The organism is Peptoniphilus grossensis (assembly GCF_001940285.1).
In the GTDB taxonomy this organism is placed as follows: Bacteria; Bacillota; Clostridia; order Tissierellales; family Peptoniphilaceae; genus Peptoniphilus_A; species Peptoniphilus_A faecalis.
Genome location: NZ_MJIH01000001.1, coordinates 1672471 through 1787813 on the forward strand (window position 1 = coordinate 1672471; position 115343 = coordinate 1787813).

Consider the following 115343-nt stretch of genomic DNA (forward strand, 5'->3'; position numbering starts at 1 on the left):
GGCGTTAGACCTAATAGTGAAATTGCAAAAAGTGCTGGACTTGAATTAAATGAAAGAGGCGGTATAAAAGTAGATAAATTTCAAAAAACATCTGACGAAAACATTTATGCCGTGGGAGATGTAATTGAAGTCAAAGACTTTATACTGGGAACAAATACTATGATTCCTCTTGCGGGACCTGCAAATAAACAAGGTAGAGCTGTTGCTTCAAATATTTTAGAAAAAAGGGAAGAAACTTATAAAGCAACTATGGGCACAAGTGTTGCTAAGGTATTTGACATGACTGTTGCAACAGTGGGATCAAATGAAAAATCACTAATTAAAAAGGGATACAAGTATAAAAAGGATTATTATATTTCTCTAGTTCACCCAATGTCCCATGCAGGATATTATCCAGGAGCACTTCCTATGACAATTAAGTTAATTTTTGGCAGAGATGGTGAAATTTTAGGAGCTCAAATAGTAGGTTATGATGGAGTGGATAAGAGAATAGACATAATTGCAACGACTATATATTTTAAAGGAAATGTATATGATTTAAGTGATTTAGAACTTGCCTATGCTCCGCCATATTCAAGTGCCAAGGATCCAGTTAATTTTGCAGGATATGTGGCGACAAATATATTAGAAGGACTTACTGAACCAATTACATTGCAAGAGTTGAAAGAGGATAAATCAAAATACACTGTACTTGACGTGAGAGAAGAAATAGAACAAGTATCAGGTATGATGGATGAAGCCATATCTATGCCGCTTACTGAAATTAGAAATAGAATAGGCGAGCTTGATAAAAACAAAGAGTATGCAATTTATTGTGCAGTTGGGATAAGGGGCTATATTGCTGAGAGAATATTAAAACAAAGGGGCTTTAGTGCTCATAATATTTTAGGTGGATACAGAACTTATTTAGATATAGAAGGATCTTCAGATTATTCAGATTTGTCGACAGAACAGGATAAATTTGAAAGCTCTGAAAATAAAGATGATAATAATAAAGAAATAAAATTATTAAATGTATGTGGACTTTCTTGTCCAGGTCCAATAGTTCAAGTATCAGAAGCAATAAATAAATTATCTCCTGGCGAGATAATAGAAGTTGTGGCAACAGATCCAGGCTTTGCCAGAGATATAAAATCGTGGGCAAATAATACAGGAAATACATTATTGGAAAGCAGTGCTAATAAAGGGAAATTTTCTGCAAAAATTCAAAAGGGAAAGAGGGTAGAAAAGGAAGAAAAGAACCCCACAAATATTAAAGAAAAGACGATGATCATATTTGACGGGGATTTAGACAAAGCGATAGCTTCTTTTATAATAGCTACAGGTGCTGCAGCAATGGGAAATAAAGTAAATATGTTTTTTACATTTTGGGGGTTAAGTATATTAAGAAAAGAAAATGCTCCAAAGGTAAAAAAAGACTTTATGTCAAAAATGTTTTCAATGATGCTTCCAAAATCCTCAAGAAAACTTGGACTTTCTAAGATGAATTTCTTTGGAATGGGCTCAAAAATGATAAGAAAAGTGATGAAGGATAAGGGGGTTTCATCTCTAGAAGAACTTATATTAAATGCTCAAAGAGCAGGAGTTAAGATGACAGCTTGTCAAATGTCTATGGATGTAATGGGACTTTCAAAAGAAGAATTGATTGAGGGAGTAGAAGTAGGTGGAGTTGCGACAATGCTTTCTGATAATGACAACTCTAATATGAATTTATTTATATAATTAAGAACTAAAAACTGTGAGCTTGTAGATAAAGAAATCCCAAGGCTTGTAGAATTTACTTTTTCTAAATTTAATTCATATGAATATATAAATTTCTTGTCTATTTAAAAATGTAGTTTTTGGCATTTCTTTTTGAATTGAATTTATAAAAAAACTCAATATGTTTTACTTTCATAGTAGGTTTTATCTTGGTAGCAATAGGAGCACTCAAATACTGAGTGCTTATTTTTGTGCATAAATTTATTTATTATTTTTATAAAAATTAAATTTTATATTTATTTAAATATTATTAAAATTAGAAGTAAAAAATTGACAAGGAGAAAAAACAATGCTATAGTCTATTTAGAAATATGTCTAAACAGAAAGTTTGTGAGAGATGTGAAAAAATTTTTAAAATTATTTTTGTTGGGAATGCTATGCTTTGCAATATCACAGTTGTGCCTGCGTTTACCTATTTTAAAGCTTTTAAATAATAGCCTATTAATTTATAATTTTCAAATATTATATCCGTTGTTATATGGTTTTATACTATCATTGAGTGCAGGTATATTTGAAGAGGGATGTAGATTTATTTTCAAGGATAAATTTTTAAAAGAAAGTAAATCTAAGCTTGATGCTACTATTTTTGGACTGGGACATGGTTTGATAGAAGTCATATATGTATTTGCAATAAGCTTTAGTAGTCTTAATTTAATGACCAATTCAGAATTTTTTTTAGGAATTTATGAAAGAATATTAGCAATGATATTTCACATTGGGATGACGGTTTTAATATGGACTGGTTTTGCTAGAAATAAGAAATATAAATACTTAATTTTAGCAATAATGATGCATGGAATTTTCGATTATTTAATACCATTAAAATATATTTTTGATTTTAGCAATTTTATGCTATATGGAATATGGACAGCTATTTGTGTATTTATTTTGCTCTTCATTGTCAATATTAAATTAGGAGGAATTAGCAATGAGAAATTTTAAAAATTTAATTTTAATTGTGATAGCTTTATTTCTAGTTGGTTGTGGTTCAAAAGGTGAGAAAATGTCTGATGATGATTTTTCTAAGTATGAAAAGCAAGCACAGGCTGCAATAAGTTTAATTAATGAAAGAAAAACAGTTGAATTTATTGACTTGACAGAAAAATCCCTTGGATTTAAAAAGGAAATCCTTGAAGAAGCTTATAAAAACCTTGAAAATTATGGAAAATTTGTAGAATTTGGAAAGTCAAAGGGGATTTATGAAGAAGAAAAGGATAAGGGAGAAACTTATTTTACAATCTTACAGAAAGTAAAATATGATAAAAAAGATGCACTTTTTAGAGTAAGTTTCAATAAAGATAATAAAATAATTGGAATATTTTTTAAGTAAAGTTAATACTATCTTGTAAAAAATTATCTTATTTATGAGTAGCGCTCAATGATGAGCGCTTTTTATTTTAACCTTACTATTAATTTGATCTTCCTTTATCCTTTACTAAATCAACAGATGTAATTTAATGATTATTGTTTTTCCTTAAAATTGATTATATAATGTTCAAATAGAAGCATTAACACTAAGTTCATTTATTGATAAGTGAATTTTAGTTTAGATTAAAAGGGTGGTATTATGGCTTTTATCGAAGTTAAAAATCTCTCAAAGGTGTATAAAGTTGGCGAGAGAGCTGTGATGGCAAATAATAAATTAAATTTTGAAATAGAAAAAAATGAATTTGCAATAATTTTAGGTGCAAGTGGCGCTGGCAAATCGACTTTTTTAAATATTTTAGGCGGAATGGATACTGCTTCAAGCGGTGAACTTTTAGTTGATGGCAAGAATATTGCAAATTATAACGAAAGAGAACTTACAACTTATAGAAGATATGACATGGGTTTTGTTTTTCAGTTTTATAATCTTATTCCAAATCTTACTGCACTAGAAAATGTTGAGCTCGCGACACAAATTGTAAAGCATGCAAAAGATCCCGTTGAAGTTTTAAAATCTGTGGGACTTGGCGAGAGAATTGATAATTTCCCATCACAATTATCTGGTGGTGAACAACAAAGGGTTTCAATAGCAAGGGCAATTGCAAAAAACCCTAAATTACTTCTTTGCGATGAGCCAACAGGTGCTCTTGACTATAATACAGGCAAGCAAATTTTAAAATTATTGCAAGATTTAACTAGAACTACAGATACAACAGTGGTTTTAATCACACACAATTCTGCGATAAAAAATAGTGCAGATAGATTGATTGAAATTGCTGATGCAAAGGTGAAGAATGTATTTATCAATAAAAATCCTAAGAATATTATGGAAATAGAATGGTAGGTGCAGCGTGAAAGCTTGCGATAAAGATAATTTTAGAGAGATAAAAAATTCTCTTCCAAGATTTATTTCAATTTTAATAATTGTCTTTTTAGGTGTTTTTGTATTAATTGGGTTAATTTCTACGGGAGAAGTTATGCGAAACACAATCGATGACAAGATAAAAAAATTAAATCAAGAGGACATAAAAATTTCTGTACCCATAGGTTTTGAGGACAAAGATAGAGAAATTATTGAAGGAGAAGATGATATATCTGAACTTGAATATGGATACGATAAAGATGTTTTTTTGGAAGGAGACTCCATTGTAATCAAGGTTTTAAATATGCCCTATGAAATTTCTAAACCTGAAATTATTGAGGGAAGAAATATAAAAAGCTCTGATGAAATTGTCCTCGATTCGAGAATGAAAAAAGAAGGTAAAAAAATTGGCGACATTATTTCCTTTCAAGAAGACAATGATGATGATAAAGAAAATGATTTAAAGAGGCTTAGTTACAAGATTGTTGGTTTTGCAAATTCATTGGATTTCATTCAGGATAAAAATGGGACTTATTCTGAAAGAGGATATGGAAAAATTTCTTATTTTGCCTATATTGATGACGGAAATTTTTCAGGCGAGCCAACCCTTGCAAAATTAAAATTTTTGGGGACAGAGGGTCTTATGACTTCCGACAAAGATTATGTGGAATACATGGATAAAAAGACTCGTGAAATAAAAATTGATCTTAAAAATAGACCTAAGGAAAGACTTCTTTCTATTCAAAATGAAATTTCTGGAAATATAAATGATGCTGAAGATAAAATTTCAGATGCAGAGGGAAAGCTAACTGATGCAAAGGATAAACTTGTAAAGGGTCGTGATGATCTCGACAAGGGGAAAAGGGATTATAAAGAAGGACTTGACGAGTACAATAAAGAAAAAAACGAGGCAAAGTCTGAAATTTCAAAAAATAGAAATAAATTATATAAAGCATCTGTGGAAATTGATGATGGAGAGAGAAAACTCATTGACGGTTATGAAAAGTTAAGTGAAGGAAAGAAAAAACTTGATGACGCAAAAAGTGAGTTAAATTCTGGACAAAAGGAACTTGCCGAAGGTAAGGAAAAGTACCAAAAGGGACTTGGAGAGGCAGAAGCTTCAGAAAAGGCTTTAAAGCAAGGCGAAGATCAACTTGTTGAAGGTAGAAAAAAATTAGATGATGCTTGGCAAAAGATTGAAGAATCAAAAGTTAAGCTTTCTGAAGGCATAAAAAAATATGAAGATGGCGAAAAAGAATACGATAGCGGAAAATCACAACTTGATGCTGGAAAGGCAAAGCTTGTAAAAGAAATGGGTGCTAGCTCTTATGAAGATGCCGTTGAAAAAATTTATGCCATTGATAAAATTCTAGACAGTGCAGAAGAAATTTTAAGTAAACTTCCAACAATTGAAGATGAAATAGCAAGCACAAAGGAACAAATCAATCAAGTAGATGCAGGAATTTCAAAAATTGATGACGAAATTGCAAATATAAATTCAAGACTTCAAGATCCAAACACATCAGAAGATGAAAAGGCAAAGCTTAGTGCTGAAATTGCAGGATTAAATGTGCAAAAGAATAGACTTCAAAAAAATAAAGATGATTTAAATAAAAAATTAGAATTTTTAAATAATTCTAAAAAGGAAATAGATAATGCACTTGAAGAAATAAATAAAAAAGTTCCCGGCGGAATTTCTGGAAATTTAAGTGATTTAAAAGCTAAAGTAAAAGAAGGTAAAGCAGGAATTCAGCAAATTGACGAAAACGAAAAAAAATTAGTATCGGCTAGAGCAACCTTAGATGCCAGCAAGAAACAAATTGAAGAAGGTAAAAAACAACTTGAAGATGGAATTGCTGAAGCAGAAAAGGGTGAAGAAGAATTTGCAAAAAACAAAGATGAAATAGAAAAAAATAAAAAGAAATTACAAGATGCAAAACTTGAATTGGCAAAAGCAAAAAACAAATTAGATGAGTCTGAGGATAAATTAAATAAGGGTAATGTTGACTACGAAAGTGGAAAAAGAGAGCTCGATGAAAAAGAGAGTGAATATCTTGAAGGCAGAGAAAAACTTTCAAGAGCAAAAGAAAAATATTTATCTGGCACTGATGAATTAAAAAGAGGAGAAGAAAGGCTAGATAAAGAGTTAAAGAGTGGGAAAAATAAATTAGATGACGCCAAGGGAAAACTCTACAAGGCAGAAAAAGACTTGAGAAAGGGTGAAAGTGAATACAAGGACAAATCCAAAGAAGCAGAGGAAAAAATTTCTGACGCAAGAGGAAAAATTGCCGATGGAAGAAAATATTTGAGCCTAATAAAGCAACCTCGGTACAAAATCACACCTAGACATTTATCTGGTGACATTAACACTTATATAGACTATGCAAAAAGAGTTGACGGACTTTCCCTTATCTTCCCAATATTTTTCTTTGCAATAGCACTATTAGTTTGTTTTACTACAATGACTAGAATGGTAGATGAAAACCGAGTTGTCATAGGAACATACAAGGCATTGGGCTACGCAAATAGAGAAATTGGAAGAAAGTTTTTTCTATATGGATCACTTGCATCTATAATTGGTGGAATCTTAGGTGCTATAAGCGGCTCTTATATTTTAACTTATATTATTGGAAATGCTTATTCGACAAAGACGATTTTCGAGAACCATTTGATAATAGATCTCTTCCCAATGAGGATGATTTTTGCCATTGCTATTGGATTTTTATTTACAACTGTAGCAGCAATAATTACAGTTAATAAAAATTTAGAAGAAAAGACAGCTTATCTTCTACGAAGTAAAGCGCCTTCAAAGGGAAATAGAATTTTAATAGAAAGAATTCCTTTTATTTGGAACAATTTGAGTTTCTTATCAAAAGTAACTGCAAGAAATTTATTTTTGTCGAAAAAAAGAATGTTTATGACAGTAGTTGGAGTCATGGGCTGTGCAGCATTACTTGTACTTGGTTTTGGACTTTCAGAATCTGTTAAAAGTGTAGAAGAACTACAATTTAAAGACATTTTAAAATACGACATCTCGGTTTTATATGACAGCAAATTTGACGAAGAATCCTATAAAGATTATAGAAAGAGTATCGAAGATAAAAATTTAGCTTACACAAAGACTTATGAAGAATTATTCACCATGGATTACGATGAAATAGACCAAAATGTAAATGTAATTGTGCCAAGTGATAATGAAAAATTCAAAAATTATATATCTCTAAGGGATAAAGACAGCGGAGAAGAACTGGATCTTTCAAAGAGAGGTGCAATAATTACAGAAAAACTTTCTAAACTTAAAAAAATAAAAGTCGGGGATCCTTTAAAGCTTCGCGATGTATATGGAAATGAATTTGAAGTAGAAGTTTCGGGTATCACAGAATTTTATATTGGGCACAATGTCTACATGAACAAAGATTATTTTGAAAAGGTAACGGGATCAGAATTTGTCCCAAATACAGATTTAATAAAATTGCCAAAAAATTTCGACAAAGATAAATTTACAAAGACTATAATAGAAAAAAAATCCGTATTTAACATCACAGATGTTGACGACATGAAGGATATATTAAATCAATTTTTATATTCAATAACAAAGGTTAAATTAATAATTTTAATTGTGACGACAATTTTGGAAATTGTAGTCCTTTACAATCTAACAAATATAAATATCGAGGAGAGAATAAGAGAAGTCTCAACTATAAAAGTTTTAGGATTTTACCCAAGGGAGACCACTTCATATATTTATAAGGAAACTTATATCCTTGCCATAATTGGAATATTAATAGGACTCGTGGTTGGAAAAATTTTACACTACTCTGTATTACAAATAGTTGTGCCCTTAATGACAATGTTGCCAGAAAAATTGACTGCAAGACCTTTCATACTTGCGGGAATAATAACAGCCTTTGTAAACACAGTTATAATGATAATATTCCACTTTAGAATAAAAAAGATAAATGCAATAGACGCATTAAAATCAAATGAATAAAGAACCAAAAATTACCGAAGTTTGAAACTTCGGTTTTTGTTTTTAAAAAATTTTTCGTGGGTATATTAGGGATAGAGGATATTGTTGTAAAGTATTAAAGGGATGGTATTATGAAAGGCAATGAACTAAAAAGAAAAGAACATGAAGCTATAAGATGTGGTGTTGGTTATTATGATTTCACTCACCAAATTTTAGATGTCAAGGGTAAGGATGCAGCAACTTTTTTAGACAAAGTTTTTGTAAATGACATAAAAAACATGAAAAAAGGGCACGCACTTTATACTACAATGCTAAATGAAGAAGGAAAAATCATTGATGATGTGATAGTTTTTAGATTGGAAGAAGACAAATATTTGATTTCAACTCTTTATATTGACAAGATGATTAAATGGTTCGACAAATTTAAAGATGGATGTGATCTTGATTACAAGGATATTACTTCAAAGGTTACGATGTTTGCAGTTCAGGGACCAAAGTCAAGAGATCTTGTAAATAAAGTTGTTGATGAAGATATTTCTAATTTAAAATTCTTTACTATTGAAGACAATTCTGTTGGCGATTTAGACATTATGGTAGCAAGGGCAGGTTTCACTGGTGAGCTTGGGTACGAGCTTTATGTTGAAAGTAGCAAGAAAGAAAAATTAGAAGAAAAAATTAAAGAATGTGGCAAGGAATTTGGGCTTATCAATATTACAACTGATGTAATTATTGGAAGTTTGCCAGGAGAAAAGGGATATGTACTAATGAGCGACCTTGAAGGTACAAATCCACTTGAGGTTGGATATGGCTGGACTGTTCATTGGGATAGCGACTTTATTGGAAAAGATGCACTTATTAAAGAGAAAGAAAATGTAAAAAGAGATTTGTTAGGTTTTGAACTTTTAGAAGAAGGTGAAGTTGAGGTAGGGGCTAAAGTTTTACTAGATGGTCGAGAAATTGGAAAAGTTACAAAGTTCACTTATGGCTATACAGTTGAAAAATTCATTGGCTATTGCTTAATTGAAAAAGAGTACGCAGTAGAAGGTAAGGAAGTTGAGATTGAAACTAAAGAGGGCGTTATAAAAGCAAAATTATGCGATAGAGTTTTCTATGATAAAGAAAATGAAAGGGTAAGAGAATAAAATTTGGAGTCAGTTAGCTGGCTCCTTTTTTAAATCTATTTTTAAGCACTATTGGTGATTTTTATTTAAACTTTACAAAGTTTCACCATTATTTCACAGTTTGTAAAATATTTTACAGGAAATTTACAATAGAAATCTTTCAAATTTACAATGTTTTTCTATAATAGCAACGAAAGTAAAAATTATATTTGAAAGGAAGATAATAATGGAAATTAAAAAGATTGGAAAGGTTGGAATGATTCTTGCATTGGCAGCATCTTTAGTTGCTTGTGGAGGAGATAAAAAGGAAGCAGCAGCTAATGCTCCTAAGGAAAATGCTAAGCAAGAAGAAAAGGGCTCTAATGCAGCTGATCTTGGAACTATTAATGTAATTTCAAGAGAACAGGGTTCAGGTACTAGATCTGCTTTTACAGAGCTAACTGGCGTTCTTGTTAAAGATGGCGACAAAGAAGTTGACAATACTTATGCTGAAGCAGCAGTTCAATCTTCTACTGATGCAGTTCTTACAACTGTACAAAATGATAAGGCATCTATTGGTTATATTTCTCTTGGTTCTTTAAATGACACAGTTAAGGCTGTTAAAGTTGAAGATGTTGAAGCTACTCCTGAAGATATAAAAGCGGGAAGCTATAAACTTTCTAGACCATTTAATGTTGCTTATAAAGCTGATATAGATGCAAAATATAAAGACTTAATCACATTTATTATGTCAGATGAAGGTCAAAAGATTTGTGAAGAAGAAGGTTATGTTGGAGATGCTACAGGTGCTAAATACGAAGCTATTGACAATGATGCACACATTACAATTGCTGGTTCTACTTCAGTTTCTCCTCTAATGGAAAAGCTTGCTGAAGCTTACAAAGCTAAAAATCCTAAGGTTCAAATTGACATTCAGTCTAATGGTTCTTCTGCTGGTATGACTGCAGCAATGGAAGGTACAGCACAACTTGGTATGGCTTCTAGAGAACTTAAAGATGAAGAAAAGAAAGCTCTTGAATTTACAGTAATCGCAAGAGATGGTATTGCAGTAATTGTGAACAAGGAAAATACTTGCGAAAACTTAACAATGGATCAACTTCAAAAAATCTTCACTGGTCAATTAACTGAATGGTCTGAAGCAGCAAAATAATTAGGTACAGGGAATGAATAAAATGGAAGATACTAATAAAAAGGTACTCCATAAAGAAAACCAAAGAAAAACATTCACTAAGGAAGAGGTATTTAAACACTTCTTCCTAGTTTGTTCTGTACTGTCAATTTTCTTTTTGTTATTGATATGTATATTTATCTTCAAAGATTCTTTTGGTTTTATTGGAAAAATTGGAGTAAGAAAATTTATCTTAAACGATAGTTGGACGCCAATGAATGTACCGCCAAGTTATGGAATTCTACCTATGATAATTGGTTCTATAATGATCACTGCATTATCGTGTATTGCAGCAGTTCCAGTTTCAATTATGGTAGCTTGTTATTTGGCATTTGATTGTCCGAAAAACATTTATAGAATTTTAAAACCTGCACTAAACTTAATGACAGGCATACCTTCAATTGTATATGGTTTTTTTGCCTTGACAGTTATAGTGCCAATTAATAGATCTATTTTTGGTGGTACAGGTATGAATATGTTATCTGCATCAATATTGCTTTTGATTATGGTTTTGCCAACAATAATCTCTATGGCAGAGGCATCTCTTAGAACTGTTCCTCAATCTTTTTATCAAGGCTCTCTTTCTCTTGGCGCAACTCACGATGAAACTATTACTAGGGTAATGATACCTGCCGCAAAATCTGGTATTTTTGCTGGAATAATTTTAGGCGTGGGTCGTGCAATTGGTGAGACAATGGCAGTAATATTAGTAGCAGGAAATCAAACTAGGTTGACTTTAAATCCTCTAAAGGGAATTAGGACCATGACGACTAATATAGTACTTGAGATGGCTTATGCGGCTGGAGAACACAGACAAGCTCTTATAGTAACTGCAGCTGTGCTATTTATTTTTATTTTAATTATAAATATTGTATTTTTTATAGTAAAGAGTAGGAGCGAAAACAATGGTTAAATATATTACAGTAGGCATATTATTATTTTTTGTCGCTCTAGTTTTTGGACTTCACTTCATAAAGGGCTTATCTTTTTACAGGATAACTACTAGGTTATTTTCAGGAATGACTTTTGCGGTTTTAGTTTTCATAGTTGCTTTTGTGGTTTTTAAAGGAGCATTTTCTTTTAGACCAGATATGCTTTCACTAAATTACACTTCAGAAAATGTATCAATGGGACCTGCGATTATCACAACACTTCTTACAGTTGTTCTTGCAATATTATTTGCATCACCAATTGGAATTTTTACTGCAATATTTTTAGTTGAATACACAGACGTTGAAAACAAACTTGTTAAGGCTATTAGGCTTGCAACGGAAACTCTTGCAGGCATTCCATCAATTGTATATGGATTGTTTGGAATGCTATTCTTTGGATTAAAGTTAAAGATGGGTTTTTCAGTAATTTCTGGTGTATTGACAGTATCTATTATGATCCTTCCGATTATAATGAGAGCTACGGAAGAGGCACTAAAATCAGTTCATCCATCAATTAGACAAGGCTCCTTTGCACTTGGAGCAGGTAAACTTAGAACAATTTTTAAAGTTGTGCTGCCAGTTGCCATTCCAGGAATTTTATCGGGAATAATTTTATCAATTGGACGTGTAGTTGGTGAAACAGCTGCGCTTATGTACACGTTAGGTACAGCAACATCACTTCCATCATCACTTAAATCATCTTCAAGGACACTAGCTCTACACATGTATGTGCTTTCGTCTGAAGGTAAGCATGTTGGGGAAGCTTATGCAACAGGAATGGTGCTTTTGCTACTTGTTCTTTTAATCAACTGGTCTTCTACTAAGCTTGCAGACAAACTAAAGGAGGTAGAATAATGCAATCAAAGATGAATGTAAAGGATCTCGATTTATACTATGGAGATTTTAAAGCACTTCACAATATAAATTTAGACATAAGGGAAAATGAAATTTTATCATTTATTGGACCTTCTGGCTGTGGTAAGTCAACACTACTAAAATGTTTAAATAGAATGAATGATCTAGTAGTAGGTTGTAGAATAGATGGAGATATAACTCTTGATGGTGAAGATATTTATGCCAAAAATTACGATGTAAATAAACTTAGAAAAAGAGTGGGAATGGTATTTCAACAGCCCAATCCCTTTCCAATGAGTATTTATGAAAATATTGCCTATGGTCCAAAGACTCATGGTATAAAAAACAAAGCTGAATTAGATGAAATTGTGGAGTCATCGCTTAAACAAGCAGCAATTTGGGATGAAGTAAAGGACGATTTAAAAAAGTCTGCACTTTCAATTTCTGGTGGGCAACAACAAAGACTTTGTATTGCAAGAGCAATTGCAGTAAATCCTGAAGTAATTTTGATGGACGAACCAACATCTGCTCTTGACCCAATTTCTACAGGAAAAATTGAAGATTTAGCACAAGAATTAAAGGAGCAGTATACAATAGTTATAGTTACTCACAATATGCAACAAGCTTCAAGAATTTCTGACAAGACGGCATTTTTCCTTCAAGGAATAATTGTCGAATATGGAAACACAATTGACATATTTACAAATCCAAGGGAAGAAAAAACAGAATTATATGTAACAGGAAGGTTCGGCTAATGAGAAAGAAATTTGATGAAGAGTTAAGACATTTAAATAATTTACTTCTAGAAATGGCAATGTTAAATGAAACTGCAATTAAAAAGTCAATTTCATTATTAGATGATAAGGACGAAGCTATTGCAATGGAAGTTTCAAATTATGAAGAAAGAACTGATGTATACGAAGGTATTATTCAAAAGCAATGTTTAAAAATTTTCGTTGAACAACAACCAGCAGCAAGTGATCTAAGAAGAGTATCTGCTGCCTTAAAAATGATTACCGATATGGAAAGAATTGGCGATAATGCTAGGGATATTGCAGAAATTTGCATGATGTTGCCCGATGACTACGCTTCAAATAAATTTCCTCTAGTAAAGCAAATGGCAGAAGCGACTATTGCACTTTTAAATAAGTCCATAGATTCCTTTGTAAATATGGATATTGATTCTGCAAATAAAATTGACGATGAAGATGATGTTGTAGATAATTATTTTGTGATGATAAGAGACGAATTAATTGATATAATTAAATCAGATTTTGATCCCGCAGCTGCAATTGATATTATAATGATTGCAAAATACCTAGAGAGGATATCAGATCACGCTGTAAATATTGCCAAGTGGGTAATATTTTCTATAAAAGGATGATTTAATGTTAATTTATGTAGTAGAAGATGACACATCGATTTTAAAATTAATTGAATATTCATTGAGGAGCAAGGGCTACGATGTATACTGTTTTGAAAATGGCAATGATTTTTTCGAAAAGCTGAGTGAAAAAAAGCCTGATATTGTGCTTCTTGATATAATGCTTCCAGACATTGATGGTACAGAAATTTTAACTAAGTTAAGGGAAAAAGAGGACACTAAAAATATTTGGGTCATGATGATCACAGCCAAAACTTCTGAGTACGATATTATCTCAGCCCTAGATGGTGGTGCCGACGATTATATTAAAAAGCCTTTTTCTGTAATGGAACTTTTATCTAGGGTTGGTGCTATAGCTAGACGTGCCAGTACTTCTGAAAAAGATAAAAATATTTTAGAATTTAGTGGCATTGTAATGAATAATTTAAAGAGAACTGTTACAATTGATGGCGAGCAAGTGGACTTTACTTTTAAAGAATACGAACTTTTAAAATATTTGATTTTAAATAAAGAGATAGTCATCTCTCGTGAAAAACTCTTAACTTACATTTGGGGTTATGATTATGAAGGCGAAACGAGAACTGTGGATATGCATATAAAACTTCTTCGTGACAAATTACAAGAAAAAAGAAATTATATAAAGACCATTAGAGGCGTGGGCTATATGCTTTCAACGAAGGATTGAAATGAAAAATAGGTTTTTTAGATATTTACTTGGCATATCACTTCTTACGCTTTTTCTCTCAACTATTACATCCATGTTCATCTATTATTCTGTCTATGTAGACAGATCAAACAAAGACCTTTCAAATATAGTCATCACTATGGGCGAAACTTTAAATAAAATTGATGATGACCAAAACTATCTAGAGGATGTGGCTAAAAAGAAAAGAGATTTTAGAATTACTTTAATAAAAGATGATGGAAATGTAATTTATGATTCAGTTGAAAATGCAAAGTTTCTTCCTACACATAAGGATAGACCAGAAGTTATTAAGGCGCAAAAAGACGGCTTTGCACAAATTGAAAGATTTTCAACTACCCTTTCCAAGGATCTCTATTATGTAAGTTTAAAACTTGAAGATGGAAGTATTTTAAGAGTGTCAAGAGAGATGGAAAATCTCCTTGGCACCTTTACAAAAGTTCTTCCCGTAGATATTTTAATGTCACTTTTTGTATTTGGAGTTGCAGTAGTAGTTTCAGGCAGACTTACAAAAAAAACATTTGAACCTTTAAATAATTTAAATGAAGATTTACTTACAATTGACACATATAAATTTCCAGAAATAAGTCCCTTTATTCAAAAAATTAATAAACAAAACAAGACTATAAAGGAGAATTTCAAGGAGATTAGTCGAGAAAGGGATACCATTGAAACCATTTTAAAAAATATGAAGGAATCACTTATTATAATAGATGAAAACAAAAATTTGCTTTCTGTAAACAATTCTGCAAGGGAACTTTTTAATTCAAAAAGAAAACTTATTGGAGAAAATATTTTAAATTTAATAAGAGATGTAGATCTATTAAAACTAATAGACGATGCCTTGATGGGTTCTAGTGTCGAATCTGTTACAAACATTGGAGACAGAGAATTTAAATTTTATGTAAATCCAGTGTTTGAAGATAAAAAAGTTAGAGGCGTGGTAATTTTATTTATCGATGAAACCGAAGAAATTAGAGCATTGAGATTAAGAGAAGAATTTTCATCTAATGTAAGTCACGAGCTGAAGACACCTCTTACGTCAATATGCGGTTTTTCAGAACTCCTAGTAAATGGGATGGTAGATGAAGACAACAAGGAAGAGTTTTATAAATTAATTTATGACGATTCAAAGAGACTTTTAAATTTAATCGAAGATATTATGAAAATTTCTGGGATTGAAAATGCTGAAACCTTTTCTAGAGAAGAGCTGAATTTGAAGGAACTTATAAGAGATATTTTAAGAGCTCAAAGAAATTTAATTGACGAGAAAAATATTGCAGTTACCTTAGAAGGTAATGGACTTGTATTTGAAAACAAAACTATGATGTGGGAACTCTTTGCAAACATTATAAACAATGGATTAAAATACAATAAAGATGGCGGAAAGCTTGACATAAAAATCACTGAAGATGAAAAAAATCAAGAAATTTTTATTACAGACACAGGCATAGGCATTCCCTCAAAGGATCTAGCGAGAATTTTTGAAAGATTTTATCGAGTAGATAAATCGAGATCTAGAAAAATTGGCGGGACAGGTCTTGGACTTTCTATAGTAAAGCATGTTTTGCAATCTATTGACGGAAAGCTGGAGATAAGTTCAAAACTTGGAATTGGAACTCAATTTAAAGTAATTTTAAAAAAGATAGAATAGAAGACAAGTAAAGTAATAAATTTTAATAACTCCTAAAGACTGGCTCAACGAGTCAGTTTTTTTATGTATATTAAAAAAATTAATTTATTAACGGAAATATTTTTAATTATTAAAAATAAAAAATGATAATATTATCTTAAAAAATAGGAGGCTATTATGAAAAAGAAATTAATTAACTTAGGCTTAGGTTTTGTTGCAGGAGCGATTGGTGGAAAAATCCTTTCATCAAAAACGGCAAAAAGAATTGCTGTAACAACAGTTGCTGAAGGGCTTAAAATTAAAGAGGGAATTGACAAAGGTGTCGAAAGCGTAAAAGTTTCCACTGAAGATATTGTTGCTGAAGCAAAAGTTAAAAAGGCTGAAGATGACAGAAAAGAAGCTGAAAGAAAAGCAAACTTAGATATCGAAAAAGTTGCCAAAGAAAGCGAAGAATCTTCAGAAGAAATTGAAGTAGAAGAGTAATATGTTTGCAACTATTGTAAGTCGAACTATAGGCAGGAGTCGATTTTTATACGATGGCGTACTTAGAAACTGCGATGTAAATAAATTAAAATACAAAATTGAAAAACTATCTGGCGTTAAATCTTGTAAGATTTCACCTCTAGCAAATTCAATTACAGTAAACTATGAAGAAAAACATTTGCCGAAAATTGCAAAATTTATTTTAGAACTCAATTTAGAAGATTTAAAAAATTTTGAAATTGATGATGTAGATTTTGTGCCTCAAGAAGATAGAGAACTTTTTCATATTCTTCGAGATGCAATGTATAGAAGAATTTTCTTTGCACATATTTTGCCAATGCCCCTTAGACCAATTGGAATTTTAATAAGGGCGATACCTTATATTAAGGCTGGATTGAGAAGTCTAAAAAATAGAAAATTAGATGTGGCAATTTTAGATGCGACAGCTATTGGAATTTCTATACTTGATGGAGAATTTAACGATGCAGGAAATATAATGTTTCTACTTGGACTTGGCGAAGAGCTAGAAGATTACACTTTAAAAAAATCAAAGGAAGATCTTGCTCAATCACTAAAACTAAATGTAGAAAAAGTTTTTGTAGTCGATGGCGACAAAAAATACTTAAAAAAATTAGAAGAAGTAAATATTTCTGAAGTCGTGGAAGTGAATATGGGTTCCACAATACCTGTTGACGGTGAAATAATTAAGGGTTTAGGAATGGTAAATGAATCCTCACTTACTGGTGAATCCCTTGCTGTGAAAAAAACTGAAGGCAAAACTGTATTTGCAGGCACAGTTTTAGAAGAAGGAGCAATTCTCGTTAAAACTACTAAAAAACACGATGAGTCGAGAATAAATCACATAATTGAATTAATTGGAGAGAGTGAAAAAAATAAATCACTTGCAGAAAAGAGAGCAGAGTCCATAGCCGACTCAATTGTAAAATACTCCTTTTTAGGAGCAGGAATAACTTATTTGTTAACGAGAAATTTCATCAAAGCAAAATCCTTTTTGATGGTAGATTTTTCATGTGCACTTAAACTTACAATACCAATTGCAACTATGAAGGCAATTTCATCTGCATCAGGAAGAGAAATTCTTGTAAAGGGCGGTAGATATTTAGAAAAACTTGCCCAAGCGGATTCAATTATTTTTGACAAGACGGGAACTCTCACAAAGTCAGAGCCAAAGGTTGAAAAGGTAATTGCATTTTACGACAATGACAAAGATGAATGTTTGAGGATTGCAGCTTGCCTTGAAGAGCATTTTCCACATTCAATAGCAAATTCCGTGGTAAAGGCCGCAAAGGAAAAAAATTTAAACCACGAAGAAATGCATTCAAAGCCCGAGTACATTGTGGCACATGGAATAAAATCAAAAATTGGAGATAAAGAGGCTCTAATTGGTTCAGCTCATTTTATTTTAGAAGATGAGAAAATAAAAATTGATGAAGAGCAAAGAAATAAGATTGATGAACTTAAAGAAGATTATTCCCTATTGTACCTCGCCTTTGACGAAAAATTAATTGCAGTAATTTGTATAGACGACCCAATTCGTGAAGATGCGAAATATACAATTGATTCTCTTAGAAAACTTGGATTTACAAGAATTGCAATGCTAACGGGAGATGCAGAAAATTCAGCAAGAGCTGTTGCAGAAAAACTAGACCTTGATTATTATAAAGCTCAAGTCTTGCCAGAGGACAAAAAAAATTATGTAGATAGTGAAAAGGAAAGAGGAAGAACAGTTGTCATGATTGGTGACGGAATTAATGATTCCATTGCACTTTCATCTGCAGACGTGGGAATTTCAATGCACGAAGGAGCAGATATTGCAAAGGAAATCGCAGATATATCAATAAAATCAGACTCCCTAAAAGAACTTATTGATGTAATAAAAATTGCAAGGGAATTGGAAAAAAGAGTCCATAGAAGTTACAGGCATATTGTGTCCTTTAACGGAGCTCTAATTGCACTTGGAGTAGCAGGACATTTGACAAATACAAACTCAGCTTTTCTTCACAATGCGTCCACGGTTGCCATTACTGGAAGAAATATGATGGAATACAGAGTTTAAATTTAATAAAAAAGAACCCAGAGGTTCTAATTCTTATCTTCTGTCAATAATTTTAATATTTTAGAATAAATATTTTCTGCATTCTTTTTAAAGTTTGCAGATATTTTTTTTGCCATTAACAAATCGGATACTTCGATTTTTAAATCCAAGACATCAATTTCACCATCTTTAATTTTTAGACGAGTGTATCCTGTACCCTTTTCCTCATAAATTTCTGATGTAATGGAATTTTGAAGCAGCAATTCATGGCGATATTTTTTCATTTTTTCATCTAAAAACTTTATATTTTCCTCTGGGATTTTCTCGTAAAAAATATCTAGCGTTTTAACACCATCATCAGATAGATAATATTTCTTATCTCTATCAAAGAGTACTAAGCCCGTTGATTCCAATTCCTTTAAATACTGCTTAAAGTAAAAGTAATTAAAGAGTTCAATATCTAATACAAAATAGCTAAGATCATTTTCCTTTAACTTGTGGCTGAAGTTATCTATTATGTATAGAATTAATAATTTATTTAATGCAAGTTCAAAAGAACTTTTTTTCATAAAATCACCTTCTCTGTAATTATACCAAAGGTTTTGTGATAATGGCAATTAAAGATGAATTTTTGCCATTTTTTGATATAATGTAGGTGGAGGAATTATGGAAAGACAAATATTATTTTCTCGCGATGAGATAAGAGAAAAAGTAGAAAATCTTGGCAAAAAAATTAGTGCTGACTTCGATGACGATTTCGTTGTCATTTCTCTTTTGAGAGGAAGCTTTATTTTTGCGGCAGATTTAGTTAGAGAGATTGATAAATTAGTTGAAATAGATTTTCTTACAACTTCAAGTTATGGACATAATGAAAGTTCTAGTGGAGAAGTGAGGTTTTTAACTGATTTACGCACAAATATTGAAAATAGAAATGTTTTAGTTGTAGATGATATTTTAGACACTGGCAACACACTTTACGCAGTGAAAGAAAAACTTTTGACTTACAATCCAAAAAAACTAAAAACTTGCGTGCTTTTAGACAAGCCTTCAAGGCGAGAAGCAGATGTAAGTGCCGATTATGTTGGTTTTGAAATTGAAGATATTTTTATAGTTGGTTATGGTTTAAATTATGGCGATTATTACAGAAATGTGCCATATATCTACACTTATAAGGAAAAAAATGAAGAATTTTAAAAAGAAAAATCTAAATGTCATGAGCGTCAACACATTGACTCTAGTGCTGGCAATTATTTTCTTAACAATTGGTTTTAATATTCAAGAAAAATATAGTTTTTGGGGAACATTTATTACGGAAATTTTTATAATTTTAATTCCTGCAATTTTAATTTCCTCTACGGGAGATATTAGAGAAGTTTTAAAGATTAAAAAGATTTCTTTTGAGAGCATTTTAAAAACAATTATACTTGTAATTTTAGCATATCCAGTCATTCTTCTTTTTAATGGAATTTTTTTGTCGCTTTTATCAAATTTTATTGAGTACAAAAATTTTCCCATGGAGATAATGCTACAAAATGTCCCAATTTTTAATTATTTAATATTTATGTGCCTTGTGCCAGCAATTTGCGAAGAAGTTTTTTTTAGAGGTACGCTTACAAATGCCTATAATGTCTATGGCGAGAGGTTTGCCATAATTGTATCAGCCTTAGTTTTTGCACTATTTCATTTTGACATACAAAACTTTATTGCACCCTTCTTGTTGGGGCTTTTGTTTTCAAGTTTAATTGAAGTTACAGGTTCAATTATTCCTGCAATATCGGCTCACTTTGTCAATAATGTAATTGCAGTTTTAACTGCTAGGTATGTCAATGAAAGGCTTTTTGAATTTTTGAGAAAGACGAAATTATCCCGAGAGATTGGTTCCCTTGAACTTTTAATAATTATTATATTAATTGTAATTTCAATTTTTTCAGTGATTTTAATTAGATATATTTTGAAGAGTTTAAAAGAAGAAAATAATAAGGACAAGGAAATAAAAATTAGATATAGAGATGTGGAGGGCATTGATTTATTTAATTTTGTGCCAATAATTGCCCTTGTTATTTTGTATTTTATTTATCACTACATTGTTTTTTAGGAGGTAGGATTATGGATAAAATAAAAGAAGCAGCTGATTTAATTTTAAAATCAAAAAAAGTTTTTGCACTAACTGGTGCAGGAATTTCTACCGACTCAGGCATCCCTGATTTTAGATCTTCCACAGGATATTATTCAAAAATGGATCCAGCCCTTGCACTTTCAAAGGACAGATTGTTAAACCATCCAGAAATTTTTTATAAGGAAGGTTACAAAATTTTGGAAGACTTAAACGACCAAGAGCCAAATGGCGGCCATAAAGCTCTTGCAAAATTAGAAAAATTGGGATATTTATCGGGGATTATCACGCAAAATATAGACAATCTTCACGCAAAGGCTGGCTCAAAAAATATTTACGAAGTTCACGGCGAAACTCGTGGCACACATTGCATGAAATGTGGCAAAGAATATCCCTTTGCAGTAATGCGTGAAAAAGTGGAAAAAGGAGAAATACCACCTAAATGCGACGAATGCGGCGGTACAATTAGACCGAATGTAGTTATGTTTGGCGATATGATGCCCGATGACTTTGAAAGAGGAGCAAGGGAGCTTGACAACACTGACACGCTAATAGTTGTTGGTTCATCCCTTACAGTTTCTCCAGTAAATTTCTTGCCAAATTATGTTGACCACTTGATTATAATAAATAATGATCCAACGCCAATGGATCGCCAAGCAGATGTAGTCATTCATGAAAATTCTACAATTGTTTTACAAGAAATTTTAAAGGAGATTGAAAGCAGAAAATGATGTACAAAGATTTCGCATATTTTTACGACAAGCTCATGTACGATCTAGACTATGAAAAAATCTATAAATTTATCAAAGAGGTTCTAGGGGAAAAGTCTCTAGAACCTGTGTTAGTTTTAGAAATGGCTTGTGGAACAGGTGCCCTTACAGAGAAAATCATAAGGGATTACAAGGTTCATGCCTTTGACTTATCAGAAGATATGCTTAGCCTATGCGAAAATAAAATAAGAAACAAAAATTTAAAATTATTTAAACAAAATATGGCGGATTTTTTGGCACCCTCAAATTATGATGCAATATTTTCCGTTGGCGACAGTTTAAATTATGTAACTGATGAAAAAGATTTTGAATCTGCTTTAAAATCAAGCTACCAACACTTAAATGAAGGTGGAATTTTTATTTTTGACTTAAACACAGAATACAAATTTAAAAATATACCGCCAGTTACAGTGGATGAAGTGGATGATGTCCTATACATTTGGGAAAATATTTATGATGACGAAAAAAAATTAAATACCTATGGAGTTAATTTTTTTAGAAATATAAAGGACGATGAATATAAAAGATTTTACGAGGAACATTTTGAAAGAGCTTACGACTTATCTTTTGTAAAAAATTTATTAGAAGAAATTGGATTTTGTGAAATAGAAGTTTATGACGACTATGAGTTTAAAGCAGTTGGAGAAGAAACTTCAAGATACACAATTATTGCAAGGAGGTAATAATGGGATATATTTTAAGGGCAATTGACGAAACTGAAACTATAAAAATTTCTGCTGCCATTACAACTGATGTGGTAGAAGAAGCAACGAAAATTCATAAATTATCAAAGACTACAAGTGCTGCACTAGGTAGAGTTTTGACTGCAGCATCAATTATTGGTTCTTGGCAAAAAAATGAAGAGGACTCAATAACTCTTTCCATTAATGGAGATGGACCTGCTGGAAGAATTGTTGCAACTTGTAAAAACGACGGATTCGTAAAGGGTTATGTTACAAATCCCACAGCGGATCTTCCAATAAGGGAAAGTGACAGTAAAATTGACGTGTCTGGAATTGTAGGCAAGGGAAATTTAACTCTTGTAATGGATACGGGAATGAAAAAGCCTTATACGGGTACAGTAAATTTAACTACAGGAGAAATTGCAGAAGACCTTGCAGTTTATTTTAGCCAATCTGACCAAGTTCCATCTGCAGTAGGTCTTGGAGTATTAGTTGATGTGGACTATTCAATAAAGGCTGCTGGCGGATTTATTATTCAGTTAATGCCCGATGCAACTGAGGAGCAAATTTCAAAGCTAGAGGAAAATTTAAAAAACCTTCCAAGCGTTACTTCAATTTTAGATGAATATCACGATGCAGAAAAATTAATTGAAATTATAATGAAGGACATAAATTTTAAAATTCTTGAAAAGAGAGAAATCACTTATAAATGCAATTGCTCTCGAGAAAAAGTTGAAGATGCAATTGTATCTGTTGGACCAAAAGAAATTGAAGAAATTTTGCGTGAAGACAAAAAAGCTGAAGTTAGCTGTTATTTTTGCGACAAGGTTTATAATTTTGATGAAAGTGATTTAGAGAGAATGCTAAAAAAAGCTAAAGACATAAATAAAAATCGCAAAATAATTATTCAAGATAATTTTTAATTATAGATAAAGCAGAAGTTTATCCTATTAGAACTTCTAAAAAAACAGATAAAAACATCTTTAAAATAACAAATATAGAAGAAGGATTAATCAAAGTCTAATCAGTAAAGTGAGGTAGAAGAGGATGTCAGATTTAAAAAAGGAGAACAAAGAAATAGTACAGAGAGCAGAACTTCATAGAAAAATTTGGGCAATTGCCGATGACGTTCGAGGGGCAGTAGATGGATGGGATTTTAAACAATATATACTAGGAATTTTGTTTTATAGATTTATTTCCGAAAATATTACTGAATTTTTTAATTCTGCCGAACATGAAGCTGGCGACTTAGACTTTGATTATGCTAAAATTTCTGATGAAGAAGCAGAATGTGATTTTAGACCGAACACCGTTGAAGATAAAGGCTTTTTTATATTGCCAAGTCAGTTGTTTAAAAATGTTGTAAAAAATGCTAGAGACAACGAAAACTTAAATACTGACTTAGCTAATATATTTAAATCAATTGAAGGCAGTGCAGTAGGCTTTGCATCGGAAGATGACATCAAAGGACTGTTTGAAGATGTAGATACAACGAGTAATCGCTTAGGAGCAACAGTAGCAGAAAAAAACAAAAGATTGGCGGATATACTGACAGGCATAGCAGAAATAAATTTTGGGAACTTTCAGGATAATGATATAGACGCCTTTGGCGATGCCTATGAATATTTGATTTCAAATTATGCCAGTAACGCAGGTAAATCTGGCGGCGAGTTTTTTACTCCGCAAACAGTATCAAAGCTATTAGCAAGGCTCGTAATGGATGGAAAAACAAACATCAATAAAGTCTATGACCCTACTTGTGGAAGTGGAAGTTTGCTGTTGCAGATGAAAAAGCAATTTGATGAACATATTATTGATGAAGGATTTTTTGGACAGGAAATAAATATGACCAACTTTAACTTGGCACGTATGAATATGTTCATTCACAATGTGAATTACAATAACTTTTCAATTAAAAGGGGAGACACTCTAATTAACCCCTTACATAAAGATGAAAAGCCCTTTGATGCCATAGTATCAAATCCTCCTTATTCAATTAAATGGGTGGGAGATGCTGATCCTACTCTGATAAATGATGAAAGATTTGCTCCAGCGGGCAAATTGGCACCAAAGTCTTATGCCGATTATGCCTTTATTATGCACTCATTATTCTATCTTTCAAGCAAGGGCAGAGCAGCCATCGTATGTTTTCCAGGAATTTTTTACAGAAAAGGCGCTGAAAAAACAATTAGAAAATATCTTGTAGATAATAATTTTATTGACTGTGTTATTCAGCTTCCGGAAAATCTCTTCTTTGGAACTTCAATAGCCACTTGTGTTTTAGTCATGGCAAAAAACAAGACAGAAAATAAGGTACTGTTTATTGATGCCAGCAAAGAATTTAAGAAAGAAACAAATAATAATATTTTAGAAGAAAAAAATATTGAAAAAATTCTTGATGAGTTTAGAAGTAGAAAAGAAGTAGAATACTTTTCAAGATATGTAGATAAGGCGGAAATTGAAGAAAATGATTATAATCTTTCAGTTTCAACTTATGTAGAAAAGGAAGATACAAGAGAAAAGATTGATATAAAAGTTTTAAATAGGGAAATTGAAGAAACTGTCAAGAAAATAGATGAACTTAGAGCTTCTATAAATGAAATAATAAAGGAGCTTGAAGATGAGTAAGATAGACGAACTATTGAAAAATGAAAAGGTTGAGTGGAAGAAACTAGGAGAAGTTTGCGAAATTGTACGAGGAATTAGAGTAACAAAAAAAGATCTTGTAGAAAACGGAAAATATCCAGTTGTATCTGGTGGAATAGGATATATGGGCTATATCGATAAACAAAATAGAGATGAAAATACTATAACAATTGCACAGTATGGGACGGCTGGATATGTGAGTTGGCAGAAAGAGAAATTTTGGGCAAATGATGTTTGTTTTTCTGTATACCCTGATGAAAAAGTATTAAAAAAATATTTGTATCATTTTTTATTGGAGAAGCAAGAGTATTTATATTCAATATCTAACAAATCGGCAGTGCCATATAGTATCTCTAAAGAAAAAATATTAAAAATTGAAATCCCAATCCCATCCATAGAAACTCAAGAAAAAATAGTAAAAATACTTGATAAATTCACAAATTATGTTACTGAATTACAGTCTGAATTACAATCTGAATTACAATTTAGAACTAAAGGTTATGAGTATTACAGAGATATACTTTTAAGTGAAGATTATTTGAATAAGATTTCAGAAAAAATATTTTTTGAAAACAAATATGAATTGAAAAATGTTACTATAGAAGAAATTGCAAAAATAAGGAATGGAAAAGATTGGAAATCTTTGGGACAAGGTGATATTCCCGTATATGGTAGTGGCGGCAAAATGAATATCTATGTAAATAAGTATTCATATAATAAACCTACCGTTTTAATACCTAGGAAAGGTTCAATAAAAAATGTTTTTTATTTAGACGAACCGTTTTGGAATGTAGATACTATTTTCTATACAGAGATAGATGATAAAAAAATAATCCCTAAGTACTTTTATTATTTTATCGAAAATTTCGATATTGCCAAGTTGAGCACAGATTTTACAAGACCAAGCCTTACACAATCAATTTTAAATAAAATAAAAATAGCTTTGCCACCTATTCCAGTTCAAAATAAAGTGGTTGAAATTTTAGATAAGTTTCAATCTTTGCTTTCTGACACAAAGGGATTATTGCCTCAAGAAATTGAACAAAGACAAAAACAATATGAATATTATCGTGAAAAACTCTTGACATTTGACGAAAATATGGTAGAGAGAGAGAGAGAGAGAGAGAGAGAGAGAGAGAGAGAGAGAGAGGTTACATCTCTAAGAGGTATTTAACTTTATTAAAAGAAGCTGCGGATATTGTTGGAGTAAAACTATTTGGCTTTGAGTGGAAAAAATTAAAAGACATTACCCAATATTCTTCTAAAAGAGTATCAGCGGGGTTATTAAACGCAGAAAACTATGTTGGTGTTGAAAATTTATTGAAAGATAAATTAGGAAAGGTAGATTCCAGTTATGTTCCTAATACAGGAAATTTAATTGCTTTTAAAAAAGACGATGTCTTGATAGGGAATATAAGACCATATTTAAGAAAGATTTGGATAGCAAATGTTGATGGTGGGACTAATGGCGATGTATTGGTATTTTGTATAAAAGATGATTTTAAAAATATGATTATACCTAGATTTTTGTATAAAACATTGTCCAGTGAATCTTTCTTTGAATATGATATCAAATTTTCTAAAGGGGCAAAAATGCCAAGAGGAGATAAAAATAAAATCATGGAATACGAGGTTCCATTACCATCTCTCCCAGTCCAAGAATATATTGTTTCTATTCTCGATAAGTTTGATGCTCTTATCAATGATATCTCTCAAGGTTTACCTAAAGAAATAGAGTTAAGGCAAAAACAGTATGAATATTATAGGGAAAGATTAATGGATTTTCCAAGGAAAAACTAGTAATTAATAATACAAATGGAAGGAGTAATTTAGATGTCAGAGAATAAAGTAAATTATAATGCATCTACAATTGCTGAAATGACTGGCGGAATTATTTTAGCTAATTTTAAAAAGGACCTTGAAGTTAGAGAAACTTCCTACCAAAGTGAAGCTGAACTTGAAAGTCAATTAATTGAAAATTTGGTTTCGCAAGGGTATGAGAGACTTATTGTAAAATCAAAGGATGAATTATATGTAAATTTAAAAATTCAAATTGAAAAGTTAAATGAAGTTTCTTTTACAAAAAAAGAATGGGACAGATTTTTACTTGAATACTTGGATGCTCCAAGTGATGGTATGATTGAAAAAACTCGAAAAGTTCAGGAAAATCATGTCCATGATTTCATATTTGACGATGGACATTTGCAAAATATTAAGATTATTGATAAGAAAAATATTCACAACAATTTTTTGCAAGTTACTAATCAGGTATGTGGCGAAGGAAAAAATCGAAATCGTTATGATGTTACTATTTTAGTAAATGGCTTGCCCCTTGTCCATATAGAGCTTAAAAAAAGAGGCGTGAATTTACATGAGGCCTTTAACCAAATTCACAGGTATAGCAAAGAAAGTTTTAACAGCGATAATTCCCTATACAAGTATGTTCAGATATTTGTCATTTCTAATGGAACTTATACAAGATATTTTGCCAATACAACGGCGCAAAATAAAAATAATTATGAGTTTACTTGTGAATGGGCGGATGCTAAAAACAAAGTGATTTGCGATTTAGAGGATTTTACTAAAACTTTTTTTGAAAAACGTGTCATTCTTGAAGTGCTTACAAAGTATTGTGTATTTGATGTCAATAATACTCTTCTTATTATGAGACCCTATCAAATAGCGGCAACCGAACGAATTTTGTGGAAGATAAAATCAAGTTATGAGGGGAAAAAAGCGGGCAGACCAGAAGCGGGAGGTTTTATTTGGCACACAACGGGGGAACGTGTCATAATAGTGACAGGGTGCATTAACGTTTTGGAATCAAGGGTTTCAGGAACTTCTATTAATAATAATTCATGCATTTATTAGAGCCTTAGGTATAATTTTAGAATGTTATTAAGCTTATTTTTCTAAAAAATATTGACACTATCAAAGATTCTGGCTTACTTGACAAATAAAATAAAAACAAGTATTATAAAGTGCAGTATTAATCAAAGGAGTTTTATCATATGAGGCATAATATTTTTAAATAACTATTAATAAAATAGAACAAGTACTTTTCCATGCAAAAGGATATTTGTATGGCTTATTAATTGTACTTTTATTTAGAAATATTCTCATAACAATAAATTTATATTTTTATGTATTATATAGCATTGATTAGACTGTAGATGTAGCACCCTGATGTTATATCTAATTGAGTGTGTTATATTTACTTTAAGCAGTTATATAAAAAATAAGTTCCCCTGTGAAGAGAGTATTTTATCACAGGGGATTTTTTATATAATTATGGAGGTATAAAATGAAAATTATTAATATAGGAATATTAGCACATGTTGATGCAGGAAAAACAACTGTTACAGAAGGTTTATTATACAAAGGTGGGGCAATTAATAAGATTGGAAGAGTCGATAATGGTACAACGATAACGGACTCGATGGAACTTGAAAGAGATAGGGGGATAACTATACGAGCATCTACAGTTTCATTTAATTACAATGATACAAAGCTAAATATCATAGATACCCCTGGGCATATGGATTTTATAGCTGAAGTTGAACGAACACTGAGAGTATTAGATGGAGCTGTTTTAGTAATTTCAGCAAAAGAGGGAATACAAGTTCAAACGAAAGTGATTTTTAATACCTTAGTGAAATTAAATATTCCAACCCTTATATTTGTGAATAAAATAGATCGAAAGGGAGTATATTTGGATGAAATATACACTCAAATACAGGAGAAATTAACTTCTAATCTTGCAATAATGCAATCAGTTAAAATAAAAGATAAAGGTGATTTTGAATTGACAAATGTAAGGGATGATAAAGTAATTCAAAGTCAAATAATAGAGAAGTTACTGGATATAAATGATTATCTAGCAGAAAAATATATAAATGGCGATGTCATTACAGAAAAAGAATATAATGATGTATTTTTGGATGAGATTAATAACTGCAATCTTTATCCTGTATTTCATGGTTCGGCTTTAAAAAATATTGGAATTGACGAGCTATTATTTGCCATTACTAAATATCTTCCTACCAAGAGCTATAATACTGAAGACCTTTTATCAGCGTATGTTTATAAGATTGATAGGGATGAAAAATCTAGAAAGATGACTTTCTTAAGAATATTTAAAGGTAGTATAAAAATACGTCAAGAAATTTTTAAAAATGGTGGAGAAGAAGTTTTCAAGGTAAGAAACTTAGAAACAATTATAAATGGTGAAATTGTTAAGGTAGATCAGGTTAATAGTGGGGATATTGCTATTATTTCTAATGCTAATTCTCTGAAGATAGGTGATTATATTGGACAGAAATATGACGGGATTTTAGATATAAAGATAGCCCAACCGGCATTGAGAGCATCAATTAAACCTTGTGATTTAAGCAAAAGAAGCAAACTGATAGAAGCACTATTTGAATTAACTGAAGAAGACCCATTTCTCGATTGTGAAATTAACGGAGATACTGGAGAAATCATATTGAAGCTATTTGGAAATATTCAGATGGAAGTAATCAAATCACTACTTAAAAACAGATATAAAATAGATACTGAATTTGGTGAATTGAAAACAATATATAAAGAACGACCTAAGAGAAACTCTAAAGCAGTAATCCATATAGAGGTTCCACCAAATCCTTATTGGGCATCTATTGGACTGTCAATAGAACCACTACCAATAGGGTCAGGATTATTATATAAGACAGAGGTGTCCTATGGATATTTAAATAATTCATTTCAAAATGCAGTAAAAGAAGCTGTAGAAAAGGCTTGCAAAGAAGGACTTTATGGCTGGGAGATTACAGACTTAAAGGTAACTTTTGACTACGGATTATACTATAGCCCGGTAAGTACCCCCTCTGACTTTAGGAATTTAACACCATATGTATTTTGGGAAGCTCTTCGAAAAGCAGGAACTGAAATATTAGAACCTTATTTAAAATATACAGTTCAAGTTCCAAATGATTTCTGCGGAAGGGTTATGAGTGATCTTAGAAAGATGAGGGCTTCTATTGAAGATATAATAGCCAAGGGAGAGGAGACAACTTTAAGTGGAAAGATACCTGTTGATACATCGAAGTCCTATCAGTCAGAATTACTTTCTTATTCAAATGGAAAGGGTATATTTATTACTGAGCCTTATGGGTATGATATATATAATGATAAGCCTATAATTAATGATATTGGGAACGACAATAATGATAGCAACAAGGAAGGGTTAAGATATTTATTTCAAAAACAGGATGAAAATTGAGGCCTAAATATAAAATTTAAAATAGAATCGAGAAATCATAGTTTTAAAATAGTTGATGAGGGAGCATACCTGTATCAATTAGAAAACTTGAATGGTAGTACATTACTAAAAAAATGAAATTGGTGTTTTTTTACTTCTGAATGATAGGAAAAATATAATTTAGATGACAGATTTAAAACGAGTATTTGGATCAAATTGAATTTTATGAAGTAAAAGACATATATTCAAAGTGGAAATATTCTATTCAAATCAAATGAAGTGGGGGAATCCCTACGTAATAAAATTGAACATAAGATCAAGGCAGTTTTCGGGACTTTCATAAAGATTATTTTGAGGATTTCTATAGTGTTAGAACAGATTATTTTGGATTGCCCATTCTCTAAGGATGAAGTAACATAAGCAGAGACATTATCAGAAGTAGTAAGTCTATATGCTGTATTATTGACACATAATCTTGTAAAAGATAAGATTGAATACATAGATATTTATCGAAGTGAAAGTGATAAATATCATATTGTAGAGAGGGATGTATATCTTTTATTCTATATTAAACTAATATTGGCTTGAAAACTTATTTATAATAAAATAATAAATTTCAAAGGGGCAGATCAAATAATCTGGACATTTTTTTCTTGCCACCGAGGAACGTGTCATAATAGTGACAGGGTGCATAAATGTTTTAACATAAGGGTTTCAGGGATTTTTATTGAAAGCATTCATGCATTGGTTAGAGCAATTGGGTATAATTGTTGTAAGTAGTGCATGAGAAGTTATGAATTGGAATATTTAATATAACATATTCAGGAGGAGTGTTTAAATGATTGCTAATAAATTAAAAATTGGAGATGAGATAAGGGTTATAGCTCCTTCTCGAAGTTTGAGTGTAGTAAGGCAAGATACTTTTGATAAGGCTTTAACATTGTTAACGGAAAAAGGTTTTAAAATAACTTTTTCACGAAACAGTCGTGAAATTGATGAAGTGAACTCTTCAAGTATCGAGTCTCGTGTTGAAGATTTACACGAAGCCTTTTTAGATAAAAATGTTAAGGCTATACTTACCTGCATAGGCGGATTTAATGTTAATCAAATATTGGAGTATATAGATTATTCTTTAATAGAGGCTAATCCCAAAATTATATGTGGATTTTCTGATATTACTGCTTTGCTTAATGCCATTTATTCTAAGACAGGTTTAGTTACTTATCATGGACCCCATTTCTCAAGTTTTGGCTTTGAAAAAGAAACTGACTATACATATTCATATTTTGAAAGATGTCTTATGAATTCTGATAAGTATAATATAAGACCATCTAAAGATGCAAAAGAATACTATCTTATACAGGAAGGAAGTTGTGAGGGAGAACTTATAGGAGGAAACCTTTGCACACTGAATCTTTTGCAAGGAACAAAATTTATGCCTAACTTAAAGAACAAGATATTATTTTTGGAAGATGATAATATTATGGGGAATTATTTCGCTGCCGAGTTCGAAAGAAATTTGCAATCTTTAATTCAAATCTTAAAATTTAATGGAGTAAAAGGAATATTATTTGGGCGATTTGATGATAGTTGTAAAATAGATATAAATGTAATTCAAAGAATAGTATCAACTAAAAAACAACTTAAAAATATACCTATTGTATTTAATGTTGATTTTGGACACGTATTCCCCTTTGCAACATTTCCAATAGGTGGACTAGTAAGGGTGAATGCAACAGAAACTTCCATTTTATTGGAGGTAGTGAAGCATTAGTTAATAATCTCTAAAGGCATATAGAACACTTCTATCAACCATTAAAAGAGAAAAGTTAACCAAAGAGGGAGATGTTATAAATGAAAATGGAAGTTAGAAGGGTTTTAACAAAAGATGCTGATGATATAGATGGTATTATGTAAATGATGGAGAAAAACTTCCTTAGATTCCTACAAAAAACTTAAAAAATTACAACATAAAGTCTAGATTTATTGGTGAAAAAATAGAAGAAATTCTTAATAGCGATAAAATTATACATATTATCAATGCAGAGAATGTATTTTGAATAGAGGATAATGTTAATAATTTAATAAAGTAATCAAATATTAGTCTTCCAGATATAATTGTTTGATTTTCTATCCACAGGGGCTCGTATCATAATAGTGACAGGGTGTATAAATACTATAGTATCAAGGATTTCATAGATTTTTATGTAAAAAAATTCATGCATTTTTTAGAGTATCAGGTATAATTGTCATAAGGCAGTGCATGAGAGAACAGAATTTGATTATTTAGTAATTCTCAATTATTTGATATATTTATATTAGTGGAATTAGCTAGTTACACATAAGTAGAAAGGTATGTAGCTACAGTATTTAAATTTATGAAGGAAGATGATTATGGCCTACCATGAGTTTGGTATTATGGAAGATACTCCAAAAAAATATCAGAGGTTTGATGAATATGAGCCTGAAAAATTTGAACTTATCAAAATAAATGATGATTTTATTGAACCATTATTGCATAGTTTCGATGATATTTACTGTTATTGGCATACGCTAGAATGCCCAGGAATGAATCTTGCGTATTGTGGGATAACACTTATACCACCTGAGTCAATTGATTCTTTTATATTTATTTTTAGCAAATATGATAAAGAACCATATAATAAAATTATTGAATTGTTTAAAGAGGCTAAAATAAGAGATAAGTATATTATCCATTATGGAATTTAGTAGGAGAGTAAATGGAGGAATGTTTTATGCAAGAAAATATAGAATTAACAAAAAAGAGAGCTTATGAACTTTTTGATAACAAAATAATAGATACATTTGAAGTAGGAACATTTAAGGGGCTACAACAAATCCATCAATATATATTTCAAGATGTATTTGATTTTGCAGGAAAAATAAGGACTGTGAATTTATCAAAGGGCAATTTTCGCTTTGCTCCTGTTAGGTTTTTAGAATCTAACTTGGAAATTATTGAAAAGATGCCTGAGTCAGATTTTGATAGTATTATAGAAAAATATGTAGAAATGAATGTAGCTCATCCTTTTAGAGAAGGGAATGGGAGAGCTACTAGAATATGGTTGGATTTAATTTTTAAATCAAATATGGGTATGTGCATAGATTGGAGTAAGATAGATAAAGAAGAATATTTATCAGCTATGGAAAGATCACCGATAAATTCTCTAGAAATTAAAGTTTTGTTAAAAGGTGCTTTAACAGAGAGAATTAATGATAGACAAGTTTATATGAGAGGAATCCAGCGTTCATATGAATATGAGGGATATTATACAAAATAATCTAAGAAATAATTTATATAGTGATTATTATCCAAATAAAAATAAATATACTATCAGAAAAAAGCAATAGCTAACCTAGATATGAGATAATGCAAGTGGGAGAAGTTATTGCTCTTGTATCCACAGGTTCCGGCAAGACGCTTACTTCTTTTAAGGCGGCAAGGCTTGCGACGACACTGGATTTCATTGATAAGGTATTTTTTGTTGTAGATAGAAAAGATTTAGACTACCAAACAATGAAAGAATATCAAAGGTTTCAGCCGGACAGTGTAAATGGAAGTAAAGATACAAAGGAACTTAAAAGGTGTATTGAAAAATATGACAATAAGATTGTAGTTACTACAATACAAAAACTAAATGAATTTGTTAAGAAAAATCCTGACCATGAAATTTATGATAAACATTGTGTCCTAATATTTGATGAATGCCATCGCTCTCAGTTTGGAGAGGCACAGAAAAATATAAGGAAGTCATTTAAGAAATATTATCAATTTGGTTTTACGGGAACGCCAATTTTTCCAGAAAATTCTCTTGGTGGAGATACAACGGCAAGTATTTTTGGAGCACAACTGCACAGCTATGTTATTACGGATGCTATTCGTGATGGCAAAGTTTTAAAATTCAAAGTGGATTATAATAATATTACACCTAAATTTAAAAAAGCGGAGAAAGAGGAAGATGAGAAAAAATTAGCTAAATTGGAAAATAAAATGCTACTACATCCCGAGCGAATAAGTGAAATTACAAAACATATTCTAAAGGTATTTAATACAAAAACACATCGCAATGAGTTTTATGATATAAAGCATAGAAGGCTCAATGGCTTTAATGCAATGTTTGCTGTGCAAAGTATTGAAGCGGCAAAGTTATATTATGAAGAGTTTGAAAGACAACAGAGCAGTTTACCTGAAGAAAAAAGATTGAGAATAGCTACAATTTTTAGTTTTGCACCTAATGAGGAACAAAGAGCAATTGGAGAAATAGCAGAAGAGGATTTTGATGTTTCAGCAATGGAGATGACGGCAAAGGAATTTTTGGATAAGGCAATTGACGATTACAATACTTACTTCAAAACTAATTTTTCTACTAATGGAAATAAATTTCAAAACTATTATAAGGATTTGTCTCTTAAAGTAAAAGAGAAGAAAGTCGATTTGCTAATAGTAGTGGGAATGTTTTTGACTGGATTTGATGCTCCTACATTAAATACATTATTTGTAGATAAAAATTTGAGATATCATGGTCTTATTCAGGCTTTTTCAAGAACTAATCGCATACTCAACAAGGTAAAAACTTTTGGCAACATTGTTTGTTTTAGGGATTTAGAAAAAGCTACTCAGGATGCAATCAAGATTTTTGGCGATGAAAACAGTGTAAACATTATTTTGGAAAAGAGCTATGAAGAGTACATTTATGGTTTTAAAGATGAAGAAACTGGAAATGTAGTCAAGGGTTATATAGATATTTGTAATGAGATTGTGTCTAAATTCCCTGAACCTACAGAAATTATATTGGAAGCTGATAAAAAAGAATTTGTAAAACTTTTTGGCGAGTTATTGAAATCCGAGAATATCCTCAAAAATTTTGATGAGTTTGAAAACTTTGAAAAAATCATTTCAGATAGACAGATGCAGGATATGAAAAGTGTTTATGTTGATATTAGGGAAGGCATTTTAAATTCAGGGAGCAATGAAAATCCAGAAGGTGATAAAATAGATTTTTCCGATATTGAATTTCAAATTGATTTACTTAAAACAGACGAGATAAATCTTGATTATATTTTGGCTCTAATATTGGAAAAGTCAAAAGAAAATGATGATGTTGAAAGTTTAAAAGCAGAAGTTCGCAGGGTAATCAGGTCAAGCCTTGGCACAAGGGCAAAAGAAGAATTGATTATGGACTTTATAAACAACACAAGATTGTCTGAACTAAAAAATAATGACGATATTCTTGAGTCATTCTATAAATTTGCAAAGAAAGAGAAAGAGAATAAAATTATATCTTTAGTTGAGGACGAAAATTTGAAAGAAGATTCAAAACGTTTTATAGAAAGATCTATTAATAAAGGCTACGTAGAATATGCAGGAGATGAGCTAGATCGCATCATTCCGCCGACTTCACGTAGGCATGGCGCTAGAGAAAAGAAAAAGGAATCTGTATTAGAAAAAATAAGAAAAATTGTAGAAATTTTTGTTGGGATATAATTCCAATTTATTATTTTTTATATAAGAATTGATTTTGATATGATGGTGAATAAATTGAGATTAGGAAAATTAGAAGAAGTTGATATTAGACAACTTTGGAAACATGAGCAATATGATTTTTCAGAATGGTTATCAAAAGAAGAAAATATTGAAATGCTAGGTGATGAAATAGGATTAACATTGACAGAGATAAATAAAGAAGTTTTTGTTGGCTCTTATCGTTGTGATTTAGTTGCAAAAGATGAAACTACGGGGATTAAAGTAATTATTGAAAACCAATTGGAAGCGACAAACCATGACCATTTAGGTAAAATAATAACATATGCATCTGGTCTAGATGCAAATGTTGTTGTTTGGATAGTTAAAGAGGCAAGAGAAGAACACAGAAGTGCAATAGAGTGGTTAAACAATAAGACAACTAAGGATGTTTCATTTTTCTTGATGGAAATTCGGGCATATAGGATTGGAGATTCTTTGCCAGCACCTAAGTTTGTGATTATAGAAAAGCCTAATGATTTCGTAAAAACAACAAATGCAAATGTCGACAGTGGAGAGTTAAGTAAATCACAGGCTGAAAGATTGAATTTTTGGAATAGATTTAATGAAGTTTTAATTTCAAGAAATAAGCCCTTTAATGTAAGAAAAGCTACAACAGATCATTGGTATGATGTTGCTCTTGGAACAAGTGAAGCACATATATCAATTACATTGGTAAATAAAACAAATAGTATAGGTATCGAAGTTTACATCAATTATAATAAGGAACTTTTTGATAGATTATATTCAGTATCTGAAGAAATAGAAAATGAATTAGGGTTTAATATGGATTGGCAAAGATTAGATAATAAAAAGGCTTCTAGAATTATCTACTATATTAGCGGATTAGATTTTGATAATCACGAAAACTATGGCGAGCTTATAGATGAAGTAATAGATAAGGTTATTGTCATTAGGAGAACTTTTAGAAATTATATATAATGGAATTTGGCTGAATTAGTAAATTAAAAAACGAGCTTAAGTTAGATAAAACTTCCAGTATGTGATAAATAAAAAGCTTCCTAAGACTATAGAATTTAATTCATTTTTGTCAAGGCATGCTTGTGCTATAAGCCCTTGACAATCCTTCGTTAAATCTTAATAAGCAGATAAAGCTTTTGAAGAATTGTATCAAAGTACAAAAAGTGTAACATAGTCTTATCATATTACAATACCAACAAAACTAAAGATTCTTAAAAGTGTCTTATCTTGTGATGAAAATTTAATATGTAAATTTTAGACGATAGAAAGCAATAATTCTGTCGTTTTTTTATTTTAAAGAAAGAAGGTAATGAAAATTCAAAGGGTTTATATAAGAGAATATTATCCAAAGAAAACGGCTTTGACTAAAATTGAAATGGAAGATTAATTAAAAATATAATAGATCTCAATAATAGACCTAGAAAAATGTCTTAATATCAAACTCCATTTAAAATATTTATGCACGAATTTAGTTTGCTACAAGTGTCGCAACATTATTGCAATTCATCATTTAGAAAATTGGTGGGCTTATGGCGAATATTATTGCACAATCTTCTTTTCCTGGGTTTTTCCATCTGTGTTTTGTTCCGCTTGGAATTCTTACTGAATCACCGTTTTGAAGTAGGTAAGTGCCTGTTTCTAACATTAATTCTATTTTTCCAAGCGAGCAAACTGCAACTTCTTCTCCTTTATGTATATTAAAATCATCTGAATTATATTGAAAACCTGAAAGTTTCATTTCACAAAGTTGTATATCGCCTTTCATATCTGGACTTAAAAGATCATAGCTTAATTGGTATTTGTCTGAATTTGTCCTGCCGCTTGTAATTCTTATTCTATTTTCTTTTTTTACAATCATAGCGGATTCTTTGTTTTCTTCTTCAAATAAAGTAAACATTGGAACATCTAAGTTTTTTGAAATTAATTTTAATGTATTTAAAGAAGGATTTGCCTTCCCGCTTTCTATTTGGCTAAGCATAGATGGAGATACGTCAATCTCTTTTGCTAGTTCTTTGAGTGATAATTTTTTTATATTTCTAAATTTTTTAATATTTAATCCTAACTTATCTATTATGATCACACTTTCTATTTTTTGTTTGCTTTATTATTATACCATATATTTTACTTAATTTTATTTTTATAAAAGCTTGACAATGTTTTCTTATGTGATAGAATTAAATTAAATTAAATAAAGTTTAATATAATTTAACTAGGAGGTAAAAATGGACATCACGAAATTTCTTGAAAGAGAACCAGTATTAAAAGAAGTAGCTGAAAAAAAGGAAACAGTTTGGATTAATAAGAAGAAAAAAACTGGCGAAGAGGTTTGGAAAAATTTTCCTTTTGATGAAAACGATATAAAAGATGCTGAGGACAGATTAAAAAGATTTGCTCCTTTATTGATGGAATATTTTGATGACACGAAAGCTACAAATGGAATTATTGAATCTCCTCTTAAAAAAATTCCTAATATGGAAAAAATTTTGAAGGAAAAAACTTCTTTAGAAGGAAATTTATATTTAAAAATGGATTCTCACTTAGCTGTTGCTGGATCAATTAAGGCAAGAGGTGGAATTTATGAAGTTTTGTACCATGCGGAAAAACTTGCTATGGATTCTGGAATGCTAAAGGAAGATGATGATTATAGAATTTTAGCTAGTGATAAATTTAGGAAATTTTTCTCAAGATACACAATTCAAGTTGGCTCTACTGGAAATCTTGGTTTGTCTATTGGGATTAGTTCAGCGACTTTAGGTTTTAAAGTTATTGTTCACATGTCAAATGATGCTAAACAGTGGAAAAAAGATTTGTTAAGATCAAAGGGTGCTGAAGTTGTAGAATATGATGGAGATTTTACAAAAGCAGTTGAGCTTGGTAGAAAAAAATCTGATGAAGATCCAAATTCTTATTTTGTTGATGATGAAAATTCTTCTACCTTATTTTTGGGATATGCAGTTGCTGCAAATAGAATAAAAAAACAAATAGAAGATCAAGGGATAAAAGTTGACAAAGATAATCCAGCATTTTTCTATCTTCCTTGTGGAGTTGGTGGATCACCAGGTGGAGTTTCTTTTGGGCTTAAAAAAGTTTTTGGAGATAATTGCCATATTTTCTATATTGAACCGACTCATGCGCCATGTATGCTAATTGGTATGGCAACAGGATTAAATGGAGATATTTGTGTACAAGATTTTGGGATTGATGGAAAAACTGAAGCCGATGGACTTGCTGTTGGAAGACCATCAGGTTTTGTTGGAAAAGTAATGGAACCAATAATTTCTGGAATTTTCACAATGAACGACAACAAATTGTTTGATTATATGAGAGATCTAAATAATAGCGAAGATATAAAAATTGAACCATCAGCATGTTCTGCCTTTGAAGGTCCTATTAAATTATTTGAATACGAGGAAAGTAAAAAATATTTGGAAGAAAATAATTTATTAGATGTTAAAGAAAATATAAATCACTTTGCTTGGGCAACAGGTGGAAAGCTAGTTCCAGATGAAATAATGGAAAAATATTTGGAAACATATTTATAATTGGAGGATAAAATGAATACATCAACCTTAACAGTCGTAGCTTTATTTTTAGCATTATTTATATTGATATTTGCTACGGTAAAATTAAAACTGCATCCATTTTTTGCTCTATTGGCAGCAGGATTTTCTTTTGGAATAATTTCTGGAATGCCACTTTCTGATATGCTAACAGCTTTCCAAGAAAGCATGGGTTCTACTATAGCAGGTATTGGAATTGTTATTGCCATTGGAACAGTTACAGGATATTTGCTTGAAAAAAGTGGAGCCGTAGAAACTATGGCTCAAACGATTTTAAAAATAACAGGAGAAAAACATGCGGCCTTGGGACTTGCTATAACAGGATATTTTGTATCAATTCCAGTATTTTGCGATGCAGCAGTTGTTCTTCTTGCACCAATTGCAAAAAGAATTAGTAAAGATACAAAAATTTCTATGGCATCAATAGCAGTTTCATTAACAATGGGACTCCATGCAACTCACATGTTTGTTCCGCCAACACCAGGTCCTCTTGCAGTTGCAGGAATTGTTGGAGCAGATTTGGGATATGTAATAGCTTTTGGTGCATTAGTATCAATACCAGTAATGTTAGTTGCACATTTTTACGGAGAATTTATAGGAAAAAAATATTATGTTCAACCAAAACATGAAATGGAAATTGAAAAAGACCAACAATTACCATCAGTATTTATGTCATTTGCACCAATAGTTTTACCAATTGTTTTAATGCTAGTAAAAACTTTTGCTGACATGATGACAAAAGATGCACAAAGTGCAAATACTTTATTAAATATAATAAGCTTTATTGGAGAACCTATGATTGCTTTGTTAATAGGAATGATCATAGCACTAATTTCTTATAAAAATTTAAATAAAGATGACAAAGAAATTCACACATTTGACGGCGGATTTGGAGAAGCATTAAAAACAGCAGGACAAATAGTTTTGATAGTAGGAGCAGGTGGAGCTTTTGGAGGAATATTAAGAGCATCACAGCTTCAAGATATTCTAATAAACTTTTTCTCAGGAATAGATATAGGAATACTCGCACCATTTATAATTGGAGCGATATTTAGAACGGCAATTGGTTCAGGAACAGTTGCGATGGTTACAGCAGCAAGTATGCTTGCTCCACTTTTAGGGGTTTTAGGAATTTCAAGTCCGATGGGACTTGTTATAGCAATGCTTGCATGTGCATCAGGCGGATCAATGATTTTCCATGCAAATGATGATTTCTTCTGGGTAGCAACATCAACATTAGAAATTGATACAGGTCTTGGATATAAATCATTTTCAGTAGCATCAGTTCTTCAAGCCATAACAGGTTTGGCAGTAGTTTTTGTTTTAAAATCAATACTTATTTAACAAGGAGAAAAAATGAAATTAAATGAATTAAAAACACCATCAATAATTTTGAATTTAGATGCTTTAGAAAATAATATAAAAAGATTTCACAATTTGGCAATAGAAAATAATAAAGAAATTTGGCCAATGATTAAAACACACAAATCAAGTGAAATTTTAAAAATTCAAAAAGAAAACAAGGCAACAGGAGTTTTGTGTGGAACCTTAGATGAATGCGAAAAATCTTTGGAAGCAGGATTTGAAAATATAATGTATGCCTATCCAGTTTCAGATGAAATTGCAATAGAAAGAATAATAAATTTATCCAAAAAAACTAATTTTATAGTAAGAATTGATAATCTAGAAACAGGAAAACTAATAAACGAAAAAGCTCGTCAAAAAAATATTAAAATCAACTATACTATAATTATAAATTGTGGTCTAAACAGATTTGGAATAGAAAAAGAAAATATATTAGAATTTGCTGAAAAAATGAAAGGATTTGAAAACTTGAATTTTGTAGGAATTTCATCTCATCCAGGTCATGTTTATTCAGCATCTCTTCCAGAAGAAGTGGATAAATTTGTAAAAGATGAAATCGAAACTTTGTCTTATGCAAAAAAAGTTTTAAAAGGTGCAGGATATGAAATAAAATATGTGACATCAGGTTCAACTCCAACATATTTAAAAGCTGTAAAAGATGATACGATAAACATATTTCATCCAGGAAATTATGTATTTTTGGATGCTATCCAAATGTCTTTGGGCATTGCAAAAGAAGAAGATTGTGCTCTAAGAGTTTTGGCATCTCTTACATCAAATCCAAGAGAAAATACCTTTATGATAGATGCAGGAGCAAAATGCTTGGGACTTGATAAGGGAGCACACGGAAATGATTCAATAAAAGGTCATGGAGTTATAGTTGGACATGAAAATTGTTTGATAGAATCCCTATCAGAAGAAGTAGGAAAAGTTAATGATGATAAAAAGAAATTAAAAATTGGACAAAGAATCCAAATAATTCCCAACCATTCATGTTCAACAGCAAACCTAACAAATTATTTTTACGCCTACAGAAATGATGAGCTTGAAAAAATAATAGAAGTTGACATAAGAGGAAACTCTCAAAGGCAAGAAATATAAAATAAAAAGATTGGACTTGAACTGCCTCCTAAAGCTGGACTTAAAAAACCAACTAAAGGAGGTCGGTTTTTTAGGCTCTATAATATCTGTTGGGGAGTAAAATTTCTAACAGACATTTTTATGTAAAAAAATATTGCACTTATACTAACTAAGCCCTAAACTTTAAATAACAAAAAAACAGTCTGGAAATGCATATAAGTGCAAAGAAATAATAATAATAATATAAATCTCTTTGATTTTAAAGATGTAATTGTAAATAAGATAGGAGAGAATTCTTAACTGTAAAGACATATGTTACACTTTTTGTACTTTTCTTCCTAATTAAAATTTTTTAAAATATCCTTTATTTCTGTTGGGTCATTAAAATCATAAATTTTCCATTGACTAGGTAGAAGTAAACTATAAGGCTCTATAGAAAATCTCTTGTCCATTAAAAGAATTTTGCCCTTGTCATCTTCTGTTCTTATAACTCTTCCAGCCGCTTGCACAACTTTTATCATGCCTGGATAAATATAGGCATACTCGTAACCTCTGTTGTACTTTTTTTGAAAGTGACTTTTTAAAATATTTCTCTCGTAGGATAGTCCTGGTAGACCTACAGTTATTATGGCAACGCCTCGGAGCCTATTGCCAATTAGATCTATTCCTTCGGAGAAAACTCCTCCCATTACTGCAAAGGCTATTGTGCTAGAAGAAAATGTAAAATTATTTAAAAATTCTTCACGTTCAAATTCTGTCATTTCTCTATCTTGCTTTACAATATTTTCATTTTCGGCTATTTCAATGTAACTTTCATAGACCTTCTCCATAAAGGAATAAGATGGAAAAAAGAAGATATAGTTTCCTTTGTCCTCAGAAAAATTTTTAAGGTTTTCAATTATTTCCTCAATAGAGTTTTCTCTATCTCTATATACCGTGGAAATTTTATTATTTCTAAGTACAACTAAGTTATTTGGATCAAAGGGCGATTTTATTTTGTAATAATTTGTTTTTTCATCTGCACCAAGGAGCTTGCCATAATACTTTATTGGATTTAAAGTTGCAGAGAAAAATACAGATGATCTTGGCGTTTTCAAAATATTTGCAAAAATCGGTGCAATGTCAAGGGATTTAATCTTTATAGAGTCCTCGCTTTTTATTGAAACGAAATCCCTATTATAGTATTCCAAAATTTTGGTGTACTTAAAAAGTGAAAAGTAAATGTCCAGCGCCTTTTCATAGTCTTTTGCTTCCTTGTCCTTGGTCAAAAAATCGTTCATGGAAAAAACTGTCTTTTCCACTTCTACGTTAAAATAAATAAAAGAATCGTAGCTGTAAAAAGTTCGATTATCTAATTTTTTAAATTCATCAAGGGCATTTCTAATATGTTTTCTTGCAGCTTTTCTCTTCTTTGGCAAGATTTCAAATAATTTCTCCAAGTCAGCAATAAAAACTTCTGCCGAATACATTTCTCTTCCCCTATCGAGAAGATTGTGGCTCTCGTCAATGAGAAGTGTGAATCTTATCATTGAATTTTCAAGAAATCTTTTGAGATAAACTGTTGGATCAAATATATAATTGTAATCACAAACTATAAAGTCAGAAAAATCCAAAAGGTCAAGTTGATACTCAAAGGGACAAACAATATGAAGTTTTGCAAATTTTTCAATATTTTCTCTCGTGAAATTGTCGCAGGAGTCAAATATATCAATTATAGCATCATTAACTCTGTCAAAATGTCCCTTTGCGTACATGCAATCCTTTGGATTGCAAGAAACTTTATCATTTAAGCAAATCTTATCCTTTGCAGTTACCACAGTAATTTTTAATTTTAAATTTTTATTTAAAAGTCTTTCCAGTGCATCCTTTGCGGCTTGTTTTCCCGTGGATCTTGCTACGAGATAAAAGGCCTTGTCTATTTTATCTTCTCCCATTGCCTTAATAGTTGGAAAAATAGTAGAAATTGACTTTCCAATACCTGTTGGAGCCTCTACAAATAATTTGTTTTCACTGTCAATTGTGTTATAAACTGCAACAGAAAGTTCTCTCTGTCCCTTTCTAAAGGTTTTAAAAGGAAATTTTAGTTTTTTTATGGAGCTGTTGCGAATATCCTTCCATTCCACAATTCTTCTTGAAAACTCAAGATATTCCATTAGAGTTTCCATAAAAAAGTCACGAAGTTCATAAAAGGTAAAAGTCTTTTTTATATTTAGGATTTCTTCTGTCTCAAGTTGGTAATAGGTGAGCATTACATTTATGTTGTTGAGGTCATTATCCTTGGCATAAATATAGGCGTAACACTTTGCCTGTGCCCAATGCATTAGGTTTTCTTCCTTTTTTAATTCTTCTAGATTTCTAGTAGTAGATTTTATTTCGTCCACTGTAACTTCATTTGCTACTTCAATGCCATCAGCACGACCTTCTACTGTAAAAATTATGTCTTCAATTTCCTCCTGAGTTCTCAGAAAAACTTCTGTCAAAAAATTCTTGGAGTATTCCCTTTGCACCCTTTGATGTGCCCTTATGCCCTCGACAGCTCTTTTATTGGAAAAAAATCTCCTGTCGATATCACCACTTCTCTTGACAAACTCTATTAAATTTCTTACGGAGATTTTTACTTCTTTCAAAACAAATCCCTTCTATAACAAAATCCATTAAAAATTATTCTAAATCTAAAAAGTCAAGTTGTCTTAAAGCTTCAAATAAAATTATATTTGCAGAGTTAGAAAGATTTAAGCTTCTGCCATAATCCTTTAACATTGGAATTCTTATTGCCCTATCGTAATTAGAAAAAATTAGATCTTCAGGAAGGCCACGAGTTTCTGGACCAAAGACAATAAAATCTTCATCTTTAAACTTAACATCGGAATATCTTTTCTTTGCCTTAGTGCTTGCAAGATAAAAATTGTTCTCAGGATATTTTGCAACAAGTTCATCGTAGGAATCGTAATAATTTATATCGACTAAATGCCAATAATCAAGTCCTGCCCTCTTTAAATGTTTGTCGTCAACGGAAAATCCAAGGGGCTTAATGAGATGAAGCCTTGTTTTAGTAAGTCCACAAGTTCTAGCAATAGCACCTGTGTTAAAGGGAATTTCCGGTTCATAAAAAACTATATTTAACATTCTTTCTCTCCTTCTAAAATTTCCATGGCACATTTAAGACCGTCTAATGCCGAAGAAATTATTCCGCCAGAATAACCTGCACCTTCTCCAATTGGAAATAAATTTTTTAGCTTTTCTGATCTATAATTTTCTCTCACAATTCTAATTGGCGACGAAGTCCTCGTCTCCACTCCAGTGAGAATCGCATCATCGCTACAAAACCCATGGACTCGTCTATTCATTAGTTTTAGCGCATTTTTTATTGCGTGATTAATGCTTTCTGGATAAATTTCATTTAAGTCGGCAAAGACATAGCCCGGTTTAAAAGTTGGCAAAACTTCGCCAAGTTTTTCTGTTGCTCTATTTTCCATAAAGTCCTTTACTCTTTGCACTGGTGCCAAACCGCCGCCCATTTTATAAGCCTTTTTTTCGATTTCATTTTGAAAATTCATGCCGGCTAAATTTCCCTCTCCATATATTTTTTTATCAATTGTAGCAACTACAGCTGAATTTGAATTCTCGCCCCTTCTGTCGTGATAGCTCATGCCATTGATGCATAATTGCGACTTAATTGAAGAGGAATTTACAACGTATCCACCAGGGCACATACAAAAAGTGTAAACTGAATGTGCCTCTTCTTTATCTGTAACATTTAACTGATAAGTAGCAGAAGGAAGCTTTTCTGAAATCATTCCATACTGTGCCTTATCAATATTTTTTCTCAAATGCTCGATTCTAAACCCAACTGCAAAGGGCTTTTGCTCAATTAAATCATATTTATCAAGCATAACAAAAGTGTCACGAGCAGAATTTCCAATCGCCAAAATATAGCAATCGGCACTATATTCTCCCTTGTCAGTTATTATTTTATTAATCTTTCCATTGCAAATTTCAAAATCAATTAGTTTTTCACTAAATTTATAAATTGCGCCTTTTCTCTCAATATCTTGTCGAATATTTTTTATTACATTTCGCAAAATGTCTGTGCCAATATGTGGCTTCTGCTCGTAAAGGATATCTTCAGGTGCACCATTTTTAACAAAAATTTCAAAAACGTGAGAAACTCTCTTGTCCTTGGAACGTGAAGTTAATTTTCCATCAGAAAAAGTCCCTGCACCGCCTTCTCCAAATTGGACATTTGAATTTTCGTCTAACTTTCCAGTCTCGTGAAGAGTGTCGATGTCCCTTAGCCTCTCCTCAACTTTTTTGCCCCTCTCGATTAAAGTTACCTTAACACCCTTTTTCGCAAGTAAATAGGCAGCAAAAAGTCCCGCAGGACCCGTTCCAATTATCACTGCGGATTTAATTTTATTAATATTCTCGACTTCAAGCTTATCCTCATGAAACTCTTCAATATTATTTTTTAGTCTTTTTATAATCTTTTTATCAATATCCGCTAAATCTAAATCGACAATCACTTGGTACACGAAACTTATTTCATGCCTTGCATCCAAGGACTTTTTATAAATTTTATAATTAAAATCCCTCTTATTTAATTTTTTTGCAATTTCCCCGCTCAAAAATTTTTCATCTTTGTCATAGGGAACTTTTATATTTCTTAAAATTATCATTTTTCTCTTTTCCATATCTCGTGATAAACTTTGTAATTTGGGTCTTCAATTTCACATTTTTTCACTAATTTAAAGCCCTTAAAATCAGGAATAAACGTGTCTGCTCCTTTAACAACAGTATCAACTCTTGTAACAATTAGTTCATCAAGTCTATCCCACAAAAGGCTAATAATTGCAGCACCGCCAATTACAAAAACTTCTTTATCACTATATTTTTTAATTATATCATCAAGTTTTTCAATTGAATCAACATAAAACAAATTATTTTTATCTTCATTTTTTGAATGCGTAAAAACTACAGAAATTCTATTTGGAAGCTGTCTTCCAATAGCATGAAAAGTTTTTCTGCCCATGATTATAATATTATTTGTAGTATATTTTTTAAACATATGCAAATCATTGTCCACAAATAAAATTTGTTCGCCATCCTTTGCAATAGCATTTTTATTATCAACAAGTATAAGTAACTTCACATTGTCCCCCATTAAAAATAATCTTACATTAATCATAGCATTATTCAAAGACTTTTTTAACACTCTATAAAGCTTTAGATATATTTCTTATAAAAATTTTCAAAATCCTGTCAAAGTAAAAGTGTAACATATGTCCATACAGTTAATGAAAATATATAAATAAAAATTATAAAAAGTATTTACAATGATATCGATAATTGATATTATTAAGGAGGAAATTATGAAAAATAAAAAAACGATGAGTTTAGCGTTAGTAGTAGTTATTATGATGAACTTTGTAGCACCGATTTATGCTAACTCAAAATTGGATACTAACTTTATAAATATTAATGAAGATTTTAATAAAGATGAGATTATAATTGATTACAAAGAACATAGCGAAGATGGAGAATATTACATAGTAGAAAAAATTAATGGCAATAAAATTAATAGTAAGATTTATAAAATCGAAGATGGAGAGAATATTTTAAAAAATTCGATTATTAGTGAAATTGAGAATGGAAAAGTTTTTTGTATCGAAACTAAATCAGATGGTATAGTTGAAAAATACGAGGTTTCAGCAAAAACAATTGATAATATTGAAAATCACAAACAAGATAAAAATGAAATATCACTCTTAGGAAACAATACTTATTTGCGAACTGATAGGTATGGGATTTCTTAGTAGGTAAAAAGTTACTATTGCAATTGCTGCAGCAGCAATCGTCGCTGCAGTAGCATATATAAATATGACAGTTGCAACAAAAATCATTATTTCAGCTATAGCTGCAGGTGGTGGAGCCGGAGTTGCATCATTACCAGACTATTTATATTTTACTTAATGTTTATAGAACTCATAGTATAGGTAAAATCTATACTAGATATGAGAATGATTACTATTTAGATTCTAAAAGGACGCAATATATTGGTTCTTGGTCTTTTAGTGAAAGAGGGTTTCATTAAAATATGAAGTTAATTAAGAGAGAACTAATCAGAATATTTTTTATACTTGGTATACAAATTTTATGCGGTTATATTTTCTTTCATTTTTTTAAAAAAAGTTTTAATTTAAGAGAATTTTTTACAAACTATGCAATGATTATATTTTGGATAGTTTATTTCGTTGTTGTAATTATCATTAATATTTTAAAAATGAAAAATAGAATAGAATAAAATAAAATAAAAAGTTCTAGAAGATTGAAATAATTTCTAGAGCTTTTTATTTTTCTAATAATAATTTACAAACTTATTCATTTTTCCATCGTCAATTGAAATACTAATTTTTTAATTTATAGTCAAAGGCATTTGTCTTTAAGTTTAAGTCATATTTATTATTTTCCCTTTTCCTTGCAATAAAATTAAAAATGGTATATACTAGTTTTATAAACTAGATGTGGTGATAATATGAACGATAAAATAGATAACTTTTTTTTGGAAGATAATAAAAATAATTTAAAGCTAGTTGAAAGTCTTGACAAAGAAATTATTGGAAAAGTGAGAAACTGGAAACTTCTGAGATGGGATGAACTTCCCGATTTTGAAATTTACAACGATCAATTGCTAAGCATTGTGCTTTCCCAAGTATCTCCATTTTTATCTGAAAAGGATATTTCTCCTTCAATGATAAATAATTACGTGAAACAAAATCTCATGCCAAAGCCCGTAAAAAAGAGGTATTCAAAGGAGCATATAGCTCTACTGACTGCAATTAGTTTTGTAAAGCAAGTTTTTACCATGGAGGAAGTTGGAAGGGGAATTAAACTCTATTTAGAGGGAAAAGAATTTAAAGATGCTTACGATTCCTTTTGTGATATTATGGAAGATCAAATAAGGCTAGTGTTTTTGGGAGAAGAAATTCCCAATAAGGGAGAATCCCTCTATTTAACAGAAGCTATTCGCTCAATTTCGGGAAGTCTTTATGTAAAGGGTTATTTAAGGAGAATGTATGAAGAAGAATAGAGAGTTTTTCGTAGAATTTTTAAACAGTATAAGCCATTTTATTGGAGTTGGAATAGGGATAGTCTTTTTAGTGATGATGATTAGATCTTGCATTAAAAAGGGAAATGCCTATACTCCCGCTTTTATAATTTATGGTGCATTTTTTATATTTTTATTTTTGGCAAGTACACTCTACCATGGAATTTGGAATAAAAGGGCAAAAAATATTCTTAGAATTTTTGACCACTCCGCTATATTTTTATTTATTGCGGCATCCTTTACTCCTGTTATTTTAACAGTTCTATCAGGTAAAAAAATGATATTTTTTCTTGTACTTATTTGGGTCATTGCTCTTGCAGGTACAATTTACAAGATTTTAAGTTATGGAAAGTATGATAAACAAAAAACCATTTCCGTTATTTTATATATTGCCATGGGTTGGACTTCCATATTTTTATTAAAACCCATATTTTTAAAAATGCCGAGAGAATTTTTGTTTTTCTTAGTTGCGGGAGGTATTCTCTATACAGTAGGAACAATTTTTTACAAGATGAAAAAACAATACAGCCATGTTATTTGGCACTTTTTCGTGTTGGGAGCGGCAATAACTCATTTTATAGGATATTACCAATATCTCATTTAAGTAGATAATATTTTATAGAGAATTTTTTACTTCAATTAATTATAATCTTTATATTTAAAACTTTTTAACTGTTGTAAAAGTATGATGTGATAAGAAATGTGTTGTAGAAATAAAATATGTCTTGAAAATTAAGATGTTTTTCTTTTATTTGATCTCACATCAATTGTAACGCTACATTTTAATAAACAAATAAATTTTTAAAACACTTGCAAAGTTATTAGCTCTGTGCTATAGTAAGTGATAATTAAATAATAGTCGATGTTTAGAGAGGTTGCGGTTTTTAAGAGTAGGTTAACGAAAGGGAAAATCGCCGAAGGAGAAATCCTGGGGATGCAGAGAATATCTGTATAACTGTCACATTAGAAATGCCCATTTCTTTTGTAGTGTGCTCTATTCATTGAGGGCAAAAGAGAATTTAAACTATGAGTCTTTTGCTCATAGTTTTTTTGTTTTAAGGAGAGTTTTATGAAATTATTTGGAAATTTAAAAGTGATAGATAATGAGATACATTTGGGAAAGTATTCCATGAGTTATTTGAAAGAAAAATATGGAACACCTCTTTATATTGTAGATGAAGATTTTTTTAGGGAAAATATTAGAAAGTTTAAAAATAGTTTTAAATCTAAAAAATTCAATACAAATATTTTATATGCCTCCAAGGCTCTTTTAAATAAATATATTGCCAATGTTGTTTGTGAAGAGGACATTTCAATTGATGCTGTAAGTGGTGGTGAAATCTATACGATTTTAAATTCAAGAATGAGTGCAGATAAAATATATTTTCACGGCAATAATAAATTAAAAAAAGAGCTTGAATTTGCAGTTGATTCTGGTGTTGGGAAAATTGTAATAGATAATACAAGTGAGATAAATAAACTTGAAGCTATTTTAAAAGAGAAGAAAAAGAAACAAAAGGTATTAATTAGACTTAATCCTGGAATTGATGCTCATACTCATGAGTATATTACAACTTCAAAAAATGATTCTAAATTTGGTCTTTCAATTTTTTCGGATGATATATTTGATATTATTGAAAGAGTGGCTAATTCAAAATATTTTGAACTTCTCGGCTTCCATGCACATATTGGTTCACAAGTTTTTAGAGAGGAATCCTTCTTTTCTGAGGCAGAAGAGATGATAAATTTTATAAAAAAAGTTAGTGATAAGGGAATTAGAATTGAAGAACTTAATTTAGGCGGTGGCTTTGGCGTTTATTATACATCTGAAGATTCTCCCTTTGAACTTGAAGGATTTTTAAAGAGGTATATTAAAAAAATTGAAGAGCTTTTAGAAGAGAATAATTTAAAGCTAAAGACTCTTACAATAGAACCGGGCAGAAGTTTAATATCAAATGCAGGGCACACACTCTATACTGCGGAAATTATTAAAAAAACCTATGGTGGTAAGAATTTTATATTTATAGATGGTTCAATGAACGACAATATAAGACCGGCACTTTATGGAGCAAAGTATGAAGCTTCTATTGCAAATAAATTTAATGATAATTTAGAAGAAGTATATACTATTGCAGGTAAATGTTGCGAAAGTGGAGATATTATTATAAGGGATATAATGCTTCCAAAGGTGGAAGAGGAAGACCTTATTTTAGTTTCATCTACTGGAGCATATAATTATTCAATGTCTAGCAATTACAATAGGATTGAAAGGCCAGCTATGATTTTTGTATCAGATGAGATAAAGGTTGCGGTTAAAAGAGAAACATATGAAGATTTAATGAGAAATGATTTGTAATAGGTGAATTATGAAAAATGTTGTTATGAAATTTGGAGGAAGTTCCGTTGCAAGTATAGAAAAGATTATGAGTGTTGCAAGGATCTTAGTCAAGAGAAAAAGAGATTTAAATAATGTGGTCTGTGTAGTTTCTGCAATGGGAGATACTACGGATATTTTAATAAAAAAAGCTCAAGAGATAAATAAAAAACCTCAAAAAAGGGAACTAGACGTTTTGATGTCCACAGGAGAGCTTGTATCATCATCACTTCTTGCTATGGCAGTTGAATCTTTGGGAGAGAAGGCAATATCTTTAAGTGGAGCACAAGCGGGATTTAAAACTTATGGTAGGTATGGTTTTAGCAAGATTTTAGATGTAGATACAAAATATATTGAAGAAAAGCTTATAGATAATTACATTGTAATTGTGGCGGGCTTTCAAGGAGTTAATGGGATAGGAGATACTACAACGCTTGGTCGTGGTGGATCTGATACATCTGCTGTCGCTCTCGCAGCTAAGCTTGGATGTGATTGTGAAATTTACACAGATGTTGAAGGGATTTATACAGTAGATCCTAGATTTTATAAAAAGGCAAAAAAACTTTCTAGCATAAGTTATGAAGAAACTATGGAGATGGCACATCTTGGTGCAAAGGTAATAGACCCAAGAGCTGTGGAACTAGCACAAAAATATGAAGTAAAACTTTATATTGCACTAAATACTTGTAATGTCTTGGGAACTGTAATTGATAAGGAGGAAAATGTGGAAAAAAGTATTATAAGAGGAGTTTCATCAATTGATAATATTTTGCTTGTAAATAAAAAATTAGAAAATCAAAGCATTGCAGATTTATTTTCTGAACTTGCAAAAAATGGAGTTAACATTGATGTTATAAATCAAAATATTATTGAAGATGAAGTTTATGTTTCCTTTACATCAGTAATAGAGGAGAAGGATACAATTAATTCAATTGGAGATGGATTTAATTTTATAGAAAATGTATCAAAGGTTTCAGTGATTGGAAATGCAATGAGAACTGAACCTGGAGTTGCTGCAAGGATATTCGATGTACTTAATGCAAATAATATTAAATTTTATCAAGTTTCCACATCGGAAATTTCCGTATCGATAATTGTAGATACAGTTATTAAAGAAAAAGTTATGAAATTGTTTATTAGAGAATTTGATTTATAAGGAGAGATATTATGACTTTATTTACTGGTAGCGGTGTTGCCATAGTAACACCATTTAAAGAAAATTTTGACGTAGATTATGCTAAGTTGCAACAACTATTGGATTTTCATTTGCAAAAGGGAACAGATGCAATAATAATAGTGGGAACAACTGGAGAAGCTTCTACTATGACAAATGAAGAACAAGCAGAAACTGTAAAATTTACAGCAGATTATATTAATGGTAGACTCCCAGTTATTGCAGGTGCAGGTTCAAATGACACAAGACATGGTATAGAACTTTCAAAAATGTGTGAAGATGCTGGTGCAGATGGACTTTTGCAAGTAACTCCATATTATAATAAGACTTCACAGAGAGGCTTGATTGAACATTTTAAAAGAATTGCAGAAAGTGTAAATGTCCCAATGCTTTTATACAATGTGCCGGGAAGAACGGGAATGGGCATTGATCCAAAGACTCTTCTTGAGCTTTCAAAGATAGATAATATAATTGGAATGAAAGATGCAACAGGTGATTTATCTTATGCGGCAAAGGTAAGAAATCTTGTAGGCTATGATTTTGACATCTATTCAGGAAATGACGATGTTACAATTCCACTTATGAGCCTTGGGGCAAAGGGAGTAATTTCTGTTATAGCAAATATATTTCCTCAAAAAATTCACAATATGACTAAATTGTTTTTAGATGGAGAGATAGAAAAAGCAGCTAAACTTCAAACGGATTTAAAAGAATTAAATGATGCACTTTTTGTAGAACCAAACCCAATTCCTGTAAAGGCAGCTATGAATTTATTGGGCTATGAAGTAGGAGGACTTAGACTTCCACTTTTTGAGGCAAGTGAAGAGACAAAAGATAATTTAAAGAAAGTATTAGGTGTAAAATGAAAGTATTTATAGTCGGGATAACAGGTGCAATGGGCAGGACTTTCTTTAATTTAGATGGAGATTTTGAAGTAGTAGGTGGATTTGCAGAGAAAGAAGATAGAGAGAAAAATATTTATAATAACTATAAAGATGTAGATGTAGATTTTGATGTAATAATAGATTTTTCAAATAAAAGTATAGTAGATGATACAATAAGATTTGCGTTAGAAAAGAAAAAGCCACTCGTAGAGGCAACTACTGGTCTTAGCGAAAGGACTATGGATAATTTAAAAAAAGCTTCGGAAGAAGTACCTGTAATTTATTCGAGAAATTATTCTCTAGGCATAAATGTAATGGAGAAAATTGTAAGGGAGCTTACAAAAATGCTAGATGGTTTTGACATAGAAATAATAGAAGCTCATCATAACAAAAAGAAAGATGCACCAAGTGGCACGGCATTAATGCTCTTGGATGCAGTTAAAAAAGAAAGATGTGTATCTGAAATTTATGATAGGACAAAGCTTCACAAAATGCGCGATAAAAATGAAGTTGGCATTTCAAGTGTAAGGGCAGGTACAATAAATGGAGATCATACAGTTATCTTTGCAGGAGATAGTGAGATACTTGAGATCAAACACAGTGCCGGGTCAAAAAATATTTTTGCCAATGGTGCAATAAAAGCAGCCAAGTTTTTACTCGGAAAGGAAAAAGGTCTTTATAATTTTAAAGACATATTGGAGTAAATACTCTATAAGAATTTAATTAAGAAAACAAGAAAGAGGAAAAAGATGAAAATTGGAATAGTAGGATATGGAAATTTAGGAAGGTCGCTTAGAGGTCTTATAGAAAGAGACGAAAATCTAAATTTAGTGAAAATATTCACAAGAAGGGACAGCAATTCCTTTAATGATGATAAAATGGAAAGCATAAAAAATTTACTGGAGTACAAAGATAAAATAGATGTGCTATTTTTAAGTCTAGGTTCAGCAACAGACATACCAGAGATGGCACCAGAAATTATAAAAAATTTCAACACAGTAGATGCTTATGATAACCATGCACATATTCCGCAATATTTTGAAAAAATGGATGATATTGCAAGGAAAAATAATAAGGTAGCCTTTGTATCAACTGGTTGGGATCCAGGTTTATTTTCTTTGAATCGTCTAATAGCAGAGTCAATTTTGACAAAGGGTCATACAAATACTTTTTGGGGAAGAGGAGTAAGCCAAGGGCATAGCGATGCAGTTAGAAGGATTAAAGGTGTTAAGAGAGCAGTTCAATATACAATTCCAAAAGAAGAAATAATAGAAAACATTAAAGAAAACTCAAAGGACTACAAAAGTTTTGAAACACACAATAGACTTTGCTATGTAGTATGTGAAAAAAAGGATGAAGATAGAATAAGAAATGAAATAGTAAATATGGAAGATTACTTCAAACCTTATGAAACAAAAGTAAAATTTATTTCAGAAGAAGAGTTTGAAAGAGAGCACACAAATATGCCCCATGGAGGCCATGTAATAAGAGTTGGAGAAACGCTAGAAAACAATCGTGAAATGTATAAATTTACATTAGAACTAGACTCTAACCCAGACTTTACAGCATCAGTAATGATATCAGCATCAAGAGCAGTTTTAAAATATGTAGAAAATAAAAACTATGGAGCTCACACAGTGCTAGACACTCCGCCAGCATATTACAATGTGCTATCTCACGAAGAATTAATTAAAAATTATCTATAATAAATAGGCATAATGTATTTTTTGCAGGTGATTATCTAAAAATGGTGTGAAAGAAAAAGAGACTGTGAAATAGTTTGTGTATGAAAAGTCCTCCTGATAAGATGATAATTAGGAGGACTTTAATATGCAAAGAAAAGAGAACTTTATGTCAAATTTTTGGGTTCTTTTTATTAGGAATCAATAAGTACACAAATAATTCTAAATTATAAATAAAATTATATGTTTTTTGGACATAGCAGGCTCTAGTCTCCAAAAAAATTTAGCTATCATTTTCAGAATTTACTTTAACAAGTTTTCAATTTTCTCTATTTATAGGTATTATTCATAAATCACAGACCTAATTAATGCTATATTAATTGACAACTTTACTAAATAATTGTATAATCGAAAAAAATTACTTTTAATTTTTCCTGTTTTTTGTACTAAACAAGAAATTTAATTTAATTTTATCTAATTATTATACTAATTAAAAAGGAGAAAAAGATGAAAGTTGTAAAATTCGGTGGAAGCTCACTAGCTGATGCTATTCAACTGAGAAAAGTTAAGGCGATAATAGAAGATGACCTTGAGAGAAATTATGTTGTTGTGTCTGCACCAGGTAAGGGTGTAAAAAATAATCACAAAGTTACTGACCTACTCGCAATGTGTCACGAGTTAAGTGTACATGATTTGAATTTTAACGAAGTTTACAAGATCATTGAAAATGTTTTTAAAAATATTGTCGATGATCTTGTTTTAGATATTGATATTGATAAAATCTTAGATGATGTTAAAAGGGAAATTGCAAAGGGTGCTAGTTACGATTTTGTAATTAGTCGTGGAGAGTTTATTAGCGCCCAAGTCCTTGCTAATTACATTGGTTATGATTTTGTGGATGCGAAGGATTTAATTGTATTTAACGAAGGTGTTCTAGACCTTGTCAAATCTTGTGAAAACATAAAAAACATTTTGACAAAACACGATAGAGCTGTTGTGCCAGGTTTTTATGGTTTAGATGAATTTGGCAAGGTTCATACTTTTTCTAGAGGTGGATCTGATGTTACTGGTTCAGTTATTGCTTCTGCCTTAGATGCTGAAATGTATGAAAACTTTACTGATGTAAGTGGATTTTTAGTTGCAGACCCCAAAATAGTAAAGGACTCTTGTCCTATTGGAACTATTACCTATAAAGAACTTCGTGAACTTTCCTACATGGGTGCAAAAGTTCTTCACGAAGAGGCAATCTTTCCCCTTAGAGACAAAAACATCCCTATAAATATTAAAAACACTAATGCTCCTCACGAAAAGGGAACACTTATTGTTTCTAAATGCGATTATAAAAACAAGAATATTGTAACGGGTATTTCTGGGAAAAAGGGTTTTACTGTTATAAACCTTGAAAAAGTTAATATGAATACTGAAAAAGATTTTTTCAGAAAGCTCACTACTGTTTTTGAAAGCAACGACATATCCATTGAACATATGCCTTCAAGCATTGATTCTGTTTCTGTCATTGTCTCAGATTCTTACATTACTCCAAAAATAAATAAAGTACTTGAAGAGCTAAAAATTTACTTAAATGTAGATAATATTAGTTGGGAAAGAGATATTTCACTTATTGCAGTAGTTGGTCGTGGTATGATAAATGAAAAAGGCGTGTCATCAAGGATTTTTACAGCTCTTGCTAATAAGGGCGTCAATATAAAAATGATAAGCCAAGGTTCTAGCGAAATTAATATTATTATTGGCGTTGAAACTGAAGATTTTGAAAAAGCCATTGAAGGAATTTACACAGAATTTTATAAGGAGGAAAAAAATGAAGGTTAATGTAGCAGTTGTTGGTGCAACTGGTTTAGTTGGAAGCATGATGTTAAAGGTTTTGAGCGAGGAAAATTTTCCAATTGACAATTTGTATTTGTTTAGCTCAAAAAAATCTGCAGGAAAAATTATAAATTATTGTGGAAAGGATTATACTGTTGAAGAATTAAGAGAAGATTCCTTCGAGGGAAGAGAGATAAAAATCGCACTATTTTCTGCTGGAGGATCTGTAAGCGAAAAGTTTGCTCCAATAGCTGCAAAGGCTGGCGCAGTAGTTGTTGACAATAGCTCTGCTTTTAGAATGGATATTGATGTTCCACTAGTTGTTCCAGAAATCAATCCTGAGGATATTAAAAAGAACAAGGGAATTATTGCAAATCCAAATTGTTCTACAATTCAGTCAGTCTTACCTCTAAAACCGATTCACGACAAATATAAAATTAAAAGAGTTATTTATTCGACTTATCAATCTGTTTCTGGATCTGGAATCAAAGGAATTTCAGATCTTGAAAAGGGAACTAATCTTGCATACAAATATCCAATTAAAAATAATTGTATTCCACAAATTGATGTATTTTTAGACAATGGATACACAAAGGAAGAGATGAAGATGATAAATGAAACTAAAAAGATCCTTCACGATGATTCCCTCCTTGTTACAGCTACAACTGTGCGTGTGCCTGTTAGAAACTCCCATAGCATTTCTATAAATGTTGAAGTGGAAAAATCCTTTGAAATTGAAGATGTTAAAAAAATTATAGCAGAATATCCGGGTATAATTTTAGAGGATGATCCTGAAAAGGAGGTTTATCCAATGCCACTTATGTCTGCCGACAAAAATGAAGTCTTTGTTGGGAGAATTAGACGTGATTTCACAGTGAAAAATGGAATAAATTTATGGTCCTGTGCAGACAATATTAGAAAGGGTGCGGCGACAAATGCCGTGCAAATAGCAAAGAAACTCTTGGAGGTTTAATTTGAAAATTGCAATAATGGGCTTTGGCACTGTTGGAATAGGTGTCGAGGAAATTTTGTACAAAAAAAGAAATCCCCTTTTAAAAAGAGGTTTTGATATAAATATAGATAAAATTTTAATAAAAAATATAAATAAAAAAAGAAATCCACTAAATAAAAAGCTAACCTTCACAGATGATTTTGACGAAATTTTAAATTCTGATGTGGATACAGTTATAGATGTAACTTCAAGTCTTGAAGAAACTTACGAGAGAATTCTAAAGTTAATGAGTGCTGGAAAAAATATTGTAACTGCAAATAAAGCTGTGGTTTCAAAATATTTTGAAGAATTAAATGAACTTTCAATCAAAAAAAATATCTTTTTCTCCTACGAGGCATCTGTTGCTGGTGCAATTCCAACAATTCATCCAATTATGGAAGAAGTTTTTATTAACGACATCTTTGAAATTTCAGGAATTTTAAATGGAACTTCAAATTATATTTTATCAAAAATGGAAATCGAGGGTTTAACTTATGACGAGGTGTTGAAAGAAGCACAGGAGCTTGGATATGCAGAAGCCGATCCTACAGCAGATGTCTATGGTTTTGACACAATGCGAAAAATTAGAATACTTTCATCAATAGTTTATAATTCAAAAATTAATGAAGATGATATTTTTACTTTTGGAATCGCAAATATAAAAATATCTGATTTTGATTTTGCAAAGGCACTTGGCTATTCAATAAGACTTCTTGGAAAATCAAAATTAAAGGATGGCAAGATAAATATTTCTGTAATTCCTACATTTGTAAAAGATGATTTTTTTGCAAAAAGCTTTGAATCTACAAATGCAATAGAAATTCTAGGTGAAAATTTTAAAAAGTATGAATTAAAGGGTCCTGGAGCAGGAAAACTTGAAACTGCAGATGCGATAATACGTGATCTTTTGAGGATTCTTGCAAAAAGAGAAATTAAAACTTTCTATGGTTCTGCAAATAATTATGTAGTGGAAAATAATTTAGAAAAAAATTATTATGTGAGATGTGAAAAACTCTCTAAGGAACTTAAAAGTCTAATTTCATCAGAAAAAATAATTGGAGAAGAACATCACATAATTACTAAGAAAGTAAACCTCAATAAATTAATAGATGTAATTGATGATTTTGACAAAGTATTTATTGCAGAAATAGAGGAGGAAATATGAAGTTTTTATCAACTAGAAATTCTAAATTAAAAATCTCAGCAAGAGAAGCAATTGTAAAGGGTATTTCAGATGACGGAGGACTTTTTGTGCCTGAATCTTTCCCAAAATTTAACATAATGGAAAATTTAAATCTTAAATATACTGATCTTGCACACAAAATCTTATCTTTATATTTAACAGATTTTGACAGTAATAAACTTCTTGAAATTATAGAAAAATCCTATACAAGTTTTGAAGGTGAAATTGCAAAAGTATCCTATAAAAAAGATTTTTATTTAGAACTTTATCACGGAAAAACTTCCGCCTTCAAGGACTTTGCTCTATGTCTTTTGCCAAATCTCTTGACCTACGCAAAAGAATCCCTTGGCATAAAGGAAAAAACTCTAATTCTTACTGCAACTTCAGGAGACACTGGAAAGGCGGCCCTTGAGGGATTTTACAACACTGAAAATATAGACATACTAGTATTATATCCAACGGAGGGAGTTTCTGCCATTCAAAAAAAACAAATGGATTCAACAGATTCACTGAACTCAAAGGTAATTTCCATTGATGGAAATTTTGACGACGCACAATCTGCCGTTAAAAAAATTTTTAACGACAATAAAATAAAAAATAAATTGTCAGAAAAAAACATATATCTTTCCTCTGCCAACTCAATAAATATTGGAAGACTTCTGCCACAAATTGTATATTATTTTTACGCCTACGCAGATCTCGTAAATTCAAAAAAAATATCTGGCGGCGACAAAATTTCTTTTTGCGTTCCCACAGGTAATTTTGGCGACATTTTGGCAGGATATTATGCAAGGGAAATGGGACTTCCCATAGAAAAACTAATAATTGCATCAAATTCCAACAATGTTCTTACAGAATTTTTTATGTCTGGACTTTATGATGCAAATAAAAAGTTGAAAAAAACTATCTCACCATCAATGGATATACTAGTTTCAAGTAACCTAGAAAGATTACTATATCACAAATCATCAGATTCAGTTGTAAGGGAAAAAATGAAAGAATTAGCCGCATCTCGCATTTTCACATTCGAAAATGAATTTCCAGAATTTTTATGTGGCTATGCAGATGAAGAAGAGACAAAAAATGCTATTGCAAAAACTTTTTACGAGGAAAATTATTTAATCGATCCTCACACAGCTGTGGCAAAACATATAGTTGATGAGTTTGGGCTAAAAAACACAGTAATACTTTCCACTGCAAGTCCTTACAAATTTTCAACAGCAGTCTTATCTTCCCTTGGCGAAAAAGTTTCACAAGATGAATTTGAAAACATTGACTATCTTTATAAAATTTCAGGTGTAAAAATTCCAAGAGAAATAAAAAAATTAAAGTCAAAAAAAATAATCCACGACAATAAAATAAATAAAGATGAAATAGAAGATGAAGTATTAAAATTTGCAAATCGCGGCATGAGAATTGCTGTTCCTGCAACATCTGCGAATATAGGGCCAGGCTTTGATTCTCTCGGGCTTGCATTAAAACTATACAATACTTCTGAATTAAAAAAGAGTAAGGATTTAAAAAGCTTTAATGAAAATGTAAAAGATAATTTGACATATAAAGCTTATGCACATACTTTTGAAATCTACGGAGAGAAAATTGTTCCCATTGATTTCAAACTAAATTCAGATATACCAATGTCACGTGGGCTTGGCTCCTCTGCAACTTGCGTAGTTATTGGGATTATGGCAGCATTTTCTGTCATGAATAAAAAATTCGACAAAAAAGAAATCTTAAAAATTGCAACAAAAATAGAGGGACATCCCGACAATGTTTCCCCTGCAATTTTTGGCGGAATAACTGCATCAATATTAGAAGATGAAGAAGTATATGTTGAAAAATTTAAAGTTTCAGATAAAATCAAATTTTTGGCATTAATTCCAGATTTTAAACTTAGCACAGAAAGGGCACGAGAAGTACTACCAAAAAGCTACAACAAAAAAGATGTAGTATTTAACATCTCTCATCTATCATTATTAATTTTGTCATTGATTTCTGGAGATGAAAATAACTTGAAAGCTGCCCTTCAAGATAAAATTCACGAGCCTTATAGATTTAAATTCATTCCCGAAATAAATGAAATTGAAAAAATAATTGGCAAAAGTTCAGCAATTGCTCACTACTTAAGTGGTTCTGGTTCAACAATTATGATTTTATTAAAGGAAAATGACAAAGAATCTGAAGAATTTATTAGAGGAAAGTTAAAAAAATTAAGTGGCGAATATAAATTAATTCCACTTGAAATTGACGACAAAGGGGCCTTTATTATTTGATGAATTGCAAATAATATTGTGACACCTAAATTAAACTAAGTTCGTGTAAAAACAATTCAAATGGAGTTCGATAATTTAGGCATTTTCTAGATCTGTTATTGAGCTCCATCAAATTTTTAATAAGATCCTCTATAGACATTTCTGCCAAATCTGTCTTTTTAGGATAATATTCTCTGAGCAAACCATAGAATTTTCATTACTTACTCATTGCCATGCTGAATAAGGGTCAGTAAAGTAAAAGTCTATTCCTAGTTTTTCAACTTCACCATAGCAAGCAAATTCTTTACCTCTATCTGAAGTAAAAATTTTTAAAGATTCTTTTGGAAGTGAATTGAATAGTTTTTTATGGCTTCAAACATGGAATCCTTGCCCAGTCTTTCATTGGTAATGCTACATAAAATCTGGTCTTTCTCTCAACGAAAGTAACTAAGCATCCTTTACTTTTCCTTCTAAACGATACAACTTCATCTAATTCCCAATGTACAAATGTACTTCTTTCTTTTATACTTTTAGGTTTTTTTCTAATAGACGTATCTATATTGAATCTTCCTCTTGTTTCTTTGTTTTCTAGATTTACCTTTCTCCTTAATTTGATATGTCAAAATCTATTATTGCTGAATAGATCCAAATATATATTGTTTTAAACTAAACATACCTTTGTAAATAGTGCCTGCTATTTCATTTGTTGATTTATTTTTTCTGTCTTTAAGTGAAGATTTATACTTTTTATATTTTCCACTGTGTAAGCTTTATATTCATCTTCACAGCGTTCAAACTTTCTTGATATTGTTGGATGGTGGTAGCCCAAAATTTTCGCTATTCTTCTATAAGAATAGCCTTATTTGTTTAAAAACTCTATCTTATTTCTTTCATTTAGAGTAAGATGTTTATAGCTTATATTGACCAACCTGTTTTGTCGTTATTAACATTGCTTGCGTTGTTAATATGAGTTTTCATTTATATTGGGTGTCGCATTTAATTTTACAAACTATCATAATAAAAGTATGCTTTTTTGATTTTAGAAAAAATATCATCTCACATCCTATCGGAAGAGCTGATACACAAAACTTTTCACATACCCAATTAAATTATTTTTCCATAAGAAATTTTAAATTTTTTTCAACTAAATTAACCCCTTTTTGATAGGCACTCAGATAATATTTAAGTATAAGATTTAATGTAGTTTCAGAATAACTGTAAAGTTCTCCTTTGAAATAATTTTCTATTGTTGTATTAGCGGCACTTTGCGATGAATCGTATAAGTCTCTGTTATTGTCCAAAAGTTTGGGTTCATTTTTTCTAACATCTTCTTCCCAATACATATAAATAAGCATTATGGAATTCACCAAGGTGTTTTTGCATTTTGAAATATTTGGAAGAAATTTTTTTATTTTATTAAAATATTCGGGTTCAGAATACTGCATCATATAAGCATATTTTTCTGTAAGCAAATTTCTATTATCTTTCTTAGCACAGATTAAATCACTTAAATAAGAAGTTAGTATTATGTCATTGTATATACTCCAGTAACAAAGTCGGGAGTATATAAATGTAAAAGAATTATCCTGGCAAAAAGCCCTTTTACCTATATTATTTACGTTAGTAAAAAAGTTCCATTCATTGATTACAATTTTTTTAAGAGTTTCATCTCTCTTTTTTGATATTGAATTGTTTTTCATATTTATCCTACTTTATCCACGTATCTTCATTTCTCAATTCGATATTATTTATTCTTTGTGCAATTTCAAAAGATTGATATTTTAAAAAGTCAGCATGAGAGTTTGAAAGGTTAACCTTATTTAAATGTTTTACTAATTTTTCACACAATTCTTCAATGATTTTGATTTTCTTTGAAGATTCATTAACATCATTATAGGACAACAAATTATCAAATTTTGAGCAAGTATATTCTCCAAGTAAAGGTAATGATTTTAAAGAGCTATATTGCCATTTATAGAAAGGCATATATTTTTTATTTATAAGATGTATAAACTCACAATAATATTGTAAGAATTCACTAAGGGCAATTTGAGCTCCCATTAGATTATTTCTTTTTAAACACCTTGGATAATTGTATTGACCTGATTGAGCAATTTTATTACAAAGGTAAGCTAATTTCTTTAAAACTAAATCTTTTGGATAATAAGCTAGAAGTCTCTGCCTAATATAAGAAAATTTGCCATAGTTATCCTCAAATACTTTTCCATTTGTAGCAACTGATAAAAGATCTTGAGGTACTTTTCTAAATTCCTTTAAAGTTAAAGGGCCCTTTTCAAAAAGAGTATAATATTTGTAAAAACCTTCTATTGAAATAATTTTTACGACTCCATCACCTAAATTAATTTCATTTATAGGAACGTGGCTTATAATATCTTTAGGTAAGAACCAAGAACATCTTTTGACAAAATCATGATCCCGAGATATTTCATCATCAAATCCGTAACATTCAGAACCTTCTCCAATTAAACCAAAAGCAGAGTATCTAACAAGATCGGGGTAATTTTTTAAAACGAAAGGCTTTACTTCATTTAAATAAAAATCTTCTGATATTTCGAGACCTTTTTTAAAATTTTTGTCAGTAGCATCAAATGTTAAAATGGTATCTGTTTTTTTTTCGATAAAATTTAAATTGCTTTCTATATTTTTATAAGCTTCACTTTCTTTTCCATAAGTATTTTCTATAATTTTTTTAGATATTATATAAAGAGATTTACTTTTTTCAATATCGCCTATATTAAAATAATATTTTGCAAGATTGTTGAGTACACTCGCATAAAGTGGATTATTAGGGGAAATCTTACTTTCGAGAAAATCTTTAGCTTTAAAGATATATTCCTTTGCTTCACTAACTTTATTCAGCTTGAGAGAAACATCAAATAAATTATTATATGTAGTTGCAAGTTGAATGTTGTGATGGGGAATACTTTTTAATATTTCTTCTGCTGATTTTAAAAGGTCATAGGCTTTTTCTGCATTATTATCTTCTAAATATAAAAGTGCTAAATTATTTGCATTTGATGCATAAGAGTAGTTGTATAGGTTTAAAACTTCATATATTGAATTAGCTTCTTCAAATAGTCTAATAGCTTCTTTTTTATTTGAATTCATTCTATAAGCATTTGCCAAATTCATAATTGTATTTGCATATGCTTCAGAATTCGTATCAAAATATTTTTCGAATATTGTTTTAGCAAGATTTAAGCTCTTTATACTCTTTTCGTAATTTCCTGTATTTCTAAGTGCTCCGCCATAATCATTTAAAACTTCAATTAATTTTTTATTGTCCTTATTTTCAAAGGCCAAGCCTATAGCTTCCTCTATTATAGGAAGCATTTCCATTTCTCGTCCATCTCTTAAAAGAGAATGGTATTTTTTTTGCAAATTTTCAAGTTTTTCTAAATACATTTTATTAATTCTCCTACTGGATTTTCAATTATTTCAATAGCAACTATATCATTATTAGATAAATTATCTAATATGGCAATTTTAGAACTTTGAAGACTTGAAAGTAATCCGTTAAATACAGAAATACTTTTGCCAAAAAGACCAATTCGAAATTCAAGTTTTACTAATTCTATGTTAGCTTCTTTAACACATAGGTCAGATGCCTTCATTGCACAGATGCTATTTTTAAACTCACATATCATAAAAGATGAAATATTCGTAGGTTTTTTTGTGGTATTGATTTTTTCGATTATTTCTTCATGAATATTAAGTATATAGATAGAAGAAATTTTTTTAGACTTAAAATATTTATCTATTTCTAATATATCGCTTTCATTTCCATTGAAGATAAATAGCATTCTTCCGGGACATATATTTTTAGATAAGAAAAGATCAACCGGATAATTTAGAAGGATATTATTCATTTCCTTGTAACCAGTGGCTATACTCTGAAACTCAGCGAGTAAAAAAGAAGACAACATAAAATCACTCCTTTAATTTATTTTATGTAAATAAGAAATAGAATTCAATAAAGTTAAGGAAAATATTTTGATATTACAATTAAAAGTTTATTTTGAGTTATTTCTTACTAAAAATTTAAATTATGAAGATAACTTTAACTAAAAGTCAATAAAACTATAAATTTAAAAGTCTTAATTTTACACCGTAATGGTTTGCATTTTATTTCGTCATTCCGATACAGTATTATATAATCACTTCAAGCTTGATTAGTACATAAGCACAAAATAAAAAAATAGGAGGTATTCTATGTTGGAAAAAGGGTTTTCACAACCTACAGAAAGAATTAAGAGATTAAGACAAGTAATAATTGATGCTGTACCAGTAGTTGAATCTGATAGAGCAAGATTAATAACTGAATCTTATAAGGAAACAGAAGGTCTTACAAATATTTTAAGAAGAGCAAAAGCTGTTGAGAAAATATTTAACGAACTTCCGGTTACTATTAGGGATGACGAATTAATAGTAGGTTCAATTACTGTTAATCCTAGATCGACAGGTCTTTGTCCAGAGTTCTCATACGAATGGGTTGAAGCAGAATTTGACACAATGGCAACTCGTATGGCAGATCCGTTTGTAATTCCAGAAAAAACTAAAAAAGAATTACACGAAATATTCAAATATTGGAAAGGTAAGACTACATATGATTATGCAACAAGTCTTATGAGTGACGAAGCTAAAGATTGCATGGATAATGGAATTTTTACAGTTGGTAATTATTACTTTGGTGGTGTTGGTCATGTAAATGTAGATTATGAAAAGATTATTAAGTATGGTTTTAGAGGAGTTATAGAACAAACTGTAAAAGCTATGAATGATCTTGATGATTCTGATCCAATATCAATTCAAAAAATGCAATTCTACAAAGCGGTTATTATTTCTTACAACGCAGCAATTAATTTTGCACATAGATACGCTAAAAGAGCTGAAGAACTTGCAAACAAAGAAACAAATCCTCAAAGAAAGCAAGAACTTTTAAGAATTTCTTCAAATTGCATGAGAGTTCCCGAATATGGTGCAAGAGATTTCTGGGAAGCTTGTCAAGCATTCTGGTTCGTACAAATATTAGTACAAATTGAATCTAACGGACACTCAATTTCTCCAGGAAGATTTGACCAATATATGTATCCACCATATAAAAATGATAAAAATATTACAAAAGATTTTGCCCAAGAACTTATCGATTGTATATGGGTTAAATTAAATGATATTAACAAAACTCGTGATGAAGTTTCAGCTCAAGCTTTCGCTGGATATGCAGTATTCCAAAACCTATGTGTAGGGGGTGTAGATGGAGAAGGCGTAGATGCGACAAATGATATTTCTTATATGTGTATGGAAGCTGTAGCTCACGTTGCATTACCAGCACCTTCATTCTCAGTTAGAGTTCATCAAAATTCACCATATGAGTTCCTATTAAGAGCATGTGAAGTTTCTAGACTTGGATATGGTGTTCCTGCATTCTACAATGACGAAGTAATAATTCTTAACCTAGTATCTAGAGGAGTTAAACTTGAAGATGCAAGAGATTACTCAATCATCGGATGTGTAGAACCACAAGCTGGACATAGAACAGAAGGATGGCATGATGCTGCGTTCTTTAATATTGCAAAAGTACTTGAAATTGCACTTAACAATGGTAGATGTAATGGAAAACAACTTGGGCCTAAGACTGGCGAATTAGAAGATATGAAAAATATCGACGACATCTTTGATGCATATCAAAAACAAATGGAATACTTTGTTAAATATTTAGCTGAAGCTGATAACTGTGTTGACTATGCTCACGCAGCTAGAGGAAATCTACCTTTCATGTCAGCTATGGTTGATGATTGCATCAAGAGAGGGAAGTCAGTTCAATCTGGTGGAGCTATTTATAACTTCACAGGACCTCAAGCATTTGGTGTAGCTGACTCTGGAGACTCTTTATATGCAATATATAAGAATGTATTTGAAGACAAGAAAATTTCTCTAATAGATTTAAAACACGCTCTAGAAGAAAACTTTGGTTTATCAGATTCTCTAGTTCCAGGATGCGGATGTAATACTCAAACAGTTTCTGCTAAGGTTGGAGAAATGAACGAAGCTGAAATTTACGATGCAGTTAAAAAGATTCTTGCTTCTACTGGTTCTATAAATGTAGACGAGCTTGAAAGTAAATTAACTGGTGGAGATTATTTACAAGCTAATACTTGTGGATGTGGATCTGAACAAACTGGTCAATTTAAGACTATTCAAAAGATTCTTGATAATACAGAAAGCTTTGGTAACGACAATGAGCTTTGTGATAAATTTGCAATCAGAGCTGCTAAAATTTATTGCGATGAGGTTGACAAATATGTAAATCCAAGAGGAGGAGCATTCCAAGCAGGTATTTATCCGGTATCTGCAAATGTATTATTTGGTAAAGATGTAGGAGCACTTCCGGATGGTAGAGCGGCTCATACACCACTTGCTGATGGTGTAAGTCCAAGACAAGGTAAAGACTCTCATGGACCAACAGCTGCGGCAAACTCTGTAGCTAAGTTACCACACTTTCAAGCGTCAAATGGTACGCTTTATAATCAAAAATTCTCTCCAAAAGCCGTAGAAGGAGAAAAAGGACTAAAGAATTTCGTAGCTATTATTAGGTCTTACTTTGATCAAAAGGGTGCTCACGTTCAATTTAACGTTGTAGATAGGCAAACACTAATAGACGCTCAAGAACATCCAGAAGATCATAAAGACTTACTAGTACGTGTAGCTGGATATTCTGCTCACTTCGTAACATTAGCAAAAGAAGTTCAAGACGATATCATTAACAGAACAGAGCACATAATGTAAGGCAAAATTATAAGAAGAAATAGAACACAGTATGTAAGTGGAGGTGACTATGGATTCTATAAACTACAATGAAAAGGGCGTCGTATTTGATATACAAAGATATTCTATAAATGACGGTCCTGGAATTAGAACCATAGTATTTTTAAAAGGTTGTCCCTTGAGATGTATTTGGTGTTCGAACCCAGAATCACAAAGAAGAGAAAAAGAGCTTATGTTTAGAAGAATTCTTTGTATTCACTGTGGTCTTTGTATAAAAGCTTGCAAACAAGGTGCACTTGATGCAAATAACCTTAATTTTATAGATAGAGATAAGTGTATAATGTGTGAAGAGTGTGCTAATGTTTGTCCATCTAGTGCTCTAGAGGTTAAAGGTAAAGAGATGACAGTAGCTGAAGTTATTGAGGAACTTAAAAAAGATGAAAAATACTATATAAGTTCCAATGGCGGAGTTACATTATCAGGTGGCGAAGCAATGATGCAGGTGGGTTTTGCAAAAGAAATATTTAGAGCCTGCAAGGCAAGAGGTTGGCACACAGCAATAGAAACTGAAGGCTATGTTTCTGAAGAGGCAATAAGAGAGGTTATACCTCATGTAGATTTAGTTTTACTTGATATGAAAGCCAACAACGATGAGATACACAAAAAAGCGACTGGAGTAAGTAATAAGCTTATAAAGAAAAATGCAATGCTAATACAAAGTCTATCTGAAACGATTATAAGGGTGCCTACAGTCCCTGGAGTAAATGCTGATATGAAAGAGTTTGGAGATATTGTATCTTTTGTAAAGACTCTTCCAAATGTTAGAGAACTTCACATTTTACCATACCATAATTATGGAGAAGGTAAATATTATTTATTAGGTAGGGATTATGAATTATCTAATTTAGAAAAATTAGATAATGAATATGTAGATAAATTGAAGAAATTTGTAGAATCTAATGGCTTAGTATGCCAAGTTGGAGGCTAAGGAGATAGTATGGATAAAGAATTATTAGAAAAAATAATGGGGCAAGTTTCTAATGAATTAGGAATGGATAAAAAAGAATCTGTAGAAAATTGTTCTGGCACATGTAAAAAAGTAGATGTTACAGAATTTGTTGGAACATCAATTGGAGATACGATAGGTCTAGTAATAGCAAGCGTAGATCCACTATTAGTAGATAAATTGGACTTAGGAAAATATAAATCAATAGGAATTATTGGCTCAAGAACTGGAGCAGGTCCACAAATTATGGCGGTTGACGATGCTGTTAAAGCAACTAATACTGAAGTTGTTACAGTAGAACTACCAAGAGACACAAAGGGTGGAGCAGGACACGGATCTTTAATTTATATTGGAGCTGAAGATGTGTCTGATGCTAGACGTGCGGTTGAAATTGCACTAGACGTTCTTCCAAAATATTTTGGAGATGTTTATGAAAATGATGCAGGACACCTTGAATTTCAATACACTGCAAGAGCAAGCTATTGCCTAGAAAAATCTTTTGGAACACCAATTGGAAAGAGTTTTGGAATGGTAATAGGAGCTCCGGCAGCTATAGGTACAGTGCTTGCCGATGTAGCTGTTAAAGCAGCAAATGTTGAAGTAGTAGGATATTCTTCACCGGCACAGGGAACAAGTTTCTCAAACGAAGTTATACTAACTTTTACAGGAGATTCTGGAGCAGTTCGTCAAGCTGTTAAGGCTTCAATTGACGTTGGTAAAAAATTACTTGGTGCTTTAGGGGATGAACCTAAATCAACAACAAGTCCATATATTTAAAAATTAAAATCAGGAGGTAAATTATGAATTCAGACGCATTAGGAATGGTTGAAACAAAAGGTTTAGTAGGAGCAATAGAAGCTGCAGATGCTATGGTAAAGGCAGCTAATGTAAGTTTAGTAGGATATGAAAAGATTGGTTCTGGTTTAGTAACTGTAATGGTTAGAGGAGATGTAGGGGCAGTCAAAGCAGCCACTGATGCAGGGGCTGCATCAGCCAGAGTTGTTGGTGAAGTTGTTTCCGTTCATGTAATCCCAAGACCACATACTGACACTGAAAAAATTATTCCTCATTTCGACAAATAATATTAAGCCATAAACATTTTTGAAAAGTTAAAATACGACTTTGTATTTTAACTTTTCTATTCATATGACATAGGTGATTTAATGAATATAAATAGAGAAGAATTTGAAGAAATATTAAAGAAAATAATTCTTCAAATGTCCAATAAAAAAAGAATTAACTTTATATTCTCAAATCCATGGGATAATAGATATTTTGTAGCCCTTGATGCGATAAAGACACTTAATATAAATAAGAGTTGTGTTATTAGCAAGAAGTTAAGCGATTGCTATATAAATAAAATCAGTAATTATCTCAAATGGGATGAGATAATTTATCTGGATTGTGAAAAATTAGATCAAATTGCAGAAAATGATGCTTTTTTCCTTAATATAAAATTAAAAAACATTGTAAATGTAATTTTATTTAACGAAGACGAATTAGAGTCTAAGTTAGTTATGAAGCTTTTTGAAAATGGCAAAGATGTATATTTATGGAAAGAAACAGTTAAAAAGGTAACTGGTAGAGAACCTAAAAGATATATCGACAAATTATTAGGATATTATGACGAAATTTTAAGTTACGGAGTAAAGATAGTTGACATAGAGGAAGTGAATAAGTATGAATAGAGCACTAGGACTTGTTGAAGTAATAGGTCTTACAAATGCCATTATTGTTGCTGACACAATGCTTAAGGCGGCAAATATAAAAATGGAAAACATTGAAATTACAAAAGGTATGGGGTTTGTTACTGTAAAAGTTTCAGGAGATGTTGGAGCTGTTAAAGCTGCTGTAGATTCTGGGAAAAGTTTAGCTATTTCATTCGATAAATTCGTTTCATCAAAAGTTATACCAAGACCTGCCAGTGGACTTGATATTGTATTTGATTTAGATAGGGAAAATAGAGAAGAAAAAAGCTTTAAGCCAATAAAAGAAGATAAAAGAGAAACAGTTAATAAAAAAGAAATAAAAACAACTTTAAATGCAGGTGAATCTAAAACTACTGCAAAACTTAAAACCAAGCCTCAATCAAAAGACGTGGAAAAACCAGTAGCTAAAAAAGAAATAAAAGAAGTTAAACCTGAAGCTAAAGCTGAAAAGAAAGCAAGTGTTAAAGAAAAAAGCATGGAAGTAGATAATAATGATAAAAAAATCGATGAAAAAAATTTAGAAGAGGAATCGGATAATACTAAAAGATAAAATTCTGAGATAGTGAGTAGTGATAGTATGTTTATTGCAAAAGTAGTAGGTAATGTTGTAGCAACTAGAAAAAATGATACACTAGTTGGCTACAAACTTATGATTATTCAACCTATTAATGCAAATGGAGAAGAATATAAGGATCAATCTGTTGCCGCAGATTATGTAGGAGCAGGAATTGGTGAGCTTGTATTAGTTGGTGGAGGATCTTCAGTTCGTGTTGAAAATGAAAGGAAGTCTTCAGTAATAGATTTGGCAATAATAGGTATAATAGATGAATTAATTGTGTGAGGTAAGATATGAATAAAAGATCGGTTTTTGATACTGTTTGTGAGGCTATAGACGCCTCAAAATCAGCTCACAAATTATATATAAAGCTTGGCATTTCAGATAGAGAAGAAATAATAAGAGAATTAAGAAAAGAACTTTTAAATCATGTAGATGAACTTGCACAAATTGGCTATGAAGAAACTTGCATGGGATGTGTTGAGGATAAAGTAGTAAAAATAAAACTCGCAATAGAAAAAACTCCAGGTACAGAAGATTTACTTTCTGAAGTTTTGACAAAGGATAAAGTTATGACACTTTATGAGTACTCAGCATTTGGAATAGCTTGTGCAGTGATGCCAAGTACAAATCCGGTTGCAACAGTTATAAATAATGTTATAGGTTTACTTGCGGCAGGAAATTCTGTTATATTATGTCCTCATCCGAGAGCAATAAAAGTAACTAAATATTTAACAGATATAATTGCAACTACAATATTAAAAGTATGCGGCATAGATAATCTAGTCTCTACACTTTCTGAAGTCAGTATGAAAAATATTTCTGAGATAATGCATCATCCAGATGTGAATCTACTAGTAGTAACAGGTGGAAGTGATATTGCAAGGCAGGCAAATAAATGCGACAAGAAAGTAATATCAGCAGGATCAGGAAATCCAACTTTTATTGTAGATGAAACAGCAGATATTGAAAAAGCTGCAAATTGCATTGTAAGAGGTGCAAGTTTTGATAACAATATTTTATGTGTAACAGAAAAAAATATAGTAATTGTAAGTTCTATTTATGAAAAGTTTAAAAAAGCTCTTGAAAAAGAGAATGTATTTTATATTGATACTTTTGATGATATGTTAAAACTTTCAAAAGTTTTATTGACAGAAGATATGAAGCCAAATAAATTTTTAGGTGGAAAAAGTGTTAGTGAAATTTTAGATTTTGCAGGAATAGAATTCCATGGAGATTATAGATTAATTGCTGTAGATGTTCCGAAGATTCATCCATTTGCAATAGAAGAACTTTTAATGCCTGTAATTGCAATAGTTAAAGCTTGCAACTTTGAAGACGCACTTGAAATTTCTTTATGCCTGGAACAAGGACTTCGTCATACAGCTGGAATACATTCAAATAGTATAGAGAGATTGAATATAGCTGCAAAGACAATGCAAACTTCAATATTTGTAAAAAATGGTTGCTCTCTTGATGGAATAGGATTTTCTGACGACAATCCTGTGAGCTTCACAATAGCAAATAGATCTGGTGAAGGTTCAACAAGTGCAAGAAATTTTGCACGTAGGAGAAGATGTGCTTTAATAGACGCTTTTTCAATAAGGTGATTAAATGAAAAAATTAAAAAATGGAACAGAAATTGTATTTGGGGCGAAAGCCTTAAGTGTATTACAAAAATTTGAAAATAAGAAAGTTTTAATAATGACCGATTCTTTTATTTCAAATAGCGTTTTAATGAATACTCTTTTAAGAAATATAAAATCATCTAACAAAGTTATTATATATGACAAAGTAAATCCAGATCCAACACTTGATCTTGTTGGTGAAGCACTTACTATATTTATAAAAGAAAATGTTGATATTTTAATAGGCTTCGGAGGAGGATCTTCAATAGATTCTTCAAAGGGAGTAATTTACTTTGGAAATGAAGTACTTAAAAAGGATATTTATTTTGTTGCAGTACCGACAACAAGTGGCACAGGGTCTGAAGTTACTAGCGTTGCAGTTATAAAAGACAATGATACACATATAAAACATCTTTTACAAAGTGATAATATGCTTCCAAATTTAGCAATTTTAGATTCAGCATTGTTAAAAGAATTGCCGAGAAAAATAATTGCTAACACAGGTATTGATGTATTGACACATGCACTTGAAGCATATGTAGGGAAAAATAGAAGCTCTTTTTCAGACGCTTTATCTGAAAAAGCAGGAGAATTAGTTGTTAAATACTTATATAGAAGCTTTTTAAAAAACAGAGATGTTGAAGCAAAAGAAGAAATGCATTTAGCTTCTATGATGGCAGGAATGTCATTTGAAGAGGCAGGTCTTGGAATAAATCATGCAATAGCACATCAAATAGGAGCATTATTTTATCTACCTCATGGACTTTGTAATGGTTTAATACTTAATGAAGTAATAGACTACAATGCAAAAGATAAAAAAATAAAATCTAGATATGCAAACTTCGCAAGAAAAATTGGTATTTCCAATGCAAAAACTGATGACGAATCCCTAAACAGTCTAAAACAATTTATAAATACATTGCAAAGGATAATGAATATGCCAAAGAATTTAAGCGAATGTAATGTAGAAAGAGAAAAAGTGTTAAGAGAAATGGAGACACTTACAACAAATGCACTGAAGGATAATTGTATGAAGACTGCTCCTAAGAGTATTACAAAAGGAGAAATAAAAGAAATAATTGAAAAAATATATTAGCTTATATAAACTTATTCTTAGTACAATTGGATACGGAGGGGTTTAAGTGCACATTAATAAGATGAATATACCTAATATAAAAATTAATGAAAAATATACAAATGGAAAAAATGCTGAAGATCTTTATTCTATATTTGGCAAGGAGTATTTAGAGCAAATACAAAGAGTTATTTCTGATGTTACTGGACTTGCCTTTGTGACCATTGACTATAAAGGTCAACCTTTAACGGAAATGACAAATTTTTCTAAGAGATGCAAGTATATTAGACAGACGCCAATGCACAAGAAAATATGTGAGCTTTCAGATGCATCTGGTGCTATAAGAGCCGCAGTTTCCAAGAAAACATCTATATATTTTTGCCCATTTAAATTATTAGAAGTAGCTATACCAATAATTATAAATGATAAGTATCTTGGAGCTTTTATAGGTGGACAAGCAATTTGCTCTGATCCTCCGGAAAAAATTCTTCGTATGCAAGATCAACTTTTATTAGAAGAAATTGATTTTAGTAAGCTGGATTTTTTTGATGAAGATGCAGATGCTAAAAAATATACTTACAGAGAATTTGAGTCGACAGTAAAATTAGTAGAACTTATAATTTCTGAATTAGTAAAGAGAGAGGCGATTTCAAGTTACCACGAAAAGGAAAATAAAAGTAAAATCAAAGCTTTAGAAGAAAAGCTAGCTCAAGTAGAAGAAAAGAATTTAGAATTAAAAAAGAAAATTTCGTCTATTAACAATACGGTTAATTTATTATTTTTAAACAATATGATGGAGTCAATTTCAAATCTTGCATTGATAGAAGAAGCTGAAATTACTAGTAAATACAGTGAACATTTTAGGAAATTCGTTATGAATTTTATAGATGTAGAATCAAATTCAGCAAATTTTATTTACAAGACATTAATTGAGTATTTTAAAATGAAGGAAATTCAATATAGAGACAGATTAAAATATGAAATTAGTATTGAAGATGACGTAAGAGAAACAAAAATGCCTTTTAAATCTTTGATTACTTATGTAATTATAATGTCTTATCTAGGGCTTAATTTTAACGAAGATGATTATGAAATAAAAGTGCATCTAAAGAAAGATAGTGAATATTTTATAGCAATTATAGAAGATAATGGATTAGGAATTTCCGAAGATTCATTTGAAAGATTTAAAAGCACTCATATTGTCAGTACTGAGATAGAAGATATCAATAAATATCTTAGACAGATGGAAGAAGATAGTTTAAATATTTTTAGTGGAGATCTACAAATAAAGATAGAAGAAAATAGTAAAAATACAAAAATATTCATGAAGTATCGTTTAAATAGTTAGGATGATTGAATGTATAGTGTTTTATTAGTAAGCAATCAGATCTTAATAAGAACTGCTTTGAAAAAGACAATTGAGAGAAATAAAAATTTTTATATCAAAGATGAAGTTAATACTCCAAAGGAGGCGATTGATTTAATAAATAAGGAAAATATAAATATAGTGTTTTCTGAATTTATGATGCCTTCTATGAATGGCAAAGATTTTATAGATGTTGTTAAAAAAGAGAATAAAGATATAAAGGTTTTTTTGGTGACATTTCCATCTGATTTGTTCTCAAGAGAATATAAAAATATAGATTTAAACCAAGTAATACTTAGACCTATAACATATGAAAAAGTTGAAGAGAAGTTAAAACTATATGAAAAAGATTATAAAAATTTTAACGAAATTAATCTCGTATTAGAGATGCAAAAAGAAGTTAATATGAATGATTTCTTTGCTGTATACGAATATTTGACAAAATATATTGATAAATATGATTTTAAAAATAAAGAAGTAGAGAATAAAGTTCAAATAAAAAATAGTTTAAAAAGCATTGCAAATAGAATTATAAATTTAAACAATATTACAGATGAAGCAAAAAAAATAGAAAAAGAAATACCAATCACAAATGCAATTGTTTCAGATTCGAGGCTATGTAAAAACTGGATGTTTAAAATTTTAGAATATTATTTTAAGAGAAAAAGTACTATAAATTATCCAATACTTGAAAATGTTCTACTTTATATTGACAAAAATATATCTCTAAGCGATGTGGTAAAAGAATGTAATATATCACAGGGTTACTTAAGTAGACTTTTCAAATCTGAGTACAATATGACAGTTGTTAATTTTATACACTTTAAGAAGATAAACTTGGCAAAGGAATATATAGTTTTGGAAAATCAAAGCATATCAGATGTAGCTTTTAATTTAGGTTATAACGAATATGGATATTTTAGTAAGGTATTTAAAAAATATGAACAGGAAACAGTTGAACAGTTTAGAAAAGCTAGGTGAAATAAATGAATAAATTTATCGTTACATCCGAGTCTGTAACTGAAGGACATCCTGACAAAGTTTGCGACTTAGTGTCAGATTCAATTTTAGATGAATATTTAAGAGGAGACTTTAACTCAAGAGTCGCTGTTGAAAGTATGATATCTAACAATCTTTTAGTTTTAGCAGGTGAAGTTACATCAAAAGCAAAAGTTAATGTTGAAAAAGTTGCAATAAACACTATTAGAGAAATAGGGTATTCTACAGATGAATCAGGTTTTGATGTAGATAAAGCAATAGTACTTACAAACATTGATGAGCAATCAAAGGACATTGCTAGGGGAGTTAATCGTGAAAAGATTTGTGCAGGAGATCAAGGGTTAGTATATGGATACGCGACAAATGAAAGTAAATCATATCTTCCACTATCTAGTGAACTTTCACACAGACTTAGCAAGAGACTTTCTGAAGTTAGAAAAAAGAATATAATTGCGGGATTATACCCAGATGGGAAATCGCAAGTTAGCTTAGTTTATGAAAATAATATGCCTTCTTATGTAAAATCTGTAGTTTTAGCAGCTCATCACAGAGAAAGTAAAGACATTACAGCGCTTAGATATGAATTGATAAAGGAAGTAATTTTAAAAGAAATTGACAGTTCGCTCCTTAGAAAAGACACAGTAATTCATATAAATGCCACAGGAAGATTTACAATTGGTGGTCCTAAAGCAGACGTTGGACTTACAGGTAGAAAAATTATAGTTGATACATATGGTGGAGTTGGACGTCATGGTGGAGGAGCTTACTCTGGTAAGGATCCATCAAAAGCAGATAGATCCGCATCATATATGGCAAGATATGTTGCTAAAAACATTGTTGCAGCAGGACTTTGTGATAGATGTGAAGTTCAACTTGCTTATGTAATTGGTAAAGAAAATCCAGAAAGTGTTTATATAAATACTTTTGGAACAGAAAAAATAAGCTTGGATAAAATTTATAAAATAGCAAATGAAGTCTTTGATTTAAGTATTGATGCAATAATAAGGAATTTGAAATTACAAAGGCCAATATATAAAAATACAGCCGCTTATGGACATTTTGGAAGAGATGAAAGCGATTTTACATGGGAGAAAACAGATAAAAAAAATGAAATAAAAAATTTAATAAAGTAGGTGTAATATGGATATTTTAACAATATTTGTAGGTTTTGCTGGAGGATTTTTCGGTGCAGCTTATGGTTCAATACCGGCATTTATAATAACGGGTGTATTTGCTTTAGTAGGCTCAGCTTTGACAATTGCAGGAGTAATAGACTACACGGTAGGTTCAGTTGCCTTTGGACCATTCTTTGGACCTCATGTATCTTTTGCAGCAGGGGCAGCAGCAGCGACATATGCCGCAAATTATGCTAAAAAATTAGACAGTTCACAAAATGTTTTAGCATCTTTATTTGGATTAGGAGATATAAAAACATTATTAGTAGGTGGTCTTTATGGAGTAGTTGGAATAATTTCATTTACATTAGTTGAAAAGCAAAAGTATTTTGTAACAGATAGTCCTGGATTTAGCGTATGCGTTGTACTATTTCTAAACAGACTTATACTTGGCAAAACTTCTCTTATTGGATCGTTAAAGAATGGAGAAAAAAGAGAAATTTTATCAAAAGATGAAGCTATAATGAATGGTATCGTTGGTTTTTTATTTGGACTAGGAATAGCAATTATAGGGAAAGTTTTAATAGATGCAGGAGTTGGGAAAGAAGCCATGGGTGCATATCCTGTATTTGTTTTTGGGTTCTCAGCAATATCACTTATATTCCTACAGATGGGATTTTCTATTCCAATTACACACCATATAACTTATCCGGCTGCTACAACTTTTGTGCTGACAGGAAATGTATATTTTGCAGCTTTAACAGGATTAATTAATGGAATACTCTGGGTTATTGCAGGTAAAATCTTTAACTCACATTGTGATACATACATTGACCCACCAGCCGTTGTTATTGCATTAAGTGTTTTTGTAATAAATTTAATATTCTAATATAAGGAAAAGGAAGTAATATGTTGGACAATAATGAACTTGTAAAAAAATAACAAAAGAAGTTAGTAGGAGAATTGATAATATAAATAAGCATAAAATTGTTGTAGGAGTATCCAATAGACATGTACATCTATCACAAGAAGATCTGGAAAGTTTGTTTGGGAAAGGATACAAGCTCACTGAGAAATCAACATTGAAACAACCAGGACAATTTGCTTCAGAAGAATGTGTTATAGTTCGTGGACCAAAGGGTGAATTTAAAAACGTAAGGATTCTTGGTCCTGTGAGAAAAAAATCGCAAGTTGAAATATCTTTGTCCGATTCCTTTAAACTAGGAGTAAAAGCTCCGATAAAAGAATCTGGAAAACTTGAAGGTACACCAGGTATAGAGTTAATAGGACCATGTGGAAGTGTTAAATTAGAAGTTGGAACTATAATAGCTTTAAGACATATACATATGAGACCGGAAGATGCAGATTTTATGCATGTAAGAGATGGCGAATTTGTAGATGTGGAATTCTTTGGAGAAAGGAAAGCTATAATGGGCAATGTACTAGTTAGAGTTAGCGATAAATACCAATTAGAAATGCATCTTGACACAGATGAAGCAAATGCAGTTGGTATAAAAACTAATGACTATGCAGTAATAAGAAAATTTGCAAGGTGAGAAATTGATTAGTAATAAAGAAGTTTTACAGCTTTCAGAACTTATAAAAGAAGAAAAATTTATAGATTTTAAAAACAAAGAATTAAAAGTAGGGGTTGATCTTGGTACTGCAAACATTGTACTTGTAGTTGTCGATGAGAAAAACAAACCTATAACTGGAATTATTAAACCGGCTAAAGTTGTAAAAGATGGAGTTGTAGTTGACTATATAGGTTCAATAAGTATAGTTCGTGAGTTAAAAGAAAAGCTTGAAGAAAGACTGGGAAGTAAGCTTATATATGCATCATGTGCAATTCCACCGGGAATAGATCCTAGAAGCACTAAAGCAATAGCAAATGTAGTTGAATCTAGTGATTTTATTGTAACAAATATAATTGATGAACCTACAGCCGCTGCAGAAACTTTAAAAATAAGTGATGGAGCAATAGTTGATTTAGGAGGTGGTACTACCGGTATAAGCCTTTTAAAAGGTGGAAAAGTAATAGGATCGTGGGATGAAGCCACAGGTGGGCATCACATGAATTTAACTATAGCGGGATATTATAATATTGATTTGGATAAAGCTGAAGAGGTGAAGATTAATTCCAATAACAAAGATATATTTGCCATAGTAAAACCGGTTTTGGAAAAAATGGCAACTATAGTAAAAAATTATCTAGAAGGAAAAGAAGTTGATTCGCTTTATCTAGTAGGTGGTTCATCTAATTTTGATGGAATTGAAGAATTATTTGAAAAAATAACTGGAATAAAAACTTATAGAAGTAAAGAAGCGTTATTAGTGACGCCACTTGGAATAGCAAAGAGTTGTTTAGGAGGAAAAAATGGAAAATAGTATGATAGAAGATATTGTAAGACAAGTAATTGAAGACTTAAAAAAAGACGAGGAAATTAGTTTCGAAAGTCAAACAAAAAATAGTATGAATAATTATGGAGTTTTTGACAATATGGATGAAGCCATAGATGCAGCAGATAGAGCTCAAAAACAACTCTATGAACTATCATTAGATGAACGAGATAGATTTGCAAATGTAATAAGAAAAACTATATTAAAAGAAGATAATTTAAATTTAATGTCTGTAATGGCGGTTGAAGAAACAAAAATTGGTAGAGTAAGTGATAAGAAAATAAAAAATAGAGTTGCCGCACAAAAAACACCTGGTAAAGAAGATTTAAAAACAAACGCACTTACTGGCGCAAATGGATTAATGATTGAAGAATATTGCCCATTTGGCGTAATAGGTTCAATTACACCAACAACGAATCCTACAGAAACAATAATATCTAACTCAATATCTATGATAGTTGGAGGAAATGCAGTGGTATTTTCACCGCATCCTCGTGCAAAGAAAACTTCAATATTATTAATTCAAATGTTAAACAAAGCATTAGTTGAAAATGGAGCACCAGAAAACTTAATTACAATGGTTAAAGAACCATCAATAGAAGCAACAAATGAAATGATGAAAAATCCAAAGGTAAGACTTCTCGTAGCAACAGGAGGACCGGGAATTGTAAAAACAGTTTTATCATCAGGTAAAAAAGCGATTGGTGCAGGAGCAGGTAACCCACCAGTAGTTGTAGATGAAACAGCTGATATTAAAAAAGCGGCAAAAGATATAGTTGATGGATCAAGTTTTGATAACAATGTTCCATGTATAGCAGAAAAAGAAGTATTTGTAGTAGAAACAAAAGCAGATGACTTAATATATTACATGAGACAAAATGGAGCATACTTACTTGATAACGAAACAGATATAAAAAATCTTGATGAATTAGTAAGCCAAGAAAATGGAAAACCTAAGACAGAATTCGTAGGAAAAGATGCAAAGTATATACTAGAAAAAATTGGTATAGAAGTATCAGAGGATATTAGACTAATAATATTTAAAACTAACAAATATCATCATCTAGTACAAGAAGAAATGATGATGCCAATACTTCCAGTAGTGCCAGTTCCAAATGTAGATGAAGCAATAGAATGTGCTCACGAAGCAGAACATGGAAATAGACATACAGCAATTATGCATTCTAAGAATGTAGATAAACTTTCAAAAATGGCAAAACTACTAGAATGCACAATTTTTGTTAAAAATGCACCATCGTATTCAGGAATAGGTGTTGGAGGAGAAGGCTCTACAACTTTCACAATTGCTGGACCTACAGGTGAAGGGATAACAAGTGCAAAGAGTTTTTGCAGAATAAGAAGATGTGTAATTAAAGATTCATTTAACATTAGATAAAAATTAAATAAAAATATATATTTATTTAACACTCCAAAATCATCCTTGAGATTTAGGAGTGTTTTCATGTATAAAAGAGGCTCTATAATCTTTAAAACATGTTATAGAGCCTAAATAAAATATTTAAAACACTTGCAAAGTTATAAACTCTATGTTATAGTAAATGACAATTAAATAATGATCGATGTTTAGAGAGGTCGCGATTTTTAAGAGTAGGTTAACGAAAGGAAAAATCGCCGAAGGAGAAATCCTGGGGATGCAGAGAATATCTGTATAACTGTCACATTAGAAATGCCCATTTCTTTTGTAGTGCGCTCTATTCATTGAGGGCAAAAGAGAATTTTAACTATGAGTCTTTTGCTCATAGTTTTTTTGTTTTAAGGAGAGTTTTATGAAATTATTTGGAAATTTAAAAGTGATAGATAATGAGATACATTTGGGAAAGTATTCCATGAGTTATTTGAAAGAAAAATATGGAACACCTCTTTATATTGTAGATGAAGATTTTTTTAGGGAAAATATTAGAAAGTTTAAAAGGCTCTATAATATCTGTTGGGGAGTAAATCTCTAACAGATATTTTTATGTAAAAAAAATTGCACTTATACGCATTTAGTCCTAAACTTAAAATAACAACAAACTTTGTTAGGAGGTGCATATAAGTGCAAAATAATAATAACATGAATTTGTTGGGTTTTAAAGATGTAATTTTTGATAGTTTTTGTGAGGATAAGGAATTTGTTCACATTTATGCTTCTGTTACAAAGATGGATACTTGTCCTCACTGTGGTTCTACAAAGATTTGGGTTCATGATCATAGGATTCAAAAGATTAAGGATACTCATATTCATGGTAAGAAATGTCTTATTCATTTAAAGAAGACTAGGTATGATTGTAAGTCTTGTGGTTGTCGTTTTGAAAGAGAACTTGATTTTATTGCTAAGGGTCACACTATGACTTATAGGCTTGTTTTTGCTATTGTTGCTGAATTTAATGAACTTCATTCTAGCTCTTCTATTGCTAGTAGGTATAATGTTTCTTCTAATACTGTTTTGAGAATTTTACATTGTTTATATGTTTCAAGAGCAAAACTTTCAAGTGTATTGTGTATAGATGAGTTTAAAGGTGATAGTGGAAATATTAAGTATCAAACTTCTCTTCTTAATGGTGATAAGCACTCTGTCATTGATATTTTGCCTACTAGGGATAAGAACTTTTTGTTTAAATACTTTAAAAAAGTTCCTAACAAGGAGAGACAAGAAGTTAAGTTTTTTGTAAGTGATATGTCCAATACCTTTAAGTCTGTTAAGAATAGGTTCTTTAAAACTTCTATCCATATTGTTGATAGGTATCACTTCATAAGACAAGTTTCATGGGCTTTAGAGAATGTTAGAAAGAGGATTCAAAAAGATATTTCTTCTAAGCTTAGAAAGTATTTTAAGAGAAGTAGGAGTCTACTTACAAAACCTGCTTCTAATTTAACAACTGAACAAGCTAAAGAAGTTTCTTTAATGCTTGATTTAAACAACGATTTGAAGTTAGCATATAGGTTAAAGGAACTGTTTTACCAATATGTTCTAAGTCAACCCAATAGAGTTAGAGCATCTAAATCTTTAAGGGAATGGATAAGAAGAGCTGAAGAATCTGATTTAAAAGAATTTAAATCTTGTATCACTGCTTTTAATAACTGGTTTGATGAGATATGTAATTCTTTTGATTATCCTTGGTCTAATGGTCCACTTGAAGGTACTCATACTAAGATAAAGACTTTAAAAAGAAATTGTTTTGGTATGAAAAATTTCAATTTGTTTAGAAAGAGAATCATGTTTGCTTGTAAGTAATGATATGAAAACGGGAAAATTTTGCAAAACCCCTAGGGGTTTTGTTTGCTATACCTATTTTTAGTAATTTTTTAGTTATTTTAGTTTTGATATTCTAATAGCGCCTAAGTATTGATTTTTTAATGGAAAGAGAGACTCGAATTAACGAGTCTCCCCAATATTTGACATAGAGCCGTTTAAAAATAGTTTTAAATCTAAAAAATTCAATACAAATATTTTATATGCCTCCAAGGCTCTTTTAAATAAATATATTGCCAATGTTGTTTGTGAAGAGGACATTTCAATTGATGCTGTAAGTGGTGGTGAAATCTATACGATTTTAAATTCAAGAATGAGTGCAGATAAAATATATTTTCACGGCAATAATAAATTAAAAAAATGTAATGTGATAATGCATATGTTACAGAAATAAAAAAATAGAGAGGTACTTTTGATACAATATAAATAAGCATAAAAAAGTATCGAAAGGAGCCTCTCTATGTCAATAATAACAGAAGAAATGAGATTTCGTCAAATAATATGTGAATATGCACTTAAACATAGCGTTACTAAAGCCGCAAGAAGATATCATACTAATCGTCAATTTGTATATAGACAGTTAAAAAAATAAATTGGAAATGTAAAAAGCCTAGCATTAAAATCTAGACACCCAAAAACAAGCCCAAAAGCCCGCAAAAAGAAGAATTAAAATTAATTGAAAGAATGTATAAAGAAATTGGGATCTAAGGATTGGCAGAAGTATATGTTAGAAGCAAATCAAAAGGCTATGAAAGATCTTTTAGAAGTATGTGTAGACAAATACGTAATATGGATTTAAAAAGCCTAAAATCAAGAGTCAAAGCTATACAAGATATATAGGATTAGATGGAAAATATCCCGGAGAAAAAGTACAAATAGACATAAAATATGTACCTGGAGCCTGTATAAAATTTCCCACATATAGAAACAAATATTATCAAATAACAGCAATAGACGAATATTCCAGAAAAAGAATATTAAAAATAGTAAAAGAAAAAAGCACTTATGAAACTTCAAAATTTTTGGAAACATTAGAAAGAGAAATGGGCTTTAAAATAAATACAATACAAGTAGATAACGGGTATGAATTTGTCAATGATCCCGAAAAAACAAATAAAACATCTATATTTCAAAAGTCGCAGACAAAATGGGAATGAAAATAAAGAGGACCAGACCATATTCACCATGGCAAAAGGGAAAAGTAGAAAGAAGTCATAGAGAAGATGAAAAAATAATATATGGAAGAGAAGTATTTACCAGCGAAAAACATTAAAAAAAGAAATAAAAGAACATGAAATAAAATATCACAGCACAGCAAAACATGCACTGAATTTCAAGAGTCCAAATGAAATAATAAAAGAATATAATCTTCAAAAAGCTTCATTAAATCTTAATAGGCAGATAAATCTTTTGAAGTTATTGTATCAAAGTACAAAAAGTGTAACATATGTCTTGACAGTTAAGAAAGTCTTTTTTGTTATGTTGCATTTTTCCTTTATATAAGACAAAAATCGTGCTATCATAAAATTAACATTAACAAAAAGGAGCAATCATGAAAAATTTTAAGGTAAAAGATTTAGTTATTACATCACTTTTTATTGCACTTGTCTATGTATTTACATGGATAGTAAAAATTCAGTTGCCCTTTGCACCAAATGGAGGACTTATTCACCTCGGCAATGTTCCCTTCTTTTTAGCTGCAATATTTTTTGACAAAAGAATTGGAATGACAGCAGGTGCACTTGGAATGGGACTTTTTGACTTGACAAGCGGCTGGGTAATGTGGTCTCCAATGACAGTTATATCAGCATTAATCATGGGTTACATACTAAATGAATTTAATTACAAAGACTTAAAATTAAAAAATTTATTAATTTCCTTTGTGCTTGCTACTATAGTAAAAGTTTTAGTTTACTATGTCGGAGAAATATTTATTCTTTCATCTTTTGTGACTCCACTTGCATCAATACCTGGAAACATTATTCAAATTGCAGTTTCATCAGTGATTGTGCTTGTACTTTTAAAGCCAATGGAAAGAGTTTTTAAAAATATTTAAAGATTAAAGGAACTGCTATAAATGCTAAAATAAAAGGTGATGTTGCAAAATAGATAATTTTATTTTACAACATCACCACTTAATTTATATTATTCAAATTTTCCGTGACAGTTCTTATACTTTTTTCCGCTTCCACATGGACATGGATCATTTCTTCCAATCTTTTTTTCTTTTCTTACATAAGGTTTTTGTTTTCCGTCATCTGGATTTACAGTTTCAACTTCTTTTGCAACTCTAACTCTTTGTACTTTTTCAGGATTTATTACATGATAAAGCATTTTAACTGTGTCTTCTTTGATTGATTCGTTCATTTCTTCAAACATATCAAAGCCTTCTTCTGCGTAAGCTCTAACTGGGTCAGTTTGTCCAACTGCACGAAGTCCAATTCCCTTTCTTAATTGATCCATTGCGTCGATGTGATCCATCCACTTTTGGTCAACATTTTGAAGTAGGGCAACTCTTTCGATTTCTCTAAACTTTTCGTCACCAAAGTCTTCTTCTTTTTCTTTGTATTTTACATCGGCAAGTTCTTCAATGTATTCTTTTAAAGATTCTGCTGTTGGATTTTCAAGTCCCTTTAAGAAATTTTCATCAAAACCAAAAATATTTATTCCAAAATTTCTAATTGATTCGAAGTCTAAGTATCTCTTGTTATTGTCATCAATCTTGTTGTAAAAGTCGATAGTCTTGTCGATGACATCATTTCTCATTGCGATGATGTCATCTTTTAAGTTTTCACCTTCAAGTACTCTTCTTCTTTCGCTGTAGATTACTTCCCTTTGTTTATTCATAACGTCGTCGTATTTTAAGACATTTTTACGGATACTAAAGTTATTTCCTTCTACTTTTCTTTGTGCTGATTCAATAAGCCTTGTTAAAATTTTTGCTTCAACGGGTTCATCTTCTGGTGAATCGATTTTAAGCATTGTTTCTTTAAATCTATCTCCGGCAAATAGTCTAATTAAATCATCATCTGCTGATATATAAAATCTTGAAGAACCAGGGTCTCCTTGACGACCTGAACGGCCACGGAGTTGGTTATCGATACGTCTTGACTCATGTCTTTCTGTACCAATTATTCTAAGTCCGCCAACTTTTTTAACTTCTTCTGCTTCTTTGTCAGTTTCTTCTTTGAATTTTTTAACAAGAGCTTGATAATCTTCTCTTGCTTTTATAATTTCTGGATCATCTGTCTTGAAATATGAATCTGCATATTCAAGCATTTCTTCTTCCATGCCTTGTTTTTTAAGTTCTTTCTTTGCAAGATATTCTGGATTACCACCAAGTACAATGTCGGTACCACGACCAGCCATGTTAGTGGCAATGGTTACTTGTCCAAAACGACCAGCTTGCGCAACAATTTCAGATTCTTGTTCATGTTTTTTGGCATTCAATACATTATGTTTAATGCCTGCACGTTTCAAGTATTTTGAAAGCACTTCCGATTTGTCGATGGAAATTGTACCCACTAGCACTGGTTGTCCCTTTTCATGTGCTTCTGCTATTTCTCTAGTAACAGCTTTGAACTTTGCATCTTCATTGATGTAGATGTGATCATTTTCGTCATTTCTTATAACAGGTTTGTTTGTAGGAATTTCAACGACGTCGATATTATAGATGTCTCTAAATTCGCTTTCTTCTGTCATTGCTGTACCAGTCATACCAGAAAGCTTGTCGTACATTCTAAAATAGTTTTGGAATGTAATTGTAGCAAGAGTTTTTGATTCAGCTCGTACTTCAAGTCCTTCTTTTGCTTCGATGGCTTGGTGAAGACCTTCAGAGTATCTTCTACCATACATTAAACGACCAGTAAATTCATCAACTATAATAATTTCGCCATCTTTAATAACATAGTCAATATCTTTATGCATTGTACCCGCAGCTTTTAAAGCTTGGTTAATGTGGTGAGATAATTCCATATTAGATGCGTCTGATAAGTTTTCGATGCCAAAATATTTTTCAGCCTTTTCAATACCCTTATCAGTTAATGTTGCAGTTTTGTCTTTTTCATTTATAACATAGTCAACAGTTTCTTCTTCAAATTCTCTATTAAATCTTTCAAGATCTATTTCATCTTGGCTCTTAATCCTATGAGATAAAGTATTCACAAAATCTCTAGCTCTAACATACAAATCAACAGATTCGTCGCCTTGACCAGAAATAATAAGAGGTGTTCTAGCTTCATCAATTAAAATTGAGTCAACTTCGTCGACTATACAAAAGTGAAGTCCTCTTTGTACCATTTCTTCTTTATAGATAACCATATTATCTCTAAGATAGTCGAAACCAAATTCATTATTTGTACCATAAGTTATGTCTGAATTATAAGCAGCTTTTCTCTCATCTTGATCCATATCGTGGATAATACATCCAACAGTAAGACCTAAAAACTCATAAACTTTACCCATCCAGTCCCTATCACGGCTTGCCAAATAATCATTTACAGTTACAATATGTGTGCCCTTGCCTTCAAGAGCATTTAAGTAAGCTGGAAGTGTAGCAACAAGTGTCTTACCTTCACCTGTTTTCATTTCAGCAATTCTACCTTGGTGAAGAATAATACCACCTATTACTTGTACTCTAAAGTGCTTCATGCCAAGCACCCTCCAAGCAGCTTCTCTTACAACAGCAAAAGCTTCTGGAAGTATATCATCGGTAGTTTCACCATTTTTAATTCTATTTTTAAATTCTTCAGTTTTTTCTTTTAGCTCAGTATCTGAAAGTTTTTCCATCTCGCCTTCGAGACTCATAACTTTATTTACAAGGGGCTCGATCTTTTTTAGTTCCCTATCGCTGTAGGTACCAAAAATCTTTTCCATTAAACCCATTTTACCACTCCTTTTACCTGACGTATTATTTTATCATTAAATGGCATGATTTACAACAAAAAACAATTTTTACTTATCTCTATAAATTATATTGTTACAAATATTTAATGTCAATATAAATAGCTTAAATACTTAATTTTAATTGAATTTAGCTGTTCATTAACTATACAAATTTTAAATTTTATATTAAAATGTATTTAATAAAGAGGAGGTTAATATGATACTAGTAGTTGACTTTGGAGGCCAATACAATCAGTTAATAGCAAGAAGAATAAGAGACTTAAATATTTACTGTGAAGTTGTACCCTACAACAAGGCCCTAAAAGAATTAGAAAATAGAAAAAATGTAGAAGGGATAATATTTACTGGTGGACCTAACTCAGTATATGAAGAAAATGCACCAAAAATTGAAAAAGAAATCTTTGACAAAAATATTCCAGTACTTGGACTTTGCTATGGAATGCAAGTCATGGCATACACATTAGGTGGCAAAGTAGTAAGTGCACCAAAGGAAAGAGAATTTGGAAAAACAGAAATCACAACAGAAACATCTGAAATATTTAAAAATTTAGATAAAAAAGAAACGGTTTGGATGAGCCATGTAGATAGAGTAGAAAAATTGCCAGAAGGATTTGAAATAATTGCACATAGTAAAAACTGTCCAGTAGCAGCAATGGCAAATGTAGATAAAAATCTTTACGCATTACAATTTCACCCAGAAGTAAATCACACCATCCACGGCAAAGAAATGTTAGAAAACTTTGCAGTAAATATTTGTGGTGCAAAAAAAGACTGGACAATGGAAAACTACGCAAAAAAAGCAATAAAAGAAATAAAAGAAAAAGTTGGAGATGGAAAAGTACTACTTGCATTATCAGGTGGTGTCGACTCATCAGTAACAGCAGCACTAATATCAAAAGCAGTAGGTGAAAAATTAACTTGCATCTTCGTAGATCACGGACTAATGAGAAAAAACGAAGGTGACGAAGTAGAAGAAGCTTTTAAAGACTCAGGCATGCACTTCATAAGAATAGATGCAGAAAAAAGATTCCTAGAAAAACTTTCAGGGGTAACAGATCCAGAAAGAAAGAGAAAAATAATCGGCGAAGAATTTATAAGAGTCTTTGAAGAAGAAGGACAAAAAATAAAATCAGTAGATTACTTAGCACAGGGAACAATCTACCCCGATGTAATAGAATCAGGGTTAGGCGACTCAGCAGTAATAAAATCTCACCACAATGTAGGGGGACTACCTGATTTTGTTGATTTCAAAGAAATAATAGAACCACTTAGAATGTTATTTAAAGACGAAGTGCGCAACCTTGGACGAGAACTAGGACTACCTGATTATTTAGTAAACAGACAGCCCTTTCCTGGACCTGGACTAGCGATAAGAATAATGGGAGAGATAACAAAAGATAAATTAGACATTTTGCGTGACGCAGACAAAATTTTTAGAGACGAATTAGAAGCTGCAAAACTAGAAGACATCAACCAATATTTCGCAGTATTAACAAATATCAGAACAGTTGGCGTAATGGGCGACTTTAGAACTTACGACTACACGCTTGCCCTTCGTGCAGTATCGACAACGGACTTCATGACAGCAGATTTCACAAAAATCCCGTGGGAAATCCTAGAAAAAGTATCAAATAGAATAGTAAACGAAGTAGATCACATAAATAGAATAGTTTACGACATAACATCAAAACCACCAGCAACTATTGAGTGGGAATAATCGCAAAAAAATTAAAAGATTTGTAAAATCAACGGTTACAGAAGATAAAAAACTGTAACTGGGACTAAAATGGGAACATTTGTTAAAAAGAATAAACTAAATAATAGTTCCAAGTGGTTTACATTTGGATAAAAAAATTAGACCGTAGTTTCAAGCTGCGGTCTTTTTGTTATATATATAATGAGAATCAATTTAATTAGAGATCCAACTTTCTAATATATAGTCAATAAGATATTTTAATTTAGTAAAATCATAATCTTGTTTATAGTATTGATGAAATGATTTGATTAGTAAATTTTTTGGCTCAATATTTCCTTGATATTGCATTAACTTGTCGTTAAATCCAGTCCATCTAACATAAATTTCATAGTCTATTGAACTATGATCTAAAAAACATTCTATAGAAACTGCTTTTCCGTTTATATTTTCTATAGAATTTCCCTGTGGACCCTTACATTTAAAATTATTAAAATCTTTATAATTAGGTAGAGTTATAACCTTTAGGTTATTTGGCAAATCGATTTTTTTAATATCATTATAAACAGATTTACCAGCTGTATCATTATCTAAAATAACTAAAATTTTATTTAAAATATTTATTTTGGATAATCCTTTAACAAAATTCTTTAAATTACCAGTTCCGGTAAAAGGATAATTTTTCTCCATATCTATAAAATCAAAGAAATCTGCGATATCACTATAAAGTAGTTTAATACATTTTTTTATAATATCTGTATCAGAACTACCTTCTGTTACTATAAGTATTTTTTCTTGTGTATCTAGTTTTGGAATAATATCTTCTTCTAGAATCCATCCGTTTTCAACAACATCTGCATACCTCCAAATTACATTTAGATGATGATTTTTTTTATTTTCACTTAGAATTCTTAATGTAATATATGGATGTAGATTTTGAAGGAATTCTCTAATATCGTAATATTCATATTCTGACAAAGTAGAAAGCTTATTAATTTCACTTATAACGCATTTTCGTGCATATTCACCTAAATCATAATTATAATCATATTCTTCAGATGCCATATTTATGCTATTTATATCAATGTTTTTTATAGTATTGTAATAGTCATTAAAAGAAATTGGTATAGAAATATTATCTAACTCACTAATACTTTTTAAATCTTCGTTAAATATTTCTTCAATATCATGTAAACTATATCCTAATAAATCCAATCTTCTCATCACAGATTTGATATTTTTAGATAATCCTTTTCTATATTCGATATCGTCATCAGAATAGTAATAAGGAACCATTTTTATATCTTCTTTTTGGAACAAGCAAGAGTGGTTATTAAACATATTATTTTTACCCCAATCAAGTTCCATTTTTCCTATTCCTAATGTAATCATAGAACCCATAAATAGTACCTCTTACTTTAAAAATCTTGATTTTTTTGGATATGATAACTTCCAACCTTCAAATTCCTCGTCTGTTATCTCATCGTTGTAATGCTTTTTTCTCATCTCATTCCATTCTATAAGAAAATTATTGAAGTCTACATCATTTGATAAAAGTCCAGTGATCTCTCCATCATCTGCCAACGGTCTAAACTTCATGTCTTTTTCATAATCAAAGATTATATGCATTATTTCAAAAATAGAATTAGGTTCATGATTAATTAATGCTGATATATCACAATCAAGTGCTTCAGATATTTTTTGTAATTGTTCTCTACTTGGAGATCTATTTCCAAGCTCGTAATTTCTTATAGCAGCATCTGTCAAACCAGACTTAATGGCAAGTTCTTTTTGAGTTAAGTTTCTCATAAGTCTTAACTTTTTTAGTTTTTCTCCAGAAATCAAACTAACTCCTCCTTATTTCACAATAACTATAAATATTTTATCACAAAACGAATAAAAGCTCAACAAAACTGTTCTGTTGTAAATATTTGCAAGTATCTGAATATTTTAGAAAAAAATAAATAGAAAAAGCTTGGCAGAACAAATATGAACTGTTATTATATACACATACAGTTCGATAGTGAACGGATAATGTAAGATATAAAAATTAATGCTCGCCCTTTTGAAGATGTAGAACCTTACAAACTATAAAAGGAGGACATTATGAAAGGTATTTTCATGAATGCAAAAGATGTACAAGAATTTCTTGATGTAAGTAGGACAACAGCATATCAGATAATAAACGACATGAATCAAGACCTACTTAAATTAGGTTATCGTGTACAAAGAGGAAAGGTAAATAGAGAATACTTTATGGAAAAGTATTGCTATAAACCAACAAATACAAAGGAACTTTAAAGTGCCAGCATTTAAAGATGAAAGTGGGAACAAAACTTGGTTTTGTAAATTTAATTATACCAACTGGAAAGGAGAAAAATTAACTAAGAAAAAACGTGGATTTTTAACAAAAAAAAGAAGCAATTGTAAATCAAAAAATACTTCCATATATAGGTGATTTAATGCCTAATGAGATTACTAATGTAACCATAATTCAATGGTAAAATGAGCTAATGAAGATTAAGGATAAGAATGGGAAAAACTACTCTCCTACTTATTTGAGAACTATTCATGCTCAGTTATCTAGTATCTTAAATCATGCTTGTAGGTACTACAATTTAAAAACTAATGTTGCTTGTGATGTTGGTTCTATGGGAGAAAAGAAGCTGATGAAATGCTCTTTTGGGCTCAAGATGAATATGAAAGATTTGTAGAAGCTATAAAAGATAAACCTGAATCATTCTATGTTTTTGAACTTTTGTATTGGTGTGGTCTTAGAATGGGAGAATTATTAGCCTTAACAAAAGAAAAATTTGATTTTGAAAGGCATACATTAAAAATTGATGAATCTTTACAAAGGATTGATGGGAAAAATATAATAACTGCACCTAAGACTAAAAAGAGCATAAGAACAATAGTTATGCCTGAATTTTTAGCTGATGAGATCAAGGAGTATATAGAAAGTTTTTATAAGTTAAAACCAAAAGACTTAATATTTAATTTTTCTAAGAGCTACCTCCACCATGAAAGGGATAGGGGATCTAAGAAATCTCAAGTAAAAAGAATTAGGATACATGATTTAAGGCATTCTAATGTTTCACTCTTAATTGAACTAGGATTTTCTGCAACTGCAATAGCTGATAGGGTTGGACATGAATCGATTGATATTACCTATAGATATGCTCATCTCTTCCCTAACAAGCGCAGTAAGTGAGTACACACTTACAAAAAATCAAAAAATCAATAGCTTTTAAGGCTATATAATTTTATGAATCTTACCTTGTTAGGGAGAACCCTAAGACCCCAAAATAAGTGCAAAGGAGAAGAACATGTATAATAGAACAAGAAAAAATCAACTAAAAATATATTTAACAGATGAAGAAAAAGAAATATTTGAAAAGAAAATGAAACTTGCAAATTGCAAAACAATGTCCCATTTTTTAAGAAAATGTGTATTAGAAAAAGAAATATATATTGTAGACCTAGAACCATTTAGAGATCTCCAATGGTTACTTTCAAATGCAACAAATAATATAAATCAGATTGCAAAAGCTACTAATACAACTGGTGTTATTTACAAGAAAGATATTGATTATATGAGAGAAAATAGAAAAATTGGCAAAAGAGATATGGGATATACATTCCCTGTTATTAAGAAAAACTAAATAGAATTCATACAAAACAAATCTTAGACCTGTAAGAAGTTTTTAAAATATGATATAATATTATTGATTAAAATGCCGATTTTTAAAATAACAAGGGAGAGAACTTTATGCAAAACTTTGGGAAAATTATTTTTAAAATAGACCAGGTTTTAGAAGAAAAAAATATAAGCAAAAACAAATTAGAAAAAGAAGCAAATCTTCAAAGAACGCAACTTAATTCTTATTGCAATAACAAAGTTAAAAGAATTGACTTAGAAACTATAGCAAAAATTTGCTATGTTCTTGAGTGTAAGGTTGAAGATATTATGGATTATGTGAGGTAATTAAATGAATAGATATGAAATTATTCAAAAAATAGGTGACATGTATCAGATTGGCAATACTGAATCAGGAGAATTTAGTTATGTTCAAGCACTTAAAACAGTTGGGAAAAATATAAAAGATTACCAAAAAGGAGACACAGATACAAACCATCAATACTTAGATATAAGATTTGAAAATGATAGATTAGTTATATTAGTAGAAACAAAAAATAGCTTTAATAGATGGGATCATAATAAAATTCGAAAACAATTACAGGATTATGTAAGGTATGAAAAAGCGTATTCTGATAAAAAAATAATTGCTATGCTAATAGAAACAGATGGAGATGATATTTGGGTTTGGCATGGACAATCAGTAATTATTGATGAAGAGCACAGGAAAAAAGAAGAAACTGTTTTAAAATCTTTTGAAGAATATGAGAATATAGTTTTTGGTAAAGTTAACGACAAAATAAAAGTTGTTGATTCAATAAAGATTTTAAATGAAATGCTACATTCTGATGGTGTTAATGAGAAATTGAGAAGTCAGTTTGTAGGTACTTGCCTGCTAGCATTAAAGAATGGACTTTCATATAAAAATTTAAAACCGACATTGGATCCTAATACTGGAAAAGATTTAAGTCAAGAAAAAATAATAATAAAAGATATAAAAAATATTCTGTCAGGCTTGTTATCTAAAAATAATGATGTGGATACTCTAAATAAAGCTGGCAAATTATCTGTATTAAGTAGTAAGGTGCTAGATGATCAAGATATAGCTAGTCTAACATATGATGAATTGCAAAAAATATTGGAATTTATAGACAACAATATAATTCCTTTTATTAATGATTCAAATACTGCAGGACAAGATTTATTAAATCTATTCTTTACAACATTTAATAAATATGTTGGTAAATCAGATAAGAATCAGGCATTTACACCAGATCACATTTGTGATTTTATGTGTAAAGCTGTTGGAGTAAATAAAAACTCACGAATTTTAGATCCTTGTTCTGGCAGTGGCGCATTTTTAGTAAGAGCAATGACAGATGCAATGGATGATTGCGACACAGAAGAAGAACGTGAAGAAGTAAAAAGAAATCAAATTTTTGGTATTGAATACGAAGATGGAGCGTTTGGTTTATCATCAACAAATATGTTAATCCATGGTGACGGTAATTCAAATGTTATCCAAGCTTCTATGTTTGAAAGAGGAGAATGGATTAAGGACAAAAATATCAATATTGTTTTAATGAATCCACCATACAATGCCACCAGAAAATTCTGCGATCCAGAATATGTAAAAACTTGGACTTCAAGTAAGAAAGAAGATCCTTCTAAAGGATTTCATTTTGTAGAATATATAGCAAGGCACATACCAGCTAACTCAAAAATAGCAGTACTATTACCAATGCAAGCTGCCATAGGAAACAGTGGAGATGTGAAGAAATTCAAAAAGAAGATGCTAGATAATTATACTTTAGAAGCAGTCTTTTCATTGCCAAATGAAATGTTTTATCCGGGTGCTGCTGCTATAGCTTGCTGTATGATTTTTGATTTATCCCAAAAGCATGAAAGGTCTAATAAGGAAACTTTTTTTGGATATTTTAAAGACGATAAATTTATAAAAAGAAAAGGATTAGGTAGGGTTGAAAAAACAGATAGCGACGGGAATAGTTTGTGGGTAAGCACAAAAGATGAATGGCTAGACTTATATAAAAACAAAAAAGAAGTGCCGGGATTATCTGTTATGAAGAAAGTTACTTGGAAAGATGAGTGGTTGGCTGAAGCTTATATGGAGACAGATTATTCTTTGTTAGAAGAATCTGATTTTGAAAATACATTAAGAGAGTATTGTGCATATCTTATAAGAACAGGAAGATAAAATGGGAAATATATTAGATATAAAATCTTGGAAGTCTTTTAAAATAAAAGATATATTTGAATGTAAAACTTGTCCAAGCTCAGTTAAAGTAGATCTTGATGATGGGGATATTCCATATGTAAGTAGGACAGCGTTTAATAATGGTCAGGCTGGTTTTGTAAATGTAGATGAGCACATGATTAGCAAGGGCAATTGTATTACGATTGGAGCAGAAGGAGTATATGCATTTTATCAAGAAAAAGATTTTGCTACTGGGGTGAAAATTTATACTCTTAGAAATAGGCATTTAAATAAAGAGACTGGAATGTTTATTTGTACTATATTAAATAAAGAAAATTATAAATATAATTATGGTAGAGCAAGAGTATTAGATAAAATTAAAAATGAGATAATAAAACTTCCAGTTGATGAATATAATAATCCTAATTGGGAATATATGGAAAAATATATAAATATTATTGATAATAAAAAGGATAAAAAGGGAGAAGTATTTGCTTCTAAATTAAAAACAATAAACAAAACAAATGAAGTAGATTTAGATATAGAAGGTTGGAAAGAGTTTTACTTGCACAAATTATTTAATACATCTATGGGCAATGGAATAGATGCAATAGCTACAACAAATGATAATCCAAAGTACAATTATGTATCACGTGATAGTAACGGAAACGGTGTTGTAGGATTTGTAGATGAAATTGAAGGACAAAAGCCATTCCCTGCTGGTTCCATGTCATTAGCTTTAGGTGGTAGTTTTTTAGGATCTTGTTTCATACAAAAAGAACCATTCTATACGGCACAAAATGTAGGGATATTGCAAGAGAAAGAACCACTTAGTATTCACACAAAATTATTTATCTCGACTCTGATAAGGAATGAATGCAAAATAAAATATCAGGCTTTTGGAAGAGAATTAAACTCACATTTTAGAAAAGATTTTACTTTAAAATTACCAGTTTTAATGAATGGTAATGACTATGTTATAGATAGCGATAAGAAGTATTCAAAACTTGGGCTTATACCTGATTGGAAATGGATGGAAAACTATATAAAGAGTTTACCATATGGCGATAGGATTGAGTGAGGAAATTATATGTATATTAAAAAAATTAAAGTAAAGAACTATAGGAATTTTAATGACTTTGAAATGGAGTTTAACGAAGGATTAAATGTAATCATTGGGGCTAATAATTCAGGGAAAACTGGTCTTATACATGCTATTAGGTTACTTAGTTCACCGTCTGATATTAATATTAATGATTTTAATAAAAATAATCTTATCAATTATAAAGAGAAATATATTGATGAAGCACCTTCTATAAGGATAGAATATGATATACAGCACGAAATTTTTGAAGGAGATACTACAGATGAGAGCATTTTAAAACTTTTACCATTTTTAGGTATGGAAAAGATGGCGGAAAGCCGTATAAGCACTGAAAAAGACACAAAATATAATATTTTTGCAACTATACAGGCAACATTTTGCTTAGATAGTAAGTTTACTGAGGAATATAAAAAAGAGGTTCAAGACATAAGTAATTTTGATGACTACTTTTTAATGCTTAACAGATACATAAATGATCATTATTTATGGATATATACAAATGGGAAAACCGAAACTAATATTGATTCAAAATTGGCTAAAAAAATCTTTGATATACAATATATTAATGCGGAAAGAACAGGTACTGATGTTGCTATAGAAATAAAAAAAGATATCAGTTCTTTATTAAAAGATAGCGAAAAAAAGAGAGAGTATGACGCACTTATTTCAGAACTTAATGATAATTTAAAAAAACTTCTTGAACCTTCTATTACTAAGATGTCAAATTTATTTAACTACGAAAAAAATGAGATAGGCTTAGAAAAAGGCAATATTTCCATAACTTCCCAAATAAACTCAAAACTATCCGCAGAGGATTCCTATATAACAGAGGTAAAGGATACTAAATTTAATTATAACTTGCCATTAGTATATAATGGCTTGGGATATAATAATCTAGTTAATATATATATGTCTATTAAATTGTCAGATGTGAAAAAAGGGAAAGATTTTAAAATTTTGTGTCTTGAAGAGCCAGAGGCACATTTACACCCAGCAATGCAATACAAATTGTTCAAATTTATTAGTAACTTAAATAAAAGTAACAAATTGAATCAGCAGGTTTTTGTAACTACGCACTCAAGTAATATAACTGCGGTGTCTGGTTTAGATTCAATGTATATAATTCAGTATGATAGACAAGGAGAGGTTTCAGATTGTTTTCAACAGAGCTTGAAGCACCAATTAACGGATAAAGACGACAGCACTTTTAAATCAGATGCTAAAAATCATTTAAATAAATTTTTAGATGTTACTCGTTCTGATATGCTGTTCGCAGACAAAATAATACTAGTTGAAGGTATTGCTGAAAAAATACTCTTGCCGATATTCATGGAAAAACTAGGTTATCCATATGAAGATGACCATATATCAATTGTAGAAATAGGTGGAAAGCATTTTGAATATTTTATAGAAGTATTTAATGGTAACCCAGTAAAAAAGAAAATTCTTTGTATTACCGACAACGATTTTAAATGGTTTAATGATGATGGAGAAAATTGTTTGTTTAAAGAATATTTAGAATATGAAGCTCCACATCTTAAAAAGTTAATAAGCCGTTATAAGTTTAATGAATTTAAAATAGTCACTCAAATAAAAGGTGGAAGCACATTTGAAGACGAGTTATTTATAGAAAACTTTAAAAATGAAGATATTGTATCATCGCTATTTGGGTTACCACTAAGTGATACAATGAAAGAATTTTGCAAAAACAATGGATTCTCTATAAATGATTGGATTAAAAATAAAGAATTAATTGATGGCAGGAGTATTAAATTAATATCAAAGTACCTAGATTGTTATAAGAAAAAAATAGAATTAGATCCAGAGAATCAAGAGTTTTATGAAAAATTGATTTTTTCTAAGTTATTCTTACACTATGCCAGCAATAAAAAAGGTGATGTAGCATTAAGTTTAATCACAGATAAAATTTTTTTTGATGACAAAGATATAAGCAAACTTATCGTACCGGGGTATATTATGGAGGGGTTGGAATGGTTAAATCAATAACTTCAGGAGATATACTTACAGAAAATGAATTATTGAATCATATTAAGATTTATGCAGGACCAGGAGCCGGTAAAACTCATTTTATTGTAGAAAATATAAAGAATATAATATCGACAAATAAATTAATTACTAATTCAGAAAACAGAAAGATTTTATGTATAACTTATACAAATAAAGCTGTAGATGAAATAGCTAACAGACTTCAAGGATTTAATGAGTATATAGAAATTAATACAATACACGGATTTATTATTGAAAATATTATTAAACCATTTCAAACTGATCTAATAAGCATAATGAAAAATGATTTTAATATAAAAGTGTGCAATGGAAGTACTATTAGTTCACAAGTGGAGGGATTGTCATTATTACATGGTATAGATAAGGAAACCATATATAAATACATTAACATAGAAAAAAATACTTCGGATTCCTATTCATATAGTAAAATGAAAATGAGTGAAGTACAAGTAGATGTGGATAAATTTATAAATTGTATAAGATTAAATAAAGATTTGAAATCTAGTTTAACTAATCCAAAGAATTTTTCTGTGGAAGATATTGTTCCTTTAAAAAAATATATTTGGTCTGAAGTGAGGAAGCTTACACATGATGAAATCTTGTATTTCGGATATCGAATTATTCAAACGAATCCAATAGCTTTATATACGTTGCGAGTTAAGTTTCCTTTTATTTTTGTAGACGAATTTCAAGATACCAATCCTATACAAACAGAAATAATAAAACTTATAGGCAGTAAATCTACAAAAATTATAATAGTTGGAGATGTTGCCCAATCTATTTATAGTTTTCAAGGAGCTAAGGTTTCTGATTTTTTAGAGTTTAATATAAATAATGAAGTAGAAGAGTACTCTATTGATGGTAATCGTAGATCAACAGAAAACATTGTAAATTTTTGTAATTTTATTAGATGTTCAGACAAAAATATTTTTCAATCAAGTATAAGGAAATATAAAGATGACAAAACAATTATTGAAAAAATAAGCATAAAATTCTTACTGGGTAGAAGTGATGAAGTAAATAGAACACTTTATTCTATTTTAAACGATAATGGAGTTATACTGGCTCGTAGTTGGGTAGATGCATTTAAATTTATTCAGAATATAGAAGAAAATCAATCTGTTATTCTGAAAAAAATTTATAACAGTTATTATAACACACCAATTATGATCAGAGATGAAATAATAAAACATAATAATGTGATGTGGGTTAAAGCTTTTAAAATTATATTTAACTTGTGGGAAGGTTATAACAATAAATCTTTTGGTGATATTATATTAACACTGCAAAAGTATTTTCAAATATTTCCATCTAAGATAGAAATAAATCATATATATTCAATATACGAATTTTTAAAAGAATTATTTATAGATGTAAGCTCTGACACATTAACAGTTGATATAATTGAAAAATTTAATAGTTTAATTTTTCAGAAGAAGAATACTATTTTAAAAAATTTGTTTGGAATCAATGATATAGGAATTTATATTTTTTCAGAATATGACAAAGAAGATTTGAAACAAAATGTAAAGTGTCTAAAATGGAATACGTCATATTGTTTATTTAATGAGGTTTTTTGTGAGAATAGTAAATATATGACAGTTCATCAATCTAAAGGATTAGAATGGGATAAAGTAATTGTAAGCTTAAATCCCAACTCATTTGATAAAAGAGAAGGAGTTAATTTGAATAAAATGTTTACTTCTCCTGTATTAGTTAATGAAACAACGTTAGATGAATTTACACGCTTGTTTTATGTAGCCTGTAGTCGTGCAAAAAATGAACTTTACATTCATTTAGAAGACGAATCTTTGCAGTCAGTTATTAGAAGTAGTTTAGAAAACTTTCAAGAAAAAAGTGGTATAGATATTAATTATGAGTTTATACAATAAAAAATAATTTATTTGTCTGGTACTGGTACTGGGACGGGACTAAAAATCTGAAAACATCCTATAATTAGGTGGATTTAGTGATACAAGAAAAAATAGAATGCAGTATTTTGAATGGTTTGGGATATATCGGACGTTTGGAAAAGAAGAGTGGGAGTAGTCGCAACAAATATGTATCCATTATAGAACTGTTGAAATAGTGGGTGACAAATTTGAATTTGCTGATAAAAACAACTTTCAGTTTAGATACAATTTAAGTAAACATTGAAAATAGTTGATGTGTCAACTGTTTTGATATAAGACGTAAAGAAGAAGCGTAACCCTTTCTTAGTAAGACAAACTTCAAGGAGGTGAACTACGACCTCTATCTATACAACTATTATCCCATAATGAGTATGGGATAGAAAAGAAAATGTAGTTTTTTAACTACAACATTATTATACGAAGGAGGTGACAGAATGAAATATAAACGTTATATTTTCCCAGTCTTAATGGGTTTTATTATGAGTAATGTAATGTCGATTGTTAATACTGGAAGGATTATTTTTCCAGAAATCATTATTATGATGTTGATACAGGCAGTGGTTTCAAGTATGGCTTCATTGATTTTTCCAGCAGGAATGGTTGGAGATAGATTGACGAAAAAATATTTTCCGAAACTTGGAAAGATTGTACATTTGTTAGTATCATCAATTTTACCAGCTGTATTTTTTACAGTGATCATGTCTATAACTGGATTACTGAAAATGAAAGGGTATAGTACGGATTTTTGGACAATCTATTTTGCTTCATTACCATCATCTATGTTTTATGGATATATTGTAAGTATTATCTTAAATGTAGTTATTGATAAGCTATTATCTGTTAAGAGTAGATGACATGAAACCAAGTATTGGTCGAATAATAATATGAGTTAAAAAATAACACATGGATAAAAAATGTAATTGAACCTTTAGGGATTACAGTTGAGGAAGAAGCGTATTTCGTGGAATTCGTTGATAAAGAAGTAATATCGCAAGAGCAGATTTAAAGAAATAGAACCTTTAAAATATGTTAATATTAATTTAATCTTGTCGCTAGCTCTTCTTGGAAATTTTAGAAAATAATTATCTAATTTGAATAATCTTCTATCGGAAGAATATTAATAATCTCACCAGTAAAAGAAGGTAGAGTAGTACAAATAAAGCTTAAGCCATTAGAAATATTTTTGGTAGGCTTAATCATAAATAGAATGGAAAGTTGTAAGATAAGAAGAAATCTAGTTTAAAGATTTATTTCCTTCTCTAAAACTATAACAAAATATACCATTAGATTTAGCAATAGATTTAAAAGAAAAAATATTAGTAAGATCTAGAGCGATTTTTTAATATCAAATAGAGACATTAGAAAACCTATAAAAATAGTGCTGATGATTTATCGCCAACACTATTTTTATAGGTTTTAAATTTCTGGATAGATTTATTGAAAACTATTTTTTATAATATAGTTTTATATTTGGTCTAATGCTTGTTTTAAATCTTCTATTATGTCCTCTGCATTTTCAAGTCCAACAGAAAGTCTAATTAGACCTTCAGAGATTCCTGCAGCGGCTCTTTCTTCAGCTGTGTAAGGAGAGTGAGTCATTGAAGCAGGATGTTGGATAAGTGTTTCTGCATCACCAAGTGATACTGCTAATGTACAAAGTTTAACGCTATTCATAAGCTTTGCACCGGCTTCTTTTCCTCCTTCAATTTCAAAGGCAATCATTGCGCCTGGGAGTGCCATTTGTTTTTTAGCTATATCATAGTATTTGAAGGATTTAAGTCCTGGATATTGAATACTTTTAACTTTTGGATTTTTTTCCAAAAATTCTGCAACTTTCATTGCGTTTGAACAGTGTTTATCCATTCTAATTTGTAGAGTTTTCATTCCTCTTAGGATTAGATATGCATTAAAGGGTGCAAGTACAGCACCTGTACAGTCCTTAATGCCAACTAGTCTAACTTGGTCAATTAGCTCTTTTCTACCAATTGCAAAGCCAGCAATAACGTCGCCGTGACCGTTCAAATATTTAGTTGCAGAGTGAACTACAATATCTGCGCCTAGTGTAAGTGGTCTTTGAATATAAGGTGTACAATAAGTGTTGTCTACGATTACTAGACAGTCTTTATTTTTTTCGTGAACTCTCTTAGAAACTTCTTCTATGTCACAGATATCCATATTAGGATTTGCTGGAGTTTCTAAGTAAATAATTTTTGTGTTCTCCTTCATTAAGTTTAATATATTATCGACATTGGTAATGTCTACAAAATCTACTTCAACGCCCATTTTTGATACTGAGTGTTCTAAAAATGCAAAAGTACATCCATAAAGTGTTTTTGCAGCTATCATGTGATCGCCACATTTAATGAAAGGCCAAATTGATGAAGTAATCGCACCCATTCCTGATGCAGCTGAAACGCAAGCTTCACCTTCTTCTAGAAGAGCAACTTTTTCTTCTACTTGTGCATTAGTAGGGTTTCCAAGTCTTGAATAGATGTAGCCATCTTCTTCTAGTGCAAATCTTCTTCCGCCTTGTTCTGCATTGTCAAAGATAAATGTAGATGTTTGATATATTGGAGTTGCTAGAGCACCATATTTATTTTTTTCGTATCCACCGTGAATTGCTTTAGTTTCAAAATGCATTTTTTTAAGTTCGTCTTTACTATTCATAATTTTCTCCTTTTTAAATAAAATTAAATTCTTTTAATAAAATTACTTTCTTACAATTATTTTGCGTTTATATTATTTTCACTTAGGGGCACGTCATTTTCAAAATCCCATTTATCTTTAGGATCTGCAAATCTAATAAAGATTGAAAGAATTGCAAATACAGCAAGTAGTGCTTGATACCATAAAAATGGAATTATTTGAACAGGGGATACAGCTAGTGTACCAAGTTCTTTAGTAAGTCCAGCTGCGATTAAAATTTGTGCACCATAAGGAATTATACCTTGCATTACGCAAGAGAAGGTATCTAGGAAGGAAGCAGATCTTCTTGGATCAACTTTAAAGTCTCTTGAAATTTCCTTTGCAACAGGACCATCTATAATAATTGCAACAGTGTTGTTTGCAGTAGCGGCATCTGTCAATAGAGTTAAAAGAGCAATTGAAATTTCAGCAGATTTAACATCTTTTGCGAAGCTTCTAATTTTTTCAACAAGCCATTCAATACCACCGTTGCTAGAAACCATATAGGAAAGTCCTCCAGTTAATAGTGATAATAGGAAAATTTCAAACATTCCACTAAATCCTTCAAAAATATTTTGAGCGAAGGTCATCATAGTTAGTCCACCAGTGAATATTCCAATAATTCCTGATAGCACAATTCCACTAGTTAATACCAAAAATACATTCATTCCAGCAAGAGCTGAGATTAATACGAAAAGATATGGAACTATTAAAATAAAATTATAATTCAAATCGTCAAGAACAACTTCGCTTTCAGGCTTTCCTACAATTAATAAAATTACAAAAGTAATTACAGCTGCAGGAACGGCAATTTTAATATTTGCTCTAAACTTGTCTTTCATACCTACATTTTGAGTTCTTGTTGCGGCAATTGTTGTATCAGAGATAACTGATAGATTATCGCCAAACATTGCTCCACCTACAAGTGCTCCGAGCACAAGTGATAGAGGAAGATTTCCCTTTGCAGCAACGCCAACTGCGATAGGGCCAACTGCTGAAATAGTCCCTACAGAAGTTCCTGTAGAGATGGAAATAAAACAACTGATTAAAAATATTCCAGCCGTAATATATTGAACAGGAATTAAAGAAAGTGCAAAGTTTACAACAGAGTCAACTCCACCAGATGACTTAGAAACTGTTGCAAATGCTCCAGCTAATATGTAGATAAGACACATTATGATTATATTTTCGTCTCCACAACCGCGAACAAAATCGTTAAATTTGTCATCAATTGAGCCTTTAAACATAATAAAAGCCAAAATAATAGCTGGCAAAATACATACTGGTGCTGCTACTTGGTAGAATGCCATTTCTACTCCCATTGAATTTAAAATGATTCCAGTAGCAAGATATACAAGCACAAAAACTATAAAAGGAAGAAGTGCTGCACCATTAGCCTTAGGTTTTAAATTTTTGTTTTCCATAAACGCCTCCTTAAAATAAACAAAAATAAAACAAAGATAGTTCTTAAAAATTAATTTAATATCAACCTCCTTTAGGAACTTTAAAACGAGCGATAAGATCGTTTTCAAGGCTAGCCAAAAATAAAAAATAAAACTTGATTTATCTTCAGCTTTATTATACTCCAAATAACAAGCTTTGTGAAGATTTTTTATATTAAATTATTAACTAAATAAAAAGATAAAGAAAAATAGTAATAACGATTTCATACTAATAAGATATACTAACTTTAATTTATAGAATAAATTTTACAACATGTCTAAATCTCACTGGATTTTGCAGAGAATAGGAAATTATTGTTGATTCATTAAAAAAAATTATATAAAAATTGATTTTTCTTAATATTTTTTAAAGCATTGATGTTATATTATATTTGAGGTGAAATATGAAGGGTTTTATGAATAGAAAATTTTCATACGCAATGTTGATTTTATCCATTGCTTTTATTTTTTTTGGGTCTTATAGGTCAGAAGTTGATACTGTGCTTTCAAAGGCTATTAGGATATGTTTGGAGTGTGTTGGGATTGGGTAAACTGAGTAACCTCCTTGAAAAATTTAGAGATAAAAGAAATCTCACACAGGGATTTTTTGCTCTTATTACAAATATACATATTCCAAATTTTCTTAAGGGAACTATTTATACGGGCAAGTTAAAGAGTGTTTGTGTGCCAGGACTAAATTGTTATTCTTGTCCAGGTGCTGCTTTATCTTGTCCAATTGGTTCTTTTCAAGCAGTAGTTGGGTCTTCTAAATTTAATTTTGCCTATTATGTGACAGGTTTAATGCTATTATTTGGGACTATATTTGGTAGATTGATTTGTGGATTTTTGTGCCCCTTTGGATTTTTTCAGGATCTCATTCACAAGATTTCATCGAAAAAATTTAGCACTAGAAGATTTAGTTTTTTAAAGTACACTAAGTATTTTATTTTGCTTTTTGTGGTTTGGCTATTTGGAGTATTTTTGACAGATAAATTAGGTGCAGCTTCTCCATATTTTTGCAAATACATTTGTCCTCAGGGAATACTTGAGGGTGGGATTCCTCTATCATTGGCAAATAAAAGTATTAGGGCTGCACTTGGCAATTTGTTTTTGTTAAAGTCAATTATTCTTATGGCAATAATAATACTTTCCATATTTTTATACAGACCTTTTTGCAAATATGTATGTCCACTGGGTGCATTTTACGCATTAACTAATAAATTTTCTTTTTATCAATATCATGTGAATGACAATTGTATTTCTTGCGGAAAGTGTAAAAGAATTTGTAAGATGGATGTAGATATGTCAAAGAATCAAAGGGCTTTAGAGTGTATAAGATGTGGAGAGTGTATAAAGGTATGTCCAACATCTGCGATTTCCACTTCCTTTAAAAATAATAATTTAGAAGAAGTGAAATATGAATAGAATAAAAAATCTAGTAAGTTTGCACTTTGCTTTTAGTGCTTTAATTCACTCCTTGTGATAATATAATTAAAAATTTTTTTGGAAATCTTATAAAAACTGTTGCAAATGCAACGGAAACGATATTGCTATAATACTAAAATATTTATAGAAAGATATTTGATTTTTACAAACAAAGGAGAGGAAGAATATGAGTATGTTTTGTTTTCAATGTCAAGAGACATTTAAGAATAGCGGTTGTATAAATAATGGGGTATGTGGCAAGACATCTGAAGTTGCAAACTTGCAAGATTTTTTAATTTGGATTTCAAAGGGTCTATCTGAAATTGCAGTTAAAGGAAAAGATAAAGAAAGTGAAGTTGTTGATGGAGTTATTTTAAATTTATTTACAACTATTACAAATGCAAATTTTGACAACACTGCAATAAAAGAAAGAATTGTTAAAACTGTTGAGCTTATGAATTCTCTAAGAGAAGATAAAGATTATAGCGAAGCGGCAAGATGGTCTTCAGTGGATTTTTCTGAAATCAGTGAAAAAATAAATTCTCAGGAAGTTTCTATTTTAAGTGAAAAAAATGAAGACATAAGAAGTTTAAAGGAACTTATAACTTATGGGTTAAAGGGAATGGCTGCTTACACAAGACATGCAAAAGTCCTTGGCTATGAAAGTGAAAGGGTAAATAATTTTATTATAAAGGCAATGGCAGAACTATTGAAAGAAAAAACTATTGATGAATTAATTTCATTAACACTTGAGACTGGATCTATGGGATATGAAGCTATGGCTACACTTGATTCTGCCAACACTAAAACTTATGGAAATCCTGAAATTTCTGAAGTTAATATTGGAACGAGAAAAAATCCTGGGATTTTAGTTTCAGGGCACGACTTGAAGGATTTTGAAATGCTTTTAGAACAAGCTAAGGACTCTGGAGTTGACATTTATACGCACTCAGAAATGTTGCCTGCAAATTATTATCCAAAGTTTAAAAAATATGAAAACTTTGTTGGAAATTATGGAAACGCATGGTGGAAACAAAGAGATGAGTTTGAAGCCTTTAATGGACCAATCCTAATGACTACAAATTGTATAGTTCCTCCAAAAAATTCTTACAAAGATAAACTATTTACTACTGGGGCAGCAGGTTATCCGGGATGTGAATATATTGAAGAAGACAAAGATGGGTACAAAGATTTTTCAAAAATTATTGAGATGGCAAAAAAATGTGATGCACCAGAAGAAATTGAAAAGGGAAGTATTGTTGGAGGTTTTGCACATAGTCAAGTTATGGAACTTGCCGACAAAGTCATTGAAAATGTAAAAAATGGCGATATAAAAAAATTTATTGTCATGGCAGGCTGCGATGGGCGAATGTCCGATAGAAATTATTATACAGAGTTTGCAAAAAAACTTCCTGATTCAACTATTATTTTAACTGCGGGATGTGCGAAGTATAGGTATAATAAATTAAATTTAGGTGATATTAACGGAATTCCAAGAGTTCTAGATGCAGGTCAATGTAATGATTCCTATTCACTTATTCAAATTGCTCTTGCTCTTGTGGATGCCTTTGGGGTAGAAAGTGTAAATGATCTCCCTATTGTATATAATATTGCTTGGTACGAACAAAAAGCAGTTATAGTTTTGCTTGCACTTTTATCTCTAGGGGTAAAAAATATTCACCTTGGACCAACTCTTCCAGCCTTTCTTTCAGCAAATGTTGTGAAAGTTTTAGTTGATAATTTTGGAATTTCTGGAATTACAAATGTAGAAGATGATTTAAAAACTCTTGTAATGAAATAAAAAATAGTTGACTTTTAATTTAATTACTAATATAATTATAAACAATTCATAAATAAACTTTTGAGAAGAAGAGTACCTTAAAATTTTGAGCAAAGAGAGCTTCGTTGTGGTGAAAGAAGTGGATGAGTTTTTTGGGAACATGGCCTTTTTTAGGAAATACTGATATTAGGTATTTACGGGACTTCCCGTTATAGAAGTAGAGTATGATTGTACTTGAAGAGGTTGCTTTCGTGAGAAAGCGATAAATTAAGGTGGTAACACGAGCTTTCGTCCTTATGGGGCGGAAGCTTTTTTATTTATAGTGGAGGAAAAATGATAGAAGTAAGAAACTTGGTTAAAGAATTTAAAACTGAGGAGGGAACTTTTAGAGCTATAGATGATATTTCTTTCAAAGTAAAGAGGGGAGAAATTTTTGGGGTAATTGGTCTTTCTGGTGCAGGAAAGTCTACTCTCGTTAGATGTATAAATAGGCTAGAAGAACCTACAAGGGGAGATATTTTAGTTGATGGGAAGTCTATTATAAATTTAAGTGAAAAAGAACTTAGGAGTGCAAGAAAAGATATGGGAATGATCTTTCAACATTTTAATCTCTTTATGCAAAAGACTGTAGCAGAAAATATTGCTTATCCTCTGGAAATCTCTAGTAAAGATAAAGGTGAAATTGAAAAGAGAGTAGAGGAGCTTTTGAATTTCATTGATTTAAGGGAAAAGAAAAACTCCTATCCATCAGAATTATCTGGAGGGCAAAAACAAAGGGTAGCAATAGCAAGAGCCATTGCTACAAATCCTTCTATTTTACTTTCAGATGAAGGAACATCAGCACTTGACCCAGCAAACACAGAATCTGTTTTAAATCTTTTGAAAAAAATTGTAAAAGAATTTAATATGACAATAGTTATGATCACCCATCAAATGGAAGTGGCAAAAGAAATTTGCGACAGAATCGCAGTAATGCAAAATGGAAAAATAATAGAAGAAAATGAAACTAAGGAACTTTTTAGAAATCCAAAATCTTCTGTTACAAGGTCTTTTATAAAAAACTTGGAAGATGAAGTTGAAGAGGGATATGTAAATAGTGATGACTATAAGGGAGATGTTTTAAGACTTTCCTATGCAGATGATAATTATGACAAGCCAATCCTTTCAAAATGCGTAAAGAAATTTGATATAGATGTTTCCATTCTTTCGGGAAATATAAATAAGTTGAATATCTCAAGTGTTGGTTATCTCACAGTTCAAATTCTTGGAAAAGAAGAAGAAAGAGTTAAAGCCATTGAGTATTTAAGGGAAAACAATGTAAGTGTGGAGGTGCTTTAAATGGATAGAATAATTGATATAGTTTTGCCAGCAATTCCACAGACTCTTGTAATGGTAATAGCATCTACAATTATTGCTCTGGCAATAGGAATTCCACTGGGAATAATTTTGACAACTACGAGGCCAGGAGGTCTAACTGAATCGACAAAAATTTATTCGGCATTAGATGGGATAATAAATATTCTTAGGTCCTTTCCCTTTGTAATCCTAATGATAGTTGTATTTCCACTATCGAGGCTTATAGTAGGTAAATCCTACGGAACAGCAGCAATGATAATTCCACTTTCACTTTCAGCTGCTCCCTTTGTGGCAAGGTTAATGGAAGGATATTTTATACAAGTGGATCAAGGCGTAATCGAAGCAGCAAAATCTATGGGTTCAACTAAAGGAGAAATTATTTTTAAAGTTTTAATACCAGAAGCAATGCCAATGATCGTTGCGGGAATAACTATGACAATTATTAATGTAATAGGTTATTCAGCAATGGCGGGTGTCATGGGTGGCGGTGGATTAGGAGATATTGCCAACAGATATGGATACCAAAGAAATGAACCATTAATACTTTGGGCAGCAGTAATTGTAATAATAATTCTCGTACAAATTGTACAATTTATTGGAAATAAAATAGCAGATAAAATAGACAAAAGATAGGTGTTTTTTCTAATTTTTTAGAATTAATATAAATAAAAAAATAAAGGAGAGAAAAAAATGAAAAAAGTTATTTTAGCACTTTCACTAGTGCTTGCTCTAACACTTACAGCTTGTGGCGGAGCAAAAAAGGAAGACACAAAGGCAGAGGGCAACAAGGCTGTTGCTGAAGAAGCAAAGGATGGCGATAATAAAATTGTAATTGGCGTATCACCTACACCTCACGGCGAAATAATTGAAGGATTAAAGGATGAATTTGAGAAACAAGGACTTGATGTTGAAGTTGTAAATTTTGATGATTATGTTCAACCAAACCTACAACTTGAAGCAGGAGATCTTGACGCAAACTACTTCCAACACAAACCATACCTTGATAGTTTTGTAGAAGAAAGAGGAATCAAAAATCTTGATGTACTTGGATATGTTCATATCGAACCAATGGCTTTATATTCAGAAAAATATAAATCAGTGGACGAAATTGAAGATGGCTCAGAAATTATCATACCTAATGACCCAAGCAATGGAGCAAGAGCATTAATACTTCTTGAAGATGCTGGTCTTATTAAATTAAAAGACAAGACAAACCTTAATTCAACAGAGAAAGATATTGCAGAAAATCCAAAGAATTTAAAATTCACAGCAATGGATGCACCTTCAATTGTACAAGTTTATAAGGATTCTGGAGCTGCAGTTATAAACTCAAACTTCGCAATTGGAAAGGGTCTTGACCCAACTAAAGACTCAATCTTCATAGAATCAAAGGATTCACCTTATGCAAATTTAGTGGCAATTAGAAAAGAAGATGCTGAAAAAGAAAAATTCAAAAAATTCATTGAAGTTTTAAATTCTGATGCAGCAAAGAAATTAATCGAAGAAAAATTCAAGGGAGCAGTAATTCCTGCCTTTGGAAAATAATTTAAAATAATTTTAGAGACCTTTTTAGGTCTCTTTTTAGTTAGTTGCATGAAAACTGTAAAAACTTTAAAAATTGTTTTAACTTTTCAAAAACCTTTGATAATAAAATCATTAATTTTTCACAAAAAAACTTTAATATATATATATAGAAAGAAAGGAGGAAAATATGGATAATAATAGAAAGGGAAAAAATAAAGGCATGGGAAAAATAATTGTGATAATAGCTTTAGTTTTTTCACTAATTGGTGGAATAATTGGTTCAGCAATCACAACTTATAAAATATTGCCTAATGTCACTTCATCTACATCAAATGAAGGAAATTCTAATATAACAATTTCTGCAAAGGACAATGTTAGTGTTGCATCTGCTGTTGCAAAAAAATCAATGTCTTCAGTTGTAGGAATTACAACTAAGGGAGTACAACAATCTTTCTTTGGTCAAGTTGAAGTTCAAGGTGTGGGCTCAGGTGTAATAGTGGATCCAAAGGGATATATTCTTACGAATGCTCATGTTGTAAAATTAAACAACAAAGTAGTTGAAGATGTAACAGTTAGACTTAATAATGAAAAGGATATTCAAGGTAAAACTATTTGGGCAGACGAAAATGTGGATCTTGCCATTGTAAAAGTTAATACTAATGAAAAATTAAATGTAGCAACTCTTGGAGATTCCGACAAGCTTTCCATTGGAGATGCAGCAATTGCAATTGGAAATCCAATTTCATTGCAATTTTCGCAAACTGTAACTCAAGGAATAATATCTGGACTTGACAGATATGTTGGTGCAGTAAGTGGCGGCGGATACATGACAGGACTTATCCAAACAGATGCATCAATTAATGGTGGTAATTCTGGCGGACCGCTTTTAAATTCAGAGGGCGAAGTCATAGGAATAAACACTGTAAAAGTTCAATCAGCAGAAGGACTTGGATTTTCAATTCCAATTAATTTTATAAAACCAATTGTAAAACAAGTTATAGAAACGGGAAGTTACAAAGAAATGTCAATGGGAATGCTTACGATGAACTTAAATGTTGCAGCACAAGTATTTAATGGAAAAACTGATGTAGAAAAGGGAATTTTTGTATATAAGGTTTATGAAGGGTCACCTGCATCTAAAGCTGGACTTGAGGCTGGTGATATTATTACAAAAATTGGAAAAGACGAAGTAAGTGACAACAATGCTCTAAAGTCAATATTGTACAAATATCAAGAAGGAGATAGTGCTGAAGTTAGCTATGTGAGAAAGGGAAAGGCACAAACTACAGAAGTTAAATTTTCTGATTATTCAATAGAAAATGACAAGGAAGCACAAAAGGATATTAAAGCTCAAGAAGAAGCGAGAGCTAAGGAATATCAACAAAGACAACAGGAACAACAAGATTTATTTAATAAATTTAGACAAGAATTTGAAAATGGATTTTAAACAAAAAGGTAGGTGAAGTTTTATATTTCACCTACTTTTTTGCGATTTTTTCTAATTTTTCTGAATTAATTGAATCAAAGTATTCTTCTAAAAGTTCTACAAATCTCTTTGCATACTTTGTAATATATCTATTTTTATTTTTTATTGCATAGATGCCAAGAGTTACGGGCTTATTTTTTGAATAAAGAGGGAAGATATTAATGTCGTCATCAAATTCGGACATCCATCTTTTTATATTCATTTGAGAAATAAAGACTGCGGCAAGAGCTTTATTACAAATGGAAAGGGCAATTCGTGAATATGCAGTCTCAATATAGTCAATTGGTCTGACACCGGAATCTTTAAAGCTTTTGTTGATCAAGGCTCTTATTCTATTGTCTTGAGTATAAAGAAGGAAAGGAACTTTTTCAAAATCCTGCAAGTTGATTCTTTCAAAGGATTTTTCTTTTAAGGAATCTAAGTTGGGAACATATTTTTCCAAAAGTCTATCACTAACACATAAGTACAATTTTTCGTCTAAGAGAAGGCGAGATTTTAAGTTTTCATTTTTATAATTTTCGTCAATGCTTATAGCAATGTCTATTTTATTTTCTACACACATTTCTTCAAGCTCGTGGGATTGCTTCTCGTGAAGCACTAGACCAACTTGTGGAAATTCTTCAGTAAATTTTTCTATAATTGATGGAATAAAAATATCAGCTCTAGGTGAAGAGGCACCTATTATTAATCTGCCCATATTTTCACTTTCCATATCTCTAATTTTATTTATCATATCGGATTCAGATGTAAGGAGTTTTTCTGCATACTTTAAATATTCCTCGCCAATTGGAGTTAGCATAAGTTTTGGCCTTCTAAAAAATAATTTTGTGCCATAATAATCTTCAAGTCTTTTTATGTGATTAGACAAAGTTTGTTGTGATATGTAAAGTTTGTCGCTAGTTTCATTCATGTTTAAAGTTTTAGCTAGCTCTGTAAAATAGTAAATACTTTCGAAATTCATGTTTTCTCCTATCAAATAAATTTTGTTACAGATACAAATTTTTATAAATTTATTTTATAATAAATTTATTATATACTATGTACAAGATAATTGTGAAATATTTTATTAAGAATCCTTATAGTTTACCAGCTTTTTTCCTTAATATCACAATTACCGGAATCCCCTTGCACCCACCTCCTTGGGTGCATTTTTATTGCAAAATTTTTTATAGCAAGAATGCAGTAATTTTAAAGATGAGCTTTTAATTTTCATAAATTTAAAAAATCAAAAATTTTAAATAAATTCTCGTAAAATAAAAATGATAAAAACTATCAAAAAGACTTTACAAATTAACAAAGACATAATATAATAAGGACAGTTAATGATAGTTAATGTCATTTAACAAAATACTTTGATTTTGGGACACCCCATAACTCCTAAGATTAATAATAAATTATACCAATCTTCACTCTGAAAAGAGAAACTAAGGCTGCTTCGGCAGCCTTTTTACTTTAAGTGAAATTTATTAAAAAGGAGTTAATCAAGTAAAATAATTTATGTTAAAAATATTTAATATAATGGCTAAATATAAAAAGTTTTCAAAAATTTTACAAAAACTTTACGATATATTATATAATAATGCACTAGAAGGTGATTTTTTGTTTAATAAAGAAAAAAATAGTGAAGTTAGAAGCTTTAATATTATAGATTTAGTAAGTCAAATTTTATTTTCTTTGATAATAACTCTCGCAATGTTACTTCTTGCCCCAAGCGATGCGGGAGTTGTTGGAAAAATCGTAAGAAGTCCCGTTGTATTGATTTTGAACTTTCTTCCAGTTTTTCTAACAGGAATTTTATTTCAAGGGATTTTTGGCAGGCGAAGATTTGCACTAATTTTTAATACGATCTTTTACCTAATATTATTTACAGTACATAGGACAAAGGTCTTTTATAGAAGTGCACCCTTTAGAATGTCTGATATAGGATTATCTTTAGAAGCTTTTAAGATGTCCCAAAACTCCTTTCATCCCGATGTTATTTCTATAATAATTTTTGTAACATTTTTTGTTTTTGCAATTTTTATTTCACATTTTTTTAAAAGTGAAAAGTTAAAAGTGAGAGACAGATTATTATCAATTCTTTCTATATTAATTGGATCGGCTTTACTATTTAATTTTGTATATTCAAAGGATACAATATATAATAGCTTGCCACTTATGGGAAATGAATATAATTTAATAGATCATTTTAACTCCAAGGGTTTTAATTTTGCATTTATATTTAATCTAAAAAAATCCTTTGTAAGGGCGCCAGAAGGCTATAATAAAAAGGAAATGGAAAAAATAGATAGAGTTGATCATGGAGAAGAAATTTCTGTAATAAAATACAATCCTCGTCCAAATATTATTTGGATAATGGGAGAGGCCTTTACAGATCTTTCGGAAAATCCACAATTTCATTTTTCTAAAGAAAATGATCCAAACTATAATTTTAAAAGATTAAAGGATAACTCTGTGATGTATGGTAGAATTGTAACTCCGTCCTTTGGTGGAGGAACAGGAGATACTGAATTTGATGTGTTAACAGGTGCCCTTACTATTGATTGTGCACCTGATGAGAGTTTTGCTTTTAATGCAATAAAAAGAGATGTTTCATCACTTCCAAGTCTTTTAGATAAAATTGGATACAAGACTATGGCCTTTCACCCAGGATATGCATGGTTTTACGGAAGACAAAATGTATATCCAAAATTATGCTTTAAGGATAATTATTTTTTAGAGGATATCGAAAATCCTGAAATAAAAGGTGGCTATGTTTCTGAGAGACAATTTTCAGAAATTTTTATAAATAGATTTTTAGAAGCCTTAAATAATTCAGATGAGCCGATTTTTAGCTATGGATTAGATATTCAAAATCATGGGCCATATTTTTACGATAAATATGGGGAAAATTTGCCTTACGAATGTGATTCTACTTTGTCAAACGATGCTGCAAATAATTTTGGTTCTTATTTTCTGGGAGTAAAGGATATGGACATAATGCTTGGCGAAGTTTACGATATGATGATGAGTTTAGAAGAACCAACGATTATGGTATTTTACGGTGATCACTTGCCAGGACTTGGAAATGATCCAAGTGCCTTTGATGAAATTGGGATAAAACTATCAAATGACGACTTGGGAAAGGAAATTGAATTTTATTCAACGCCCTATGTAATAGTTGCAAATGAAAGTGGAAAGGGATTTTTAAATAGAGAAAATGTTGAAGTGAAAGATGGCAACGCAATTTCTGCCAATTATCTTTCTTCAATTGTCCTCGATATGTTAAACTACAATAAAGTGGACAATTTCTTTATATACAATTCAGAACTTAGGAAAAAACTTCCAATTATTTCTAGGAATTTTATATTTGATGGAATTAATACTTATCCCAGAAAAGATGTAAAAGGTGAAGCAAAGGAGCTTTACGAAAATTATAAAAAGTACGAGTATTATAGAATAAATGAGTAGG

At 30.8% G+C, this 115343-nt stretch carries 98 protein-coding genes, 3 pseudogenes and 2 riboswitches (1 of these 103 running past the window's edge); of the genes and pseudogenes, 85 read left to right on the forward strand and 16 right to left on the reverse strand.

Annotated elements, in window-relative coordinates; genetic code table 11:
- The 15 genes from BIV18_RS08080 to BIV18_RS08150 form a co-directional block, all read left to right on the forward strand.
- Positions 1-1722, forward strand: partial view of an FAD-dependent oxidoreductase gene (locus BIV18_RS08080; protein WP_075660111.1) — the 3' portion only. 723 nt of this gene lie to the left of the window's left edge; the window shows 1722 of its 2445 coding nt (coding positions 724-2445); its start codon lies off the left edge, out of view; it ends in the stop codon at positions 1720-1722.
- Positions 1723-2100: 378 nt separating this feature from the next.
- On the forward strand, positions 2101-2703 hold the full coding sequence (locus tag BIV18_RS08085) for a YhfC family glutamic-type intramembrane protease (RefSeq protein ID WP_178385785.1): 603 nt from the start codon (positions 2101-2103) through the stop codon (positions 2701-2703).
- Positions 2690-3091 (forward strand): DUF3887 domain-containing protein, encoded by a 402-nt coding sequence (locus tag BIV18_RS08090; protein WP_075660112.1) that lies wholly within the window; start codon positions 2690-2692, stop codon positions 3089-3091. Before BIV18_RS08085 ends, BIV18_RS08090 begins: the two co-directional genes overlap by 14 nt.
- A gap of 237 nt (positions 3092-3328) precedes the next feature.
- Positions 3329-4030 carry an ABC transporter ATP-binding protein gene (locus BIV18_RS08095; protein WP_075660113.1) on the forward strand — a complete coding sequence of 234 codons (702 nt, stop codon included), beginning with the start codon at positions 3329-3331 and terminating at the stop codon, positions 4028-4030.
- A gap of 7 nt (positions 4031-4037) precedes the next feature.
- Positions 4038-8039 (forward strand): FtsX-like permease family protein, encoded by a 4002-nt coding sequence (locus BIV18_RS08100; protein ID WP_075660114.1) that lies wholly within the window; start codon positions 4038-4040, stop codon positions 8037-8039.
- A 110-nt stretch (positions 8040-8149) separates the two neighbouring features.
- Complete coding sequence (locus BIV18_RS08105; RefSeq protein ID WP_075660115.1) at positions 8150-9160, forward strand: aminomethyl transferase family protein; 1011 nt, start codon at positions 8150-8152, stop codon at positions 9158-9160.
- 205 nt (positions 9161-9365) lie between these two features.
- Entirely contained in the window at positions 9366-10289 is a 924-nt protein-coding gene (locus BIV18_RS08110) for a substrate-binding domain-containing protein (protein WP_075660116.1), read from the forward strand.
- A 13-nt stretch (positions 10290-10302) separates the two neighbouring features.
- On the forward strand, positions 10303-11220 hold the full coding sequence (pstC, locus tag BIV18_RS08115) for a phosphate ABC transporter permease subunit PstC (protein WP_416351108.1): 918 nt from the start codon (positions 10303-10305) through the stop codon (positions 11218-11220).
- Positions 11213-12094: a phosphate ABC transporter permease PstA gene (pstA, locus tag BIV18_RS08120; RefSeq protein ID WP_075660118.1), complete on the forward strand. Its 882-nt coding sequence runs from the start codon at positions 11213-11215 to the stop codon at positions 12092-12094. The genes pstC and pstA overlap by 8 nt, the downstream gene beginning before the upstream one ends.
- Positions 12094-12849: a phosphate ABC transporter ATP-binding protein PstB gene (gene pstB, locus BIV18_RS08125; RefSeq protein ID WP_075660119.1), complete on the forward strand. Its 756-nt coding sequence runs from the start codon at positions 12094-12096 to the stop codon at positions 12847-12849. The genes pstA and pstB overlap by 1 nt, the downstream gene beginning before the upstream one ends.
- Entirely contained in the window at positions 12849-13478 is a 630-nt protein-coding gene (gene phoU / locus BIV18_RS08130) for a phosphate signaling complex protein PhoU (protein ID WP_075660120.1), read from the forward strand. The genes pstB and phoU overlap by 1 nt, the downstream gene beginning before the upstream one ends.
- Positions 13479-13482: 4 nt before the next feature.
- The gene (locus BIV18_RS08135; protein ID WP_075660121.1) at positions 13483-14163 is read left to right on the forward strand and encodes a response regulator transcription factor; all 681 of its coding nucleotides are present in this window, start codon (positions 13483-13485) and stop codon (positions 14161-14163) included.
- 1 nt (position 14164) lies between these two features.
- A complete protein-coding gene (locus tag BIV18_RS08140) occupies positions 14165-15835 on the forward strand; it encodes a sensor histidine kinase (protein ID WP_075660122.1) in 1671 nt (556 codons plus the stop codon).
- 156 nt (positions 15836-15991) lie between these two features.
- Positions 15992-16297, forward strand: coding sequence for a DUF6110 family protein (locus tag BIV18_RS08145; RefSeq protein WP_075660123.1), 306 nt, complete (start codon positions 15992-15994; stop codon positions 16295-16297).
- A gap of 1 nt (position 16298) precedes the next feature.
- The gene (locus tag BIV18_RS08150; protein WP_075660124.1) at positions 16299-18374 is read left to right on the forward strand and encodes a heavy metal translocating P-type ATPase; all 2076 of its coding nucleotides are present in this window, start codon (positions 16299-16301) and stop codon (positions 18372-18374) included.
- Positions 18375-18400: 26 nt separating this feature from the next.
- Here BIV18_RS08150 and BIV18_RS08155 read toward each other — a convergent pair whose 3' ends face one another.
- A complete protein-coding gene (locus BIV18_RS08155) occupies positions 18401-18922 on the reverse strand; it encodes a DUF4364 family protein (protein ID WP_075660125.1) in 522 nt (173 codons plus the stop codon).
- Between the two features lie 97 nt (positions 18923-19019).
- Between BIV18_RS08155 and hpt the strand changes: the two genes are divergently transcribed.
- The 16 genes from hpt (at position 19020) to BIV18_RS08235 (ending at position 36288) form a co-directional block, all read left to right on the forward strand.
- On the forward strand, positions 19020-19547 hold the full coding sequence (hpt, locus tag BIV18_RS08160) for a hypoxanthine phosphoribosyltransferase (RefSeq protein ID WP_075660126.1): 528 nt from the start codon (positions 19020-19022) through the stop codon (positions 19545-19547).
- Positions 19534-20448 (forward strand): type II CAAX endopeptidase family protein, encoded by a 915-nt coding sequence (locus BIV18_RS08165; protein WP_083635562.1) that lies wholly within the window; start codon positions 19534-19536, stop codon positions 20446-20448. The genes hpt and BIV18_RS08165 overlap by 14 nt, the downstream gene beginning before the upstream one ends.
- Before the next feature lie 11 nt (positions 20449-20459).
- A complete protein-coding gene (locus tag BIV18_RS08170; RefSeq protein WP_075660127.1) occupies positions 20460-21197 on the forward strand; it encodes an SIR2 family NAD-dependent protein deacylase in 738 nt (245 codons plus the stop codon).
- Positions 21194-21919 (forward strand): class I SAM-dependent DNA methyltransferase, encoded by a 726-nt coding sequence (locus BIV18_RS08175; protein ID WP_075660128.1) that lies wholly within the window; start codon positions 21194-21196, stop codon positions 21917-21919. The genes BIV18_RS08170 and BIV18_RS08175 overlap by 4 nt, the downstream gene beginning before the upstream one ends.
- A 2-nt stretch (positions 21920-21921) precedes the next feature.
- Positions 21922-22842 carry an Hsp33 family molecular chaperone HslO gene (gene hslO / locus BIV18_RS08180; protein WP_075660129.1) on the forward strand — a complete coding sequence of 307 codons (921 nt, stop codon included), beginning with the start codon at positions 21922-21924 and terminating at the stop codon, positions 22840-22842.
- Positions 22843-22966: 124 nt separating this feature from the next.
- Positions 22967-24547 (forward strand): type I restriction-modification system subunit M, encoded by a 1581-nt coding sequence (locus BIV18_RS08185; RefSeq protein WP_075660130.1) that lies wholly within the window; start codon positions 22967-22969, stop codon positions 24545-24547.
- On the forward strand, positions 24540-25739 hold the full coding sequence (locus tag BIV18_RS08190; protein ID WP_075660131.1) for a restriction endonuclease subunit S: 1200 nt from the start codon (positions 24540-24542) through the stop codon (positions 25737-25739). Before BIV18_RS08185 ends, BIV18_RS08190 begins: the two co-directional genes overlap by 8 nt.
- A gap of 23 nt (positions 25740-25762) precedes the next feature.
- Positions 25763-26365, forward strand: coding sequence for a restriction endonuclease subunit S (locus BIV18_RS08195; RefSeq protein ID WP_268875191.1), 603 nt, complete (start codon positions 25763-25765; stop codon positions 26363-26365).
- Between the two features lie 33 nt (positions 26366-26398).
- A complete protein-coding gene (locus tag BIV18_RS08200) occupies positions 26399-27436 on the forward strand; it encodes a type I restriction endonuclease (RefSeq protein ID WP_235860816.1) in 1038 nt (345 codons plus the stop codon).
- A 433-nt stretch (positions 27437-27869) separates the two neighbouring features.
- Positions 27870-29825 (forward strand): tetracycline resistance ribosomal protection protein Tet(T), encoded by a 1956-nt coding sequence (tet(T), locus tag BIV18_RS08205; protein WP_075660133.1) that lies wholly within the window; start codon positions 27870-27872, stop codon positions 29823-29825.
- Positions 29826-30047: 222 nt separating this feature from the next.
- Complete coding sequence (locus tag BIV18_RS11460; protein WP_196793341.1) at positions 30048-30224, forward strand: DUF1697 domain-containing protein; 177 nt, start codon at positions 30048-30050, stop codon at positions 30222-30224.
- Between the two features lie 418 nt (positions 30225-30642).
- A complete protein-coding gene (locus BIV18_RS08215) occupies positions 30643-31578 on the forward strand; it encodes a S66 peptidase family protein (RefSeq protein WP_013669676.1) in 936 nt (311 codons plus the stop codon).
- Between the two features lie 644 nt (positions 31579-32222).
- The gene (locus BIV18_RS08220) at positions 32223-32534 is read left to right on the forward strand and encodes a hypothetical protein (RefSeq protein WP_202968690.1); all 312 of its coding nucleotides are present in this window, start codon (positions 32223-32225) and stop codon (positions 32532-32534) included.
- 26 nt (positions 32535-32560) lie between these two features.
- A complete protein-coding gene (gene fic / locus BIV18_RS08225) occupies positions 32561-33106 on the forward strand; it encodes a protein adenylyltransferase Fic (protein ID WP_075660404.1) in 546 nt (181 codons plus the stop codon).
- Positions 33107-33201: 95 nt separating this feature from the next.
- Positions 33202-35310 carry a type I restriction endonuclease subunit R, EcoR124 family gene (locus tag BIV18_RS08230; RefSeq protein WP_235860817.1) on the forward strand — a complete coding sequence of 703 codons (2109 nt, stop codon included), beginning with the start codon at positions 33202-33204 and terminating at the stop codon, positions 35308-35310.
- Between the two features lie 54 nt (positions 35311-35364).
- Positions 35365-36288 carry a DUF4268 domain-containing protein gene (locus BIV18_RS08235; RefSeq protein WP_202968692.1) on the forward strand — a complete coding sequence of 308 codons (924 nt, stop codon included), beginning with the start codon at positions 35365-35367 and terminating at the stop codon, positions 36286-36288.
- A 550-nt stretch (positions 36289-36838) separates the two neighbouring features.
- Here BIV18_RS08235 and BIV18_RS08240 read toward each other — a convergent pair.
- On the reverse strand, positions 36839-37408 hold the full coding sequence (locus tag BIV18_RS08240; protein ID WP_083635563.1) for a helix-turn-helix domain-containing protein: 570 nt from the start codon (positions 37406-37408) through the stop codon (positions 36839-36841).
- Between the two features lie 142 nt (positions 37409-37550).
- Between BIV18_RS08240 and dsdA the strand changes: the two genes are divergently transcribed.
- The 3 genes from dsdA to BIV18_RS08255 are packed head-to-tail and all read left to right on the forward strand — an operon-like array spanning position 37551 to position 41354.
- Positions 37551-38870, forward strand: coding sequence for a D-serine ammonia-lyase (gene dsdA, locus BIV18_RS08245; protein ID WP_075660136.1), 1320 nt, complete (start codon positions 37551-37553; stop codon positions 38868-38870).
- 12 nt (positions 38871-38882) lie between these two features.
- Entirely contained in the window at positions 38883-40232 is a 1350-nt protein-coding gene (locus tag BIV18_RS08250) for a GntP family permease (protein ID WP_075660137.1), read from the forward strand.
- Between the two features lie 12 nt (positions 40233-40244).
- Positions 40245-41354 (forward strand): alanine racemase, encoded by a 1110-nt coding sequence (locus BIV18_RS08255; protein ID WP_075660138.1) that lies wholly within the window; start codon positions 40245-40247, stop codon positions 41352-41354.
- A 317-nt stretch (positions 41355-41671) separates the two neighbouring features.
- On the opposite strand, the gene BIV18_RS08260 is transcribed toward BIV18_RS08255, so the two are convergent.
- The 4 genes from BIV18_RS08260 to BIV18_RS08275 are packed head-to-tail and all read right to left on the reverse strand — an operon-like array spanning position 41672 to position 46482.
- Positions 41672-43960: an ATP-dependent DNA helicase gene (locus tag BIV18_RS08260; protein WP_075660139.1), complete on the reverse strand. Its 2289-nt coding sequence runs from the start codon at positions 43958-43960 to the stop codon at positions 41672-41674.
- 34 nt (positions 43961-43994) lie between these two features.
- On the reverse strand, positions 43995-44459 hold the full coding sequence (locus tag BIV18_RS08265; RefSeq protein ID WP_075660140.1) for a tRNA (cytidine(34)-2'-O)-methyltransferase: 465 nt from the start codon (positions 44457-44459) through the stop codon (positions 43995-43997).
- Positions 44453-46009: an NAD(P)/FAD-dependent oxidoreductase gene (locus BIV18_RS08270; protein WP_075660406.1), complete on the reverse strand. Its 1557-nt coding sequence runs from the start codon at positions 46007-46009 to the stop codon at positions 44453-44455. The genes BIV18_RS08265 and BIV18_RS08270 overlap by 7 nt, the downstream gene beginning before the upstream one ends.
- On the reverse strand, positions 46006-46482 hold the full coding sequence (locus BIV18_RS08275) for a dihydrofolate reductase (RefSeq protein WP_075660141.1): 477 nt from the start codon (positions 46480-46482) through the stop codon (positions 46006-46008). The genes BIV18_RS08270 and BIV18_RS08275 overlap by 4 nt, the downstream gene beginning before the upstream one ends.
- Positions 46483-46702: 220 nt before the next feature.
- Between BIV18_RS08275 and BIV18_RS08280 the strand changes: the two genes are divergently transcribed.
- The 12 genes from BIV18_RS08280 to thrB all read left to right on the forward strand — a co-directional run bounded on the left by BIV18_RS08280 (position 46703) and on the right by thrB (position 60823).
- Positions 46703-47146, forward strand: a complete 444-nt coding sequence (locus tag BIV18_RS08280) for a hypothetical protein (protein WP_075660142.1) — start codon at positions 46703-46705, stop codon at positions 47144-47146.
- 719 nt (positions 47147-47865) lie between these two features.
- Positions 47866-48420 carry a DUF1836 domain-containing protein gene (locus BIV18_RS08290; protein WP_075660144.1) on the forward strand — a complete coding sequence of 185 codons (555 nt, stop codon included), beginning with the start codon at positions 47866-47868 and terminating at the stop codon, positions 48418-48420.
- Positions 48407-49042 carry a PAQR family membrane homeostasis protein TrhA gene (trhA, locus tag BIV18_RS08295; protein ID WP_075660145.1) on the forward strand — a complete coding sequence of 212 codons (636 nt, stop codon included), beginning with the start codon at positions 48407-48409 and terminating at the stop codon, positions 49040-49042. Before BIV18_RS08290 ends, trhA begins: the two co-directional genes overlap by 14 nt.
- Before the next feature lie 257 nt (positions 49043-49299).
- Positions 49300-49441, forward strand: a riboswitch (Lysine riboswitch).
- A gap of 66 nt (positions 49442-49507) precedes the next feature.
- Positions 49508-50794: a diaminopimelate decarboxylase gene (gene lysA / locus BIV18_RS08300; RefSeq protein WP_075660146.1), complete on the forward strand. Its 1287-nt coding sequence runs from the start codon at positions 49508-49510 to the stop codon at positions 50792-50794.
- A gap of 10 nt (positions 50795-50804) precedes the next feature.
- Complete coding sequence (locus BIV18_RS08305) at positions 50805-51968, forward strand: aspartate kinase (RefSeq protein WP_075660147.1); 1164 nt, start codon at positions 50805-50807, stop codon at positions 51966-51968.
- An 11-nt stretch (positions 51969-51979) separates the two neighbouring features.
- Positions 51980-52852, forward strand: coding sequence for a 4-hydroxy-tetrahydrodipicolinate synthase (gene dapA, locus BIV18_RS08310; protein WP_075660148.1), 873 nt, complete (start codon positions 51980-51982; stop codon positions 52850-52852).
- On the forward strand, positions 52849-53574 hold the full coding sequence (dapB, locus tag BIV18_RS08315; protein ID WP_075660149.1) for a 4-hydroxy-tetrahydrodipicolinate reductase: 726 nt from the start codon (positions 52849-52851) through the stop codon (positions 53572-53574). The genes dapA and dapB overlap by 4 nt, the downstream gene beginning before the upstream one ends.
- Positions 53575-53619: 45 nt before the next feature.
- Positions 53620-54576, forward strand: coding sequence for a diaminopimelate dehydrogenase (locus tag BIV18_RS08320; protein ID WP_075660150.1), 957 nt, complete (start codon positions 53620-53622; stop codon positions 54574-54576).
- A gap of 483 nt (positions 54577-55059) precedes the next feature.
- Positions 55060-56382, forward strand: coding sequence for an aspartate kinase (locus BIV18_RS08325; protein WP_075660151.1), 1323 nt, complete (start codon positions 55060-55062; stop codon positions 56380-56382).
- Positions 56372-57349, forward strand: a complete 978-nt coding sequence (locus BIV18_RS08330) for an aspartate-semialdehyde dehydrogenase (RefSeq protein WP_075660152.1) — start codon at positions 56372-56374, stop codon at positions 57347-57349. Before BIV18_RS08325 ends, BIV18_RS08330 begins: the two co-directional genes overlap by 11 nt.
- 1 nt (position 57350) lies before the next feature.
- Positions 57351-58532 carry a homoserine dehydrogenase family protein gene (locus tag BIV18_RS08335; protein ID WP_075660153.1) on the forward strand — a complete coding sequence of 394 codons (1182 nt, stop codon included), beginning with the start codon at positions 57351-57353 and terminating at the stop codon, positions 58530-58532.
- Complete coding sequence (gene thrB, locus BIV18_RS08340) at positions 58529-60823, forward strand: homoserine kinase (RefSeq protein WP_075660154.1); 2295 nt, start codon at positions 58529-58531, stop codon at positions 60821-60823. The genes BIV18_RS08335 and thrB overlap by 4 nt, the downstream gene beginning before the upstream one ends.
- 25 nt (positions 60824-60848) lie before the next feature.
- Here thrB and BIV18_RS11585 read toward each other — a convergent pair.
- The 4 genes and pseudogenes from BIV18_RS11585 to BIV18_RS08360 all read right to left on the reverse strand — a co-directional run bounded on the left by BIV18_RS11585 (position 60849) and on the right by BIV18_RS08360 (position 64749).
- Positions 60849-61721: pseudogene (locus BIV18_RS11585) on the reverse strand (IS30 family transposase).
- 190 nt (positions 61722-61911) lie between these two features.
- The gene (locus BIV18_RS08350) at positions 61912-62502 is read right to left on the reverse strand and encodes a DUF4125 family protein (protein WP_075660155.1); all 591 of its coding nucleotides are present in this window, start codon (positions 62500-62502) and stop codon (positions 61912-61914) included.
- Between the two features lie 7 nt (positions 62503-62509).
- Positions 62510-64228 carry a DUF4037 domain-containing protein gene (locus tag BIV18_RS08355; RefSeq protein ID WP_075660156.1) on the reverse strand — a complete coding sequence of 573 codons (1719 nt, stop codon included), beginning with the start codon at positions 64226-64228 and terminating at the stop codon, positions 62510-62512.
- The gene (locus BIV18_RS08360; protein WP_075660157.1) at positions 64219-64749 is read right to left on the reverse strand and encodes a BMC domain-containing protein; all 531 of its coding nucleotides are present in this window, start codon (positions 64747-64749) and stop codon (positions 64219-64221) included. The genes BIV18_RS08355 and BIV18_RS08360 overlap by 10 nt, the downstream gene beginning before the upstream one ends.
- A 286-nt stretch (positions 64750-65035) precedes the next feature.
- Here BIV18_RS08360 and BIV18_RS08365 point away from each other — a divergent pair, with 286 nt between their 5' ends.
- The 21 genes from BIV18_RS08365 to BIV18_RS08470 all read left to right on the forward strand — a co-directional run bounded on the left by BIV18_RS08365 (position 65036) and on the right by BIV18_RS08470 (position 84751).
- Positions 65036-67609 (forward strand): glycyl radical protein, encoded by a 2574-nt coding sequence (locus BIV18_RS08365; protein ID WP_075660158.1) that lies wholly within the window; start codon positions 65036-65038, stop codon positions 67607-67609.
- A gap of 49 nt (positions 67610-67658) precedes the next feature.
- Positions 67659-68576, forward strand: coding sequence for a glycyl-radical enzyme activating protein (locus tag BIV18_RS08370; protein ID WP_075660159.1), 918 nt, complete (start codon positions 67659-67661; stop codon positions 68574-68576).
- A gap of 9 nt (positions 68577-68585) precedes the next feature.
- Positions 68586-69371: a propanediol utilization microcompartment protein PduB gene (gene pduB / locus BIV18_RS08375; RefSeq protein ID WP_075660160.1), complete on the forward strand. Its 786-nt coding sequence runs from the start codon at positions 68586-68588 to the stop codon at positions 69369-69371.
- 23 nt (positions 69372-69394) lie between these two features.
- Positions 69395-69676 carry a propanediol utilization microcompartment protein PduA gene (gene pduA, locus BIV18_RS08380; protein ID WP_075660161.1) on the forward strand — a complete coding sequence of 94 codons (282 nt, stop codon included), beginning with the start codon at positions 69395-69397 and terminating at the stop codon, positions 69674-69676.
- A gap of 81 nt (positions 69677-69757) precedes the next feature.
- On the forward strand, positions 69758-70282 hold the full coding sequence (locus tag BIV18_RS08385; protein WP_075660162.1) for a hypothetical protein: 525 nt from the start codon (positions 69758-69760) through the stop codon (positions 70280-70282).
- Positions 70275-70853, forward strand: a complete 579-nt coding sequence (locus BIV18_RS11380; RefSeq protein ID WP_075660163.1) for a BMC domain-containing protein — start codon at positions 70275-70277, stop codon at positions 70851-70853. Before BIV18_RS08385 ends, BIV18_RS11380 begins: the two co-directional genes overlap by 8 nt.
- 27 nt (positions 70854-70880) lie before the next feature.
- Positions 70881-71144 (forward strand): EutN/CcmL family microcompartment protein, encoded by a 264-nt coding sequence (locus BIV18_RS08395; RefSeq protein WP_075660164.1) that lies wholly within the window; start codon positions 70881-70883, stop codon positions 71142-71144.
- A gap of 8 nt (positions 71145-71152) precedes the next feature.
- Positions 71153-72469 (forward strand): aldehyde dehydrogenase, encoded by a 1317-nt coding sequence (locus BIV18_RS08400; RefSeq protein ID WP_075660165.1) that lies wholly within the window; start codon positions 71153-71155, stop codon positions 72467-72469.
- A 4-nt stretch (positions 72470-72473) separates the two neighbouring features.
- Positions 72474-73583 (forward strand): iron-containing alcohol dehydrogenase, encoded by a 1110-nt coding sequence (locus BIV18_RS08405; protein ID WP_075660166.1) that lies wholly within the window; start codon positions 72474-72476, stop codon positions 73581-73583.
- A 46-nt stretch (positions 73584-73629) separates the two neighbouring features.
- A complete protein-coding gene (locus tag BIV18_RS08410) occupies positions 73630-74910 on the forward strand; it encodes a PocR ligand-binding domain-containing protein (RefSeq protein WP_083635564.1) in 1281 nt (426 codons plus the stop codon).
- A 9-nt stretch (positions 74911-74919) separates the two neighbouring features.
- Positions 74920-75909, forward strand: a complete 990-nt coding sequence (locus BIV18_RS08415) for an AraC family transcriptional regulator (protein ID WP_075660167.1) — start codon at positions 74920-74922, stop codon at positions 75907-75909.
- A gap of 5 nt (positions 75910-75914) precedes the next feature.
- Entirely contained in the window at positions 75915-77060 is a 1146-nt protein-coding gene (gene metK, locus BIV18_RS08420) for a methionine adenosyltransferase (protein ID WP_075660168.1), read from the forward strand.
- 7 nt (positions 77061-77067) lie between these two features.
- A complete protein-coding gene (locus BIV18_RS08425) occupies positions 77068-77931 on the forward strand; it encodes a DUF7973 family transport facilitator (protein ID WP_075660169.1) in 864 nt (287 codons plus the stop codon).
- A 154-nt stretch (positions 77932-78085) separates the two neighbouring features.
- Complete coding sequence (gene pduL, locus BIV18_RS08430; RefSeq protein ID WP_235860818.1) at positions 78086-78598, forward strand: phosphate propanoyltransferase; 513 nt, start codon at positions 78086-78088, stop codon at positions 78596-78598.
- A 4-nt stretch (positions 78599-78602) separates the two neighbouring features.
- Positions 78603-79430, forward strand: a complete 828-nt coding sequence (eutJ, locus tag BIV18_RS08435; protein WP_075660171.1) for an ethanolamine utilization protein EutJ — start codon at positions 78603-78605, stop codon at positions 79428-79430.
- Entirely contained in the window at positions 79420-80838 is a 1419-nt protein-coding gene (locus BIV18_RS08440; RefSeq protein WP_075660172.1) for an aldehyde dehydrogenase family protein, read from the forward strand. Before eutJ ends, BIV18_RS08440 begins: the two co-directional genes overlap by 11 nt.
- A 183-nt stretch (positions 80839-81021) precedes the next feature.
- Positions 81022-81163, forward strand: a riboswitch (Lysine riboswitch).
- Positions 81164-81229: 66 nt separating this feature from the next.
- Positions 81230-81409, forward strand: a complete 180-nt coding sequence (locus BIV18_RS08445; protein ID WP_075660173.1) for a hypothetical protein — start codon at positions 81230-81232, stop codon at positions 81407-81409.
- Between the two features lie 107 nt (positions 81410-81516).
- Positions 81517-82677 carry an ISL3 family transposase gene (locus tag BIV18_RS08450; protein ID WP_083635506.1) on the forward strand — a complete coding sequence of 387 codons (1161 nt, stop codon included), beginning with the start codon at positions 81517-81519 and terminating at the stop codon, positions 82675-82677.
- A gap of 166 nt (positions 82678-82843) precedes the next feature.
- Positions 82844-83089: a hypothetical protein gene (locus tag BIV18_RS11465; protein WP_416351112.1), complete on the forward strand. Its 246-nt coding sequence runs from the start codon at positions 82844-82846 to the stop codon at positions 83087-83089.
- Positions 83090-83600: 511 nt separating this feature from the next.
- Positions 83601-83852, forward strand: coding sequence for a hypothetical protein (locus BIV18_RS11385; RefSeq protein WP_328585305.1), 252 nt, complete (start codon positions 83601-83603; stop codon positions 83850-83852).
- Positions 83853-84247: 395 nt separating this feature from the next.
- Positions 84248-84751: an ECF transporter S component gene (locus BIV18_RS08470; protein WP_075660174.1), complete on the forward strand. Its 504-nt coding sequence runs from the start codon at positions 84248-84250 to the stop codon at positions 84749-84751.
- 89 nt (positions 84752-84840) lie between these two features.
- On the opposite strand, the gene secA is transcribed toward BIV18_RS08470, so the two are convergent.
- Complete coding sequence (gene secA, locus BIV18_RS08475) at positions 84841-87579, reverse strand: preprotein translocase subunit SecA (protein ID WP_075660175.1); 2739 nt, start codon at positions 87577-87579, stop codon at positions 84841-84843.
- 217 nt (positions 87580-87796) lie between these two features.
- Between secA and guaA the strand changes: the two genes are divergently transcribed.
- On the forward strand, positions 87797-89317 hold the full coding sequence (guaA, locus tag BIV18_RS08480; RefSeq protein ID WP_075660176.1) for a glutamine-hydrolyzing GMP synthase: 1521 nt from the start codon (positions 87797-87799) through the stop codon (positions 89315-89317).
- 192 nt (positions 89318-89509) lie between these two features.
- Here the strand turns inward: guaA and BIV18_RS08485 are convergent, their stop codons facing one another.
- Positions 89510-90685, reverse strand: coding sequence for a HEPN/Toprim-associated domain-containing protein (locus BIV18_RS08485; RefSeq protein ID WP_144015212.1), 1176 nt, complete (start codon positions 90683-90685; stop codon positions 89510-89512).
- 21 nt (positions 90686-90706) lie between these two features.
- A complete protein-coding gene (locus tag BIV18_RS08490; protein ID WP_075660178.1) occupies positions 90707-91138 on the reverse strand; it encodes a helix-turn-helix domain-containing protein in 432 nt (143 codons plus the stop codon).
- A gap of 261 nt (positions 91139-91399) precedes the next feature.
- On the opposite strand from BIV18_RS08490, the gene BIV18_RS08495 reads away from it, so the two are divergent.
- The 9 genes and pseudogenes from BIV18_RS08495 (at position 91400) to BIV18_RS08535 (ending at position 101048) form a co-directional block, all read left to right on the forward strand.
- The gene (locus BIV18_RS08495; protein WP_075660179.1) at positions 91400-91594 is read left to right on the forward strand and encodes a hypothetical protein; all 195 of its coding nucleotides are present in this window, start codon (positions 91400-91402) and stop codon (positions 91592-91594) included.
- Between the two features lies 1 nt (position 91595).
- Positions 91596-92507: pseudogene (locus BIV18_RS08500) on the forward strand (site-specific integrase).
- 115 nt (positions 92508-92622) lie between these two features.
- Positions 92623-92962 (forward strand): annotated as a pseudogene (locus BIV18_RS08505) (plasmid mobilization protein).
- Positions 92963-93065: 103 nt separating this feature from the next.
- Entirely contained in the window at positions 93066-93281 is a 216-nt protein-coding gene (locus tag BIV18_RS08510; protein ID WP_061101759.1) for a helix-turn-helix domain-containing protein, read from the forward strand.
- Between the two features lie 4 nt (positions 93282-93285).
- Positions 93286-95148 carry an HsdM family class I SAM-dependent methyltransferase gene (locus BIV18_RS08515; RefSeq protein ID WP_075660180.1) on the forward strand — a complete coding sequence of 621 codons (1863 nt, stop codon included), beginning with the start codon at positions 93286-93288 and terminating at the stop codon, positions 95146-95148.
- Between the two features lies 1 nt (position 95149).
- Positions 95150-96229: a restriction endonuclease subunit S gene (locus tag BIV18_RS08520; protein ID WP_075660181.1), complete on the forward strand. Its 1080-nt coding sequence runs from the start codon at positions 95150-95152 to the stop codon at positions 96227-96229.
- Between the two features lie 9 nt (positions 96230-96238).
- Positions 96239-98260 (forward strand): AAA family ATPase, encoded by a 2022-nt coding sequence (locus BIV18_RS08525; protein WP_075660182.1) that lies wholly within the window; start codon positions 96239-96241, stop codon positions 98258-98260.
- Positions 98245-100173 (forward strand): UvrD-helicase domain-containing protein, encoded by a 1929-nt coding sequence (locus BIV18_RS08530; protein WP_075660183.1) that lies wholly within the window; start codon positions 98245-98247, stop codon positions 100171-100173. The genes BIV18_RS08525 and BIV18_RS08530 overlap by 16 nt, the downstream gene beginning before the upstream one ends.
- Before the next feature lie 455 nt (positions 100174-100628).
- Positions 100629-101048, forward strand: coding sequence for a hypothetical protein (locus BIV18_RS08535; protein ID WP_235860819.1), 420 nt, complete (start codon positions 100629-100631; stop codon positions 101046-101048).
- A gap of 610 nt (positions 101049-101658) precedes the next feature.
- On the opposite strand, the gene megL is transcribed toward BIV18_RS08535, so the two are convergent.
- Entirely contained in the window at positions 101659-102861 is a 1203-nt protein-coding gene (gene megL, locus BIV18_RS08540) for a methionine gamma-lyase (protein WP_075660184.1), read from the reverse strand.
- A gap of 56 nt (positions 102862-102917) precedes the next feature.
- A complete protein-coding gene (locus tag BIV18_RS08545) occupies positions 102918-104303 on the reverse strand; it encodes a Na+/H+ antiporter NhaC family protein (protein WP_075660185.1) in 1386 nt (461 codons plus the stop codon).
- A gap of 422 nt (positions 104304-104725) precedes the next feature.
- Between BIV18_RS08545 and BIV18_RS11290 the strand changes: the two genes are divergently transcribed.
- The 7 genes from BIV18_RS11290 to BIV18_RS08575 all read left to right on the forward strand — a co-directional run bounded on the left by BIV18_RS11290 (position 104726) and on the right by BIV18_RS08575 (position 111853).
- The gene (locus BIV18_RS11290) at positions 104726-104872 is read left to right on the forward strand and encodes a CD1871A family CXXC motif-containing protein (protein WP_268875153.1); all 147 of its coding nucleotides are present in this window, start codon (positions 104726-104728) and stop codon (positions 104870-104872) included.
- Positions 104865-105746: a 4Fe-4S binding protein gene (locus BIV18_RS08550; RefSeq protein WP_075660186.1), complete on the forward strand. Its 882-nt coding sequence runs from the start codon at positions 104865-104867 to the stop codon at positions 105744-105746. Before BIV18_RS11290 ends, BIV18_RS08550 begins: the two co-directional genes overlap by 8 nt.
- Before the next feature lie 193 nt (positions 105747-105939).
- Positions 105940-107547 (forward strand): hydroxylamine reductase, encoded by a 1608-nt coding sequence (gene hcp, locus BIV18_RS08555; protein ID WP_075660409.1) that lies wholly within the window; start codon positions 105940-105942, stop codon positions 107545-107547.
- 312 nt (positions 107548-107859) lie between these two features.
- Positions 107860-108864: a methionine ABC transporter ATP-binding protein gene (locus tag BIV18_RS08560; protein WP_075660187.1), complete on the forward strand. Its 1005-nt coding sequence runs from the start codon at positions 107860-107862 to the stop codon at positions 108862-108864.
- Positions 108865-109515: a methionine ABC transporter permease gene (locus BIV18_RS08565; protein WP_075660188.1), complete on the forward strand. Its 651-nt coding sequence runs from the start codon at positions 108865-108867 to the stop codon at positions 109513-109515.
- 57 nt (positions 109516-109572) lie between these two features.
- Positions 109573-110427, forward strand: coding sequence for a MetQ/NlpA family ABC transporter substrate-binding protein (locus BIV18_RS08570; RefSeq protein WP_075660189.1), 855 nt, complete (start codon positions 109573-109575; stop codon positions 110425-110427).
- A 166-nt stretch (positions 110428-110593) separates the two neighbouring features.
- Positions 110594-111853 (forward strand): S1C family serine protease, encoded by a 1260-nt coding sequence (locus tag BIV18_RS08575; protein ID WP_075660190.1) that lies wholly within the window; start codon positions 110594-110596, stop codon positions 111851-111853.
- Between the two features lie 31 nt (positions 111854-111884).
- Here the strand turns inward: BIV18_RS08575 and BIV18_RS08580 are convergent, their stop codons facing one another.
- Positions 111885-112853 (reverse strand): LysR family transcriptional regulator, encoded by a 969-nt coding sequence (locus BIV18_RS08580; RefSeq protein ID WP_075660191.1) that lies wholly within the window; start codon positions 112851-112853, stop codon positions 111885-111887.
- Positions 112854-113389: 536 nt separating this feature from the next.
- On the opposite strand from BIV18_RS08580, the gene BIV18_RS08585 reads away from it, so the two are divergent.
- On the forward strand, positions 113390-115342 hold the full coding sequence (locus BIV18_RS08585; RefSeq protein WP_235860820.1) for an LTA synthase family protein: 1953 nt from the start codon (positions 113390-113392) through the stop codon (positions 115340-115342).
- Position 115343: the final 1 nt, after the last annotated feature.

What these genes read in the sequence shown, in the direction of transcription:
- BIV18_RS08105 (WP_075660115.1), top strand. Translation starts at nt 8,150, where the DNA reads ATGAAAGGCAATGAACTAAAAAGAAAAGAACATGAAGCTATAAGATGT.
- BIV18_RS08090 (WP_075660112.1), top strand. Translation starts at nt 2,690, where the DNA reads ATGAGAAATTTTAAAAATTTAATTTTAATTGTGATAGCTTTATTTCTA.
- BIV18_RS08470 (WP_075660174.1), top strand. Translation starts at nt 84,248, where the DNA reads ATGAAAAATTTTAAGGTAAAAGATTTAGTTATTACATCACTTTTTATT.
- dapA (WP_075660148.1), top strand. Translation starts at nt 51,980, where the DNA reads ATGACTTTATTTACTGGTAGCGGTGTTGCCATAGTAACACCATTTAAA.
- BIV18_RS08215 (WP_013669676.1), top strand. Translation starts at nt 30,643, where the DNA reads ATGATTGCTAATAAATTAAAAATTGGAGATGAGATAAGGGTTATAGCT.
- pstA (WP_075660118.1), top strand. Translation starts at nt 11,213, where the DNA reads ATGGTTAAATATATTACAGTAGGCATATTATTATTTTTTGTCGCTCTA.
- pduB (WP_075660160.1), top strand. Translation starts at nt 68,586, where the DNA reads ATGGATAAAGAATTATTAGAAAAAATAATGGGGCAAGTTTCTAATGAA.
- BIV18_RS08570 (WP_075660189.1), top strand. Translation starts at nt 109,573, where the DNA reads ATGAAAAAAGTTATTTTAGCACTTTCACTAGTGCTTGCTCTAACACTT.
- dsdA (WP_075660136.1), top strand. Translation starts at nt 37,551, where the DNA reads ATGGACATCACGAAATTTCTTGAAAGAGAACCAGTATTAAAAGAAGTA.
- BIV18_RS08140 (WP_075660122.1), top strand. Translation starts at nt 14,165, where the DNA reads ATGAAAAATAGGTTTTTTAGATATTTACTTGGCATATCACTTCTTACG.
- pduA (WP_075660161.1), top strand. Translation starts at nt 69,395, where the DNA reads ATGAATTCAGACGCATTAGGAATGGTTGAAACAAAAGGTTTAGTAGGA.
- BIV18_RS08175 (WP_075660128.1), top strand. Translation starts at nt 21,194, where the DNA reads ATGATGTACAAAGATTTCGCATATTTTTACGACAAGCTCATGTACGAT.
- BIV18_RS08450 (WP_083635506.1), top strand. Translation starts at nt 81,517, where the DNA reads ATGAATTTGTTGGGTTTTAAAGATGTAATTTTTGATAGTTTTTGTGAG.
- BIV18_RS08270 (WP_075660406.1), bottom strand. Translation starts at nt 46,009, where the DNA reads ATGATAATTTTAAGAAATATAAAAGTTCCCTATGACAAAGATGAAAAA.
- BIV18_RS08530 (WP_075660183.1), top strand. Translation starts at nt 98,245, where the DNA reads ATGGTTAAATCAATAACTTCAGGAGATATACTTACAGAAAATGAATTA.
- trhA (WP_075660145.1), top strand. Translation starts at nt 48,407, where the DNA reads ATGAAGAAGAATAGAGAGTTTTTCGTAGAATTTTTAAACAGTATAAGC.
- BIV18_RS08585 (WP_235860820.1), top strand. Translation starts at nt 113,390, where the DNA reads ATGTTAAAAATATTTAATATAATGGCTAAATATAAAAAGTTTTCAAAA.
- metK (WP_075660168.1), top strand. Translation starts at nt 75,915, where the DNA reads ATGAATAAATTTATCGTTACATCCGAGTCTGTAACTGAAGGACATCCT.
- BIV18_RS08325 (WP_075660151.1), top strand. Translation starts at nt 55,060, where the DNA reads ATGAAAGTTGTAAAATTCGGTGGAAGCTCACTAGCTGATGCTATTCAA.
- BIV18_RS08520 (WP_075660181.1), top strand. Translation starts at nt 95,150, where the DNA reads ATGGGAAATATATTAGATATAAAATCTTGGAAGTCTTTTAAAATAAAA.
- BIV18_RS11290 (WP_268875153.1), top strand. Translation starts at nt 104,726, where the DNA reads ATGAAGGGTTTTATGAATAGAAAATTTTCATACGCAATGTTGATTTTA.
- BIV18_RS08355 (WP_075660156.1), bottom strand. Translation starts at nt 64,228, where the DNA reads ATGTATTTAGAAAAACTTGAAAATTTGCAAAAAAAATACCATTCTCTT.
- BIV18_RS08510 (WP_061101759.1), top strand. Translation starts at nt 93,066, where the DNA reads ATGCAAAACTTTGGGAAAATTATTTTTAAAATAGACCAGGTTTTAGAA.
- BIV18_RS08575 (WP_075660190.1), top strand. Translation starts at nt 110,594, where the DNA reads ATGGATAATAATAGAAAGGGAAAAAATAAAGGCATGGGAAAAATAATT.
- BIV18_RS08280 (WP_075660142.1), top strand. Translation starts at nt 46,703, where the DNA reads ATGAAAAATAAAAAAACGATGAGTTTAGCGTTAGTAGTAGTTATTATG.
- BIV18_RS08350 (WP_075660155.1), bottom strand. Translation starts at nt 62,502, where the DNA reads ATGAAAAACAATTCAATATCAAAAAAGAGAGATGAAACTCTTAAAAAA.
- thrB (WP_075660154.1), top strand. Translation starts at nt 58,529, where the DNA reads ATGAAGTTTTTATCAACTAGAAATTCTAAATTAAAAATCTCAGCAAGA.
- BIV18_RS08185 (WP_075660130.1), top strand. Translation starts at nt 22,967, where the DNA reads ATGTCAGATTTAAAAAAGGAGAACAAAGAAATAGTACAGAGAGCAGAA.
- BIV18_RS11380 (WP_075660163.1), top strand. Translation starts at nt 70,275, where the DNA reads ATGAATAGAGCACTAGGACTTGTTGAAGTAATAGGTCTTACAAATGCC.
- BIV18_RS08305 (WP_075660147.1), top strand. Translation starts at nt 50,805, where the DNA reads ATGAAAAATGTTGTTATGAAATTTGGAGGAAGTTCCGTTGCAAGTATA.
- BIV18_RS08250 (WP_075660137.1), top strand. Translation starts at nt 38,883, where the DNA reads ATGAATACATCAACCTTAACAGTCGTAGCTTTATTTTTAGCATTATTT.
- fic (WP_075660404.1), top strand. Translation starts at nt 32,561, where the DNA reads ATGCAAGAAAATATAGAATTAACAAAAAAGAGAGCTTATGAACTTTTT.
- BIV18_RS08395 (WP_075660164.1), top strand. Translation starts at nt 70,881, where the DNA reads ATGTTTATTGCAAAAGTAGTAGGTAATGTTGTAGCAACTAGAAAAAAT.
- BIV18_RS08165 (WP_083635562.1), top strand. Translation starts at nt 19,534, where the DNA reads ATGAAGAATTTTAAAAAGAAAAATCTAAATGTCATGAGCGTCAACACA.
- BIV18_RS08580 (WP_075660191.1), bottom strand. Translation starts at nt 112,853, where the DNA reads ATGAATTTCGAAAGTATTTACTATTTTACAGAGCTAGCTAAAACTTTA.
- hslO (WP_075660129.1), top strand. Translation starts at nt 21,922, where the DNA reads ATGGGATATATTTTAAGGGCAATTGACGAAACTGAAACTATAAAAATT.
- BIV18_RS08370 (WP_075660159.1), top strand. Translation starts at nt 67,659, where the DNA reads ATGGATTCTATAAACTACAATGAAAAGGGCGTCGTATTTGATATACAA.
- BIV18_RS08110 (WP_075660116.1), top strand. Translation starts at nt 9,366, where the DNA reads ATGGAAATTAAAAAGATTGGAAAGGTTGGAATGATTCTTGCATTGGCA.
- BIV18_RS08360 (WP_075660157.1), bottom strand. Translation starts at nt 64,749, where the DNA reads ATGTTGTCTTCTTTTTTACTCGCTGAGTTTCAGAGTATAGCCACTGGT.
- pstB (WP_075660119.1), top strand. Translation starts at nt 12,094, where the DNA reads ATGCAATCAAAGATGAATGTAAAGGATCTCGATTTATACTATGGAGAT.
- BIV18_RS08445 (WP_075660173.1), top strand. Translation starts at nt 81,230, where the DNA reads ATGAAATTATTTGGAAATTTAAAAGTGATAGATAATGAGATACATTTG.
- BIV18_RS08290 (WP_075660144.1), top strand. Translation starts at nt 47,866, where the DNA reads ATGAACGATAAAATAGATAACTTTTTTTTGGAAGATAATAAAAATAAT.
- BIV18_RS08525 (WP_075660182.1), top strand. Translation starts at nt 96,239, where the DNA reads ATGTATATTAAAAAAATTAAAGTAAAGAACTATAGGAATTTTAATGAC.
- BIV18_RS08405 (WP_075660166.1), top strand. Translation starts at nt 72,474, where the DNA reads ATGAAAAAATTAAAAAATGGAACAGAAATTGTATTTGGGGCGAAAGCC.
- BIV18_RS08330 (WP_075660152.1), top strand. Translation starts at nt 56,372, where the DNA reads ATGAAGGTTAATGTAGCAGTTGTTGGTGCAACTGGTTTAGTTGGAAGC.
- phoU (WP_075660120.1), top strand. Translation starts at nt 12,849, where the DNA reads ATGAGAAAGAAATTTGATGAAGAGTTAAGACATTTAAATAATTTACTT.
- BIV18_RS08190 (WP_075660131.1), top strand. Translation starts at nt 24,540, where the DNA reads ATGAGTAAGATAGACGAACTATTGAAAAATGAAAAGGTTGAGTGGAAG.
- secA (WP_075660175.1), bottom strand. Translation starts at nt 87,579, where the DNA reads ATGGGTTTAATGGAAAAGATTTTTGGTACCTACAGCGATAGGGAACTA.
- BIV18_RS08440 (WP_075660172.1), top strand. Translation starts at nt 79,420, where the DNA reads ATGGAAAATAGTATGATAGAAGATATTGTAAGACAAGTAATTGAAGAC.
- BIV18_RS08095 (WP_075660113.1), top strand. Translation starts at nt 3,329, where the DNA reads ATGGCTTTTATCGAAGTTAAAAATCTCTCAAAGGTGTATAAAGTTGGC.
- BIV18_RS08545 (WP_075660185.1), bottom strand. Translation starts at nt 104,303, where the DNA reads ATGGAAAACAAAAATTTAAAACCTAAGGCTAATGGTGCAGCACTTCTT.
- BIV18_RS08415 (WP_075660167.1), top strand. Translation starts at nt 74,920, where the DNA reads ATGTATAGTGTTTTATTAGTAAGCAATCAGATCTTAATAAGAACTGCT.
- BIV18_RS08485 (WP_144015212.1), bottom strand. Translation starts at nt 90,685, where the DNA reads ATGATTACATTAGGAATAGGAAAAATGGAACTTGATTGGGGTAAAAAT.
- guaA (WP_075660176.1), top strand. Translation starts at nt 87,797, where the DNA reads ATGATACTAGTAGTTGACTTTGGAGGCCAATACAATCAGTTAATAGCA.
- BIV18_RS08495 (WP_075660179.1), top strand. Translation starts at nt 91,400, where the DNA reads ATGAAAGGTATTTTCATGAATGCAAAAGATGTACAAGAATTTCTTGAT.
- hcp (WP_075660409.1), top strand. Translation starts at nt 105,940, where the DNA reads ATGTTTTGTTTTCAATGTCAAGAGACATTTAAGAATAGCGGTTGTATA.
- pstC (WP_416351108.1), top strand. Translation starts at nt 10,303, where the DNA reads ATGAATAAAATGGAAGATACTAATAAAAAGGTACTCCATAAAGAAAAC.
- BIV18_RS08385 (WP_075660162.1), top strand. Translation starts at nt 69,758, where the DNA reads ATGAATATAAATAGAGAAGAATTTGAAGAAATATTAAAGAAAATAATT.
- BIV18_RS08155 (WP_075660125.1), bottom strand. Translation starts at nt 18,922, where the DNA reads ATGAAAAAAAGTTCTTTTGAACTTGCATTAAATAAATTATTAATTCTA.
- BIV18_RS08560 (WP_075660187.1), top strand. Translation starts at nt 107,860, where the DNA reads ATGATAGAAGTAAGAAACTTGGTTAAAGAATTTAAAACTGAGGAGGGA.
- BIV18_RS08515 (WP_075660180.1), top strand. Translation starts at nt 93,286, where the DNA reads ATGAATAGATATGAAATTATTCAAAAAATAGGTGACATGTATCAGATT.
- BIV18_RS08200 (WP_235860816.1), top strand. Translation starts at nt 26,399, where the DNA reads ATGTCAGAGAATAAAGTAAATTATAATGCATCTACAATTGCTGAAATG.
- lysA (WP_075660146.1), top strand. Translation starts at nt 49,508, where the DNA reads ATGAAATTATTTGGAAATTTAAAAGTGATAGATAATGAGATACATTTG.
- BIV18_RS08365 (WP_075660158.1), top strand. Translation starts at nt 65,036, where the DNA reads ATGTTGGAAAAAGGGTTTTCACAACCTACAGAAAGAATTAAGAGATTA.
- BIV18_RS08320 (WP_075660150.1), top strand. Translation starts at nt 53,620, where the DNA reads ATGAAAATTGGAATAGTAGGATATGGAAATTTAGGAAGGTCGCTTAGA.
- BIV18_RS08170 (WP_075660127.1), top strand. Translation starts at nt 20,460, where the DNA reads ATGGATAAAATAAAAGAAGCAGCTGATTTAATTTTAAAATCAAAAAAA.
- BIV18_RS08150 (WP_075660124.1), top strand. Translation starts at nt 16,299, where the DNA reads ATGTTTGCAACTATTGTAAGTCGAACTATAGGCAGGAGTCGATTTTTA.
- BIV18_RS08135 (WP_075660121.1), top strand. Translation starts at nt 13,483, where the DNA reads ATGTTAATTTATGTAGTAGAAGATGACACATCGATTTTAAAATTAATT.
- BIV18_RS08565 (WP_075660188.1), top strand. Translation starts at nt 108,865, where the DNA reads ATGGATAGAATAATTGATATAGTTTTGCCAGCAATTCCACAGACTCTT.
- BIV18_RS08255 (WP_075660138.1), top strand. Translation starts at nt 40,245, where the DNA reads ATGAAATTAAATGAATTAAAAACACCATCAATAATTTTGAATTTAGAT.
- BIV18_RS08535 (WP_235860819.1), top strand. Translation starts at nt 100,629, where the DNA reads ATGAAATATAAACGTTATATTTTCCCAGTCTTAATGGGTTTTATTATG.
- dapB (WP_075660149.1), top strand. Translation starts at nt 52,849, where the DNA reads ATGAAAGTATTTATAGTCGGGATAACAGGTGCAATGGGCAGGACTTTC.
- BIV18_RS08425 (WP_075660169.1), top strand. Translation starts at nt 77,068, where the DNA reads ATGGATATTTTAACAATATTTGTAGGTTTTGCTGGAGGATTTTTCGGT.
- BIV18_RS08220 (WP_202968690.1), top strand. Translation starts at nt 32,223, where the DNA reads ATGGAAGATACTCCAAAAAAATATCAGAGGTTTGATGAATATGAGCCT.
- BIV18_RS08400 (WP_075660165.1), top strand. Translation starts at nt 71,153, where the DNA reads ATGAATAAAAGATCGGTTTTTGATACTGTTTGTGAGGCTATAGACGCC.
- hpt (WP_075660126.1), top strand. Translation starts at nt 19,020, where the DNA reads ATGGAAAGACAAATATTATTTTCTCGCGATGAGATAAGAGAAAAAGTA.
- megL (WP_075660184.1), bottom strand. Translation starts at nt 102,861, where the DNA reads ATGAATAGTAAAGACGAACTTAAAAAAATGCATTTTGAAACTAAAGCA.
- BIV18_RS08145 (WP_075660123.1), top strand. Translation starts at nt 15,992, where the DNA reads ATGAAAAAGAAATTAATTAACTTAGGCTTAGGTTTTGTTGCAGGAGCG.
- BIV18_RS08265 (WP_075660140.1), bottom strand. Translation starts at nt 44,459, where the DNA reads ATGTTAAATATAGTTTTTTATGAACCGGAAATTCCCTTTAACACAGGT.